95 protein-coding genes, 1 tRNA gene, 2 pseudogenes, 1 riboswitch and 1 other annotated feature (1 of these 100 running past the window's edge) are annotated in these 115,343 nt (G+C 59.3%); of the genes and pseudogenes, 61 read left to right on the top strand and 37 right to left on the bottom strand.

Features of this window, described 5'->3' with window-relative positions; all coding sequences use genetic code 11:
- The 6 genes from bhcC to ROS217_RS04510 form a co-directional block, all read left to right on the top strand.
- Nucleotides 1-889, top strand: the 3' portion of a protein-coding gene (gene bhcC / locus ROS217_RS04535) for a 3-hydroxy-D-aspartate aldolase BhcC (RefSeq protein WP_009816496.1). The gene continues 275 nt to the left of window position 1, outside the view; 889 of the gene's 1,164 nt are visible here — the last part of the coding sequence; its start codon lies beyond the left edge, outside the window; the stop codon is at nucleotides 887-889.
- A gap of 11 nt (nucleotides 890-900) precedes the next feature.
- Entirely contained in the window at nucleotides 901-1,902 is a 1,002-nt protein-coding gene (gene bhcD / locus ROS217_RS04530; RefSeq protein ID WP_040651090.1) for an iminosuccinate reductase BhcD, read from the top strand.
- A 201-nt stretch (nucleotides 1,903-2,103) separates the two neighbouring features.
- Nucleotides 2,104-3,417: a sn-glycerol-3-phosphate ABC transporter substrate-binding protein UgpB gene (gene ugpB, locus ROS217_RS04525; protein WP_009816494.1), complete on the top strand. Its 1,314-nt coding sequence runs from the start codon at nucleotides 2,104-2,106 to the stop codon at nucleotides 3,415-3,417.
- Between the two features lie 37 nt (nucleotides 3,418-3,454).
- Nucleotides 3,455-4,336 (top strand): sn-glycerol-3-phosphate ABC transporter permease UgpA, encoded by an 882-nt coding sequence (ugpA, locus tag ROS217_RS04520; RefSeq protein ID WP_009816493.1) that lies wholly within the window; start codon nucleotides 3,455-3,457, stop codon nucleotides 4,334-4,336.
- 20 nt (nucleotides 4,337-4,356) lie between these two features.
- On the top strand, nucleotides 4,357-5,193 hold the full coding sequence (ugpE, locus tag ROS217_RS04515; RefSeq protein ID WP_009816492.1) for a sn-glycerol-3-phosphate ABC transporter permease UgpE: 837 nt from the start codon (nucleotides 4,357-4,359) through the stop codon (nucleotides 5,191-5,193).
- Between the two features lie 5 nt (nucleotides 5,194-5,198).
- Nucleotides 5,199-6,248, top strand: a complete 1,050-nt coding sequence (locus ROS217_RS04510) for an ABC transporter ATP-binding protein (RefSeq protein ID WP_009816491.1) — start codon at nucleotides 5,199-5,201, stop codon at nucleotides 6,246-6,248.
- A gap of 247 nt (nucleotides 6,249-6,495) precedes the next feature.
- On the opposite strand, the gene ROS217_RS04505 is transcribed toward ROS217_RS04510, so the two are convergent.
- Genes ROS217_RS04505 through ROS217_RS04480 form a run of 6 tightly spaced genes read right to left on the bottom strand, consistent with a single transcriptional unit; the run spans nucleotide 6,496 to nucleotide 12,421 of the window.
- Nucleotides 6,496-6,903, bottom strand: coding sequence for a Na+/H+ antiporter subunit G (locus tag ROS217_RS04505; RefSeq protein WP_009816490.1), 408 nt, complete (start codon nucleotides 6,901-6,903; stop codon nucleotides 6,496-6,498).
- 10 nt (nucleotides 6,904-6,913) lie between these two features.
- The gene (locus tag ROS217_RS04500) at nucleotides 6,914-7,183 is read right to left on the bottom strand and encodes a K+/H+ antiporter subunit F (RefSeq protein WP_009816489.1); all 270 of its coding nucleotides are present in this window, start codon (nucleotides 7,181-7,183) and stop codon (nucleotides 6,914-6,916) included.
- On the bottom strand, nucleotides 7,180-7,671 hold the full coding sequence (locus tag ROS217_RS04495; protein WP_009816488.1) for a Na+/H+ antiporter subunit E: 492 nt from the start codon (nucleotides 7,669-7,671) through the stop codon (nucleotides 7,180-7,182). The genes ROS217_RS04500 and ROS217_RS04495 overlap by 4 nt, the downstream gene beginning before the upstream one ends.
- 13 nt (nucleotides 7,672-7,684) lie before the next feature.
- Nucleotides 7,685-9,196, bottom strand: a complete 1,512-nt coding sequence (locus ROS217_RS04490; protein ID WP_009816487.1) for a monovalent cation/H+ antiporter subunit D — start codon at nucleotides 9,194-9,196, stop codon at nucleotides 7,685-7,687.
- Complete coding sequence (locus tag ROS217_RS04485; RefSeq protein ID WP_009816486.1) at nucleotides 9,193-9,546, bottom strand: Na+/H+ antiporter subunit C; 354 nt, start codon at nucleotides 9,544-9,546, stop codon at nucleotides 9,193-9,195. Before ROS217_RS04485 ends, ROS217_RS04490 begins: the two co-directional genes overlap by 4 nt.
- Nucleotide 9,547: 1 nt before the next feature.
- Nucleotides 9,548-12,421, bottom strand: a complete 2,874-nt coding sequence (locus ROS217_RS04480; protein ID WP_009816485.1) for a monovalent cation/H+ antiporter subunit A — start codon at nucleotides 12,419-12,421, stop codon at nucleotides 9,548-9,550.
- A 218-nt stretch (nucleotides 12,422-12,639) separates the two neighbouring features.
- Here ROS217_RS04480 and ybgC point away from each other — a divergent pair, with 218 nt between their 5' ends.
- Nucleotides 12,640-13,026 (top strand): tol-pal system-associated acyl-CoA thioesterase, encoded by a 387-nt coding sequence (gene ybgC / locus ROS217_RS04475; RefSeq protein ID WP_009816484.1) that lies wholly within the window; start codon nucleotides 12,640-12,642, stop codon nucleotides 13,024-13,026.
- On the opposite strand, the gene ROS217_RS04470 is transcribed toward ybgC, so the two are convergent.
- Entirely contained in the window at nucleotides 13,003-13,752 is a 750-nt protein-coding gene (locus tag ROS217_RS04470) for a redoxin domain-containing protein (protein ID WP_083781512.1), read from the bottom strand. The two genes, ybgC and ROS217_RS04470, sit on opposite strands and share 24 nt — an antisense overlap.
- A gap of 321 nt (nucleotides 13,753-14,073) precedes the next feature.
- Here ROS217_RS04470 and ROS217_RS04465 point away from each other — a divergent pair, with 321 nt between their 5' ends.
- From ROS217_RS04465 to folD, 13 genes are all read left to right on the top strand, one after another.
- Nucleotides 14,074-14,802 carry a response regulator transcription factor gene (locus ROS217_RS04465; RefSeq protein WP_009816482.1) on the top strand — a complete coding sequence of 243 codons (729 nt, stop codon included), beginning with the start codon at nucleotides 14,074-14,076 and terminating at the stop codon, nucleotides 14,800-14,802.
- Between the two features lie 159 nt (nucleotides 14,803-14,961).
- On the top strand, nucleotides 14,962-15,657 hold the full coding sequence (gene tolQ / locus ROS217_RS04460) for a protein TolQ (protein WP_009816481.1): 696 nt from the start codon (nucleotides 14,962-14,964) through the stop codon (nucleotides 15,655-15,657).
- Nucleotides 15,658-15,660: 3 nt separating this feature from the next.
- Nucleotides 15,661-16,134: a protein TolR gene (tolR, locus tag ROS217_RS04455; protein WP_009816480.1), complete on the top strand. Its 474-nt coding sequence runs from the start codon at nucleotides 15,661-15,663 to the stop codon at nucleotides 16,132-16,134.
- A gap of 11 nt (nucleotides 16,135-16,145) precedes the next feature.
- A complete protein-coding gene (locus ROS217_RS04450; protein WP_009816479.1) occupies nucleotides 16,146-17,291 on the top strand; it encodes a biopolymer transporter TonB in 1,146 nt (381 codons plus the stop codon).
- On the top strand, nucleotides 17,288-18,613 hold the full coding sequence (gene tolB / locus ROS217_RS04445) for a Tol-Pal system beta propeller repeat protein TolB (RefSeq protein ID WP_040650358.1): 1,326 nt from the start codon (nucleotides 17,288-17,290) through the stop codon (nucleotides 18,611-18,613). The genes ROS217_RS04450 and tolB overlap by 4 nt, the downstream gene beginning before the upstream one ends.
- Before the next feature lie 75 nt (nucleotides 18,614-18,688).
- Nucleotides 18,689-19,201, top strand: coding sequence for a peptidoglycan-associated lipoprotein Pal (pal, locus tag ROS217_RS04440; protein ID WP_009816477.1), 513 nt, complete (start codon nucleotides 18,689-18,691; stop codon nucleotides 19,199-19,201).
- A gap of 21 nt (nucleotides 19,202-19,222) precedes the next feature.
- A complete protein-coding gene (gene ybgF, locus ROS217_RS04435; RefSeq protein ID WP_009816476.1) occupies nucleotides 19,223-20,068 on the top strand; it encodes a tol-pal system protein YbgF in 846 nt (281 codons plus the stop codon).
- A complete protein-coding gene (gene tilS / locus ROS217_RS04430; protein WP_009816475.1) occupies nucleotides 20,065-21,324 on the top strand; it encodes a tRNA lysidine(34) synthetase TilS in 1,260 nt (419 codons plus the stop codon). The genes ybgF and tilS overlap by 4 nt, the downstream gene beginning before the upstream one ends.
- A 79-nt stretch (nucleotides 21,325-21,403) precedes the next feature.
- Nucleotides 21,404-23,326 carry an ATP-dependent zinc metalloprotease FtsH gene (gene ftsH, locus ROS217_RS04425; RefSeq protein ID WP_040650357.1) on the top strand — a complete coding sequence of 641 codons (1,923 nt, stop codon included), beginning with the start codon at nucleotides 21,404-21,406 and terminating at the stop codon, nucleotides 23,324-23,326.
- Between the two features lie 62 nt (nucleotides 23,327-23,388).
- On the top strand, nucleotides 23,389-24,108 hold the full coding sequence (locus ROS217_RS04420; RefSeq protein WP_441295881.1) for a methyltransferase domain-containing protein: 720 nt from the start codon (nucleotides 23,389-23,391) through the stop codon (nucleotides 24,106-24,108).
- A 64-nt stretch (nucleotides 24,109-24,172) separates the two neighbouring features.
- Nucleotides 24,173-24,778, top strand: coding sequence for an MOSC domain-containing protein (locus ROS217_RS04415; protein WP_009816472.1), 606 nt, complete (start codon nucleotides 24,173-24,175; stop codon nucleotides 24,776-24,778).
- 150 nt (nucleotides 24,779-24,928) lie between these two features.
- Entirely contained in the window at nucleotides 24,929-26,605 is a 1,677-nt protein-coding gene (locus tag ROS217_RS04410) for a formate--tetrahydrofolate ligase (protein ID WP_009816471.1), read from the top strand.
- A 91-nt stretch (nucleotides 26,606-26,696) separates the two neighbouring features.
- On the top strand, nucleotides 26,697-27,587 hold the full coding sequence (gene folD / locus ROS217_RS04405) for a bifunctional methylenetetrahydrofolate dehydrogenase/methenyltetrahydrofolate cyclohydrolase FolD (protein ID WP_009816470.1): 891 nt from the start codon (nucleotides 26,697-26,699) through the stop codon (nucleotides 27,585-27,587).
- A gap of 4 nt (nucleotides 27,588-27,591) precedes the next feature.
- On the opposite strand, the gene ROS217_RS04400 is transcribed toward folD, so the two are convergent.
- Complete coding sequence (locus ROS217_RS04400) at nucleotides 27,592-28,314, bottom strand: vWA domain-containing protein (protein ID WP_009816469.1); 723 nt, start codon at nucleotides 28,312-28,314, stop codon at nucleotides 27,592-27,594.
- A 103-nt stretch (nucleotides 28,315-28,417) separates the two neighbouring features.
- A complete protein-coding gene (locus tag ROS217_RS04395) occupies nucleotides 28,418-29,266 on the bottom strand; it encodes a hypothetical protein (protein ID WP_009816468.1) in 849 nt (282 codons plus the stop codon).
- Nucleotides 29,267-29,571: 305 nt separating this feature from the next.
- On the opposite strand from ROS217_RS04395, the gene rplO reads away from it, so the two are divergent.
- The 14 genes from rplO to ROS217_RS04325 all read left to right on the top strand — a co-directional run bounded on the left by rplO (nucleotide 29,572) and on the right by ROS217_RS04325 (nucleotide 44,501).
- Entirely contained in the window at nucleotides 29,572-30,045 is a 474-nt protein-coding gene (rplO, locus tag ROS217_RS04390; protein WP_009816467.1) for a 50S ribosomal protein L15, read from the top strand.
- A 111-nt stretch (nucleotides 30,046-30,156) separates the two neighbouring features.
- On the top strand, nucleotides 30,157-31,521 hold the full coding sequence (gene secY, locus ROS217_RS04385) for a preprotein translocase subunit SecY (RefSeq protein WP_040650356.1): 1,365 nt from the start codon (nucleotides 30,157-30,159) through the stop codon (nucleotides 31,519-31,521).
- On the top strand, nucleotides 31,518-32,162 hold the full coding sequence (locus ROS217_RS04380; protein ID WP_009816465.1) for an adenylate kinase: 645 nt from the start codon (nucleotides 31,518-31,520) through the stop codon (nucleotides 32,160-32,162). The genes secY and ROS217_RS04380 overlap by 4 nt, the downstream gene beginning before the upstream one ends.
- A 211-nt stretch (nucleotides 32,163-32,373) precedes the next feature.
- Nucleotides 32,374-32,742, top strand: a complete 369-nt coding sequence (rpsM, locus tag ROS217_RS04375) for a 30S ribosomal protein S13 (RefSeq protein WP_009816464.1) — start codon at nucleotides 32,374-32,376, stop codon at nucleotides 32,740-32,742.
- A 15-nt stretch (nucleotides 32,743-32,757) separates the two neighbouring features.
- Nucleotides 32,758-33,147, top strand: a complete 390-nt coding sequence (gene rpsK / locus ROS217_RS04370; protein ID WP_009816463.1) for a 30S ribosomal protein S11 — start codon at nucleotides 32,758-32,760, stop codon at nucleotides 33,145-33,147.
- Nucleotides 33,148-33,261: 114 nt separating this feature from the next.
- A complete protein-coding gene (locus ROS217_RS04365; RefSeq protein ID WP_009816462.1) occupies nucleotides 33,262-34,278 on the top strand; it encodes a DNA-directed RNA polymerase subunit alpha in 1,017 nt (338 codons plus the stop codon).
- Between the two features lie 167 nt (nucleotides 34,279-34,445).
- Nucleotides 34,446-34,868, top strand: a complete 423-nt coding sequence (gene rplQ, locus ROS217_RS04360) for a 50S ribosomal protein L17 (protein ID WP_009816461.1) — start codon at nucleotides 34,446-34,448, stop codon at nucleotides 34,866-34,868.
- Between the two features lie 166 nt (nucleotides 34,869-35,034).
- Entirely contained in the window at nucleotides 35,035-36,411 is a 1,377-nt protein-coding gene (locus ROS217_RS04355) for a trypsin-like peptidase domain-containing protein (protein WP_009816460.1), read from the top strand.
- A 3-nt stretch (nucleotides 36,412-36,414) separates the two neighbouring features.
- Nucleotides 36,415-37,722, top strand: coding sequence for a replication-associated recombination protein A (locus ROS217_RS04350; protein ID WP_009816459.1), 1,308 nt, complete (start codon nucleotides 36,415-36,417; stop codon nucleotides 37,720-37,722).
- Between the two features lie 215 nt (nucleotides 37,723-37,937).
- A complete protein-coding gene (locus ROS217_RS04345; protein WP_009816458.1) occupies nucleotides 37,938-39,548 on the top strand; it encodes an ABC transporter substrate-binding protein in 1,611 nt (536 codons plus the stop codon).
- A 203-nt stretch (nucleotides 39,549-39,751) separates the two neighbouring features.
- Nucleotides 39,752-40,708 carry an ABC transporter permease gene (locus tag ROS217_RS04340; protein WP_040650354.1) on the top strand — a complete coding sequence of 319 codons (957 nt, stop codon included), beginning with the start codon at nucleotides 39,752-39,754 and terminating at the stop codon, nucleotides 40,706-40,708.
- Between the two features lie 13 nt (nucleotides 40,709-40,721).
- Nucleotides 40,722-41,960 carry an ABC transporter permease gene (locus ROS217_RS24020; protein WP_009816456.1) on the top strand — a complete coding sequence of 413 codons (1,239 nt, stop codon included), beginning with the start codon at nucleotides 40,722-40,724 and terminating at the stop codon, nucleotides 41,958-41,960.
- Between the two features lie 4 nt (nucleotides 41,961-41,964).
- On the top strand, nucleotides 41,965-43,656 hold the full coding sequence (locus ROS217_RS04330) for an ABC transporter ATP-binding protein (RefSeq protein WP_009816455.1): 1,692 nt from the start codon (nucleotides 41,965-41,967) through the stop codon (nucleotides 43,654-43,656).
- A 455-nt stretch (nucleotides 43,657-44,111) separates the two neighbouring features.
- Nucleotides 44,112-44,501 (top strand): hypothetical protein, encoded by a 390-nt coding sequence (locus ROS217_RS04325; RefSeq protein WP_009816452.1) that lies wholly within the window; start codon nucleotides 44,112-44,114, stop codon nucleotides 44,499-44,501.
- 3 nt (nucleotides 44,502-44,504) lie between these two features.
- Here the strand turns inward: ROS217_RS04325 and ROS217_RS04320 are convergent, their stop codons facing one another.
- Both ROS217_RS04320 and cobN read right to left on the bottom strand, forming a co-directional pair.
- Nucleotides 44,505-44,987: a GNAT family N-acetyltransferase gene (locus ROS217_RS04320; RefSeq protein ID WP_009816451.1), complete on the bottom strand. Its 483-nt coding sequence runs from the start codon at nucleotides 44,985-44,987 to the stop codon at nucleotides 44,505-44,507.
- Between the two features lie 95 nt (nucleotides 44,988-45,082).
- Nucleotides 45,083-48,811: a cobaltochelatase subunit CobN gene (cobN, locus tag ROS217_RS04315; RefSeq protein ID WP_009816450.1), complete on the bottom strand. Its 3,729-nt coding sequence runs from the start codon at nucleotides 48,809-48,811 to the stop codon at nucleotides 45,083-45,085.
- Between the two features lie 92 nt (nucleotides 48,812-48,903).
- Between cobN and ROS217_RS24310 the strand changes: the two genes are divergently transcribed.
- A complete protein-coding gene (locus ROS217_RS24310) occupies nucleotides 48,904-49,065 on the top strand; it encodes a hypothetical protein (protein ID WP_009816449.1) in 162 nt (53 codons plus the stop codon).
- Between the two features lie 2 nt (nucleotides 49,066-49,067).
- Here the strand turns inward: ROS217_RS24310 and ROS217_RS04305 are convergent, their stop codons facing one another.
- A complete protein-coding gene (locus ROS217_RS04305) occupies nucleotides 49,068-49,517 on the bottom strand; it encodes a GNAT family N-acetyltransferase (RefSeq protein WP_009816448.1) in 450 nt (149 codons plus the stop codon).
- A complete protein-coding gene (cobW, locus tag ROS217_RS04300) occupies nucleotides 49,514-50,587 on the bottom strand; it encodes a cobalamin biosynthesis protein CobW (protein WP_009816447.1) in 1,074 nt (357 codons plus the stop codon). The genes ROS217_RS04305 and cobW overlap by 4 nt, the downstream gene beginning before the upstream one ends.
- 72 nt (nucleotides 50,588-50,659) lie before the next feature.
- On the opposite strand from cobW, the gene ROS217_RS04295 reads away from it, so the two are divergent.
- Nucleotides 50,660-50,989, top strand: coding sequence for a DUF1636 family protein (locus ROS217_RS04295; protein WP_009816446.1), 330 nt, complete (start codon nucleotides 50,660-50,662; stop codon nucleotides 50,987-50,989).
- A 4-nt stretch (nucleotides 50,990-50,993) separates the two neighbouring features.
- Here the strand turns inward: ROS217_RS04295 and ROS217_RS04290 are convergent, their stop codons facing one another.
- From ROS217_RS04290 to ROS217_RS23400, 3 genes are read right to left on the bottom strand one after another with little or no spacing between them, the layout of a single operon-like run.
- The gene (locus tag ROS217_RS04290; RefSeq protein ID WP_009816445.1) at nucleotides 50,994-51,485 is read right to left on the bottom strand and encodes a hypothetical protein; all 492 of its coding nucleotides are present in this window, start codon (nucleotides 51,483-51,485) and stop codon (nucleotides 50,994-50,996) included.
- Nucleotides 51,486-51,539: 54 nt separating this feature from the next.
- Entirely contained in the window at nucleotides 51,540-52,220 is a 681-nt protein-coding gene (locus ROS217_RS04285) for a CbtA family protein (RefSeq protein WP_009816444.1), read from the bottom strand.
- Between the two features lie 3 nt (nucleotides 52,221-52,223).
- On the bottom strand, nucleotides 52,224-52,388 hold the full coding sequence (locus tag ROS217_RS23400) for a CbtB domain-containing protein (RefSeq protein ID WP_009816443.1): 165 nt from the start codon (nucleotides 52,386-52,388) through the stop codon (nucleotides 52,224-52,226).
- Nucleotides 52,389-52,421: 33 nt separating this feature from the next.
- A riboswitch (cobalamin riboswitch) is annotated at nucleotides 52,422-52,645 on the bottom strand.
- Between the two features lie 209 nt (nucleotides 52,646-52,854).
- On the opposite strand from ROS217_RS23400, the gene smc reads away from it, so the two are divergent.
- The 5 genes and pseudogenes from smc to ROS217_RS24015 all read left to right on the top strand — a co-directional run.
- Entirely contained in the window at nucleotides 52,855-56,310 is a 3,456-nt protein-coding gene (gene smc / locus ROS217_RS04280; protein ID WP_040650352.1) for a chromosome segregation protein SMC, read from the top strand.
- A gap of 167 nt (nucleotides 56,311-56,477) precedes the next feature.
- Nucleotides 56,478-58,235 carry a sigma-54-dependent Fis family transcriptional regulator gene (locus ROS217_RS04275; protein WP_009816441.1) on the top strand — a complete coding sequence of 586 codons (1,758 nt, stop codon included), beginning with the start codon at nucleotides 56,478-56,480 and terminating at the stop codon, nucleotides 58,233-58,235.
- A gap of 152 nt (nucleotides 58,236-58,387) precedes the next feature.
- Entirely contained in the window at nucleotides 58,388-60,187 is a 1,800-nt protein-coding gene (locus ROS217_RS04270; protein ID WP_009816440.1) for a flavin-containing monooxygenase, read from the top strand.
- Between the two features lie 288 nt (nucleotides 60,188-60,475).
- A complete protein-coding gene (locus tag ROS217_RS04265; protein WP_009816439.1) occupies nucleotides 60,476-62,827 on the top strand; it encodes a mechanosensitive ion channel domain-containing protein in 2,352 nt (783 codons plus the stop codon).
- Between the two features lie 109 nt (nucleotides 62,828-62,936).
- A pseudogene (locus ROS217_RS24015) lies at nucleotides 62,937-63,110 on the top strand (calcium-binding protein); the annotation flags it as partial.
- Nucleotides 63,111-63,165: 55 nt separating this feature from the next.
- Here ROS217_RS24015 and ROS217_RS04255 read toward each other — a convergent pair.
- From ROS217_RS04255 to ROS217_RS04245, 3 genes are read right to left on the bottom strand one after another with little or no spacing between them, the layout of a single operon-like run.
- Nucleotides 63,166-65,082, bottom strand: coding sequence for a glycosyltransferase family 2 protein (locus tag ROS217_RS04255; RefSeq protein ID WP_009816437.1), 1,917 nt, complete (start codon nucleotides 65,080-65,082; stop codon nucleotides 63,166-63,168).
- A 3-nt stretch (nucleotides 65,083-65,085) separates the two neighbouring features.
- On the bottom strand, nucleotides 65,086-65,298 hold the full coding sequence (locus ROS217_RS04250) for a hypothetical protein (protein ID WP_009816436.1): 213 nt from the start codon (nucleotides 65,296-65,298) through the stop codon (nucleotides 65,086-65,088).
- A gap of 8 nt (nucleotides 65,299-65,306) precedes the next feature.
- Nucleotides 65,307-66,611: a glycosyltransferase family A protein gene (locus ROS217_RS04245; protein ID WP_157046542.1), complete on the bottom strand. Its 1,305-nt coding sequence runs from the start codon at nucleotides 66,609-66,611 to the stop codon at nucleotides 65,307-65,309.
- A 245-nt stretch (nucleotides 66,612-66,856) separates the two neighbouring features.
- Here ROS217_RS04245 and ROS217_RS23395 point away from each other — a divergent pair, with 245 nt between their 5' ends.
- Entirely contained in the window at nucleotides 66,857-67,009 is a 153-nt protein-coding gene (locus ROS217_RS23395) for an HNH endonuclease (protein ID WP_009816434.1), read from the top strand.
- A gap of 1,198 nt (nucleotides 67,010-68,207) precedes the next feature.
- On the opposite strand, the gene istB is transcribed toward ROS217_RS23395, so the two are convergent.
- Nucleotides 68,208-68,945, bottom strand: coding sequence for an IS21-like element helper ATPase IstB (gene istB / locus ROS217_RS04240; protein ID WP_050766372.1), 738 nt, complete (start codon nucleotides 68,943-68,945; stop codon nucleotides 68,208-68,210).
- Nucleotides 68,946-68,987: 42 nt separating this feature from the next.
- Nucleotides 68,988-70,517, bottom strand: coding sequence for an IS21 family transposase (istA, locus tag ROS217_RS04235; RefSeq protein ID WP_050766371.1), 1,530 nt, complete (start codon nucleotides 70,515-70,517; stop codon nucleotides 68,988-68,990).
- A 661-nt stretch (nucleotides 70,518-71,178) separates the two neighbouring features.
- Here istA and ROS217_RS04230 point away from each other — a divergent pair.
- The 4 genes from ROS217_RS04230 to ROS217_RS04220 all read left to right on the top strand — a co-directional run bounded on the left by ROS217_RS04230 (nucleotide 71,179) and on the right by ROS217_RS04220 (nucleotide 75,617).
- On the top strand, nucleotides 71,179-72,984 hold the full coding sequence (locus ROS217_RS04230) for a site-specific integrase (protein WP_040650349.1): 1,806 nt from the start codon (nucleotides 71,179-71,181) through the stop codon (nucleotides 72,982-72,984).
- A gap of 584 nt (nucleotides 72,985-73,568) precedes the next feature.
- On the top strand, nucleotides 73,569-73,970 hold the full coding sequence (locus ROS217_RS04225) for a helix-turn-helix domain-containing protein (RefSeq protein ID WP_009816430.1): 402 nt from the start codon (nucleotides 73,569-73,571) through the stop codon (nucleotides 73,968-73,970).
- A 5-nt stretch (nucleotides 73,971-73,975) separates the two neighbouring features.
- Entirely contained in the window at nucleotides 73,976-74,116 is a 141-nt protein-coding gene (locus ROS217_RS24305) for a hypothetical protein (protein WP_009816429.1), read from the top strand.
- A 778-nt stretch (nucleotides 74,117-74,894) separates the two neighbouring features.
- On the top strand, nucleotides 74,895-75,617 hold the full coding sequence (locus tag ROS217_RS04220) for a hypothetical protein (protein WP_040651086.1): 723 nt from the start codon (nucleotides 74,895-74,897) through the stop codon (nucleotides 75,615-75,617).
- A 404-nt stretch (nucleotides 75,618-76,021) separates the two neighbouring features.
- Here ROS217_RS04220 and ROS217_RS04215 read toward each other — a convergent pair whose 3' ends face one another.
- Nucleotides 76,022-77,656, bottom strand: coding sequence for a ThiF family adenylyltransferase (locus ROS217_RS04215; protein WP_198134865.1), 1,635 nt, complete (start codon nucleotides 77,654-77,656; stop codon nucleotides 76,022-76,024).
- 17 nt (nucleotides 77,657-77,673) lie between these two features.
- A complete protein-coding gene (locus ROS217_RS04210) occupies nucleotides 77,674-78,888 on the bottom strand; it encodes a CBASS cGAMP synthase (RefSeq protein ID WP_009816425.1) in 1,215 nt (404 codons plus the stop codon).
- A gap of 86 nt (nucleotides 78,889-78,974) precedes the next feature.
- On the opposite strand from ROS217_RS04210, the gene ROS217_RS04205 reads away from it, so the two are divergent.
- Nucleotides 78,975-79,631 (top strand): hypothetical protein, encoded by a 657-nt coding sequence (locus tag ROS217_RS04205; RefSeq protein WP_009816424.1) that lies wholly within the window; start codon nucleotides 78,975-78,977, stop codon nucleotides 79,629-79,631.
- Between the two features lie 55 nt (nucleotides 79,632-79,686).
- Here ROS217_RS04205 and ROS217_RS04200 read toward each other — a convergent pair whose 3' ends face one another.
- Nucleotides 79,687-80,937 carry a hypothetical protein gene (locus ROS217_RS04200; protein ID WP_009816423.1) on the bottom strand — a complete coding sequence of 417 codons (1,251 nt, stop codon included), beginning with the start codon at nucleotides 80,935-80,937 and terminating at the stop codon, nucleotides 79,687-79,689.
- Nucleotides 80,938-81,610: 673 nt separating this feature from the next.
- Between ROS217_RS04200 and ROS217_RS04190 the strand changes: the two genes are divergently transcribed.
- The 10 genes and pseudogenes from ROS217_RS04190 to ROS217_RS04140 all read left to right on the top strand — a co-directional run bounded on the left by ROS217_RS04190 (nucleotide 81,611) and on the right by ROS217_RS04140 (nucleotide 90,741).
- Nucleotides 81,611-82,750, top strand: coding sequence for a radical SAM protein (locus ROS217_RS04190; protein WP_050766370.1), 1,140 nt, complete (start codon nucleotides 81,611-81,613; stop codon nucleotides 82,748-82,750).
- On the top strand, nucleotides 82,750-83,331 hold the full coding sequence (locus ROS217_RS04185; RefSeq protein ID WP_009816420.1) for a 3'-5' exonuclease: 582 nt from the start codon (nucleotides 82,750-82,752) through the stop codon (nucleotides 83,329-83,331). The genes ROS217_RS04190 and ROS217_RS04185 overlap by 1 nt, the downstream gene beginning before the upstream one ends.
- Complete coding sequence (locus ROS217_RS04180; RefSeq protein WP_040650347.1) at nucleotides 83,328-83,900, top strand: AAA family ATPase; 573 nt, start codon at nucleotides 83,328-83,330, stop codon at nucleotides 83,898-83,900. Before ROS217_RS04185 ends, ROS217_RS04180 begins: the two co-directional genes overlap by 4 nt.
- A complete protein-coding gene (locus tag ROS217_RS23385) occupies nucleotides 83,897-84,847 on the top strand; it encodes an aldo/keto reductase (protein WP_083781509.1) in 951 nt (316 codons plus the stop codon). Before ROS217_RS04180 ends, ROS217_RS23385 begins: the two co-directional genes overlap by 4 nt.
- 396 nt (nucleotides 84,848-85,243) lie before the next feature.
- A pseudogene (locus ROS217_RS04170) lies at nucleotides 85,244-85,444 on the top strand (IS5/IS1182 family transposase); the annotation flags it as partial.
- Nucleotides 85,445-85,980: 536 nt separating this feature from the next.
- A complete protein-coding gene (locus ROS217_RS04165; protein WP_009816415.1) occupies nucleotides 85,981-86,379 on the top strand; it encodes a hypothetical protein in 399 nt (132 codons plus the stop codon).
- A gap of 418 nt (nucleotides 86,380-86,797) precedes the next feature.
- Nucleotides 86,798-87,319, top strand: coding sequence for a hypothetical protein (locus ROS217_RS04160; protein WP_157046540.1), 522 nt, complete (start codon nucleotides 86,798-86,800; stop codon nucleotides 87,317-87,319).
- Between the two features lie 268 nt (nucleotides 87,320-87,587).
- Nucleotides 87,588-88,175: a hypothetical protein gene (locus ROS217_RS04150; protein WP_008279210.1), complete on the top strand. Its 588-nt coding sequence runs from the start codon at nucleotides 87,588-87,590 to the stop codon at nucleotides 88,173-88,175.
- Nucleotides 88,176-88,248: 73 nt separating this feature from the next.
- On the top strand, nucleotides 88,249-89,265 hold the full coding sequence (locus ROS217_RS04145) for a hypothetical protein (RefSeq protein ID WP_009816413.1): 1,017 nt from the start codon (nucleotides 88,249-88,251) through the stop codon (nucleotides 89,263-89,265).
- 360 nt (nucleotides 89,266-89,625) lie between these two features.
- Entirely contained in the window at nucleotides 89,626-90,741 is a 1,116-nt protein-coding gene (locus tag ROS217_RS04140) for an ATP-dependent DNA helicase (protein ID WP_009816412.1), read from the top strand.
- A 450-nt stretch (nucleotides 90,742-91,191) separates the two neighbouring features.
- Here ROS217_RS04140 and ROS217_RS04135 read toward each other — a convergent pair whose 3' ends face one another.
- Entirely contained in the window at nucleotides 91,192-91,668 is a 477-nt protein-coding gene (locus tag ROS217_RS04135; protein ID WP_009816411.1) for a very short patch repair endonuclease, read from the bottom strand.
- Nucleotides 91,669-91,735: 67 nt separating this feature from the next.
- Here ROS217_RS04135 and ROS217_RS04130 point away from each other — a divergent pair, with 67 nt between their 5' ends.
- Nucleotides 91,736-93,271: a DNA cytosine methyltransferase gene (locus tag ROS217_RS04130; protein WP_009816410.1), complete on the top strand. Its 1,536-nt coding sequence runs from the start codon at nucleotides 91,736-91,738 to the stop codon at nucleotides 93,269-93,271.
- Here the strand turns inward: ROS217_RS04130 and ROS217_RS24620 are convergent.
- The 10 genes from ROS217_RS24620 to ROS217_RS04075 all read right to left on the bottom strand — a co-directional run bounded on the left by ROS217_RS24620 (nucleotide 93,254) and on the right by ROS217_RS04075 (nucleotide 107,407).
- Nucleotides 93,254-94,261 carry an HNH endonuclease gene (locus ROS217_RS24620; protein ID WP_254656372.1) on the bottom strand — a complete coding sequence of 336 codons (1,008 nt, stop codon included), beginning with the start codon at nucleotides 94,259-94,261 and terminating at the stop codon, nucleotides 93,254-93,256. The two genes, ROS217_RS04130 and ROS217_RS24620, sit on opposite strands and share 18 nt — an antisense overlap.
- Before the next feature lie 125 nt (nucleotides 94,262-94,386).
- On the bottom strand, nucleotides 94,387-95,097 hold the full coding sequence (locus ROS217_RS04115) for a hypothetical protein (RefSeq protein ID WP_157046539.1): 711 nt from the start codon (nucleotides 95,095-95,097) through the stop codon (nucleotides 94,387-94,389).
- A gap of 34 nt (nucleotides 95,098-95,131) precedes the next feature.
- Entirely contained in the window at nucleotides 95,132-96,934 is a 1,803-nt protein-coding gene (locus ROS217_RS04110) for an AIPR family protein (RefSeq protein ID WP_009816406.1), read from the bottom strand.
- Nucleotide 96,935: 1 nt separating this feature from the next.
- Nucleotides 96,936-97,940 carry a PD-(D/E)XK motif protein gene (locus ROS217_RS04105; protein WP_009816405.1) on the bottom strand — a complete coding sequence of 335 codons (1,005 nt, stop codon included), beginning with the start codon at nucleotides 97,938-97,940 and terminating at the stop codon, nucleotides 96,936-96,938.
- A complete protein-coding gene (locus ROS217_RS04100; protein WP_009816404.1) occupies nucleotides 97,924-100,791 on the bottom strand; it encodes a Z1 domain-containing protein in 2,868 nt (955 codons plus the stop codon). Before ROS217_RS04100 ends, ROS217_RS04105 begins: the two co-directional genes overlap by 17 nt.
- A complete protein-coding gene (locus ROS217_RS04095) occupies nucleotides 100,788-102,290 on the bottom strand; it encodes an ATP-binding protein (protein ID WP_009816403.1) in 1,503 nt (500 codons plus the stop codon). The genes ROS217_RS04100 and ROS217_RS04095 overlap by 4 nt, the downstream gene beginning before the upstream one ends.
- Complete coding sequence (locus ROS217_RS04090; RefSeq protein WP_009816402.1) at nucleotides 102,287-104,779, bottom strand: sigma-70 family RNA polymerase sigma factor; 2,493 nt, start codon at nucleotides 104,777-104,779, stop codon at nucleotides 102,287-102,289. Before ROS217_RS04090 ends, ROS217_RS04095 begins: the two co-directional genes overlap by 4 nt.
- The gene (locus tag ROS217_RS04085; RefSeq protein ID WP_009816401.1) at nucleotides 104,763-105,623 is read right to left on the bottom strand and encodes a WYL domain-containing protein; all 861 of its coding nucleotides are present in this window, start codon (nucleotides 105,621-105,623) and stop codon (nucleotides 104,763-104,765) included. Before ROS217_RS04085 ends, ROS217_RS04090 begins: the two co-directional genes overlap by 17 nt.
- A gap of 1,077 nt (nucleotides 105,624-106,700) precedes the next feature.
- A tRNA-Gln gene (locus tag ROS217_RS04080) sits at nucleotides 106,701-106,775 on the bottom strand.
- A gap of 128 nt (nucleotides 106,776-106,903) precedes the next feature.
- Nucleotides 106,904-107,407 (bottom strand): SH3 domain-containing protein, encoded by a 504-nt coding sequence (locus ROS217_RS04075; RefSeq protein ID WP_009816400.1) that lies wholly within the window; start codon nucleotides 107,405-107,407, stop codon nucleotides 106,904-106,906.
- 103 nt (nucleotides 107,408-107,510) lie between these two features.
- Between ROS217_RS04075 and ROS217_RS04070 the strand changes: the two genes are divergently transcribed.
- Genes ROS217_RS04070 through ggt form a run of 3 tightly spaced genes read left to right on the top strand, consistent with a single transcriptional unit; the run spans nucleotide 107,511 to nucleotide 111,433 of the window.
- Entirely contained in the window at nucleotides 107,511-108,497 is a 987-nt protein-coding gene (locus ROS217_RS04070) for a 2-hydroxyacid dehydrogenase (RefSeq protein ID WP_040650340.1), read from the top strand.
- Between the two features lie 39 nt (nucleotides 108,498-108,536).
- Nucleotides 108,537-109,649, top strand: coding sequence for a THUMP domain-containing class I SAM-dependent RNA methyltransferase (locus ROS217_RS04065; RefSeq protein WP_009816398.1), 1,113 nt, complete (start codon nucleotides 108,537-108,539; stop codon nucleotides 109,647-109,649).
- A gap of 11 nt (nucleotides 109,650-109,660) precedes the next feature.
- Complete coding sequence (gene ggt / locus ROS217_RS04060; RefSeq protein WP_009816397.1) at nucleotides 109,661-111,433, top strand: gamma-glutamyltransferase; 1,773 nt, start codon at nucleotides 109,661-109,663, stop codon at nucleotides 111,431-111,433.
- 92 nt (nucleotides 111,434-111,525) lie between these two features.
- Here the strand turns inward: ggt and cueR are convergent, their stop codons facing one another.
- Entirely contained in the window at nucleotides 111,526-111,912 is a 387-nt protein-coding gene (gene cueR / locus ROS217_RS04055) for a Cu(I)-responsive transcriptional regulator (RefSeq protein WP_009816396.1), read from the bottom strand.
- Nucleotides 111,909-114,368, bottom strand: coding sequence for a heavy metal translocating P-type ATPase (locus tag ROS217_RS04050; RefSeq protein ID WP_040650339.1), 2,460 nt, complete (start codon nucleotides 114,366-114,368; stop codon nucleotides 111,909-111,911). Before ROS217_RS04050 ends, cueR begins: the two co-directional genes overlap by 4 nt.
- Nucleotides 114,369-115,049: 681 nt before the next feature.
- Nucleotides 115,050-115,332 (top strand) — a sequence feature (16S ribosomal RNA rRNA prediction is too short).
- Nucleotides 115,333-115,343: the final 11 nt, after the last annotated feature.

Raw genomic sequence — 115,343 nt, 5'->3', positions numbered from 1 at the left:
GTTCGCCCGTGGTGGCATCAAGGACGTTCTCGTGTCGAACCAGGTCCGTGATCCCGCCAAGATCGACCGTCTGGCGCGGATGCCGAAACTGGGCGCGCGCACCATCTGCTGCGTCGATGATCTGACCAATGTGGCGGATCTCTCGGCGGCCGCGCAAAAGCATGGCACCCAGATCGAATGTCTGGTGGAAATCGACTGTGGCGCAGGCCGCTGCGGTGTGACCACTACCCCCGCCGTGGTGGAAATCGCCAAGGCCATCGACGCCGCACCGGGCCTCAAGTTCGCGGGCATTCAGGCCTATCAGGGCGCGATGCAGCACATGGACAAATACGAGGACCGCAAGGCCAAGATCGACCTCGCCGTGGCACAGGTCAAGGATGCTGTCGACACGCTCAAGGCCGAGGGGCTCGAGTGTGACATCGTCGGCGGTGGCGGCACCGGCAGCTACTATTTCGAGGGCAACTCGGGCGTTTATAACGAGCTTCAGTGTGGCTCTTACGCCTTTATGGACGCCGATTATGGCCGCATCCTCGACAAGGATGGCAAGCGTATCGACCAGGGCGAATGGGAAAACGCGCTCTTCATCCTGACCTCCGTCATGAGCCATGCCAAGGCCGACAAGGCCATCGTTGACGCGGGCCTCAAGGCGCAGTCGGTCGACTCGGGCCTGCCGGTCATCTTTGGCCGCACCGATGTGCAATACGTCAAATGTTCGGACGAACATGGCGTCGTTGCCGATCCCGATGGCGTGCTCAAGGTAAACGACAAGCTGCGCCTCGTTCCCGGTCACTGCGATCCGACCTGCAACGTGCATGACTGGTATGTCGGCGTGCGGAACGGCAAGGTCGAAACCGTGTGGCCGGTCTCGGCACGCGGTCGGGCCTACTAAGGGCTGGCATGATGAATACCCAGAACGAAGTGTCCGCCGACGGTTTCGTGATCGTCGGCGAGGAAATCTGCCAGAAAATCATCAGCCGCGCGGATGCCTTTGGCGCGGTCGAGGCGGTGTTTGCCGCCATGGCGCGCGGCGATGCCTATAACTTTCCGGTCGTCCGCGAGGCGATTGGCCATGCCGACGCGCTCTATGGCTTCAAGGGCGGGTTTGACCGCTCTGGCCTGTCGCTGGGCCTCAAGGCCGGGGGCTATTGGCCGGGCAATATGGACAAGGGGCTGACCAACCATCAGTCCACCGTGTTCCTGTTCGATCCCGATACCGGGCGGCTCTCTGCGCTGGTGGGCGGCAACTATCTGACCGCGCTGCGCACGGCGGCCTCGTCTTCGGTTTCCATCGCGCATCTGGCGCGTAACGACTCCAAGGTTCTGGGCATGGTCGGCGCAGGCCACCAATCCACCTTCCAATTGCGCGCCGCCGTCGAGCAGCGTGCCTTTGAAAAGGTCGTGGCTTGGAACCCGCATCCCGACATGCTGCCGCGCCTTGGCGCTGTGGCCGAGGAGCTGGGGCTGGAGTTTGAGGCCGTCACCCAAGAAGAGCTGGGCGCGCAGGCCGATGTGATCATCACGATCACCTCCGCGTTTGAGCCGCTGATGATGGCCGATTGGGTCAAACCCGGCACCCATATCGCCTGCATGGGCACCGATACCAAGGGCAAGCAAGAGGTCGATCCGGCGCTCTTCCAGCGTGCCGCCGTCTTTGCTGATGAAATCGCGCAGTCGATCAGCATTGGCGAGGCACAGCATGCGGTCGGCAAGGGTCTGATTGCCGAGGCTGACATTACCCCCATCGGGGCCGTGATCAACGGCACCCATACCGGGCGCAGCAATGCCGAGGAAATCACCCTCTTTGACGGCACCGGCGTGGGGCTTCAGGATCTCGCCGTGGCCTCTGTCGCGGCCAAACTGGCGCGCGAACAAGGGCTGGTGACACCCATCACCCTAGGCTGATCCGCGTTAACTGTTTGTTTCGACGCAATTTCGAACCGAAAAAGTCCATGAGCTTTTTCTGAAATTGCTTCATAACAGTTTGGTGAAATTTGCACAGGCAGCCGTTACCACGGTTGCCTGTTCTCTTTTTACGTGTAGCTTGACCGCGCAAGACGCGGCGGGACGGGTTGATCCGGGCACGCGTTCCACAGGGAGGATCAGATGTCTAAATTCGCTTTTGGCGCCATTCTTGCCGCCACCACGGCCCTCGCGCCGCTCGCCGCCGCCGCTCAGACCGAAATCCAGTTCTGGCACGCATTCACCGGGCGGCTGGCCGAATTGCTCGATGAACAAGTCGCAGGCTTTAACGCCGGTCAGAGCGATTACAAGGTCACCGCATCGCCCAAGGGCAACTATTCCGAGGCGCTCAATGCCGGGATCGCCGCCTTTCGCGCGGGCGAGCAGCCGCATATCCTCCAGGTGTTCGAGGTTGGCACCGCCAGCATGATGGCCGCCAAGGGCGCAATCAAGCCGGTGTATGAGGTGATGGCCGAGTCGGGCTTGCCCTTCGACCCGGAGGCGTATCTGTCCGCCGTGACCGGCTATTACACCACCGCCGAAGGTCAGATGCTCTCGCTGCCCTACAACTCTTCCACACAGGTTCTCTATGTGAACCGCGACGCGCTGTCGGGCGCAGGCATCGACCCTGATACCGATCTCAGCACTTGGCAGAACGTCGATACGGTTCTGGGCCAACTCAAAGAGGCGGGCCATGCCTGCCCCTATACCACCTCCTGGCAGAGTTGGGTGCATCTCGAGAGTTTCTCGGCCTATCACAATGTCCCCTTCGCCACGCAGGCCAATGGCTTTGACGGCTTGGATACCGAACTGGTGTTCAACGGCCCGCTTCAGGTGCAGCATATCGCCAAGCTGGGGGAATGGGCCAAGGACGGCAAATTCATCTACGCCGGTCGCCGCAATGAGGCGGGTGCCAATTTCCGTGGCGGCGATTGCGCGCTCTTTACCGAGAGCTCGGCAGGCTACGCCGGCGTCAAAGCCGAGGCTCAGTTCGATTTCCAGATCCGCCCGCTGCCCTATTGGGACGGTGTCGAGGGCGCGCCGCAGAACACCATCATCGGCGGGGCCTCGCTCTGGGTGATGCAGGGGCACGAGCCCGAAGAATACACGGCTGTCGCCGCCTTCCTCAACTATCTCTCCTCGCCCGAGGTGCAGGCGCAATGGCACCAGAACACCGGCTACCTGCCCATCACCTCCGCCGCAGCCGAGGTGACGCGCGCCGCAGGGTTCTATGAGGCCAACCCCGGCACGGACATTGCCGTAACCCAGATGACCAGCAAGGAACCGACCGAGAATTCCAAGGGTCTGCGCCTTGGCTCTTTCGACCAGATCCGCGCCATCATCGACGAAGAGCTAGAGGCGGTCTGGTCCGGTGACAAGGACGCGCAGGCGGCGCTGGATACGGCCGTGGAACGCGGCAACCAACTGCTGCGCCGGTTCGAACAAGCCAACCGCTGAGTCACGTTGGGGCCGGGCAACCGGCCCCTGACCGCGCATGGAAAAACGTGTCACGTTCAAAGGCTGGCTCTTGCCGCTCTGCCTCATTGCCCCGCAGGTGTTTATCTCTGCGGTGTTCTTCTTCTATCCGGCAGGGCAGGCGGTCTGGCAGTCGCTCTTCATTCCCGATCCCTTCGGCCTCTCGTCGCAATTCGTGGGGCTTGGAAATTTCGAATACCTGCTCGGGGACCCCTATTACCGCGCGTCTTTCCTGACCACGGCGGTGTTTTCCACGCTGGTCACTCTGGCGTCGATGATCCCGGCGCTGTTTCTCGCGGTCATGGCCGACCGGCTGGTGAAATCGGCTGGCACCTACCGCACGCTGCTGATCTGGCCCTATGCGGTGGCCCCGGCCATCGCCGGGGTGCTCTGGATGTTCATGTTCAACACCCGCGTCGGCGTGGTGTCGTGGTATCTGGGGCAGTTGGGCTATGACTGGAACCATGTGCTGAACGGGACCGAAGCGATGGGATTGGTCGTCGCCGCCTCTGCATGGGGGCGGATCAGCTATAATTTTCTGTTCTTCTTTGCCGCCCTTCAGGCCGTGCCCCGCTCGATCATCGAGGCCGCCGCCATCGACGGCGCGCGCTTCTGGCGGCGGTTCTTTACCATCGTGCTGCCGCTCTTGTCGCCCACCACCTTCTTTCTGCTGGTGGTCAACATCGTCTACGCCTTCTTCGAGACCTTCGGCGTGATCCACACCATCACCGCCGGCGGACCGCAGCAATCCACCACCATCCTCGTCTACAAGGTGTTTTCCGACGGGTTCGTCAGTCAGGATCTCGGCTCCAGCGCGGCGCAATCCGTGATCCTCCTATTGGTCGTCGGCCTGCTCACCGTGCTGCAGTTCAAATATATCGAAAAACGGGTGCATTACTGATGGCCCGCGAGATCACAGGCATGGTCGAGCGGCGCGGTTTTGGCCTCTGGCTCACGCATCTGGTGATGATTGCGGGCGTATTGGTGATCTTCTTCCCGATCTGGCTGGCGTTCGTGGCCTCGACCGTCACGCAGCCCGAAATCGTGCGCCCGCCGATGCCGCTCTGGCCCGGTGACCAACTGATCGAGAACTACACCGCAGCCCTCTTTGCGGGCGTCAACGTGCCGGTGCTGACCATGCTGGGCAACTCGCTGATCATGGCGGTGGGCATTGCCGTGGGCAAGATCATCATCTCGCTCACCTCGGCCTTTGCCATCGTCTATTTCCGCTTTCCGGGGCGCAACATGTTCTTCTGGCTGATCTTTCTCACCTTGATGCTGCCCGTCGAGGTGCGCATCGTGCCCACCTATGAGGTGATCGCTGGCTTTGGCATGCTCAACAGCTATCAGGGTCTGATCTTTCCGCTCATCGCCTCTGCCACCGCGACCTTTCTCTTTCGCCAGTTCTTTCTCACCATCCCCGATGAATTGGCCGAAGCGGCCCACGTCGACGGTGCCAGCCCGATGCAGTTCTTCTGGGATATCCTCCTGCCGATGAGCCGGACAAACATTGCGGCGCTCTTCGTGATCCTCTTCATCTATGGCTGGAATCAATATCTCTGGCCGCTTCTGATCACCACGGACCCCTCGATGAACACCATCGTCATGGGCATCCGCCAGATGTTCCCGTCGGGCGATGACGTGGCCGATTGGCCGGTGATCATGGCCACCTCGATCCTTGCAATGATCCCGCCGGTGGTGGTGGTCATCTCGATGCAGAAACTCTTTATCCGCGGCCTTGTGGACAGCGAGAAATAGACGATATGGCAACCGTATCCCTCGACAATATCAAGAAACGCTTTGGTCCGACCGAGGTCATTCAGGGTGTCAGCCTCGACGTGGCCGATGGAGAATTCATCGTCATCGTCGGACCCTCTGGCTGTGGCAAATCCACCCTCCTGCGCATGGTCGCGGGGCTCGAGACGATCACCGAGGGGGAATTGCGCATCGGCGACCGCCGCGCCAATGATCTCGAACCGATGGACCGCGACATCGCCATGGTGTTCCAGAATTACGCGCTCTATCCGCATATGAGCGTGGCGCAGAACATGGGCTATGGCCTCAAGATTGCGGGCCTGCCCAAAGCCGAGATTGCGACCAAGGTGGCTGACGCGGCCAAACTCCTGCAACTGACCGAACTCCTTGATCGCAAACCCCGGCAGCTTTCGGGCGGTCAGCGCCAGCGTGTCGCCATGGGGCGCGCCATCGTGCGTGCGCCCTCGGTGTTCCTGTTCGACGAACCGCTCTCAAATCTTGATGCCAAGCTGCGCGTGCAGATGCGGCTGGAAATCCGCGAATTACAGGCGAAATTGGGCATTACATCGCTCTATGTCACCCATGATCAGGTCGAGGCGATGACCATGGCCGACCGTATGATCGTGATGAATGCGGGCCGCGCCGAACAGATCGGCACGCCTTTGGACGTTTATGAACGCCCCGCGACGCTCTTTGCCGCGCAGTTCATCGGCAGCCCGTCGATGAATGTGCTCGAGGTCGAGGGGCGCGACGGCGCGCTCTGGCTCGGCGACATGCGCCTACCCAATCCCACAGGCCATATCGGTCCCGTCATGCTCGGGCTCAGACCCGAGCATCTGACGCCCGACCCAGAGGGCGCAATTGTGATGCAGGTCTTGCTCGCCGAACCCTTGGGTGCCAACACGCTGCTGCACGGCAAACTGGCCACGGGCCAAGGCTTTACCGCCAGCTTGCCGGGGGTGCATGCGCTCTCGCATGGTGGCGAGACCCTGCGACTCTCGATTTCGCCTGCCAATATGCATCTGTTTGACACGGCGACAGGCGCGCGGCTGGGGTGAGTTTGGCGTGAAGGCGACATTGGCCCCAAGCGATAAGCCGCGCGGAATCAAGCCCGAAGGGCGCCGCGCGATCGCTGGGCCGTCCGGCGGCCTAGCGATTTGGAGGGGTCACGCAACTCTTTGAGGTTATACGGGATTTTCTGGCATAAAGTGGCAGTTCCCATGGTCGAATCGCTAGTCCCCGGCCCAGTGATCGCGCGACTCACCGCTTGGGGCCAATGTCGCCCTCACGAGCACGGCCTCTACCCTAGCGCGTCACCTCTTCTGCCTCCGCTGCCGCTGCCGCGGCCTCGATCCGCGCCCGTTCGGCATCGCTTTCATAACTGGCCCAAGGTCGATCTGTGCCAGTTGGCGGCAAATCGCCGGGTTTATGCAACAGATGCAGATGCGTCTTGGCAATGAAATGCCCGGTGATCGGCGCGGTCAGAAGCAGGAACAACACGATCATGAATTCGTGAAACGAAAGCTGCCCGACCTTGAAATAGAAAAACAACATCGAGGCAACCAACGCCCCGCCCACACCCAGGGTCGTCGCCTTGGTCGGCGCATGCAGCCGCATCATCGGATCGGGCAGCTTGATCAACCCAAATGACCCGACCAGGCCAAACACGCCGCTGATCACGAGGCAGGCCGAAATGAGAATATCCACTACCATGATCCGCCCCCTATTCGATGATATCGCCGCGCAGCAAAAAGCGCGTGTATGAAACAGTCGAGATAAAGCCGGTCATGGCAATGATCATCGAGGCCTCGAAATACATCGTCGTGCCCTTGAGAATGCCGAACAGCGCCAGCAATGCGATCATGTTCACCACCATCGTATCCAGCGCCAGAATCCGGTCACCCACGGTGGGCGAGCTGATCACCCGGAATATGTTGAGCAGCAATCCCAGCCCGAAACAGCCAAAGGCGAAAAAGAGCGTGTATTCGATCATTCGAAAATCTCCATGAGCCTGCGTTCATAGCGCGCCTTGATGTCATCGCGCACCGCATCCGGGTCAGGCGCATCCAGACAATGCACAAGCAGGCTGCGGCCATCCGCCGACAGATCGCTCGACACCGTGCCGGGCGTCATGGTGATCGTGCCCGCCAGCACCGTGATCGCCTCCGGTGTCCGAAGCTCGAGCGGAATCGAAATCCAGGCTGGCTTGGTGTTGGCATTGGTCTTGAACAGGATGATCATCGCCACCTGCACATTGGCGACGCAGATATCCCAGAGCACGATCAGCACATATTCCACGATTCGCGGCAGGCTCGACAGGCGCGGCCGGTTGGGCCAGTAGGGCGAGGTGATCACCGGGATGATCAACCCGAGGATTGTTCCCAGCACCAGATTGCCAAAGGTCAGCTTGTTCACCAGCATCTGCCAGACCACGATCAGGGCCAGTGTCAGGAACGGATGGGGCAGGATCTTGCGCAGCATCGTCTTTCCTCTCTCAACCACCGTTCAACACGGCGGCGATATAGCCCTCGGGCGTGTGCAACTGCACCGCCGTCGCCTCGATATACCCCATCACCGGACCGGCCAGCACCGACAGCGCCACGATCCCGCCCAGCATCACAAAACACGCGACCAACGGCAACGCAGGTTGTGGGGCAGGGGCCGGTTCTTCGCCGGTCTCGGGCGCCACCTTCCAGAAAATCGCACTGCCAGCCTGACCAAAGCCCACGATCGCCACCAGCGAGGTGACAAGGATCACGGCCCAGATCAACCAGACCTCATCCATCCCGCGCACGGCATCGAGAATGAGCAGCTTGCCGACGAATCCCGACAGCGGCGGCATCCCTGCCATAGCAATCGCCGCGCCAAAGAAGAGCGCCGCGATCATCCCGTGCTGCGCCATGCGTGGTCCGGGCTGCATCGCGCCACCCATCGGCCCACGCCGCTCGCGCACCAGATCGACCACAAGGAACAAGAGCGCCCCCGTCAGTGTCGAATGGATCATGTAATAGAGCGCCGCCGCCGTCGTCTCGGGCCGGAACCCGGACAGCGCAATCAGCATCGTGCCCATCGACCCGATAGCAGCGAACGCGGCCAGTCGCCCAAGGCGTTTCGCCCCGAGAATACCGACCATCCCAACCACCAGCGTGATCAACGCCGCATAGATCAACAACTGATCAATCAGATCGGCTGTCGCCCCCAGATCGGGGCCAAACACCAGCGTATACATCCGCAGGATCGAATAGGCCCCCACCTTGGTCATGATGGCAAAGAGGGCGGCCACCGGGGCAGGGGCCTCGGCATAGGTCTCAGGCAGCCAGAAATGCAGCGGCAAAAGCGCGGCCTTGATCGCAAAGACCAAGAGCAGGAGCACGGCACCGACGCGCAACAGCGCCCCATCCTCAACCGGAATTTCCGCCGCCCGCACCGCGAGATCGGCCATGTTGAGCGTGCCCGTCACCGCATAGAGCGTGCCAAGCGCAAAGAGAAACAGGGTCGAGCCAAGCAGATTGTAGATCACATATTGCACGCCCGCCTTCAGCCTGCGCCGCCCGCCGCCGTGGATCATCAGACCATAAGAGGCAATCAGCAGCACCTCAAAAAACACAAAGAGGTTGAACGCATCGCCGGTCAGAAACGCGCCGAAAATACCCATCAACTGAAACTGATAGAGCGCGTGAAAATTGTTGCCGCGTTGGTCCCATCCGGTGCCCACGGCATAGAGCAGCACCACCAGCGCCAGCACCGCCGTCACTAGCACCATCAGCGCCGACAGCCGGTCGAGAACCAGAACGATGCCAAAGGGCGCGGGCCAGTTGCCCAGTTCATAGACCTCGATTGCCCCGCTTGATGCCTGCATCGTCAGGCCAATCGCCACCACCAGCACGGTCGCAACGCCTGCGATGGAAAACACCCGCTGCAAGGGTGGATGATGCCGCATTGCCAGCGTGAGGATCGCGGCCAGCACAGCAGGCAGCACGACCGGGGCAATAATCCAGTGGCTCATGCCTCATTCTCCTGCTCGGGCGGCGTCTCGGGGCCGATATTTACACTGTCGTCGCGCGACGAGAGAAACGATCCCAGCGCCAGCATTACCACGACGGCTGTCATGCCGAATGAAATCACGATGGCCGTCAGCACCAGCGCCTGCGGCAGCGGATCGGTATAGGTCTCGACCCCCTTTTGCAAAACGGGGGGCATATCGACCACCAGCCGCCCGGTGCCAAACAGGAACAGGTTGACCGCATAGCTGAGCAGCGAAATGCCGATGATCACCGGAAAACTGCGGAGCCGCAGCACCAGATAGAGTCCCCCGGCGGTCAAGAGGCCGATTGCGCTTGCAAACAAAAGTTCCATATCAGGCCTCCCCCTCGGACGGCGCGTCATTGCGGGCCGGGTTGATGTCCATCGGAAAGACGTTGACCGTTTCCCCCGTGCGCCGCGCCATGCTCGACAGGCTGTTGAGCGCCAGCATCACAGCCCCGACCACGGTCAGGAACACGCCGGTGTCAAACGCCATCGCCGTGGCCCATTCGAATTCCTCGATCGGGGGGAAATGCAGATAGCCGTAATCCGAGGTCAGGAACGGACGCCCGGCCAGCCAGGCGCCAATCCCGGTCACAGAGGCGATCAGAACCCCTACACCGATGGTCGCATGATAGGTCACACGCTGCCGCGACTCCGCCCAGGCAAAGCCCGAGGCCATGTATTGCATCAGAAACGCAATCGCCACGATCAGACCGGCGATAAACCCGCCGCCCGGCTCATTATGGCCGCGCAGGAATATATAGGCGCCCACCATCAGTGCGATGGGCATCATCACGCGGGTGGCGACCACCATCATCAGCGGGTGACGGTCACCCGCCTCGGCATAACGTTGTGCCTTCCACGTCGACAGCCAGCGCCCACCGGGGCCCTTGAGCACGGTCTCGGTCAGCGCAAAAATCACCAGCGCCGCGATCCCCAGAACGATGATCTCGCCATAGGTATCAAAGCCACGGAAATCGACGAGAATCACATTGACCACATTGGTGCCGCCGCCGCCCTTGTAGGAATTGGCCAGATGAAAGACCGAAATGCTCTCGGCTGCGAAATCGCGCAGCAGAATGGCGTAGGTCAGGCCGGTAACGGCAACGCCACCCACCACGGCAATCGCCGCATCGCGCATCCGCCGTGCGACGCTGCTTTCGATCGGAGTCTCGCGCGGCAGGAAATTCAGCGCCAAGAGCAGAAGGATGATCGTCACCACTTCGACCGAGATTTGCGTCAGCGCAAGGTCCGGGGCCGAGAGATAGACAAAGCCCATCGACACGATCAGGCCCACAATCCCCATCAGCACCAGCGCCAGAAAGCGGTTGCGATGGAACGCCACCAGACAGATCGTCGCCAGCACCAGCAAGAGCCAGCCAATCGCAGGCAGCATCGTAATCGGCAGGGGGGCCCGCGTCGCCTCGGCCATGCTGCCGCCGGTAAAGGCCAACAGGCCCGCGCCGATCACCGTCACCGCGAAAATCGCGCCGTTGCGCGTCAGCGCGCCGTTGTGCACACCATCGGTCAAGACCGTGCTCGCTCGGGTCGCCGCCCGCGTGATCCCGTCAAAGATCACCTTGGCCTCCGGGCGCGGCGTGGCCAGCCAGAGCCGCATCAGCGGTGCATGCAGGGCCAGCAGGATGGCGCCGCCCAGAAATGCGAGACCCGACAGGAGGAGGGGCAATGTAAGCCCGTGCCAGATCTTGAGATGAAAGTCGGGCAGACCGCCGCCGGTCACGGCGCCGGCTGTGACCTTGACCAGCGGTTCGACCAGAAACGGCGCCACGCCGATGCCTATGACCAGCACCACCAGAAAGGCAGGGGCCGCCCACATGCCGAATCCCGGATCATGCGGATGAGACGGGTAATCGCTCCGCTCCGGTCCAAAAAAGACATGAGCAATGTAGCGGAGTGAATAGGCCACAGAGAAGAGCGTACCAATCGTGGCCAGAGCGGGAACCAGCCAGGGATTGCCCCACCAGACCGTGTGCGTCGCCTCTTCCAGCATCATTTCCTTCGAGAGGAACCCGTTGAGCGGGATGACGCCCGCCATCGACAGCGCCGCGATGGTGGCAATCCCGAAGGTGATCGGCATGAGGTGCCGCAATCCTCCCAGCCGCTTGATGTCGCGGGTGTGAGTCTCGTGGTCGATGATGCCTGCGGTCATGAACAGCGCCGCCTTGAAGGTTGCGTGGTTGATGATGTGAAACACCGCCGCGACCGCCGCCATCTTGGTGCCAAATCCCAGAAGCATGGTGATCAGACCCAGATGACTGACCGTCGAAAAGGCCAAGAGCGCCTTCAGGTCATCCTTGAAGAGCGCAATCTTGGCCGCCATTACCATAGTGATGAGACCGGTCGAGGCGACGATCCAGAACCATTCCGGCGTGCCCGCCAGCACCGGCCACATCCGCGCCATCAGGAACAGCCCCGCCTTCACCATCGTCGCCGAATGCAGATAGGCCGAGACCGGCGTCGGTGCGGCCATCGCATGCGGCAGCCAGAAATGGAACGGAAACTGCGCCGATTTGGTGAAACAGCCCAACAGGATCAGGATCAGCGCCGGCAGATACATCGGGCTTGCCTGTATCGCGTCCTTCTGCGTCAGGATCACGCTCAGGTCATAGCTTCCGGCGATATCCCCCAGGATCAGCATGCCCGCGATCATCGCAAGACCGCCCAGACCCGTCACCGTCAGCGCCATCCGCGCGCCCTGCCGCCCCTCGGGCAGATGCTTCCAGTAGCCGATCAGCAAAAACGACGACAGCGAGGTCAGTTCCCAGAACACCAGCAGCAACAGGATATTGTCGCTCAGGACAATCCCCACCATCGCGCCCTGAAACAGCAGCAGATAGGTGTAAAACTGCCCCATCGGATCTTCGCGCGACAGATAGAACCGGGCATAGAGGATGATGAGCAGGCCGATGCCAAGGATCATCCCGGCAAACAGCAGCCCAAGCCCATCCAGCATGAAATTCACGTTCAGACCCAAGGACGGCAGCCAGTCGATGCCAAAGGTCAGCACGTCGCCACGCATCACCGCAGGGGCTGAAAGCAACAGCAAGATGAGCGCAAGGATCGTCGGAGCGGCGGTAAAGGCAGCGCAGGTGTTTCGCCCTGCCTGAATCATCAACCCCGGAAAAAGCGCACCCAAAAAGGGCAGCACCGCGATGATCGGCAAAAAGCCTCCGGCGTTCTCCATGCGTGTCCTGCCCCCCTGTCCCTGTTATCTGCCTCGGCTACAGCACCACGTTGCGGGTGCAATTTTTGCGCCGTTTCAGTTGATCTCGCGTAATATACGGCCACCTCCGCGCGCCACAACCCAGCTTGTGACGATTTTCCACGTCGTGAAACCGCGGCTCTTGCGCGCAGCCCCGGAGGGTGCTTTGCTGCACCTGCATCCCAAACAGGACAGAGCCCGTGACCAGCCCGCCGCATGTCTTTCCCATCCGCGTCTATTACGAGGATACCGACATGGGCGGGATCGTTTATCACGCCAATTACCTGAAATTCATCGAACGCGCCCGCAGCGCATGGGTGCGCGACCTTGGCATTGATCAGAACGCCATGCGCGCGGCGGGCACGATTTTTGTGGTCCGCCGGGTCGAGATGGATTTTCTCGCCCCCGCGCGCTTCGACGATCTGCTCGAGGTCGAGACCCGCACCATCACTGTCACCGCCGCACGTCTGGTGATGGAACAGACCGTGACGCGCGGGACAGAGCGGCTCTTGCAGGCCGTGGTGACGGTGGTGTGCGTGGGGCCTTCTGGTCAGCCTGTGCGCTTACCCTTGCTTCTGCGTCCCTGACACCAGCCTGAGGTGGCTTTTCGGTTCGACCACCCGCAAATAGGGTGTGAGTCTTACCGAGTCAGAGGCGAAATGCCGTCTGACCTCGGATTCCGGGAGCGTGTCAGGGACGATCACGAGATCCCCATGGTCCCAGTCAGCGGGCGTGTACGCGCCGGTTCTGTCGTGTAGCTGTATCGCCTTGGTCACGCGCAAAACCTCATCAATGTTGCGCCCGATATAGGTCGGATACTCAAAGATCAGCCGCACCTGCAAGGCCGGATCAATGAGAAAGCTCTTGCGGATTGGTCGTGACACCTCCTGCTTGTCATGAACCATCCCGAACAGCTGGGAAAGTTTCAGGTTTAGATCGCTCGCGCCGGGAAAATCGACGACACAGCCAAATAGCTTGTGGATATCCTCGTGCCAAGCGCGTTGGTCTTCGACCGTGGCCCCGGTCAGCGCCAGATTCTTGAGATTGATCGCCTGACACTCCGACGAACAATCGGCAAGGGCGGCAAGCTCGGTCGTACAAACCGACGTATAGGCGCCGGGATGGCTGAACAGATGGACCCAACTCCCCTCGGCCCAGTCCCAAAACCGCAACGGACCCTGGGTCGTATCCACAGTGAAATCAGGAAATGTGTCACCAATCTGCGGCAACCATTTAACGGAGCGCCGCAAAGAACTCGGCAGTCTGAGAACCTCGTTCCCCGGTCCGCGCGGGGTAAAGAACTGAATAGTCATAACATGCACCCCATAGTCTTATGATTGTATCCCGTTGCGATCTGCAACACAGAGAGGATCATCTTCGATTGTGTCCACAATCGGGCGAAGCCGTTTAAGGTTCTGTTTCCTAGGATTACCAAATGTTTTCTAGTGTGGGTTGTGCTCCAAAGATTACTTCTATATGCCTCTTCACGATTTTGTGAGTATCGGGACCAACCGGTCTGATCCCAGAGCGCCGCGGCATGTTCTTTTGTCCTCCGGCTTTCCGTTTTACCCCCCCCCATTTCGCCATCGGCACGCGCGCCGGAGAGGTGCGGGCAGACTCAAAGCGAGACAAGAATGCCACTCAGGGCTCTGGTTCTGGATGAGGACCGCACGACTCATTCGCTCGTGACAGACCGGCTTGCGGATGAGGGCTTCGAGACCGTTTCATGCGGCCCGGATGACAGCGTTCTGGCAACCGTCGAGCGGCATCAGGTTCACATCTGTCTGGTTGCGACCCGTTACCGTGGACTTGATGGTTATGAAATAGCGCGCGACCTGCGTCACAGATCCGCAGCGGGCGTGATCGTGATGGGCAACTCCAATGACGAGATCGACACGGTCATGGCGCTTGAAATGGGGGCCGACGATTACCTCGCCAAACCGATTCGCCCCAGAGAACTCTGCGCGCGGGTCCGCTCGGTGTTGCGTCGGACCGTGATCACACCGCTGCAAGAGGGCGGCGCGCGGCCCCTGCCTGATCGCTATTTACGCCGTGTCGACGACATGGAAATCTGCGGCGTGGTCCGCAGTGTCAATGTTTCAGGCCGTCTTGTCGACCTGACCACGCTCGAGTTCGACGTCCTGATGGTGCTCGCGTCCCATACGAATGCCATCTTGTCCCGCGACAAGATCATCAACTCCGTGCATGGCAGCGACTGGTCGATCAGCCACCGGTCGGTGGACGGGATTATCAGCCGCCTTCGCCGCAAACTCTTTGATAGTGATGAGGGCAACCGCCGCATCAAGACGGTGCACGGGCGCGGCTACATGCTGCTCGAAGCACAATCGGAAGGCAAAGCCTGAGCCGCGCGGCATGATCCGGCAATTATCCGCCTGATCCTTGCGCGAAATTCGCCTGAAACCCGCGTGAACCATCGGATGGTGTTGGCTTTCCCCATACAAATAGGATAGTTTGCCTCGCAATAAGGCCGGAAAACGGCCAGACACATAAAGAGCAGGCAAATGGAAGCAGAAACCCTGGCATTGGCACAGGAGATGGATTTCTCCATGTGGGCGCTTTTTGCGCGCGCCACCTTCATCGTCAAACTTGTGATGTTCATGTTGATCGTGGCCTCATTCTGGTCGTGGTCGATCATCATTCAAAAGATCATCGTCTACCGCAAGGCCCGGCTCGAAGCCGAAATCTTCGACCGCCGATTCTGGTCCGGAGAGCCGCTCGATGGTCTCTTCGACGAAATCGGCCCCGATCCCGCCGGACAATCCGAGAGGATTTTCGCCGCCGGGATGATGGAATGGCGGCGTAGTCATCGCAATGATGGCAACCTGATCGCCGGGGCCACAGCGCGGATCGACCGCAGCATGGATGTGGCCATCGCCAAGGAATCCGAAGGGCTCCAGAGCGGGCTTCAGGTGTTGGCGACAGTCGGCTCCACCGCACCCTTCATCGGCCTGTTCGGCACGGTCTGGGGCATCATGCACGCCTTCATCGAGATTGCCGAGCAGCAGAATACCAACCTTGCCGTCGTCGCACCGGGCATCGCAGAGGCGCTCTTGGCCACCGGCCTTGGCCTCATCGCGGCCATTCCGGCGGTGATCTTCTACAACAAGCTGAGCGCCGATGCCGACCGCATCGTCGCGGGATACGAGGCCTTTGCCGACGAATTCGCCACCATCCTCAGCCGACAGTTGGACAGCTAGACCATGGGCGCGGGTGTCGTTCAGAAATCGGGCGATCAAGGGCGTCGCAGGCGCGGGCGCGGCCGCTCGCGTCCGATGGCAGAAATCAACGTCACGCCCTTTGTGGACGTGATGTTGGTGCTTTTGATCATCTTCATGGTCGCCGCGCCGCTGATGGTGGTGGGCGTGCCCGTGGAATTGCCCAAGACCGCCGCGAATTCCCTCCCAAGCGAGGAAGAAGAGCCGTTGACCGTCACCGTCACCGCCGACGGTGTCGTGATGATCCAGACCACAGAGGTGCCGCGTGACGAGTTGATCGCCCGCCTGCGCGCCATCGCCACCGAGCGCGACAGCACGCGGGTTTTCCTGCGCGCAGACGGGGCTGTGCCCTATCTCGAAGTGATGCAGGTCATGGGCGCGCTCAATCGCGGCGGCTTTGGCAATATCGGGCTGGTCACAGATGCTGGCGGCCCGGCGCTTGACGGGCAGGGCGGCTAGGGGCGCATCTGGTGAACACCGGACAGATCATATCGGGCGCGGGCCATCTGGCATTGATCAGCTGGGCCCTGTTCGGGGGCGTGTTCCGCTCTGATCCACCACCCTTCGAGGTGGTCGAAGCCACGACCATTTCCACCGAAGACTTTGCCGCCCTCGTCGCGCGCTCGACCTCGCCCGAGGCCGTCGCCAATATCGACACCCCAGAGCCCCCCGCGCCGGGCGATGCCGCCCCGCCGCTTGCCTCTACGCCGGATGCAGCACCCGAGAGCACGCCGCCCGACGCTCAGCAAAGCGTCCCGCCCGATCCCGCGCCGGATGTGTCCGAGATCACCCCACCCGCGCCCGCCGAGGTCGAAGACACAGCACCCGTGATGGACGTGCCGCAAGAGGACGTGGCCGTCGTGGTGCCCGAGGTCTCGCCCCGCCCCAAGCCGCGCCCGGTCCCCCGCGTCGCCCCCGAGGCCGTGGCACCGCCAGAGCCGGATGTGCGCATCGACGATGTGGCGCAACCCGACGTCACCCCCGACCAAGGGGCCGAGGTTCAGGAAGAACCGTCCGAGGCCACAGCCCCCGAAGAGGCCGCCACCGAGATCGTGACCGAGGCCGAAGAGCCGGAGCAATCCGCGCCCACCTCCTCGTTGCGCCCCAAACCACGCCCCGCGCGCCCCGTCGAACAGGCCGAAACCCCGGCCCCCGCCGAGACCCCGGAACCCGCCGCGACAGAGACACCGAAACCCACCGCCACCGCGCCCGCCACCGATCAGAGCGCCGTCAATGACGCGCTCGCCGCCGCCCTTGGCGCCAGCCAGCAGACCGACACAGCCCCCAGCGGCCCGCCTCTGACATCGGGCGAAAAGGACGCCCTCCGCGTCGCCGTGCAGCAATGCTGGAACGTGGGCTCTCTCAGCACCGAGGCGCTGGGCACAACGGTTGTGGTTTCGGTCCGAATGGGCGAGGATGGCAGGCCAGACAATGGCTCGATCCGCATGGACAGTTTCTCGGGTGGCGCTGACGCTGCGGCCCGTCAGGCCTTCGAGGCCGCCCGCCGCGCCATCATTCGTTGCGGTGCCAATGGATTTAACCTACCTGCTGACAAATACGATCAGTGGCGTGACATCGAAATGACATTCAATCCGGAGAGTATGAGGATCAAATGATGCGCTTTATGATGACCCTCCTTGCAGCCCTCACGCTTTGGGCCATGCCCGCACTGGCGCAGGGCAACGGCCCGCTTCGGATCGAGATCACCGAAGGCGTGATCGAACCGATGCCCTTTGCCGCGCCTGATTTCGTGTCGGACAGCGCGGCGGGTCAGGAACTCGGCCGCAACATCGCCAGCGTGATCGCGGCCGACCTGTCGGGCACCGGCCTCTTTCGCCAGATCCCCTCCGAGGCGCATATCAGCCGGATCACCAGCTTCGAAAGCCCGGTGCAATATGCCGACTGGCGCGCGGTCAACGCGCAGGCGCTGATCACGGGCGCGGTCAGCACCGATGGGGCCGGGCGCATCGTCGCCAAATTCCGCATCTATGATGTCTTCTCCGGTCAGGAACTGGGATCTGGTCAGCAATTGGTCGGCACACAGGACGGTTGGCGGCGCATCGCCCACAAGGTTGCCGATCAGGTCTACAGCCGGATCACCGGCGAGGGCGGCTATTTCGACAGCCGCGTTGTGTTTGTCGCCGAAAGCGGCCCCAAGGACCAGCGCGCCAAGCGACTGGCGATCATGGATTATGACGGGGCCAATACGCAATATCTGACGGATAGTGCCAGCATCGTTCTGGCACCCCGCTTCTCCCCCACCGGCGACCGGGTGCTCTATACCAGCTACGAGACCGGCTTTCCGCGGATCTATGTCCTTGACGTCGCCAATGTTGGCCGCCGTGAATTGCCCACACTCGACGGCACCATGAGCTTTGCCCCACGCTTTGCCCCCAACGGGCGCACCGTGGTCTATTCCCTGACCCAGGGCGGCAACACCGATCTCTACACCATGGACGTCGGAAGCGGGGCCAGCACCCGGCTGACCACCGCCCCCTCGATCGAAACCGCGCCCAGCTATAACCCCGACGGCAGCCAGATCGTGTTCGAGAGCGACCGCTCCGGCACACCGCAGCTCTATGTCATGTCCGCAGGCGGCGGCGAGGCCCGGCGCATCAGCTTTGGCGAGGGGCGCTACGGCACGCCCGTCTGGTCGCCGCGGGGCGATCTCGTGGCCTTCACCAAGCAATCCAAGGGCCGGTTCCACATCGGCGTCATGCGCACCGATGGCAGCGAAGAACGCCTGCTCACCGCCTCTTTCCTCGACGAAGGCCCGACATGGGCACCCAATGGCCGCGTGATCATGTTCACCCGCGAGACCCAAGGCGCGCAGGGTCAGGCCAGCCTCTATTCGGTGGACATCACCGGGCGCAACCTCAAGGCCGTGCCCACCAACACCGGGGCGAGCGACCCGTCGTGGTCGCCGCTCCAGAATTGAACAGACAAGGCCTGCGTTTCCTTGGGGCGCAGGCTGTGATATTAACGGCCAAGGCAGAAACCGAATGGGGCTAAAATGACCTATCTGAGCAAGACACTGATCCTCTGTGCAGGGCTGGCACTGGCCGCCTGTACCAATCCTGATCGCTTCGACAACGGCAATTCCGTCGATCTCAATAACGGTGCCGGGGCTGGCCTTGCAGGGTCGGCGCAGGACCCGACGTCGGCGGCTTATTTCCAGCAGGCCGTTGGCGACCGCGTGCTGTTCGAGGTGGACCAACCCACCCTCAATGCAACGGCACAATCCACGCTTGACGGTCAGGCCAACTGGCTGATGACCAATCGCGATTTCACCGCCGTGATCGAAGGCCACGCCGACGAGCAGGGCACCCGCGAATACAACCTCGCCTTGGGTGCGCGCCGCGCCAACGCCGTGCAGGAATATCTGATCACTCAGGGCGTCGCCCCCAACCGTCTGCGCGTCGTCAGCTTTGGCAAGGAACGCCCGATCGAGATTTGCAGCAACGAGGCCTGCTACACCAAGAACCGCCGCGCGGTCACCGTGCTCGCCGCCGGTCTGGGCAGCTAAGCCAACAGAGAGGGCAGAACCATGCGCCGTTTCGCGTTTCTTCTGGCCGCTGGCCTCTTTGTCGCGCCCTATGGGGCTGTCGCGCAATCGGATCAGACCTTGGCCGATATCCGACAGGAACTGTCGGTCCTTTACGTGACCTTGCAGCATCTCAAGCGCGAACTCAGCACCACTGGCGGCGCGGGGCAACTCGGCGGCGGCGGCTCGCTCGTGGACCGCGTGAATGCCATCGAAAGCGAGGTGCAGCGCCTCACGTCCAAGACCGAAGAGCTGGAATTCCGCATCGACCGCGTGGTGTCTGACGGCACCAATCGCGTGGGCGATCTGGAATTCCGCCTCTGCGAACTGGAACCGGCCTGCGACATCGCCACGCTGGAGCCGGGCAGCACTCTGGGCGGGGTTGATCCGGTGACAGCGGGCGGCGGCACCGCCGCTCTGCCATCACCGTCGACCCCCACGCCCACTGACAATGCCCCCCAACTTGCAATCGGCGAAAAGGACGATTTCGAGCGGGCCGAGGCCGCCTTGCAGGCCGGCAACCACGATGAGGCGGCGGCAGGGTTTGCCACCTTCCTCTCCACCTATCCGGGCAGCCCGCTGTCGGGCCGGGCCGGTCTCCTGCGCGGCGAGGCGCTCGAGGCATCGGGCCAACAAAGCGAGGCCGCGCGCGCCTATCTCGACAGCTTCAGCGCCGCCCCCGACGGCGCAGAGGCCCCGGAATCCCTCTTTCGTCTGGGCCGCGCGCTTGGCCGTCTGGGCCAGACCCAAGAGGCCTGCGTGACCCTCGCCCAAGTGGCGGCGCGCTATCCCACGGCGGCGGCCGTTGCCTCCGCGCAAACCGAGATGAGCCGCCTGGGCTGTTCGTGACACCGCCCGATGCGCGGCTCCGCGACCGTGTCGCGGCCTGTTTTGCAGGGCATCCGCCGCCCCGGCTCGGGGTGGCGGTCTCCGGCGGAAGCGATTCGCTGGCGCTCCTCCATCTCCTCCATGACTGGCAGCGCGCAGGCGGCCCGGCCCTTGCCGCTGTCACCGTCGATCACGGCCTGCGCCCCGAGGCGGGGGCCGAGGCCGCAGAGGTGGCGCATATCTGCGCCCGCCTCAATGTGCCGCACCACACTCTGCATTGGCAGGGCTGCGGCGGGTCCGGCAATCTGCCCGACCGCGCCCGCCGCGCCCGCTACACGCTCATGTCGGACTGGGCCGCGGCGCAAGGCCTGACCGACATCGCCATCGGCCATACTCAGGACGATCTTGCCGAAACCTTCCTGATGCGGCTGGCGCGCGGCGCGGGGGTGGACGGTCTCGCCGCCATGCGCCCGCGCTGGACCCAAGAGGGCGTGACCTTTCATCGCCCGCTCCTGGGTCTTGCCCGCGAAGCCCTGCGCGACCATCTTCGCGGGCTCAGGCAGACGTGGATTGACGATCCTACAAATGTGGACACGTCTTATCTTCGCCCGCGCGCGCGCGAAATCCTCGCGGCTCTGGCCCCTCTGGGCCTGGATGCCGCAACCCTTGCCGAAGTGGCGTGCAATCTGTCGGACGCGCGCACCGCGCTCTCTCACACCACCCACGCCGCCGCCCGCACGCTCACCCGTGTTGAGGCAGGCGACCTGCTCATTGATCACGCGGGCTTTGCCAATCTGCCCGATGAGATCGCCCGCCGCCTGCTGCATGGCGCGCTCCAGTGGCTGACCGGGGCGGAGTATCCGCCGCGTGGCGCGGCCCTGTCCGCCCTGCTCGCAGCGGCGCGCGCAGGCCAGACCATGACCCTGCAGGGCGGCCTGCTTTTGCCTGCCAAATCCGGTCACCTGCGCCTCACGCGCGAATATGACGCGGTCAAGGATCTGCGTACGCCCGCAACCGCCCTGTGGGACACTCGCTGGCAGGCAATCGGCCCGTCAGATCCTGCCGATATCGAGATTGCGGCCCTCGGTCCTGCGGGCCTGAGCGCCTGCCCCGATTGGCGTCTCAGCGGCCTGCCGCATGCGTCTGCCTTGGCGACACCCGGTCTCTGGCAGGGCGATTCCCTGATTGCCGCACCCCTCATGGGCTGGCCGAACGGCTGGGCCCTGACCCTGCGCCGCGATCAGGACAATCTGCTGATGGCGCTATTATCTCATTGAAGATAGGCCCGTGATCTCTATTTATGATCCACGCACCCTGTGCTAGACGCACGGGAATACGAATTTTGGGAGAGAACCCTTGGGTAACGCAAGAAATATCGCCTTCTGGCTGGTGCTGTTCCTGTTGATCCTCGCGCTGTTCAACCTGTTCAGTGGCTCGGGCAACACACTCCAGAGCCGCGCGGTGCCATATTCCGATTTTGTCGAGGCAGTTGACAGCGGTGCCGTGAGCCAGGTGACACTGGATGGCGAAACCGTCCGCTATCGCGGCGCGGATGGTCAGGACTACGCCACGATCAAGCCCGAGGATGCAGAAATCACCCAACGCCTGATCGACGCAGGTATCCCGGTCAAGGCCGAGAGCCAGCAGCAATCCGGTTTTCAGACCTTTCTGGTCTCGCTCCTGCCGTTCCTCCTGTTGATCGGCGTCTGGATCTATTTCATGAACCGCATGCAGGGCGGCGGCAAGGGCGGCGCGATGGGCTTTGGCAAATCCAAGGCCAAGATGCTGACCGAAAAGCATGGCCGCGTGACCTTTGACGATGTGGCTGGCATCGACGAGGCCAAGGAAGAGCTTGAGGAAATCGTTGAATTCCTGCGCAACCCGCAGAAATTCTCGCGGCTTGGTGGCAAGATCCCCAAGGGCGCGCTGCTGGTCGGCCCGCCGGGCACCGGTAAAACCCTGCTTGCCCGCGCGATTGCAGGCGAGGCGGGCGTGCCCTTCTTCACCATCTCCGGCTCTGACTTTGTGGAAATGTTCGTCGGCGTCGGTGCATCCCGTGTGCGCGACATGTTCGAGCAGGCCAAGAAGAACGCGCCCTGTATCGTCTTTATCGACGAGATTGACGCCGTCGGTCGCCACCGCGGTGCGGGCTATGGCGGCGGCAACGATGAGCGGGAACAGACGCTGAACCAACTCCTTGTCGAGATGGACGGGTTCGAGGCAAACGAAGGCGTGATCATCATCGCGGCCACCAACCGCAAGGACGTGCTTGATCCCGCGCTCTTGCGTCCCGGTCGCTTTGACCGTCAGGTCACCGTGCCCAACCCCGACATCAAGGGCCGCGAGAAAATCCTCAACGTGCATGCCCGCAAGACGCCGCTTGGCCCCGATGTGGACCTGCGCCTGATTGCACGCGGCACGCCGGGCTTCTCGGGGGCGGACCTTGCCAACCTCGTCAACGAGGCGGCGCTGACCGCCGCGCGTGTGGGCCGCCGCTTTGTCACCATGGTCGATTTCGAGAACGCCAAGGACAAGGTGATGATGGGGGCCGAGCGCCGCTCGATGGTCCTGACCGACGACCAAAAGGAAAAAACCGCCTATCACGAGGCCGGGCATGCCGTCGTGGGCCTCGCCCTGCCGAAATGCGATCCTGTGTATAAGGCCACGATCATCCCGCGCGGTGGCGCCCTCGGCATGGTGGTTAGCCTGCCCGAGATCGACCGCCTCAACTGGCACCGCTCGGAATGCGAAGAGAAACTCGCCATGACCATGGCGGGCAAGGCTGCCGAAATCCTCAAATACGGCGAGGATAACGTCTCCAACGGTCCCGCAGGCGACATTCAGCAGGCCAGCGGTCTGGCGCGCGCCATGGTGATGCGCTGGGGCATGTCCGACAAGGTCGGCAATATCGACTATGAACAGGCGCACGAAGGCTACATGGGCAACGGCGCGGGTGGCTTCTCGATTTCCGCTCATACCAAAGAGCTGATCGAGGAAGAGGTCAAACGCCTGATCGACGAGGCCTATATCCGCGCCAAGAAGATCCTGACCGACCGTCAAGAGGATTGGGAACGTCTGGCACAGGGCCTTTTGGAATACGAAACCCTGACCGGCGAGGAAATCAAGCGCGTCATGCGCGGCGAGCCGCCCGCGGCGGATGATGACGATGATGGCACGGCAGAGGCCATGAAACCCTCTGTCACCGCCATCCCCAAGACCAAGCCCAAATCCACGCCTGGCACCGGTGACGGCGGGCTGGAGCCAGAGCCCTCGACGTGAGCACGACTCCCGCGAAACAAGACTGGAATCCCGGAGCCTATGCAAGGTTCCGGGATCAACGTCTGCGCCCCGCCCTCGATCTCTTGAACGCGGTCGGGCAAATGGGCGCGGGGGATGTGGTCGATCTCGGCTGTGGCAATGGCGTGATGGCCGAGGCGCTGCGCGCCCGTGCGGGCAATCGAACGGTGGTCGGCGTCGATGCCAGCCCGGCGATGCTCGAAAAGGCCCGCGCGGCCGGGGGCTATGACGCGCTGCAACAGGGCGACATCGCCGATTGGCATCCGCGCCGCGCGCCGGGTCTGATCTATTCCAATGCGGCCCTGCATTGGGTTGGCAATCACGAGGCGCTGATGCCCCGGCTGGTGCGCATGCTGGGCAAGGGGGGCACGCTCGCCGTGCAGATGCCGCATCAGAACAAGGCGCCGTCCCACCGCGTCTGGCTCTCGCTCGCCAAAGAACTGTTTGACGGCCGAGTCGAGAAAATGGGCACTCCCGGCGTGATGACCCCAATCAGATACGAGGAACTGTTGGCCCCCCTCGGTCAATTCCGCCTCTGGGAAACCGACTATTACCAACGCCTCACCGCAGAACCCGGCAGCCATCCGGTGCGCCGCTACACCGAGAGCACCTATGCCCGCCCAGTGCTGGCCGCGCTCGAGCCGGATGAAAAGGCCGATCTCATCCGCCGCTACGAAGAGGTGATGCACACCGCCTATCCGGTCCGCGCCGATGGCACCGTGCTCTTCCCCTTCCGCCGCCTGTTCTTTACCCTCACCGTTTGAGCCGCACGGCGAGCGACCCTGCGGGGCGAGTATTTGTCACCAAGAAAAAACGGGGCGCGCACCAATGCCTGCATTGATCCCAACCGAGTATGAGGCTCGACTCACATGGTTGGGCCGGGTTGCCCAGCGCGACACCACGCTCGAAGCGGAACCGCTCGACGCCGTGGACGTGACCTTCGCCGGGATCGCAGGCGAGGACCACGCAGGCTTGACGCGTCCCTCCTGTAGCCGCGTGCTGTCACAACATCCCCGTAACACCGAGATCCGCAATGTGCGGCAATTCTCGGTGCTCTCGGTCGAAGAGCTCACAGCCATCGCCGCGACCATGGGCATAGCGCGGCTCGACCCGGCATGGCTCGGGGCGTCGTTGGTGATCGAGGGTATTCCCGATCTCAGCCACCTGCCGCCTTCGTCGCGCCTGCAAGGGCCGGATGGGGTGACGTTGGTGGTGGATATGGAAAACCGCCCCTGCCAATTGCCCGCCAAGGTGATCGAGGGATACGCGCCGGGCTTTGGGGCGCGGTTCAAGCGCGCGGCCTCGGGGCGGCGCGGCGTCACCGCTTGGGTCGAGCGCGAGGGACGGCTCAGCCGCGGCGATACCCTGCGCCTGCATATTCCCGATCAACCGATCTGGTCCGAGCTGTCGCGTGCCCGTGGCAGCCTGCTCTGAAAGTCCCCAAAATCGTTTCCGATCCGACACAGACTGCGACAGCCCGCCGCAACCACGGGTCCATGTGTCGGATTCGCATGCTGTGGGATGCCGGGGATTGGCTATGACCGTGGTCAGACCAGGCTCAACAGACAAGGGAAGGAAACGACTATGGGTTACAAGAGCGATATCGAGATTGCACGCGAGGCAAAGAAGCGTCCGATCCAAGAGATTGGCGAAAAGCGCGGCATCTCCAACGAAGATCTGCTGCCCTATGGACATGACAAGGCCAAGGTGAGCCAGAAGTTCATCGATTCGGTGCAGGGCAACAAGAACGGTCGACTCATCCTCGTGACCGCCATCAACCCGACGCCGGCTGGCGAAGGCAAGACCACGACCACCGTCGGTCTCGGCGATGGCCTGAACCGGATCGGCAAAAAGGCGACTGTCTGCATCCGCGAGGCCTCGCTCGGGCCGAACTTCGGCATGAAGGGCGGGGCCGCGGGCGGTGGCTATGCGCAGGTCGTGCCGATGGAGGACATGAACCTCCATTTCACCGGCGATTTCCATGCCATCACCTCGGCGCATTCGCTGCTCAGCGCGATGATCGACAACCACATCTATTGGGGCAACGACCTTGACATCGACACCCGCCGCGTCGTCTGGCGTCGCGTGGTGGACATGAATGACCGCTCCCTGCGCCAGATCACATCCTCGCTCGGCGGTGTGTCCAACGGCTTTGCCCGTGAAGACGGGTTTGACATCACCGTGGCCTCCGAAGTCATGGCGATCCTCTGCCTCGCCAAGAACCTCAAGGATCTCGAAGACCGTCTCGGCTCGATGATCGTGGCCTACCGCCGCGACAAGACACCCGTCTTCTGCCGTGACATCAAGGCCGAGGGCGCGATGACCGTGCTCCTCAAGGACGCGATGCAGCCGAACCTGGTGCAGACGTTGGAAAACAACCCCGCCTTCGTGCATGGCGGCCCCTTCGCCAATATCGCGCATGGCTGCAACTCGGTCATCGCCACCACCACCGCCCTCAAGATCAGCGATTACGTTGTGACCGAAGCGGGCTTTGGTGCCGACCTTGGCGCTGAAAAGTTCATGAACATCAAATGCCGCAAGGCGGGTCTTGCCCCCGATTGCGTGGTGATCGTGGCCACGGTCCGCGCGATGAAGATGAACGGCGGCGTGGCCAAGGCCGATCTGGGTGCAGAGAATGTCGACGCGGTCAAGTCCGGTTGCCCCAACCTTGGGCGTCACATTGAGAACGTCAAATCCTTTGGTGTGCCGGTTGTGGTTGCGATCAACCATTTCGTCACCGACACCGACGCCGAGGTTGCAGCCGTGAAAGAGTATGTCGCGGGCCACGGCGCCGAGGCGGTGCTGTCACGTCACTGGGAACTCGGTTCCGAAGGCTCGGAGCCGCTGGCACGCAAGGTGGTCGAACTGGCCGAGTCCGGCAAAGCCAACTTTGCACCGCTCTACCCCGATGATATGTCGCTCTTCCACAAGATCGAGACCATCGCCAAGCGCATCTACCGTGCCGACGAGGTGCTCGCGGATCAGAAAATCCGCAATCAGCTCAAGGAATGGGAATCGCAGGGCTATGGCAACCTGCCGGTCTGCATGGCCAAGACGCAGTACAGCTTTACCACCGACCCGAACCGCCGCGGCGCGCCCACCGGCCACTCCGTGCCGGTCCGCGAAGTGCGGCTCTCGGCCGGTGCTGGCTTTGTCGTGGTGGTCTGCGGCGAGATCATGACCATGCCGGGCCTGCCCAGCAAACCTGCCGCCGAGACGATCCGTCTCAATGCGGGTGGTCAGATCGAAGGTCTCTTTTAAGCCAAACCGAACAGCGCCGCCCGGGGTATAGTGCCTCGGGCGGCGCTACGCGTTGGGCGTGAATATTTCAAGAATGAGGAAAGGGCTGCGAATGACGGCTAAAGTGATCGACGGCAAGGCCTTTGCCGCAGAGGTGCGCGCCAAGGTGGCGTCGCATGTGACGCGCCTGAAAGAGGCAAACGGCATCACGCCGGGTCTCGCGGTGGTGCTTGTGGGCGAAGATCCGGCCAGCCAGGTCTATGTCCGCTCCAAGGGCAAGCAGACCGTCGAGGTGGGCATGAACTCCTATGAACACAAACTTGACGTAGACACGTCCGAGGCCGATCTCCTGGCGCTGATCGACCAACTCAACAAGGACGCCACCGTGCATGGCATCCTCGTGCAATTGCCGCTTCCGAAACATCTCGACTCCGATCTGGTGATCAATTCGATTGATCCGGCCAAGGATGTCGACGGCTTTCACATTTCCAACGTGGGCCTCTTGGGCACCGGCCAGAAATCCATGGTGCCGTGCACGCCCTTGGGCTGCCTGATGATGCTGCGCGACCATCACGGCTCGCTTGCGGGCATGGATGCCGTGGTGCTTGGCCGCTCGAACATTGTCGGGAAACCCATGGCACAGCTTCTCTTGGGCGATAGCTGCACCGTCACGATTGCCCATAGCCGGACCAAGGACATCGCCGATGTCTGCCGCCGCGCCGATATCGTTGTGGCCGCCGTCGGTCGCCCCGAAATGGTGCCGGGTGACTGGATCAAGCCGGGGGCCACCGTGATCGACGTGGGCATCAACCGGATCGAGCGGGACGGCAAGACCGTCCTCGTCGGCGACGTCGATTACGCCTCGGTTGCCGCTGTTGCCGGGGCGATCACCCCGGTGCCGGGTGGCGTCGGTCCGATGACCATCGCCTGCCTCTTGGCCAATACCCTCACCGCCTGCTGCCGCGCAAATGGTCTGACAGAGCCCGAGGGCCTCACGGCCTGAACGCTCAGCCCCGCCCACGCGGCGGGGCTTCCACCCACAGCCCGCCGATCAGCGGACAGCCCAGCGTCTCGCGCAGGGCTGCCACCAACTCGTCCACCGTTTCGGTCGAGACGAACAATCCCCCCGTCGCATCCGCCAGACATTTCGCAACCGTCTGCCCGTCATAGCCCTTCGCCTCGGGGCTGTTCCACGAAAACGGGTCATGCACCACGCGAAATCCGATCACATGCACCGTGAGGTCGCGCGCCTCCGCCGCGAGCGCCGTCCCGAGCGCACAGGGCGTGCCGCCGCAGGTCTCATTGCCATCCGTGACCAAGACCACGATGCCCGGGTGCGTGCGATAGCCCAAGACCTCCGCCGCCGCCGCGACTGAGGCGGCAATCGGGGTCAGGCCACCGGGCGTCAACGCCTCGATCCCCGCCACCACCGCAGCCCCGGCATCCGGCATCGGGCCAAAGTGGCGTGTGATCCCGGAACAGGGATGACTGCCCCCCGCGCCATAGCTCAACAGGCCAATCCGCCGATAGGGCGCAATCTCGGGCATCACCCGCCGCAGGGCGACGCGCGCCTCGATAATCCGGGTCGGGGCGGTCGGATCATGTCCCACCTCCGCCATGGACCCCGACCCGTCGAACACCAGCATCGCATCGGTGGCGCATCCCGTCGCCGCCATGGACGCAGGTCCCGGCAGGATCGTCAGGGCAAGGCAGAGCGCCAGAGCGCGCATCGCGGGCCTCCGGTCAGGGCAGTACTTCCAGCCTATCGCGATCCCGCCACATGTCCAGAGAGGACGCATGCGTTGAGGGGTCATGCCCCCTTGCGGCGCGTCGTCACAACACCTTCAGGCAAAAGTGGAATTCGTGCAGCGGGCGATAGGTCTTGACCAAGGCATGCAGACCCAGGTTGATCCCAAGCTCTGGAAAGACCTCCGTCAGGTCGACAAACTCCTGATCCGTGAGCACGTTGCAATGCACATCGACATAGCGCGTCTGGGCCTGCTGCATCATCTCTTGCGCATGGCCGAGGGAAAATCTCCGAGGCGCACCGTGATCCGCACCCTTGGTCCAGATCTGACCCGCTTTGACCTCCCTGTTGTGATAGAAATGATCGAACACGGTCTGCGGGTCCGGCTGGGAAATATCCCGCGCATGGCGGTCCAGAAACTGGCCCAATGTCGTTCTTGGGCGGTCGATATCATAGGTGTAGCGCCGATCCGGAAAGGCACCGATGACTGTGCCCCCGCTGCCCAGTTCCGTCGCGATGTCGCGCAGAAATCCCAAAAGGTTCGGAATATGCTCGTAAACATGCGATCCAAAGACGAATTTGACCCCATGCCCGGAAATCGCGCGCGGCAGGGACACGGACTTCAGCACATAATCCACCTCGACAACCTTCTCGACATGCCGCAGCGGGCTGCGACCCGCGAGATATTTGAGGTCGTCCGTCGTATTGACGTCCGCATAGCGCACATTCCAGTCCGGGCGGGTCAAAAGTGGGCGGTCAAAGGGGCCAATCTCCACCCCCAGAGCCTGAGGCTCGACGCAATTCGCCACAAACTCCAAGAGGCGCGGTCCTCTCTGCTCCAGCGCCAAGGCCGCATCCGCTGCGGTAAACCGCACCTCTTGCTTCTGTTCCGAAACCGGACCGGGCCGAGGGGACTTGCTGAAAAACCGCATCATTTAGGAACCTTTTACCATCAGACGTCAAATCTGGTTGTGAACTGTCCCTAGACTTACCGACTGGCGCAGTGTTTGAAAAGTTGTGGCAGATCCCTTCGTCACCGGTCACCGGCCAGTGTCGCCAAGATCCCCTGAGGTCTGCGCGCGCAAACCACGACACCCAACGCATTCTCAGCCCTTGATCCCGACGCGCCCTGCGTCTATACGCCCCCGGTGGCCCCGTCTTGGGGTCCGACTCAACCCACACACGCCGCGTTCGGCCGCTCCCGTCGCTGGGGGCCGCATCCGGCAAGGAGATAGCGACAATGAAACTGCATGAACTGCACGACAATCCCGGTGCCACCAAAAAGCGCAAGCGCATTGGTCGTGGTCCGGGTTCCGGCATGGGCAAAACCGGTGGCCGGGGTATCAAAGGTCAGAAATCCCGTTCGGGTGTTTCGATCGGTGGCTACGAGGGTGGCCAGATGCCGCTCTATCAGCGTCTGCCCAAGCGCGGCTTTACCAAGCCGAACCGCAAATCCTTTGCCGTCATCAATCTGGGTCTGATCCAGAAATTCGTCGAAGCCGGTAAGATCGACGCAACCGCCCCGATCACCGAGGATGCGCTCGTCGCCTCCGGTCTGGTGCGCCGCAAACTCGATGGCATCCGCGTCCTGAACAAGGGTGACGTGACCCTCAAGCTGACCATTCAGGTTACAGGCGCCTCGCGCTCCGCGATCGAAGCGGTCGAAAAGGCCGGCGGCTCCCTCTCGGTCACAACCGCGCAGGCGGCTGAATAAGAGGTTGTGAGCGGCACCCGTGCCGCTTACATATGGCCCAAGTTTTCCTTTGACGCCGCCTGAGCTGGAAAACAGCCCAAGGCGGCGTTGTCACATGAAAGAGACCCGCGAATGGTATCTGCAGCAGAGCAAATGGCGGCCAACACTAGCTGGTCCGCGCTTGGCAAGGCCACCGAACTGCGCAAACGCATCCTGTTCACCCTCGGCCTGCTGATTGTCTACCGGCTGGGCACCTTCATCCCCGTGCCGGGGATTGATGGGATCGCGCTGCGTGAATTCATGGAAGGCGCGCAGGCGTCCATTGGCGGCATGCTGTCGATGTTCACCGGCGGCGCACTCGGGCGCATGGGCATCTTTGCTCTGGGGATCATGCCCTATATCTCGGCGTCGATCATCGTTCAGTTGATGACCGCCATGGTGCCCGCTCTTGAGCAACTCAAGAAAGAGGGCGAGCAGGGTCGCAAGAAGATCAACCAATACACCCGCTACGGCACGGTCGTCCTCGCCACGCTGCAATCCTACGGTCTGGCCGTCAGCCTGCAATCCGGCGAAATGGTCACGAATCCGGGCATGTTCTTTATCGTCTCCTGCATGATCACGCTGGTCGGCGGCACCATGTTCCTGATGTGGCTGGGCGAACAGATCACCGCGCGCGGCGTCGGCAACGGCATCTCGCTGATCATCTTTGTCGGCATCATCGCCGAGGTTCCCGCCGCTCTGGCGCAGTTCTTCGCCTCTGGCCGCTCCGGCGCTGTCAGCCCTGCCGTGATCGTCGGCGTGATGGTGATGGTCGTCGCCGTGATCGCCTTCGTGGTCTTCATGGAGCGGTCCCTGCGCAAGATCCACATTCAATATCCCCGCCGTCAGGTGGGCATGAAGATCTATGATGGCGGCTCCTCGCACCTGCCGGTCAAGGTCAACCCGGCAGGCGTGATCCCGGCAATCTTTGCCTCCTCGCTGCTCCTGCTGCCTGCGACGATCACCACCTTCTCGGGCAGCACGACCAATCCGGTCCTCTCGACCGTGATGGCCTATTTCGGCCCCGGCCAGCCGCTCTATCTGCTGTTCTTCACGATCATGATCGTGTTCTTCGCCTATTTCTACACCTTCAACGTCGCGTTCAAGACCGATGAAGTGGCCGACAACCTCAAGAACCAGAACGGCTTTATTCCCGGCATCCGTCCGGGCAAGCGGACAGCGGAATATCTCGACTATGTTGTGGCCCGCGTGCTGGTTCTGGGCTCTGCCTATCTCGCGGCGGTCTGCCTTCTGCCCGAGGTGCTGCGCAATCAATTCGCGATCCCCTTCTACTTTGGCGGCACATCCGTGCTGATCGTGGTCTCTGTCACCATGGACACGATCCAGCAGGTGCAATCGCACCTCCTCGCCCATCAATACGAAGGGCTGATCGAGAAATCCCAGCTCAGCGGCAAGGGCAAGAAACGCTCCCGCAGAAAAGCACCGGCGCGCAGATGAATATCATCCTTCTCGGACCGCCGGGCGCGGGCAAGGGCACACAGGCGCATCATTTGGTCGAGAGCCGCGACATGATCCAGCTCTCCACCGGCGACATGCTGCGCGCCGCCAAGGACAGCGGCTCGGACATGGGGCGGATCGTCGCCGATGTCATGGCGCGCGGCGATCTTGTGACTGATGAGATCGTGATCGGCCTCATCCGCGAACAATTGCAGGCCGAGCAAAAGGGCGGCTTCATTTTTGATGGCTTCCCCCGCACGCTGGCACAGGCCGATGCCCTCGCCGACCTGCTCGAAGAGATGGGCGAGACCTTGGAGGCCGTGATCGAACTGCGTGTCGATGACGAGGCGCTCGTTCAGCGCATCACAGCCCGTTCGACCTGCGGCAACTGCGGCGAGGTCTATAACGACATGACCAAACCCTGGCCCGCCGATGGCAAATGTGCCAAATGCGGCTCGACAGATGTCAGGCGCCGCGCCGACGACAACGAAGACGCGCTGCGCAACCGCCTGATGGAATATTACAAGAAAACCTCCCCGCTTCTCGGCTATTACTACGCTCATGGCCAACTGACCTCGGTCGACGGTCTGGCGGAAATCAATGTGGTTCAGGCCGAGATTGCCAAAGCACTTGACAAATAGGGCAATGCCGGAGGGCGGGGCCTTGACGCTCCGTTCATTTCCCCCTAACCAGCCCTATCTCGAACGCGAGATTGATTCTATTTCCGGGTCGCCCCCGAATTGCGAATCGCTCATCTGATATCAGCCGCGGCCCGGTGCGTGATCGCCTCGGGCTTACGTTGTGAAAAAAGGTTCTGGTGCTACGGAACCGCAACGAAAAAGGAAACTGCACTTGGCACGTATCGCCGGCGTCAATATCCCGACCAACAAACGGGTTCCAATCGCCCTCACCTATATCACCGGAATCGGCCATTCCTCGGCTAAATCCATCTGCGAAGCCCTCAACATCGACACCTCGCGTCGCGTGAACGAGCTGTCGGATGCCGAGGCCCTGGCCCTGCGCGAACACATCGACGCGAATTTCACCGTCGAAGGTGACCTGCGCCGTGAATCCCAGATGAACATCAAGCGCTTGATGGATCTGGGCTGCTACCGTGGCCTGCGTCACCGCCGCAATCTGCCGGTGCGTGGTCAGCGGACCCACACCAATGCTCGCACCCGCAAGGGCCCGGCAAAAGCCATTGCCGGCAAGAAGAAATAAGGGAGGGCATTCAATATGGCACGCGATACCAAACGCACCAAGAAAAAGGTCTCCAAGAACATCGCCACCGGCGTTGCTCATGTGAACTCGTCTTTCAACAACACCAAGATCCTGATCTCGGATGTGCAGGGCAATGCAATCGCATGGTCCTCTGCCGGGACCATGGGTTTCAAAGGCTCGCGTAAATCCACGCCCTACGCCGCTCAGATGGCTGCCGAAGATGCAGGCAAAAAGGCGCAGGAACATGGCATGCGGTCGCTCGACGTCGAAGTTCAGGGTCCGGGTTCGGGTCGTGAGTCGGCGCTGCGCGCTCTGGCCGCCGTTGGCTTCAACATCACCTCGATCCGTGATGTGACCCCGATGGCTCACAATGGCTGCCGCCCGCCGAAACGCCGCCGGGTCTGATACAACATCTATCCAGGTGGGGCCGCGCTATGGCGCGGTCCCCTTTTCGTCATTTTACATCCTCGGGCGTTCTGGACCTTTGGACATGGGAACAGAGCAAGAATGGAGGGACGCATGATCCACAAGAATTGGGCTGAACTGATCAAGCCGACACAGCTTGACGTGAAACCGGGCAATGACCCGCTGCGTCAGGCGGTTCTGATCGCCGAGCCGCTCGAGCGCGGCTTTGGTCTCACGCTGGGCAACGCGCTGCGCCGCGTTCTTCTGTCCTCGCTGCAAGGGGCGGCCATCACCGCCGTGCAGATCGACAACGTGTTGCACGAGTTCTCCTCGGTGGCCGGTGTCCGCGAAGACGTGACCGACATCGTTCTCAACCTCAAGGGCGTGGCCATCCGCATGGAAGTCGAAGGGCCCAAGCGTCTTTCGGTCAATGCCAAGGGTCCGGGCGTCGTCACCGCCGGTGACATCTCCGACAGCGCAGGCATCGAGATCCTCAACAAGGATCATGTGATCTGTCACCTCGACGAAGGTGCTGACCTGTTCATGGAACTGACCGTGAATCAGGGCAAGGGCTATGTCTCGGCTGACAAGAACAAGCCCGAGGACGCACCCATCGGTCTCATTCCGATTGACGCCATCTACTCGCCGATCTCCAAGGTCAGCTACGAGGTCCAGCCGACTCGCGAAGGTCAGGTTCTGGATTACGACAAACTGACCATGAAGATCGAAACCGACGGCTCGATCACCCCGGATGACGCCGTGGCCTATGCCGCGCGCATCCTTCAGGATCAACTGTCGATCTTCGTGAACTTCGACGAACCCGAATCGGCCAGCCGTCAGGACGACGACGACGGTCTCGAATTCAACCCGCTCCTGCTCAAGAAAGTGGACGAGTTGGAATTGTCGGTCCGCTCCGCGAACTGCCTCAAGAACGACAACATCGTCTATATCGGCGATCTCATCCAAAAGACCGAAGCCGAGATGCTCCGCACCCCGAACTTTGGCCGCAAGTCGCTCAACGAGATCAAAGAGGTTCTTTCGGGCATGGGTCTGCACCTTGGCATGGATGTCGAGGATTGGCCGCCAGACAACATCGAAGACCTCGCCAAAAAGTTCGAAGACGCGTTCTAAGATTTTGGGCGGTGCGCAGCCTCTGCGCACCGTTCAACCCAGTGTACAAAACCCGCGTACACATGGTACGCCATGTACGCATCACGACCCGGGCAATCCCGCCCCAAGGAGAGCGGCTGACACGCATCAGACCGCCGGACAAAGCAAAAACGCTTAGGAGATAGAAAATGCGTCACGCAAGAGGATACCGCCGCCTCAACCGCACCCACGAGCACCGCAAGGCGCTGTGGGCGAACATGGCCGGCTCGCTCATCGAACATGAGCAGATCAAGACCACATTGCCCAAGGCAAAAGAACTGCGTCCGATCATCGAAAAGCTGATAACCCTCGGAAAACGTGGGGATTTGCATGCGCGCCGTCAGGCCGCGAGCCAGCTCAAGCAGGATGCCTATGTGGCCAAACTGTTCGACATTCTCGGACCGCGCTATGCGGAACGTCAGGGCGGTTACGTCCGCGTTCTCAAGGCCGGTTTCCGTTATGGTGACATGGCACCGATGGCGATCATTGAATTCGTGGACCGTGACGTCGACGCCAAAGGTGCCGCCGACAAGGCGCGCGTCGCAGCGTTTGAAATGTCTGACGACGAATAAGATCATAACCATTTCAAGTGGTTACAGATACGCCCCCGCCCTCACCGGCGGGGGTTTTGCATGTTGGCCCTCGGGGATATGCCACCGCAAGACGCCGCAAAGCCTTGCATTGCCGCGCCACTCCCAGCATATCTCAAAGGCCAAGATCACCCTTGGGGAGCCAGTCATGTTCCGCCTTCTCTGCCTTGTTTTATTGGCCCTTCCCGGCCTGCCGCACGCCGAAACCCGCGTGCCGGTCTCGCCGGCCGAAATTCAGTTGGGCTTTGCCCCGGTCGTCCAACAGGCCGCTCCGGCAGTGGTGAATATCTACGCGAGTCGCGTCGTCGCCACCCGCGCCAGCCCATTCCGGGGAGACCCGTTTTTCGAGAGATTTTTCAATGACTTCGGCGCAACGCGCCCGCGCGTTCAAAACTCTCTTGGGTCCGGCGTGGTCCTCTCGGAGGATGGTATCGTCGTGTCGAATTATCATGTCGTGGGTGAGGCTACAGATATCCGCGTGGTCCTCAATGACCGCCGCGAATACGCCGCCCGCGTCCTCTTGGGCGATGAAGAGGCGGATTTGGCCGTCCTCCAGATCGAGGATGCACCGGCCCTGCCCGCCCTCGCCCTGCGAAACAGCGACACCGTGCAGGTCGGCGAATTGGTGCTGGCCATCGGCAACCCCTTTGGCGTGGGCCAAACCGTCAGCAGCGGAATCGTCTCCGGCCTCGCCCGCTCCGGCACGGCCACCGGCAACGCGCGTGGCTATTTCATCCAGACCGACGCACCGATCAACCCCGGAAATTCGGGCGGTGCTCTGGTCGATGTGAACGGCCATCTTATTGGAATCAATACAGCAATCCTGTCGCGTTCGGGCGGATCGAACGGTATCGGCTTTGCCATTCCCTCGGCCTTGGTGGCACAGTTCGTGGCACAGGCACGGGATGGAAAAACGACATTTGAACGCCCTTGGGCGGGTTTGGGTGGTCAGCCTGTAACCCCGGATATGGCCGAGGGGCTTGGCATCGCCCGCCCCGACGGCATCGTGATTTCCGAGGTGCATCCCCTCAGCAGCTTTGTCCGCGACATCCGCCCCGGCGACGTGATCACGATGGTCGGCGGTCAGCCCGTCAACAGCCCCGCAGAGATGATCTATCGCATGTCTCTGGCCGGAATCGGGTCCAAGACCACAATCACCCGCCTGCGCGATGGCGTTGAGCAAGAGATCGAGGTGGACATGATCGCCGCCCCCGACACCCCACCGCGCAACCGACTGGAAACCAGCCCGCGTGCTGCAATCCCTCAAATGTTCTTGTCGACAATCAACCCCGCCGTGATCGAGGACTACCGCCTTCCACTTCTGTCGGAGGGGGTGATTGTGGATGATCCCGGCCCCTACGGTGCGCGTGCCGGGTTACGCGCCGGCGATATCTTGCGGTCCGTCAATGGTCGCACCACACCTGATAGTGCAAGTGCCGCCGAGGCGTTGGAGCGCGCCGAGACGACCTTGGCCCTTGAGGTGCAGCGTGGTGGCCGGCGCATGGCGCTGCGGTTCCGGATCTGAGCGGTGGCGGATCTCTTTGATACAGGCGACACGCCGCGTCCCGACACGGGCCCTCGCCCCTTGGCCGATAGGCTCAGACCGCGTCGTCTCACGGATGTCATCGGACAGGATCAGGTGCTTGGCCCCGAAGCCCCGCTCGGCGTGATGCTTGCCTCCGGCAGCCTCTCTTCGTTGGTCTTCTGGGGCCCGCCCGGCGTAGGCAAGACCACCATTGCCCGACTGTTGGCTGACGAAACCGATCTGCATTTCATCCAGATCAGTGCGATTTTTACCGGCGTGCCGGAACTGCGCAAAGTGTTCGAAGAGGCCAAGCACCGCCGCACTCAGGGCCGCGGCACCCTGCTTTTCGTTGACGAAATCCACAGGTTCAACAAGGCACAGCAGGATGGGTTTCTGCCGCATATGGAAGATGGCACGATCCTCTTGGTTGGTGCGACCACGGAAAACCCGAGTTTCGAGTTGAACGCCGCCCTTCTCAGCCGGGCACAGGTCTTGGTTCTGACGCGCTTAGTGCTCGCTGATCTCGAACGCCTCGCGCAACGTGCCGAACAAGAGTTGAGCCGCGCCTTGCCGCTCGATGGTCCGGCGCGCGAGGCCTTGCTTGAAATGGCTGACGGCGACGGCCGCGCGCTCTTGAACTTGATCGAACAGGTGGCGGCGTGGAAGGTCGAGGGAAAACTGGATAGCAGCGCCCTTGCCACCCGCCTGATGAAACGCGCGGCAAAATACGATAAGTCGGGTGACGAGCATTACAACCTCATCTCGGCATTGCATAAATCCGTGCGCGGCTCAGATCCTGATGCCGCGCTCTATTGGCTGGCCCGGATGCTGACAGGTGGCGAAGACCCGCGCTATCTCGCACGACGCATCCTGCGCATGGCGATCGAGGATATCGGCCTCGCTGATCCACAGGCGCAATCGATCTGCCTGCATGCGTGGGAAACCTATGAGCGGATCGGCAGCCCCGAGGGCGAATTGGCGCTGGCTCAGGCTGTGGCCTATCTGGCCCTCGCGCCGAAATCCAACGCTGGATATATGGCCTACAAGGCCGCGCTGCGCGAGGCAAAGAAAACCGGAAGCGAGCCTCCGCCCAAACATATCCTCAACGCTCCAACCCGTCTGATGAAGGAGCAGGGCTACGGCGAAGGCTACGCTTATGACCATGACGCAGAGGATGGATTCTCGGGACAAAACTACTTTCCGGAGACCATGAAACGCCCGGTTCTGTATCAGCCGGTCGAGAGAGGGTTCGAGCGTGAGCTCAAGAAACGTCTCGATTACTTTGCCAAGCTACGGATGCGTCGCAGTTAGAAAACTCGGCGAAATCTCAGAAAACCTCAGCATTTATGACCTTTTAAAGCTTCTCCTTTGCTGGATTAAGCACTGGAAACAAGGGGCATTTCGTGTTCTGTTAGAAACATGTCGTATTTGAGCATCCTTGCAGCCCCACTGAAAAGGAAGCTTTCAGTGTGGGCTGATGCTGCGGCCTCACCAATGACAGATTCAAAACAAGACAGGGAAACCAAATGAAAAAGAAAACCGATCAGGTCCTTTTGGACCGGCTCGCACAGGCAGCGCGCACCGGCGATATCTCGCGTCGCTCCTTCATGCATTTCGCCGCAGCTGCAGGTATAACGGCCTCGGCTGCCACTGGTCTATGGGGCACGTCCGCTGCTGCGAACCCGACGCCGGGCGGCACGTTCCGTTGGGGTGTGCATGATGGCAACACTTCTGATACCCATGATCCGGGCACCTATGTGACCCGCCAGATGATCTTTCTGGCCCATACCCACCGCAGCTATCTGACCTTGATCGAGGCGGACAATTCGCTTGGGCCGGATCTCGCCACCAGCTGGGAGGCGTCACCCGACGCCATGCAGTGGACGTTCGAACTCAATCCCGATGCTTCGTTCCACAGTGGCAAGCCGGTCACGGCGCAGGACGTGATTGACAGCCTCAATCATCATCGTGGCGATAGCTCGACCTCTGCCGCCAAGGCGCTGTTGACCGACGTGACCGATGTCACTGCGGATGGCGACCATACCGTTGTGGTCAGCCTTGCTCGGGGCAATGCTGACTTGCCCTGGCTGATGACAGATTATCACTTTGCCATCTGCCCCTCGAACGGCGACGGCACGATCGACTGGAAATCGGGCGACGGTACTGGCCCGTACAAGATCGACTCGGGCGAATTTGGCATCCGTTGGGAATTGACCCGCCACGATGGATGGCACGGAGAAGGTGCCTATTTCGACAAGGTGACAATGCTCGTCCTCAACGACCCCAACGCGCGCCAGACGGCGCTGGTGACGGGCGATGTAGACTGCGTCTCGCTGATCGAACTCAAGACGCTCGCGCTCTTGCAGCGCAATCCAGACATCTCGGTCGACAATATCCCCTCTGGTGGGGCGATCACGATGCCGATGTTCTGCGACACGGAACCCTTCAGCGATGTGCGCGTGCGCACGGCGCTGAAACTTGCCATGAATCGCGACGAGATCATCGAGAAAATCGCCTTTGGCGCAGCAACCAAAGGCAATGATTTCCACCTCTCGCCGGTGCAGCCCTATTGGCCAGAAGACATCCCGCAGCGCGAGTATGATCCCGATCAGGCCAAGTCACTGCTCAAAGAGGCAGGTCAAGAGGGCCTGTCGGTCAATCTCTCGGTTGCAGACAGCGTCTATACTGGTGCCGTCGACATGTGCGTGCTTTATGCGGAGCAGGCCAAGGCCGCAGGGATCAACATCAAGGTCGTGCGCGAGCCGAGTGATGGATACTACTCGGACGTTTGGCTGAAAAAACCGTTCAGCGCCGTGTCTTGGGGTGCGCGTCCGACCCCGGACGTGATGTTTACATTGGCCTACAAAGATGACGCGGCCTGGAACGAGACTCGCTGGCAGAATGAACGCTTCAATGAGTTGTTGCTTCAGGCCAAGTCAGAACTGGACGAAACGCTGCGTGCCGAAATGTATCACGAAATGTGCCTCCTGATGCGCGATGATGGCGGAACGCTCCTGCCGTTCTTCAACAATTGGGTCTATGCCCGTGGCAAAGGCGTCAAACGTCATGAACAGGTTGCGGCAAGCTGGGGCTGTGACGGCGCGCGTGCCGCAAGCCGCTGGTGGTTTGAAGCCTGAGGCCAATCTGCGACCCGGCATCGAAAGGTGCCGGGTTTTTAGCCGCCGGGGCAGGGAAATCCCTGCTTCGGCCTATCGCGTCATTGCGAGAGGCCTGAAACGAGAATTATTTTTCGTCCGGCTCATAAAAAACTGTTAGCCTAAGCCATAAAAGGCCGCGCCGAACCACAAGGCGACAGGCGAAAAAACAGCAGGAGGGAAAGATGGGGGACATCCTAGGGCTCGTTGCAAAACGGCTCGGAATGGGTTTGATCATTCTACTGGTCATTTCCATAATCATATTCTTTATGGTCGAGCTTTTGCCCGGAGACATCGCGCAAGCCGTTCTGGGGCAGGGCGCAACGCCTGAGAACCTGGCCGCATTGCGCAAGGAAATGGGGCTCGATCAGCCAGCCGTCCTGCGCTATTTGCATTGGCTATCTGGTGCAGTGACGCTCGATTTTGGCAATTCCATCGTCACCGGTGCCAGTGTCGCCCAGACGATTGGCGAGCGGTTTGCCAATACATTGTTCCTCGCAGCCTATGCCGCCGCCATCGCGGTGCCGATCTCAATTGTGCTCGGTGTGCTTGTGGCGCTTCTGCGCAACTCGATCTTTGACCGGGTCGCCAACGTGGCGACACTTACCTCGATCTCCAGCCCTGAATTCTTTCTGGGCTACATCCTGATTCTGTATCTTGCGGTCAAGACGGGCATGTTCCCGGCCATCGCCAGCCTCAGCAACGACATGAGCTTTGGAGATCTCTTGTACCGCACCTTTCTGCCTGCGCTGACTCTGGTGCTCGTGGTGACGGCTCATATGATGCGCATGACTCGCGCGGCGATCATCAACCTGCTTGCTTCGCCCTATATCGAGATGGCACGCCTCAAAGGCACGCCCCCGTGGAAGGTGATCGTCAAGCACGCCCTGCCCAATGCCTGGGCTCCGATCATCAACGTGGTGGCCCTCAATCTGGCCTATCTCATTACGGGTGTGGTGCTGGTTGAAGTGGTGTTCGTCTATCCGGGCATCGGTCAGGCCTTGGTTGATGCGGTCAGCAAGCGTGATTTCCCCGTGGTTCAGGCCTGCTGCCTGATCTTTGCCGCGACCTTCATCCTGCTCAATCTCGCGGCGGATGTGGGGTCTATCCTCACCAATCCGCGCTTGCGGCATCCAAAATAAGGGGGGCAGAAACATGAGTGCTTTCGTCATCATCTACTACACTCTGCTTCTCGGCGCGTCTTGCCTTGCGGCCTATTTCAACAAACGCTCCGCCTTCTTGCTTTTGTTCTCGCTAACACTGGTTTCGTTCATTCTAGGGATCATTGGCGGTGTTTCCGCATTGCGAATCGTGGCCATCTTGGCGGGGCTATTGGGGCTCTCGGCGATGGTCTCCTATGCGTTCCGTGAATTCCTGATCGCCATCGCCTCGCACAATCTGGCCAAGGAACTACGCACCGCGCCACTTACCGCAGCGTTTGGCATGTTCGTGATCTTCACCGTCGCGATTGCAGGGATATTTGCCCCCCTCATCGCGCCCTATGGCGAGGCGCAGGTTATCACCTCGGCCTTTGCTCCTGCAGATGCAAACATGCTGCTTGGCGCGGATCAGCTGGGGCGGGATGTATTCAGCCGACTGGTATTCGGCGCCCGCAATACCGTTGCTCTGGCCCTTGCTGGCACGGTCATGGCGTTCTTGCTGGGGGCTCTTGCCGGGTTGCTCGCTGCGACAACGGGAGGCTGGTTCGATCAGGCTCTGGCACGTACCTCCGATGTGATCATGTCGATTCCATCGTTGATCTTTGCGCTGTTGATGCTGTCGATTTTCGGCGGGGATTTGGCCAATGACACCACCAGCTTTTGGCTGCTCACGGGCTTTGCCGGAGTCGTCGGGCTTCTGATGGTCACTGCCATTTTCGAGAACAGTATTGTCGGTTGGGCCGTTGGCTTGGCCGTGCTGGTCGGGGTCTCGACGGCGTTTTCCGGCTTTATGCTCATTATCTTCAACCCGTCCGAGATCATTCTGATCCTCGTCGTTGCGGTTATCTACAGTCCACGCGTTTTCCGTCTGACGCGCGCTGTGGCTGGCAACGTCGTGGTGATGGATTATATCGAGGCGGCCAAGCTGCGGGGTGAAAAGACGTGGTATCTGATCCGTCGTGAAATCCTGCCCAACTCCACCGCTCCGTTGGTTGCCGAATTCGGACTCGAGTTCTGTTTTGTGTTCCTGCTCATCGCGGGCTTGTCGTTCCTCGGCCTCGGCATCCAGCCACCCACGGCGGATTGGGGCTCCATGGTGCGCGAAAACGCAACGCTGATCTCGTTTGGTGACATCACCCCGCTCATTCCCGCGGCGGCCATCGCTCTGCTGACCGTCGCGGTCAACTTTGTGGTGGACTGGATGCTCTACCGCTCCTCTGGCCTGAAGGTGTGAACCGATGCCCAAGAAAAAAGACGTTCTTCTCAAAATCCGTGACCTGAAGATTCAGGGCTATTCCGACGAATCCTGGATCGACATCATCAAGGGCGTGGACCTCACCCTGCACCGGGGCGAGGTGATGGGCCTGATCGGTGAATCGGGCGCAGGCAAATCTACCATTGGCGCGGCCTGTATGGGCTATGCCCGTGACGGCACGCGCATCTCCAATGGCTCGATTGAGTTTGATGGAATGGAACTCACGACCGCGTCCGAGAGCGAGCGTCGCGCGCTGCGCGGCTCTCGTATCGCTTATGTGGCGCAGTCGGCTGCGGCCTCGTTCAACCCGGCGCACAAGATCATCGACCAGCACACCGAAGCGCCCTTGCAATATCGGCTCAAAAAGAGGCTGGAGGCGCAAGAGGATGCGATGGACCTCTACGAAAGGCTGCGCTTGCCCAATCCGAAGGAGATCGGATTTCGTTATCCGCATCAAGTCTCTGGTGGGCAGTTGCAGCGTGCCATGACGGCCATGGCAATGTCCTGTCGGCCTGATCTCATCATCTTTGACGAGCCGACAACTGCGCTGGATGTGACCACTCAGATCGAAGTGCTGGCCGCGATCCGAGATATCGTGGATCAGTTCAACACCGCAGCGATCTATATCACTCACGATCTGGCTGTTGTGGCGCAGATGGCTGATACCATCAAGGTGCTGCTCAAGGGCGAAGAGGTCGAAGAAGCCTCGACCAAAGAGATGCTGGACAATCCGAAAGAGGAATACACAAAGTCGCTTTGGGCGGTCCGTAGCTTTGAGAGCCCACAGCGCCACCGACCCAAGGATGGCGTGCCGCTGATCTCGATCCGTAATGTCGACGCCTCCTATACCGGCGGCGACAAGGTGCTGGATGATGTCAGTTTCGATATCTACGAGGGCATGACCGTGGCTGTTGTGGGCGAATCCGGCTCTGGAAAATCCACCACGGCGCGGGTGATAACGGGCCTTTTGCCGCCGTCCAAGGGTGAAGTTCTATTCAAGGGTGAACCCTTTCCGCCGAGTTACAAGGACCGCACCAAGGACCAATTGCGCCAGTGCCAGATGATTTATCAGATGGCTGATACAGCCCTGAATCCCAAGGTTCGCATCTCGGAAATCATCGGACGGCCCGCGGCCTTCTATTCCGGTCTCAAAGGTGTGGCGCTCAAGAACCGCGTTGATGAATTGCTTGACCTGATCGAGCTTGAACCTTCGCAATATTACAACCGCTATCCGCCTGAGTTGTCCGGTGGGCAAAAGCAACGCATCGGTATTGCCCGCGCGCTTGCGGCGGAGCCCACCTTCATCGTCTGCGACGAGGTGACATCCGCTCTTGATCAACTCGTAGCTGAAGGCATTCTGCGCCTGCTCGACCGGCTGCAAAACGAGCTGGGGCTGGCGTATATGTTTATCACCCATGATCTCGCCACCGTGCGCTCCATCGCCGATGAGGTGGTTGTGATGCAGCATGGCAAAGTGGTGGAGCAGGGGCCCAAGGACGAGATGTTCACGCCGCCGCACCATCCCTATACTGATCTCTTGCTCAGCTCAGTGCCGGAGATGGACCCGAATTGGCTGACCACACTGTTGGAAGAGCGTGGCGTGGATAATGTGGGCGATGCGGCAGCAGCCCGTATTGATCCGAAGGATCCCAAGATCACTGGCGTAAACGCGTGATACAAGTGCAAGACGGGGCGGAGAGGTTATCCTCATCCGCCCCTCACTCGGTCTGAATTCCGTTGATCTATCGGGCTATTACAGGATCGCCATGGCGGACATTACAAATGTCCCGATGATCGCTGCATAGACGATCACAACAGCCTGCCAAGAGGCACTGTGCGCGCGCAGTTCACGGTTCAGTTCGTCGCGGGTCATCGGGTTGCCTCCATCCTATAGGTTTAGATCAGGGCCGTCTTTGTGGCCACGCTGCGCACATAATGGATTTTTGTGACCGCGCAATGGCAAATACTGAGAAAATCCATGCGTTTGCAGCATGTCTCCTGCGCGATTTCCACATATCGAGAGAATCCGAAGGTTAATGATCTGAAAACGACGTCACATAACGACATGAACCGCAAGTATGACCGCACCGCCTTAACTCTCGGTTAACGCCCAAAGGACAAGACTGTCCCATGCTGGTGCGCGGACTCACCTTGTTTCTCATAATTGCTTTGGTCGGATGCAATTCTCCCGGCCCGGCATTTCAGACTCTGACGCCACAACGAATCACCATCGGTCATAGTGCTTTTGATGTGCGGATCGCGGGCACACGGGCGCAGGCGATGCGTGTCAGCCCGGAATGGGCCCCGCGCCTGGCGGCAGTTGCCCCACGCGGGGTTGCGGCAATAGAGGCTGTCAGCGGCTGTCGCGTGGCACGGCTCTGGGGCGATGCAGCGGTAGTGGAGGCGCAGCTTGATTGCGGCGCCGGCCTGCCATCCCTCCCGCCGCCACAGATCCTTGAGTGCGAGCAAGAGCCGGTCTTTCGCGGATACGTCGATCTCATCTGCACTTGGCGCGAGTGAGGTCTAGGGCGCATCTTCAAGGGGTATTGGCACCAACCGTTCCATCGTCAGGCTGGTCGGGCGATCATAACCGGGATGAGCGGTTTGCGCCGTGATCACGAACCCGAGGTTCGCAAAAGTGGCATGGTTCTCTACCAGTTCCAGTCGGGTTTGTAGCCGCAGGCGCGGCAGGCCGAGTGTTATTGCCCGAGTCTCGGCGTGTGCCACCATCTTACCCGCCAATCCCTGTCCTCGATGGCCTGCATCTACCGCAAGCTTACCGAGATAGAGCGCATCTGGCTGTGGTGTCAGGATCATGCAGGCGATGGGGTAACTCCTCTCGGAGATGACCCAGATCTCAGAGGTCGCGGCTAAAACGCGCAACGCATCGACATCCAAATGTGCCAGCGATGAGGGCGGATCAATGCGCCCCTCCATATAGGCAAAGGTGCGGCACAGCAGTGCGTGAACCGCGTTGAGGTCATCAGCAGGCAGATAACGACGCATGAGCAAGCCTCTGGTCTGGAAAGCTGTGCAAGAGGATAACGCTTTAGACCAAAAAAGCGGAGCGATTCTTCCGTGGTTGTTCTAGCCGAGCCAGATCAGGGCGTAGGAGAAGCGTTGCGAGCGGCCTCAATCCGCGCGCGCGCAGAATTCGACCGCGGCATCCAAAGACCCCGGTCTATCGCCTCGGCGAGACGCTCGGCCAGTTCGCGCAGGGCGGACGGGTTGTGATTTGCAATGAACGCGCGTGTGTCGTCATCCTCCAGAAACGCCGCCTCGACCAGATCGAAATGATGGCCGCGCACAGCGCCCGTTGTGGCCGCAAAGGCAAAGAGATAATCCACCGTCGCGGCGATCTCGAAAGCGCCTTTATACCCATGCCGCTTGACCCCCGCGATCCATTTCGGATTGACCACGCGCGACCGCACCACCCGCCCGATTTCATCCTCCAGCGTGCGGATGAGCGGACGTTCGGGGCGCGAGTGGTCGTTGTGATAGATCGGTCGATCGCGCCCCTGCAACGTGCTCACGGCCGCCGCGGCGCCACCTTCAAACTGATAATAGTCATCAGAATCAAGCAGATCATGCTCGCGATTGTCCTGGTTCTGCACAATCGCCTCGGTCTGGCGCAGCCGCGTTTCAAACCTGACGCGGTCGGGCGTGCCCTCTTCCTTGACACCGTAGGCATAGCTGCCCCAAGTCAGGTATGCCTCGGCCAGATCTGCCTTGTTGGCCCAGAGTCGCTCGTCAATCATCGCCTGAAGTCCCGCGCCATAAGCCCCCGGTTTCGAGCCATAAATACGCGGCCCGATCCCCTCGCTCCGCGCTCTTGCGGCGGCGGGATTGCTGTCCTCGGCCTCATCAAGCCCCTGCACCGCCCGCGCCGCACTGTCAAAAAGCGCGATAAGCTGCGGAAAAGCGTCGCGGAAAAATCCCGAAATACGCAAGGTTACATCCACCCGCGGTCGCCCCAGCACGCCCTCAGGCAGGATTTCGAATCCGGTCACGCGGCGGTTGGCGGCATCCCATTTCGGCTTGACCCCCATCAGTGCCAGCGCCTGCGCGATATCGTCGCCGCCAGTGCGCATATTGGCCGTTCCCCAAGCGGTAATCAGCAGGGCGCGCGGCCAATCGCCATGGGTTTGCAGATGCTTTTCAATCAAGAGGTTGGCGGATTTCCACCCCAGGGCCCAAGCGGTCGGCGTGGGCACGGCGCGGCTGTCCACGCTGTAAAAATTGCGCCCCGTGGGCAGGGTATCGAGCCGCCCGCGCGTTGGAGCGCCCGAGGGGCCGGGGGCAATCGCCCGCCCCTCCAGCGCGCGCAAAAGCCCCGCGCCCTCCTCTGGGCCACAAGCGGCAATGGCGGGGCGGATGCGCTCCGCAATCTCTGCCAGAACCGCCGCTGTATGCGGCCCGACCGCCTGCGCCTCCCCGGTCAAGAGACGTTGTGCCAGAAGTTCCAGCCGCTCGACCGTGTCGCCATTGCTGCGCCAGGGATCGGCGCAGAGACCGACCAGCGCCTGCGGCTTTCTAGTGGCAGGGGCGGCCATATCGCAATCGAGCGGGTCAATGCCGAGCCCATGATCCGTCGCCAAGGCCCGGATCAACGAGGCATCGCCGCCCTTTCCATCGCCGCGCGGAACCCGGGCCAAGGCTATGGCAAGATCAACTTCCAACCGACCAGTCGGTGACTGACCAAAGACGTGCAGACCGTCGCGGATCTGCGCCTCTTTCAACTCGCAGAGATAGGCATCGAGCCGCGCCAGATCGCCCGCCTCATCCTTGCCCGACATGCCGACATCCTTGTCGAGTCCGGTGGCGGAACTCAGCGTCAGGATTTCGCGGCGCAGATGGGCTATGCGGCGTGGATCGACCCCGGCAGCCTCATAGTATTCATCCACCAGCGCCTCCAGATCGCGCAGCGGGCCATAGGTTTCCGCGCGGGTCAGCGGCGGGGTGAGGTGGTCGATGATCACTGCCTGCGCGCGGCGCTTGGCCTGCGTGCCCTCACCGGGATCGTTGACGATAAACGGATAGACATGCGGCATCGGCCCCAGCACCGCCTCGGGCCAACACTCGGCGCTCAGCGCCAAGGCCTTGCCGGGTAACCATTCGAGATTGCCATGCTTTCCCATATGCACGATGGCCTGCGCCCCGAACCTATGCCGAAGCCAGATATAAAAGGCCAAGTAGTTGTGCGGCGGCACCAGATCGGGGGAATGATAGGTCTCGGTCGGGTCGATGTTATAGCCCCGCGCCGGTTGCAACCCGACCACGACATTGCCGAAGGTCAGGATCGACAGGGCAAAGCCTGCGCCGGCGGTGCCGTCGGATTTGAGTATTTGTGGAACGATGAAAGGGTCATCTTCAGGCGCACCCCAACGGGCGGTCATCGCCTCGCGAAGATCCCATGGCAGGGCGTTGAAATGCTCTAGGTAGATATCCAGCGGCAGTGTCTCGCCCCCATCACGGTTGGCGCGATCCGTGAGCCAGTTGGTCGGCCCCGCCATCACCGCCCGCATCAGGGCGTCGCTATCCTGAGGCGGATTGGCGACAGTGTAGCCCGCCTCGGCCATCAGGCGCAGCGCGTGCACCGTGGCCGCAGGCGTATCGAGACCGACCCCATTGGCCAGCCGCCCATCCTTGTTTGGATAATTGGCAAGGACTAGCGCCACGCGGCGCGTCGGCGCAGGTGTCTGGCGCAGCTTGGCCCATTTGGCGGCCAGTTGCGCCACGAAATCCACCCGGTCGCCCACCGCACGATAGGTGGCGATGGGGCATTCTGTGGCCGCGTCGAAAAACGCCTCACCCTTGAAGCTAATGGCGCGGCTGAGGATGCGGCCATCGACCTCGGGCAGGGCCACGTTCATGGCGATATCGCGTCCCGAGAGGCCGGTCAGCCCCTTGGCCCATGTCTCTTCAGAAGAGCCTGCCAACACCACCTGAAACACCGGCGCGCCATTGGCGGCGGGCATGGAAAGCGGGTTTTCGGGGCTGTCGTCGCCCGCATGCGGCGAGCCCACGGCAAAGGCGGTGCAATTGAGGATCACCGAAGGCGGGGCCACACCAAAGAGATGCTCCAGCGTCGCCACCGATACCGGGTCTTTCAGCGAGGCGACAAAGACCGGCAGCGGATTGAGCCCGGCGCGCAAGAGCGATTTCACCAGCCGGTTGATCGGATGGAGCCCGGCCCCCTGCACCAGCGCGCGGTAAAAGATCACCGGAACGACCGGCTGCCCCTCCCCCCACGCCTCTTGCGCGGCAGTCAGGCCCGCCACGCCCGCCCCCGGCCAATAGACCCCTGCGCGCAACAATGGGCTCGCGGCGGCAGGCGTGTCCGTTGCATCCAGCAGTGCCCCCGCATACCGCAAGAAGTTGCTGGCATTCTCTGGTCCACCCTCGACCAGATAGGCCCAAAGCGCGTCGTAATCCGCGTCCGGCACCGTGGACAAACCACGCAATTCCGCGTCCGGCTTGTCATCGCCGGGGAAGAGTGCCAGCGGCACGCCAGCCTCATGCAGCCGCGCGGCATATTGCTCGGTCCCGTATTTCCAATAGCCCACACCACCCAGCACCCTTGCGATCACCAGCCGCGATTTGCTGGCGCAGTGATCGAGATGCAGATCGACGGACATCGGATGTTGCAAATGGCTCAGATTGGCCAGCCGGAGGCTCGGAGACTCTGCCATTTCGGCGCGTGCCGCACTCAGCGCGGCCAATTCAGTATCAGCGGCCGAAATGAAGATCAGATCGGCGGGCGTTTGCCCCAGATCCACCGGTTCTTTGCCATCATCAATGACTCCAGGTGTCGCTGCGAGAAGATGCATCACACGGTTCCGGCTTGATCAAGGACAGGCTTTGCGGCAAGAGCAGCATCAGAGCCGCCCGGATTGGGGCGCAGAGCCGAAAGGGCGACAGCATGGATTACAAAGCACAGGGCACCCCCAAGAAAGGCGGCAAGATCCCGCGTCACAATGAGCATAACGCGCCGGGCACGGACAAGAATCCGTTCGGTAAGCGTCCCTCCAAGGAGGAGCTGATTGCCCGGCTCAAGGCCAAGACCGAGAAAACCGCGAAATAGGCTCATAGCGACTTTTCCATGAAGACGGAGGAGGCGGCCTCGGGATAGTCCCCGAATGGCCCGCGCAGCACAAACCCGTGGCGCGCATAGAGCTTGTGCGCCGCCTCAAGCAGGTTACCGGTTTCCAGCCGCAGGCAGGGCAGGGCAAGCACGCGCGCCTCATCCTCGATCCGACGCAATAGCGCATCCGCGATTCCCCGTCCGCGCGCCGCTTCATCAACAAACATGGATTTAACTTCGCCGTAACCGTCGCGCAGCGCGAGTGCGCCGGTGCCAACGATCTGCGCCTGAATGCGCGCGGCAAAGAAGCGGATATCGGGTGCGCAGAGCGCATCGATATCGAGAAAGAAATTATCCTCGGGCGGAAAGAGCGATTCCATCAGAGCATGGCTCGCGCGCAAGAGCGCGCTGGCCTCTGGATGCCGCGGGTCTGCCGCCTCGACGATGATCATGCCGAGAGCGCCGCCGTAATCGCGGCCCGGTCCAGACCCGCCTGCCCAATGACTACAAGCCGAGTCTGACGCGGACCTTTACCAAAGGGCTGATCGAAATAGCTGTCCACGCGCGGCCCTACCGCCTGAATCGTCAGGCGCATCGGCTTGCCTTCCACAGCGGCAAAGCCCTTGAGCCGCAGGATATCATGGGTGCGGATCACCTCCGTGATTACCTTGGCAAAGCTGGCCGGATCACTGATCTCGGGCCGCGTCACCACAAAGCTCTCAAAGGCATCGTGGCCATGATCGTGATCGTGGTCATCATCCTCGTCGTGATGATCGTCTTCGTCGTCGTGGTCATGATGATGGTGCAATTCATGCCGCGCCTCCATATCTGCCTCGGCCCCGATGCCTTGACCGAGCAGCACCTCGACGGGCAGCGCCCCCATGGTCGCGGTCACGACCTGCACGCCCTCGCGCGAGTCTGCGCGCAGCCGCGCGGTCAGCGCCGCGCGCTCGTCCTCGGTCAGCAGGTCGGATTTGTTGATCACGATCATATCGGCGCAGGCCATCTGATCCTCGAAGAGTTCCGACAGCGGTGTCTCGTGGTCCAGATTTTCGTCGAGCTTGCGCTGTGCATCGACCGCGGCCACGTCATGCGCAAAACGTCCTTCGGTCACGGCCTTGCCATCGACCACCGTCACCACGCCATCGACCGTCACGCGCGTCGAAATCTCGGGCCAGTTAAAGGCCCGCACCAGCGGTTGCGGCAGTGCCAGTCCCGAGGTTTCGATCACAATGTGATCGGGTGCGCGCTCGCGGTCCAACAGCTTTTGCAGAGTGGGAATGAAATCCTCGGCCACGGTGCAGCAGATGCAGCCGTTCGACAATTCCATCACATCCTCTTCTGAACAGGTCTCGATACCGCAGCCTTTGAGGATGTCGCCATCCACGCCCAGATCACCGAATTCGTTGATAATGAGCGCAATGCGCTTTCCCCCTGCATTCTCCAGCATATGCCGGATGAGCGTGGTCTTGCCTGCGCCGAGAAATCCGGTGACGACGGTGGCGGGAATCTTGGCTTGCATATCTTGGCTCCTTCAGGGGGCTTGCATCGGGCGGGGCGGCTGGCCTAAGCCCGGTGGAAAAGGGGATCGTCGATGACGCATCGGATTGTGGTCTGTTCTACGTGCGAGGGCACGGATGGCAAGGGGTTTGCGGCGCGGCTGCGTGTTGCCCTATCTGAGCGGCGCATGGAGTTCACGGTGCAGGACCATGATTGCATGTCCAACTGTGCCCGGCCACTCAGCGTGGCATTCTCCGCTCCGGGCAAGGCCACGTATCTCTTTGGCGACATTGATCCCGCGGGCGATCTTGAGGATACGCTGGCCTTTGCGGCGCTATATGCCGAATGCGCCGATGGCTGGATCGAGGATGCGCGCCCCGCCGGGCGGCTGCGGCAGTGCCTGATTGGGCGCGTGCCGGGCTGAGCGGTCATTCGATCACCACCGCAATCGTGGTCTCGATCGGCACGCCATTCGATGCCAGTTGCGTATGGTCATTGGCATTCAACGTCACCCGGAGTTCATGCGTGCCGACCGGAAGCGCATCCAACTGCATCCACGGTCCATAGGCCCGCGCGATCTTGACTCCGTTCAGATAGAGATGCGCATGACCGCGCCCCGGCACGGCTGGGCCATTCACCCCCTCGGGGTCAAAAGTGAAATTCTCAACGCCGATATGCAGATTGCGGCTCTGCGCCCCGTCGGGATGCAGGGTCAGCGTCATTGCTGGAGCGGGATCAGTGACTTCGGTCAGGGTTGCATGCGCCGCCCCGCCGTGGTCATGGGCGCTATGGTCATGCACGGCCGCGCCATGATCGTGATCATGTCCGCCAAGTTGCACGCCGGATGTGGCGGCGACCAGAAACCCCAGCCCCGTGCCGAAAAAGAGGCCGATGCCCAGAAAGGCGAGTGGTTTGGCCATGATGTTGTCTCCCGTCGGATGGCCCCGGCACCTAGGCACCGGGGTGTTGACCTGTCAGGTTGCCGTGCTCTCACGCTGCCAGAAATACCCGGCAAAGAGACCAAGAAGGGCCCAAGCGGCAAAGCCGACACCCAAGGCGCGTGCTGCGAAGAGCGCGGCAATCTCGGGCGGAACCGGGCCGGATAGCTCATCTGGGTGGGGCGCGCCAATGAGGTGCGGCGTCAGCATCAATAGAAGTGCCACCGTCCACAAGACCCAGTTGCGGCCAAAGGCGATGAGCGCGAGCGCAATCGCAGTTGCTGCTACCGTTGCCCACCACCAGATCTGACGCTCGGCCACATCTGCGGCGGCAACACCCGGCACCTCTGGCGGCAAGGAAAGGGCCGGCGCGAACTGAAACGCGACAAATCCTGCAATGCCCCAGATTAACCCGTTGCGCGCGTTGATCGCGTGTCCTCGATCAGCGGCCATGCCCATGGCAGCAACCAGAATCAACGCATAGCCCACATAGATCAACGCCGAGAACAACAGGCTCAGCCCATCGCGCACCGGATCAAGACCGGGCAGGTCCGGATGAGCGCTAACCGCCTCCGCCCCGAAATGCACGAGATCACCGCCCTCGTATAGCTCTGCATGCAAAAGTACAGGCTGTACGAACACCAACTGCAACAGGGCGGCAATCAGCCCCGCACAGAAACCAGCGAACAACGCGCTGGTGACAATTTTTGAAAACATGGATTAGTGGCAGGGAAAGCCGGTCGCGTGGCGCACGTCATGTGCGGCGTCATGCAGTGCCGAAGCCTGCACATGGCCAGCGACGGTTACGATGCCAAGGCCCAGAAAGAGCGCGGCAACGAACGGCAGGACAGTTGATTTTGCAGCGGTTTGAACCAATGCGGTCATAGCGGTATCTCCTTTACACCTCTCACCCGAGGCGGGATTAACAAACGCAGGGCTGGTCTCCTGGCTCGCGGGTCGTCGCCTGTCTGCCGCCTTCCCAAGGGTTTTACACCTCAGTGGCATCTGGCAGGGGCTCGCCGCTTACAGTCGCGGGGGCGGCTGACGCATGGACGCCCTGATTGGGTCCGCCGGCACGTCATTCCCATTTATCCTCGCGGCGCTTTGCACCGAAACGAGGAACCTTGCCACTCTCGTATGCAGGCTGCATCAGCATGCGTCAAGGTGGTTTGCGACCGCTCAAGGACGGTCTGCGGCATTGTTTCGTTGAGTGTTGGCAGAGTTTTGCCCAATATCATGTGGATAACTGGCCCAGCCACCCTATATGCTGTGGTTGGCCGTTGACAGGTAGGCACCCCGAGCCCCACACTCCGATGACAACGGAATCACCGGACCAGGGGCACGCGCGCAGGTGCAGTTCTCGAAACTCAGATTGACCGGCTTCAAGAGCTTTGTCGACCCGACCGATCTGATCATCGCGGGCGGTCTTACCGGCGTTGTTGGACCCAATGGCTGTGGCAAGTCAAACCTGCTCGAGGCACTGCGTTGGGTGATGGGCGAAAACCGCCCGACCGCGATGCGCGGCGACGGCATGGAGGATGTGATCTTTGCCGGGGCTGCGACGCGACCTGCGCGAAACTTTGCCGAGGTGGTGATCCATCTCGATAATTCCGACCGGTTGGCACCGGCGGGTTTCAACGACTCCGATCATCTTGAGATCGTCCGCAGGATCACCCGCGACGTGGGCTCAGCGTACAAAGTTAACGGCAAGGACGTACGGGCGCGCGATGTTCAGATGCTGTTCGCAGATGCCTCGACTGGCGCGCATTCCCCGGCTCTTGTCCGGCAGGGGCAGATTTCTGAATTGATCAATGCGAAGCCCAAATCGCGTCGGCGCATTCTAGAAGAGGCGGCCGGTATTTCTGGTCTCTATCAGCGGCGACATGAAGCCGAACTGAAACTGCGCGGCGCAGAAACCAACCTGACGCGTGTTGACGATGTTGTCGAACAATTGGCGGCACAACTGGCGCAATTGGCGCGGCAGGCGAAACAGGCGGCGCGCTATCGGCAAATCGGCGAAGAATTGCGTCTGGCCGAGGGGCTGTTGCTCTATCGTCGCTGGAAAGAGGCGGATTTTGCGCGCGCGCGCGCCGAGGATGAGCTTCGAGACCGCACCACCGCCGCAGCGCGTGCAGAAGTTGGGGCGCGCGAAGCAGCCAAAGCCCGCTCAAAGGCAGAGGAGGCACTACCCAAACTGCGCGAGGAAGAGGCCATCGCGGCTGCAATCCTGCAACGTCTGAGCGTGCAGCGAGATGCCCTTGGCGAACAAGAGGTGAATGCGCGCGACCGGATCGCCACCCTGCGTGGCCGGATCGAACAACTGGCCCGCGATATCGACCGCGAATCGGGGCTTAACCGCGATGCTGTCGACACCATTGCCCGACTTGATTGGGAGGCTGGTGAACTTGTCAAAGGGGCCGACGGGCATGAGGCGCGGCTGGACGCCGCGCAGGCGGAGGCGCGCGAGGCGGCGCAGATTCTACAACAGCGTGAGAACGATCTCAGCCAGATGACAGAGGATATGGCGCGCCTTGCCGCCCGCCATCAATCTGCGCAACGCCTGCTGGAGGATAGTCGCAAGACTTTGGCCAAGAGCGAGGCCGAGGCTGAGCGCGCGCGCTCAGCGCAGAGCCAGTCTCACGATGCCTTGGCCAAGGCGCAAGCCGATCATGCCGCAGCAATTGAGGCCGAAGCCGGTGCCGTGGCCGCAGCCGAGGCAGCAGAGTTGGCCTTGGTGGATGCTGACGAAGCCCGCGCAGAGGCTCAGGCACAAGAGGCCGAGGCGCGTGCGGCACGCTCTGAGGCCGAGGGAGAGGTCAACGCGCTGCGCGCCGAGGTCACAGCCTTGGCCAAGCTGGTGCAGCGCGACACCGCCGAGGGTGGGCAGGTGATGGACCGCCTTCAGGTGCAGCAGGGGTTTGAAAAGGCATTGGGCGCGGCACTCGCCGATGATCTGCGTGCCCCCGAGGTCGAGGCCGACGGCCCCTCGGGCTGGACTGTTCTGCCCGGTTACGCCGCTCCGCAAATGCTTCCCGAAGGCGTCACGGCACTCAGCAACCATGTCTCGGTGCCAGAAGTTCTGGCCCGGCGCATGTCACAGATCGGATTGATTGATCCCGAGGACGCCGCCCGCCTGCAAGCTCTTCTGAAACCCGGTCAGCGGCTGGTCAGCACCGAGGGTGATCTGTGGCGCTGGGATGGATTCCGAGCCTGGGCAGAAGATGCGCCATCGGCGGCTGCCCTTCGTCTGCAACAGCTCAACCGGCTGGAGGAACTCAAGCAGCAGTTGGAACATGCTACCGCCCGCGCCGATGGGGCGATGCGCGCGCATGAGGCATTACGCGAGGCCTTGATCCGCCGCACTGACGAGGATCGTACCGCACGTGACGCACGTCGCGCGGCGGATACGGCTGTGAACGAGGCCAACAGGTTCCTGAGCCGCGCCGAGGCAGATCGTAATCTTGCCGGATCGCGGCTCGAGTCGCTCGGTCTCGCCGTGACCCGCCATGACGAAGAGGCCATGGCCGCCCGCAAGAGCCTGTCAGAGGCTGAAAAAGGAATAGCCGATCTGGGGGACCTGGAGGCGGCTCGCGCAGATCTGGAAACGATCAAGATGGCAGTAGAGGCTGCTCGGATGATGATGATGACCAAGCGGTCAGGGGCGGATGAGCTGCGCCGTGAGGGCGAGCGGCGCACCCGCCGCAGTCAGGAAATCACCAAAGAGATCAGTGGTTGGCGACATCGACTGGACACAGCTGAAAAGCGCATCGCGGAATTGGCAGAGCGCAAACTGGACTCGGAGGAAGAACTGACCGATGCGAGCGCCGCGCCGGAGATTCTTGCGGCCAAACGTGCCGAACTCGGCGAGGAGATCACCCGCAGCGAGGCCCGACGCGCCGCCGCTGCCGATGCGCTCTCGACCGCCGAAGGTGAGGCGCGTCAGGCCGCGCTGGACGAGCGCGAGGCCGAGCGCCTGGCCTCCGAGGCGCGGGAATTGCGCGCACGCGCCGAGGCGCGGCTCGACGCTGCGCGCGAGACGCGCGACTATGCTGCCGAGCGGATCCAAGAGACGCTGGAGGTCACGCCCGACGCTCTGCTTGAGAGCCTTGGGGCCGATCCTGACGCCATGCCCGCCTCTGAGGTCATCGAAGCGGATGTGAATCGCCTGAAGCGTCAGCGCGATGCGCTGGGCGCGGTCAACCTGCGAGCTGAAGAGGACGCCAAGGAGGTCGAGGCGGAGCATGATGGTCTGATCAAGGAAAAGACTGACCTTGAAGAGGCGATCAAGACCCTGCGCAGCGGCATTGCCAGCCTCAACCGTGAAGGTCGTGAGCGGCTTTTGACGGCCTTTGAGCAGGTGAACTCCAATTTCACCCTCTTGTTCCGCCATCTGTTTGGCGGCGGTGAGGCCAATCTTGTTCTGGTCGAGAGCGACGATCCGCTTGAGGCGGGGCTGGAAATCATGTGCCAGCCTCCGGGCAAGAAGCTCTCGACGCTCAGCCTCTTGTCCGGGGGCGAGCAGACGCTGACGGCGCTGGCGCTGATCTTTGCGGTGTTTCTGGCCAATCCTGCGCCGATCTGCGTTCTGGATGAGGTCGATGCGCCGCTGGATGACGCAAACGTCACCCGGTTCTGTGATTTGCTCGACGAGATGTGTCGCCGGACTGAGACCCGGTTTTTGATTATCACCCATCACGCTGTCACCATGAGCCGGATGGATCGTCTGTTTGGGGTCACCATGGCTGAGCAAGGCGTAAGTCAGCTTGTCTCCGTGGACCTCAAGAAGGCCGCGCAAATGGTCGCCTGACGGCGATCGGTGGCATGACGAGGCATACCAAAGGCCTAGAGCCAACGTTGCTGCGGCTTGATATACTCGATCACACGCTCTCGGACGCCTCCTGAGGTGCGAGAAAGCAGACGCTTATTCAGTCACTGTTTCAGTCACTGTAGGATTTTCAGGCCGAGGAGGACGGCATGAGTGATCTGGACCATGTGCGGGAGATTGACCGCGCCTTGCGCAGCACTTCTCTGGTGCCGGGCCGTGATGCAATCGTGCTGGACAGTTGGCGGCGCTGTGTCGAGACCTATGGCATGGACCCGGCGCAGGCGGACGCTGCGCATATCGTGACCGATGCCGAATTGCGACGTCACCGCGAGCAATCCGAGCGTCTGATCGCCACGGCGCGGTCCGGGTTGCAATCGCTCTTTCGGCAGGTGGCGGGGCAGAATTATGTGCTGCTCTTGGCCGACTCAGAAGGTATATGTGTCGATTTTTTTGGTGATCCGAGGTTCGAGGACGAGCTGCGTCAGTCGGGGCTATACCTCGGGTCCAATTGGTCCGAGGATCTGGCGGGCACCTGCGGGGTTGGGTCCTGTCTTGTCACCGGCGAGGCTGTGACAATCCATCAGAGTGATCACTTTGGGGTGGCGCATACGCCACTCTCCTGCACCGCAGCGCCAATCTATGACATGCAGGGACAGCTGACGGCGGTGCTCGATATCTCGCTCCTACGCTCACCGTCGCAAAAATCCAGCCAAAACCTTGCGATCAATCTCGTCAGGGCATCGGCGCGGCGGGTCGAGATGGCCAATCTCATGGCGATGACGCGGCGCGATTGGGTGCTGCGGTTTTCCGCAAGTCCCGAGTTTCTCGAGGTCGACCCCGAGGCCGCAGTGGCACTGGATGGGTCGGGCCGGATCGTCGGCATGACGCATGGTGCGGTCGGTCTGCTGGCCCCGGGGCGGTCCGAGGGGTTGATCGGCAGTTCAATTGAGCACGTTCTGGAAATGTCGGTCGATGATCTTCCCGATCTGATGCGTGGCCGTCCAACAGAGGAGCGGGTGGTACGCCTCAAGGATGGGCGGGGTCTTTTCGGACATGCCATCGCGCCACAAGTGGCGCGGGTTGTTCGAGGTCCGGCGCCCGCGCCCTTGCCGGGCACCTTGTCGAGTTTCGCGGGGGCTGATCCGGTACTTGGCCCTCTGTTGGTGCGTGCGGCGCGGCTGGCCTCGACGCGTGTGCCGCTCTTGATCGAAGGCGAGACTGGCACTGGCAAGGAGCGGCTGGCGCGTGGGATTCATGTTTGCGGACCATCGGGACGCCCGTTTCATGTCTTGAGTTGCGCCGCTGCAACTTACCCAAGCATTGCAGGGTTGGCGGATGTGCCGTGTGGCACGCTTTTCCTCAAAGGGATCGAGGATCTGGATGCGCCCGGCCAAGCGGCGTTATTGAGGGTTTTGGAGACGCGCGATGATCTGCGTGTCATCATCTCTTCTCGCTGCGATCTTGCCCGTGCGACGCAAGAGGGACGGTTTCGATCCGATCTCTTTTTCCGGCTTGCCGGTGATCGGTTGCGGCTCCCGCCACTGCGGATGAGGCATGATCTCGATTGGCTGATTGATCGGCTGATGCGACGGTTTGCCGAAACTGATCTGAGCCTATCGCCCGGCGCACGGGCGGAACTAGGCGCGCGGAACTGGCCGGGCAACATCCGAGAGTTGGAAAGCGTGATCAAGGTTGCCGTGAGCGTCACCGACGGCAAGGTTATTGATCTGCCCGATCTACCTGCGCCCAGTTTTGCCGCAGAACCGGACAATACCCCTGAACAAGATCTTGAGGCGCTTCTTGATGCCTGTGGCTGGAATATGTCCAAGGCCGCCAAGCGGCTTGGCCTCAACCGCTCGACCGTTCTGCGACGTGTGCGTAAAGCGGGGTTGGTGCCACCGCACTAGATAGGGGGCGCAGTGTTGCACGGCGTTGCGCGCGCAACGTCAGGGCGGTGCAATCGCGGAATTGAACCTGTGCGGGATGCAAAACCATGGTCAGGGACGGCCTGAGCATGCCAGCTTTGCGTTGTGAAAAGCCACAACCAAGGGAGGACAACATGCTCGATTCGACAGTGGTCGATCAGACACAGGCGTTTCTGGATAAATTCGGCAAGACACTTGAGGTAGGCGACATTGCCGCCGCGCGCGAGATGTTTCAGGACGATTGCTATTGGCGTGACCTGGTTACGTTCACCTGGAACCTCAAGACGGTCGAAGGCAAAGATCAGGTTGAGGACATGCTGCGCCGGCAACTTGCTACAACAAAACCCCGCAACTGGAGACTCGCCACAGGCGAGGTGCCGGACGAAGCCGGGGGCGTCACGACGGCGTGGATCGAGTTCGAGACCGAGGTGGCGCGCGGCTATGGTCTGATCCGGCTAAAGGCGGGAAAGATCTGGACGCTGCTCACGACCATGGTCGAGTTGAAGGGCTACGAGGAGCCCAAGGGCTTTGCCCGCCCGCTAGGGGCCAAACACGGCGCGGACAAAAAGCGCACCACATGGAAGGAAGAGCGCGAGGAGGAGGCGCAAACGCTGGGCTACGAGACGCAGCCACATACCGTGATCATTGGCGGTGGGCAGGGAGGCATTGCGCTGGGCGCGCGGTTGCGGCAACTGGGCGTGCCGACGATCATCATTGAACGCAACGACCGCCCCGGCGACAGTTGGCGCAAGCGGTACAAATCGCTCTGCCTGCATGATCCGGTTTGGTACGATCATCTTCCCTATATCAAGTTTCCGGAAAACTGGCCGGTCTTTGCCCCCAAAGACAAGATTGGTGATTGGCTGGAAATGTACACCAAGGTGATGGAGTTGAATTACTGGACCCGCTCGGAGGCAAAATCCGCCCGTTATGACGACACAAACGGTGAGTGGGTCGTCGTCGTGGATCGCGACGGTGAGGAGGTCACGCTGCGCCCAAAACAGCTTGTCATGGCAACGGGTATGTCGGGCAAGGCACGCCTGCCGAATTTTCCCGGCATGGACAAGTTCAAGGGCGATCAGCAGCATTCGTCACAGCACCCCGGCCCCGATGCCTATTCAGGCAAGAAATGCGTTGTCATCGGTTCCAACAACTCTGCGCATGACATCTGTGCCGCGCTTTGGGAGCATGACGCTGATGTGACCATGGTGCAGCGGTCGTCCACGCATATCGTGCGCTCTGACACGCTGATGGAGATCGGTCTGGGCGGGCTATATTCGGAACAGGCGGTGCGCGACGGCATGACCACGGAAAAGGCCGATCTCATATTTGCGTCGCTGCCCTACCGGATCATGCATGAATTCCAGATTCCCCTCTATGACAAGATGCGAGAGGTCGATGCCGATTTCTACGCAGGCCTTGAGCACGCCGGATTTCAGCTCGACTGGGGCGATGACGGTTCGGGGCTCTTCATGAAATATCTGCGACGGGGATCGGGCTATTATATCGACGTGGGTGCGAGTCAGTTGATCATCGACGGCAAGGTCAAGCTGACACAGGGACAGGTTGTCGAAGTGGTGGAGGATGGTGTGATCTTGGATACGGGTGAGAAACTAGAGGCGAATCTGATCGTCTATGCGACAGGCTATAATTCCATGAACGGTTGGGTTGCGGACCTGATGGGGCAGGAGATGGCTGACCGTATCGGCAAGGTCTGGGGGCTTGGCTCTGACACGACGAAAGACCCCGGCCCATGGGAAGGTGAACAGCGCAATATGTGGAAACCCACCCAAGTCGAGGCGCTTTGGTTCCATGGTGGCAATCTGCATCAGTCGCGGCACTATTCACAATTCCTAGCCCTGCAACTCAAGGCGCGGATGGAAGGGATCGAAACGCCGGTTTATGGGCGGCAAGACGTCCATCACCTCGGCTGAGAAAGGACGCGACCCGCCCGGTTGCGACGGGTCGCGATCCCCTGCGCGTATAAGGACGCGGCACTGCAAGCGATTGTGATTTTGCTGGCGTGTTGCCAATGCGACCCGTGTCGCACAGTCATGGCAAAACTTACTAAATCCCGGCCAATCCTTGACCCCAGAGGATATTCCAATAGGTTATGTGGTCCTGACGCTTATCAGCGCGGCGCGTAGCGAGACTGTTTCGACGCGCTATCACGGGCGCTTCCATGTGCCCAAAAATCAAATGGGACATGGAGACTTTGAGTCATGGCACGATTTTTTGCGAGTTTTCTCGTTGCACTGTTTTTGATGATTACGGCGGTCGCCGCGCAGGAAACCGCGCCGACCTCGGAGGACTCCAGCGCGCCGCGTTCGAGCGTTGACCTGCTTCTTGACGTGATTGAAGACGACACCGCGAGGGCCGACCTGATAGAGCGGCTCCGGGATGTGGGTGTGCCCGAAGCCGCGCCCCTTGGGGATGAGGTGGTGGACACCTTGGCCCAAGGCGAGGCCCCACCTGAGGATTTGTCCTTTGGACGCCGGGTGGCATTGATCACGCAAGCTGCTGCCGAAGATATCGCAGGGTGGGCTGCGAGCCTCTCAGAACAGGTCGCGCGTGCGCCCGCTGTGCTTGATGGTTTGAGCGGCGGAGAGGCCGGTATTCTGCTCGACGCGCTGGCCGAACTGGCGCTGGTGATCGTGGGAACCATCGTTGCGTTTTTTGTGCTGCGGGGACTTGGAAAATCACTCTACGCCCGGATGAGCGCCTCTGCGCGCGACGGGGGTATGGTGCGGACCGTCATGTTATTCATCATTTCTGCGGTGATAGACGCCTTGATTGTCATTGCCGCTTGGGCCGCAGGATATGCCTTGGCAACCTTGGCGTTAGGCGAGTTTGGACAGATCGGCATCCGCCAGACACTCTATCTCAACGCGTTCCTTTTGGTGGAAATGGCAAAGGTCGCGGTCAGACTTGTGCTGTCGCCCTCGGCGACATCTCTCAGGCCGCTGCCAATCAGCGACCGGGCGGCAAGCTATCTGTCGTCGCGGATCAACCTCATGGTCGGGGTTGTAGGATATGGTCAATTGCTGGTCGTGCCGATCATCAACAGCAACGTGTCCTTTGCCGCTGGTCGGGCTGTATCCGCGCTGATCGCTTTTACCGTCCTCACCTTTGCTATCTGGCTGGTACTGCGCGACCGCAAGACAGTGACCGATTGGCTTCTTGGGGAAGGGGACATAGATCTCGCTGGCAAGCGGCTTGCGGAAACGCAAACACCTGAGGCGGTCGAAGAAATCGGCGCACCGCGTGTAGCGGCCAGCCTACAGGACACGAACGACCTTGGTCTGACTGAAAGCCCGATCACTCCGCGCCGCAGGGGACGTGGGGCGCTGTCCTATCTCGCGCGGCACTGGCATTGGCCTGCACTTGGATACCTATTGGCGATGTTCGTGATCGTGCTGCTCAGTCCGGGCAATGCGGTATTCCGGACGTTTCTTGCGTCTGGTCAGGTGCTTGTCGTCGGGCTTTTGGGGTTTTCGGTCGCGGGGTTTCTCAGCCGAGCGATGGTGCGCGGTGTGATGCTTCCGCCGGGGGTGTCGGCGCGCGTCCCGCTTTTGCAAGGGCGGCTCAACGCCTTTGTGCCAAAGGTGCTCTTTGTGCTGCGCGCCATGATCTTTGGTCTGGTCGTGGTGCTTGCGGTGAACGCTATTGGTCTGATCGACGTGCGCGCTTGGATGGTAAGCCAGTTCGGCCTGCGTCTCACGGGTATGATGCTGTCGGTGTCTCTGGTGCTGCTTGTGGCATTTGGTCTGTGGCTGGCGCTGACCTCTTGGGTGGATTACCGGCTCAACCCTGAATTCGGCAAGGTGGCTACCGCCCGCGAACAGACGCTGCTCACGCTCTTGCGCAATGCCGCGACGATTGCCCTCGTCGTTGTCACCCTGATGTTCGTGTTGGCCGAAATCGGGCTCGACATCGCGCCGCTTCTGGCCTCTGCCGGGGTGCTGGGCCTCGCCATCGGTTTCGGCGCGCAAAAGATGGTGCAGGACATCATCACCGGCATTTTCATCCAGTTCGAGAATGCGATGAATGTGGGCGACGTGGTCACCGTTGGGGGCGTCACCGGCACGGTCGAGCGGTTGACGATCCGCTCGGTCAGCCTGCGCGACGTGCAGGGCGTCTATCACATCATCCCGTTTTCTTCGGTCGACATGGTGTCGAACTATGTGCGCGATTACGGCTATTTCGTCTGTGACATGGGCGTGGCGTACCGCGAGAATGTCGATGAGGTGAAACAGGCGATGCTCGATGCCTTTGCCGAACTCAGAGGCGATCCCGCTCAGGCCGAGGGTATTCTCGACGATCTGGAATGGTTCGGCGTCAACAGCTTTGGGGATAGTGCCGTGATGCTGCGCGCCCGGATCAAATGCGTTCCGGGTCGGCAATGGGGCATTGGCCGGGCCTATAATGGCGTGCTCAAGAAGGTCTTTGACGCGCGCAATATCGAGATTCCGTTCCCGCATCAGACGATCTACTTTGGCGAGACAAAGGACGGCAGAACCCAAAGCGTCAAGGTCGATATGGATCATCAGGAAGCGGAAGTTCAACTTGGGTAGTCCAAGTTGATCTGGTGGATTCAACCCGTATCCCTTGGCACCGTGCAGGACGAGGTGAAGTCGTGCCCTGTGTGGGCCAACAACCGCTAGATTGCCCCTTTCAGCTTGGGATACAGGTGCGGAGAAGATCACCAACGGTGGCAACGGGATTGCGGGTTTCGTAGCGGCTTTGGGGATTGTGGAGACAGCGGGAGGCGCGCAGTTGAACGTCAACCGCCATCAGGTTCTGGTCGAGGGCGTCGCCGCGGCGGATCTGACGGTGGACGATTTTCAGTTCCTCTGAACCGAAGCGAAGGCAGGGGCGTTGCGCCGATCCTCTTATTCGGTTGCAAAGGTTATCACTGATCTCTGGGGACTTGTCCCGGCGCGAGCACGCAGCGATGACCTTCGTGGACGGTCGGAAGATAGCGATGGGGCTCTGTGACGCTCTGACCGGGCAAGCGGATATAACGCGCGCATTGCACTGTTTCACCATAGCAGAGCACACGTAGATTGGACCCGTCGATAAGGTCGCGCAGATGTGGATGTATGGAAAGACCGCCCTCAGTCGGCATGGTTGTGGCGTAGAGCGGCACAAGACCAACTTTGTGATTTTTGACGCGATCCTCGTTGAGCCAGTCAAGCAACATGTCGAGGGCGTCATTCTGCGCGGTCAAAAGACCAGCATAGACACGGTCGAGCGAGGTCTCGCTCTGTTCATCCTGCCGTGTGCGCAGAATGGTCGGGACGGGGAATTGTCGGGTGCGGTCTGGTGGATAGCAAAGATGCCATGCTGTGGCGTGATGATGCAACTGCGCCTCAAAATACTCGCGCCGCGCTCCGTAATAGAACCAACCCATGCCGATGGCCTTATCGGCGGTGGCGCTGGACTCACTGGCGCGTTGTAGCGCCAGTGGACCGCTATTCAGGGTGGCAACGGCATGCGCTCCGAACAATCGGCGCACACGGCGCAGCAATTCGCTATCGGCGGAGACACGCACATCGTCCCATCCCCCAAGGCATGTGCGCACGAGATTGGTGGGCAACATGAGCGAGGTCATGTTCTCAAAGAATGCTTCGCCTTGACCAGTCCAGCGACTGATACGCAGATCGGGGGCACAGCGCGCCTGTTGGCTGAGACACCCGACATATCCGGGGTTTGCCAACAGAAATTCAACATGATGACGCAGACGGTCGGGATGGGACCAATCGTCGGCGTCGTGCAGGGTCACGAAATGGCCCTTTGCCTCAGCCAGACCGGCATTGCGTGCACTGTAAGCCCCCTGATTCCGTGGGAGTTGGATCAGCCGGATTCGAGGGTCTTGGGCGGCATGCTTGGCCACGATCTTGGGGGTGGTATCCGTGCTTGCGTCGTCGATCACCAGAAGCTCAAACGCGCTCCAGCTTTGGGACTGCATCGCGCGCAGGGCTGTTGGAATCGTATCCTCAGAGTTATATGCAGCCATCAGAACGCTGACGACCGGGCCATCATCGGGAGCTTGTCCGACTTTGACGCTCTGGGTAATCCGGTCAAACGTGTGTCCCGTGCCGTCTTCGATTGCCACGGGCGAGAGACTTGCAGAGGTCAATGCGGCATTGAGGCAGGCCAAGGTTTCCGGCTCGGTCTTGGCCCACCATATGCGCGCCAGGTGCAACGCCGAAGTTTGCGGGACGGTGTTTGCCACGGCCTCTGCCGCCGCTGTGTCCCCGGTACGCGCGGTTGCAATGGCCATGAGAGGGGCAAGACGGGCAAAGGCATCGCGGCTGATCGTGTGGCTGACATTCAGCCAGTGCAGGGTCTCGGCCATGTCATTGCACCTGTATGCCGTCAGGGCAAGCGCCTCGGCCGCGCCGGCAGCGGCATCGGGTCCGTCACGCCCTCCCGCCATGTCCTTTAATGCGGCCCGTGGACCGGCGTCCAAGCCGCCGGTCTCCAGGAGGTCGCGCAAGTGTTTGAGTCGTTGCAACTGCGGCGTTGGGCCCGTCGGCAGGACACCGGGATTTGGCGTCCGCCCCTCTTTGTGGCCCGTCGAGAGATAGTGCAGAAGCGGATTCAAGCCCGCCGCAGCGACATCCGGGTTTGCTGCAAGGTAATACCGTGATGAAAACTGCGGTCCCGGATCGCGGCCAAGAAAGGCCCCGATCCGCGCGAAATGCGATGCAGGATCAAGCGGCGTGCGCGCAACGTCTGGATAGGTGTCACTATACCACCGGGCATCAAAGAACGCGCTGGAGCGGACGCGAGCGATGTCACCCTGTTCAACCAAGAGCCGCACGACTCAGTCCCGCCAATTGCGCAGTCGCGCCCATAGGCCGGGCGGTGTCGAGATTCTCGCCTCGCACTCCAGCAAGCGCCCGATCAATCGGGTGATTTCATCATCCTTGATGGCGAGGGTTGCGCGTAGCCCCTCTACCTGCGCCAAAAGAAGCCTGTTCTGGTGTTCAAGCGCGGCGATCCCCCTCTGTGTGTTCTCGTCCTCAGAATGTGTCACAGGGCCTCTCAAATAGTGCTGTGCTTGGCGCGGATATACGCGAGATTTGGTTCAAGGCTTTCGCGTGTGGTGATGTTGTCCAAACCGACGGTGTCCACAACATGATGGCCGGTGATGACCGGCAGAGCGACCGGGGCAACATCGGCTGTGTAGCGCAACACCAGATCCCAATCCACGAGCCGCGTCAGAGCAGTATCAAATCCTCCGCATGTCTCATAGAGCCTGCGCTGATGCACGAAGCTGTTGAGGTCGATGAAGTTTGCCTCGATCAGAGCCGCTTTGTCATATGTGCGAAAGAGAATGTCGCTCCAGCCGTGCGAGAGGTTGTGCCTGCAGAGCGCAGTATAGGCGCATTGCGCATTCGGTACGGCCAGCAGTCCAGCTAACGCATAGAGCAAATGGTCGGACTCCCAATGGTTGTCGCTGTCGAGATAGGCGATGAAATCGCCTTGGGCTCGTGCTAGACCAGCGTTGCGCGCGGCTGAGACCCCAGAGCTTTCTTGGGTCATGAGCACGAGACGACCTTCTCGAATGGGTTCGGGAAAGCGCTGTCGAAGAAGCTCTACGGTGAAGTCGGTGCTGCCGTCGTCAATGACGATCACTTCCGTTGGCGTATAGGATTGCAAGAGCGCCGAAGCGACCGCTGACAGAACCGTGTGTGCCCGATTCCATGTCGGCAAGATCACGGTCACGTTTGGCTTTTTCTCGCCGAGCAGCTTTAGCGCCTCACTGCGCAGCAGGTCGGGCATGTCGCGGCAAAAGCGTGGTGCCACGGAGGAATTCGCGAGCGTGGAAAGACTATTGCACAGGTCAGAGGTGCTGGGCTGAGTTGATCCCACAGTCAGACGCCGGGGCGCGCGCCCCTCTATGGCCCCGCTTGAAACATAGTGTTCCATAGGATCAAGGCCAGCTGCGGCCACGTCTGGATTGAGGTCGAGGTATTCGGCGGGGGAAAATGCCACCTCGCGCATGTCGTCTGGCAAATCGGGAAGCAGGCGCGCCAAGAGCATGGCCAGGGCGTGAGCCTCGCCGGAGAGCCGGGTTTCATCGACGAGATTGCGCGCTTGCCTTAGGGTTTGCAGTTCGAATTGGACGGACTGAAGGGCAATGCGGTACGCGAGCTTGTCCTGCGCCAACCGCATCAGCAAACACCCGATCAAATCTGCAAGAGGGCGCGCTTCGTTTGAATCGAGGTCCCGAAGCCACGCCAGCCCTGCCTGCAACTGCGGTTCCAATGCAACCGACGGTGCGCCAGTTTGATCAAGGCAGGGCTTCTCAAGCAAGCGCATGAGTTCCGCCAGAAACCTGGGCATCTCTGAATGCATGGATGACATAGCGGAGGCTTTCTTCCCTATGAAACGCCAAGTCGTGTGACGCAAATTGAAGAACTTGGTCAGAGTGACCAATGTGTTGTCACAATTTGTAATATGCCAGCCTCTGGGCTGCAATCTTTTCGCCGGGCCGCGAAAATCGGCTGCACCTGTCTTGTCTGCCGACCGAAGCCGGACACACACCTTCTTTCAGAAGACTCTGGATTGATTGAATTCGGTTGTCTTCGATGGCGGTGGGGACACGCGACCATGTCATCCGCCGTCGGTGCCTCAACCGCAGCTGCATCAAACCCGAGCATCTCGAGATCGGCTCACAGGCGGACAACAAGCGCGACGACTGGGCGAATTGGGCCTACGGGGTTGATCCCGACTACCTCTGACACGGAACCATGTGACAGCAGAAGGCGCAGCGGTTGAAACCTGCTTTACCTTTTGCAGTTGCGTCACCCAGCCGATCTGATCACACGCAACAGTCAGTTTCGCGTTACAGAAGGGCCAATCTATGCTTTCCTAAAATATAACTGGTCAACTTGGGAAGTTATCAGGAATGGATGAGCATCATTCTCGTTTAAAAGGAAAGCCTGACAAGCGAAGATGCACCCGTTGCCATGCGACCGGTCAAATAGCGTGCGAGATTTGCGGCGGCAGGGGCGAGGTGATTGCGGGGCGCGACCCGTTCGGGAATACGAAGTATACTCGGTGCAGTGGGTGCTTTGGCTCGAAAAGAATGCGCTGTAGAAACTGCGGCGGCGAAGGATACGTCTAGTTTTCGGAGAAGTGTCCCCTAAGTAAACTGGGCCCACACCTACGCCACACCTCCCCTATCCCTCTTCCCATTACTTATCCGTATTCCCCTAGGGTCTTCCCCTACTAACCCCAATTACCGGACTACCTCTGACGTCCCCGTGGGAGAGGCTCTCGCCGACGCGACCGAGCCACCCGTCAGGGGGCAGTAACCAGGTCACTTTTGCGCTTAACACAGCCCGCGCGGCTCATCGGATCAAGGATCGGGAAGACTTGGCTGGGGTGGTAGGAGACCCTCAAAGCCGAAGAAGCCCATCGAGAACCGGGATCGAGTGCCACTAACGGGGCATTACCCGGGGGCACTCTTCGAGAAAAACAGAAAGGAAGGGTGCCGGGGGTGACGTCTCCGGGGGTGGCGGGCGGACTGGCTCACGGGGTGTCAGGTGAGGTGGCGGGGGCTTTAAGCTGGTGGTGGGGGGTGGCCCTGAGCGGGCTCAACGCTCAACGGCGTAAAGTACAGAGCCATTTCTCAGAAGCGGGTATCCAGGCCGCAGATATTCGGCAATTCGGAGTGGCAGTCGCCGGTCTGCAGGATCTTCAACCGACTGCCGGATCTTTTCTCCAAGGGCCCTTGCGGCCTGCCGCGCTGCTTCTCTATTCATACCAACTGCAACGAACCGATCAGTTATCCCTTTGAATGTAATACGATCCCGCCCGCGTCGCTCATCCACCCAGTCTTTAGCAATCCTTAGCTCTTCACCTGTTGATTGTCACTGAGAACTGACCCGGCATTTTCATCGAGATCTGACCCACCCAGTCGTTATGATCTGCTGATTATGATGGCGTCAATGCTGTTGCCTCCTTTCGCTTTTTCTTTGCCGTTTCGGAGCTGGCCTTGAAGCGGTAGCTGTCATTGCCGGTCTCGAGGATGTGGCAGCGATGAGTGAGACGATCGAGTAGCGCTGTGGTCATTTTGGCATCGCCAAAGACGCTGGCCCATTCACTGAAGCTCAGGTTGGTGGTGATGATGACGCTGGTGCGTTCATAGAGTTTGCTCAGAAGATGGAAGAGCAGCGCGCCACCAGAGGCGCTGAACGGCAGATATCCCAGCTCGTCCAGGATCACCAAGTCGGTCTTGACCAGCGCCTCGGCGATCTTCCCGGCCTTGCCGTGAGCCTTTTCCTGCTCCAGCGCGTTGACCAGTTCGACGGTTGAGAAGAAGCGCACGCGTTTACGATGATGCTCGATGGCCTGAATGCCGAGAGCCGTTGCAACGTGTGATTTCCCTGTCCCCGGACCTCCGATCAGCACCACATTCTCAGCCGCGTCCATAAACTCACAACGATGAAGTTGACGGACCAAGGCTTCACGGATCTCGCTGGCGGCAAAGTCGAAGCCAGAGAGGTCTTTATAGGCCGGAAAGCGCGCCGCCTTCATGTGATAGGCGATAGAGCGCACCTCGCGTTCGGCCATTTCCGCTTTGAGCAGTTGCGACAGGATCGGCATGGCGGCTTCAAATGCGGGCGATCCTTGCTCATGCAAATCCTGCACAGCCTGCGCCATGCCTGGCATCTTCTGCTGCGCAACATGATGACGATGGCAGCACCTGCGGGATCATGACGCATCGCGCACTCCTTTCTGGGCGCGCAACCCATCATAGCGCGCGACGTTGGCCTCGGGCTCCTGGCTCAGCGACAAGGCGGCTGGAGGGTTCACGTCTGGCTGGTCAGTCAGCTTGCCATCCAGCAGCCTGTGGAGCAGATTCAGCACATGGGTTTTGGTCGGCACGCCGGCCTCTAACGCCAATTCCACTGCGCAGAGCACCGCCTGTTCATCGTGATGCAAGACCAGTGACAAGATATCGACCATCTCTCGATCTCCGCCGGGCTGTCGTAGCATCTTCGCCTGCAGCAAGCGGAAGGGTTCGGGCATTTCGACGAAGGGCGCGCCATTGCGCAGCGCCCCGGGTTTGCGCTGAACGACCGCCAGATAATGGCGCCAGTCATAGATGACGCGCCTTGGCTGACGATGGGATCGTTCAATGATCCGCTCATGCGTGCAGATCACATGCCCCTCGGCGACAACGACCAGACGTTCGGGGTAGATGCGCAGGCTCACCGGCCGGTTCGCAAAGCTGGCGGGCACGGAATAGCGGTTGCGATCGAAAGTGATCAGGCAGGTGGGCGATACGCGCTTTCTCTCTTCGACAAAGCCATCAAACATCGTGGGCAGGGGCATCAGGGCAGACTTCTCGACCCCCCAAACATCAGCAATGCTGCCAGGCAGTGCGCCATGTGCCGTCTCCGCCCACAGCAGCTTGCAACGGTCTTCCAGCCATTCATTCAGTGCAGCAAGGTCTGGGAAGACAGGAGCGACCTGCCAGAGGCGATGTCGGGCATCACGCACGCTCTTCTCAACCTGACCCTTCTCCCAACCAGCCGCCGGATTGCAGAACTCGGGATCGAAGACGTAGTGGCTGGTCATGGCCAGGAACCGCGCATTCACATCGCGCTGTTTGCCGACGCCAACCCGGTCGACGGCTGTCTTCATGTTATCATAGATGCCGCGCCCAGGGACGCCTTCGAAGACGCGGAATGCATGCCAGTGGGCATCAAACAGCATCTCATGTGTTTGCAGCAGATAGGCCCGCACCAGAAACGCGCGGCTATGTGACAGCTTGATGTGGGCAACCTGCAGCTTGATGCGCTCACCGCCGATATAGGCCCAGTCCTCGCTCCAATCGAACTGGAAAGCCTCACCCGGCGCGAACACCAGTGGCACGAAAGTCCCGCGATCCGTCGTGTGATGCGCACGCTGCCGTTCACCCTTCCAGTCCCGCACGAAGGCCGCAACACGCTCGTAAGAACCGTCATATCCAAGCTTCACAAGATCGGCGTGCATCAGCTTCGCCGTTCGGCGTTCCTTGCGTGATTTGCGCTGATCAGTCGTCAGCCATGCTGTCAGATGCTTGGCAAAAGGGTCCAACTTGCTGGGGCGATCTGGCACCTGAAACGCAGGTTCAACAATCCCCTCCCGCAAATACTTCTTGATCGTGTTGCGAGACACGCCAGTCCGCCGCGCGATCTCGCGAATGGGCATCTTCTCTCGCAGCGCCCATCGCCGAATAACTTTCAAAAATCCCATGTCTATCACTCCATGCGCCCCCAGCTGATTCAAGCCGGGGCAAGGTTGCACATGGGTCAATTCTCAATGACAATTTCTGCTGTTGCCGGGTCAGTTCTCAGTGACAATCAACACCTTCACCTCTGGGTGCTCTGACCACCGGTGTACGTCTAAGGGTCTAGAGTGTCTGGGGTTATCTATCTTTGGCATTCGGGAACCTTAGCCCTAGGGTAAACTGGTAGCAGGAGAGGCCAAGACCTTGGGGAAGACAAGACCTTACCTAGAGACCCTAGTATAGACCCTTCTTAGACTTCCTTTCCCTTTCTTCTTCTTACTTCTTATTCATTACTTATACCTATTATAAGGGTACTATCTTATCTAGGAAAACTATCCCTCTCAGGGGGTTCCCCCACCGCTCTAAAGCCCGTCAAGGTAGCCCCCTAAAGATGACCGTAGTTAGGTCATGGTACCGGGCACCTAAGGGAGGGGCAATATTGGGGGCAATTCTGGCCCTAGAGAGGCCCCGAGGCCTTTGTTTCAAACTGTCTAAGGAAGCTGGCTGGGGTGGTAGGAACAAAATCCAACTTTTTCTAAGTGCTTGTTTTCAAATAACCCATTGCCTTCGCTTCATTTATTTATCTAGAACTGTTCCGGAGTGGTGTTCCGGAGGGCTGGTTCGGAGATGGGCAGACAAACGTATTTGTGGCGCCGTAACGCGGTCTATTATGCGCGCATGGATGTCCCGAGCGACCTAGTATCGGTTGTAGGTAAGACAACCCTCAAGAAGTCACTGAAGACCTCTGATGAGGCTACCGCAAAGCGGTGTTTGTGGCCTGTGATCCAGCAATGGCAGCGAGAGTTCGATTTACTTCGCGCACAGCGCACTCTCGTTGAGGCTGATTTAGAACTCGCCGTGTGGCAGCATTATACCGATAGCGTTGAGCGTGACGAGGCGCGCCGCCAGAACCTGCCGACACAGAATGACATTGATGAAGCGATTGAGCGCGCTGTTGGCTACGTCCAGAAAGAAAGCATCGACATAAATGACCCGCTCGCACTTCTCGATGCCGGGCTTGAGGTGCAGGTTCTCCAAGATTGCCTGCGAGGAGCGAAGAGTGTCGATGCCAAGGCGCGTAAAGCCAAGCTGTCAGCTCTGCGTAAGCACTTGGCTACCGGAGAGACCGCACTTATCGAGCATGAGGTCGATGCGTTTCTGGCGAGGAACAAGCTAGTTTTGACGCGCGGCTCCCCTGACAGAAAAGCCCTCGCCAGAATGATGATGCGCGCCGAGATAGAGGCGCTGAGGCGCGCACAAGAGCGCGATGAAGGCGACTACAGTGGCGTCCCGCTAGACCCGATCGTGAAACCGGCAAGTGGAAGCGCGAGAGTGCTGGCCGGACCTGGTGAGAGTATTGTCGAGGTGTTTGAGCTCTATTCGGCGGAAAATCCCAACCAGGTGAAGGCTGACACGCTAAACCAAGCGCGCCGGAATATTGGCTTGTTCGCGCAATTTGTCGGCAGCACGTATCCAGTGAAACTGATCAGCAAAAAGAACGTGCGTGAATGGAAGGCGCTGCTCCTCAAATATCCAGTCAAAGCCGCCGAAAGTAAGGTGTTCAGAGGCATGTCCTTTGAGCAGACCGTGCAGCACAATGCACAGGTAGGAAAGCCAACGATCACACCTCGCACGGTTAACCGTCATCTATCAAGTCTAGGTGCGTTCTGTAGGTGGCTTGTTAGCCACGGCTATCTGGACCAAAATCCTGTGGATGGCATGACGCTCAACAAGGAAAAGCATTCCAAGACCCTTACATTCAGTGCCGAGCAGTTAAATGTAATCTTCAGGTCACCTTTGTTTACAGGGTGCCGCAGAGATGATCAGCCAAGGTTCATAAAACAACCTGGGAATGTGATGATAAGGGATCACCGATACTGGGTGCCGCTTATCATGCTATTTTCAGGGGCAAGGCCGGGCGAGATTGGGCAGTTGGCGATTGATGATCTCCGAGAGGAGCATGGTCAGTGGATCATGCACATCACGGACGACGGGGAAGGCGACAAGAGCGTCAAGAACGATAATTCGCGACGCATCCTGCCGGTTCACGAGCAGCTACTTGAGCTTGGCCTCATAGACTATCACTCAAGACTCAAGTTGTCTGGGCAGACGCGCCTTTTCCCAGAGGCGAAGCGAAATCCGAGGGGCCAGATGATGGCTGACTTCTCTAGAATGTTTTCGCGATATCTATCTGGCTTGGGTATCAAGAAAGGTCGCGGTTACAGCCAATATTCGTTCAGGCATGGCGCAGCTGATGCACTTCGGCGAGCAGGCTACCTTGATCATGAGTTCACATTTCTGATGGGCCATGGTGACACTTCCATGACTGGGAGATACGGCATGATCCCTCAGGGCCTCCTAGAGAAACGTATCGAGTTGATAAATACCATCGCCTATCCAGGGCTGGACATCGATCACCTCAAGACCCTTTGACCGGATCAATGTGACCAAGAGAAGAGAGCAAGCGGTCCAGTCGGGTCCCCTTTTTACTCACCGCTTGCTTTAACGGCTTGTCCGACCTGTCCGATCAGCCCGACCTAAAACTCAGCGTCGACATTGAGTAAGGTGCACACCTTAGAACTGACTTGTCCGACTTGAGCTGCTGCAGTCGGGAGCTGTTGTCACGCCGACATTGAGGATGCCATTCTTTCTGCCGTCAACAGTGTTAAAGAGCGGCGAGTATAAGCGCAGGTAGGCCCAGCATTCCTGCGCAAATGATACCAATTGAAATTCCTAGGCCTTTGAACATTTTACGTTTTCCCTCTTTGACGGTTTCCTTGTTGTGGACTTAGAACGAAGCGCCGAGGACCAATGCGGCAGGCTGACGCATTCCGCATGAACTCTCCCCAAAACGCTCTGAAGTCCGACTTTCTCCAGATCACATTCGGGCCATGTTCCATTAAACTAAGGAGACGGAGCCTCACGCGTTTTCTCATCCTGCCGAACAGCCCCATTCATATATTTCTATAATGAATTCAGCAGCATGTGCTGCGCATCAGATTGAGAGAGACCCAAAGATGACCAAGAAACCGCATGAAGGCACGCAGTTGGCGCAGTTTGTCGAGCGCCGCATTTTAGAGTTGAGAACCAGGAAAACGCAGGCCGAGATCGCCGCGCAGGCAGGTTTCGTGAACCCGAATGTTATCAGCATGATCAAGAGTGGTGCCAGCAAGCTCGCGCTTGACCGTGTGCCCTCCATGGCGCGTGCTTTGGAGGTGGACCCGGCATTCTTGATGCGCCTCGGGCTGGAGCAAGCGATTGGCCGGACCGCCGCGGTCGCGCTGATCGAAGTCTTCGGTGAACCCATCACAGAAAACGAACTGGGCTGGATCAAGGCGATCCGCGACGCCTCTGACAACAGCGATCCGCGCCTGACCAGCCGCGCGCAGGCGGCCCTCAATGTGATCTTCGGGAGGTGAGCGAGATGCTACAGATGAAAGATCTCACTGAGAACGAACGCAGTTGGGTCGAATTCCTGCGGATGATCAGTCTGGACCGCGACCCCGCTCCGACCCTGCGGCGCGTGCAGCTTTTGCGGCGTATCTGTGAGGCTAGGAGGGCGTAGGCAGGAGTCGGTGTGAATCCGCTGCGAGGAATGGCTGGAGCGTTGTTCCTCGCCGGGTCCCAACATAAGAGGTGCGCAAGGTTGCCAAAGGTTTACCTGATGAGAATAGTGGGAAACCTTTGCGTCGCGAATTGAGGGCAAAATGCCCCTGAAATTGCCCAGCATGGGCATGAAAGGTTGTCGCTAAGTTTACCTTAAGTTGACAAAATTAATCGGAAATGACGTTTTTCTGGACTTTGATGGAAACATTGTCGATCTGAAATGCCAAAAAAATAAACAGAAACGTCAAAACGGAACCACGAGAGCAGGCCGGGAGAAACGCTCGCACCGTAACGCAATGTCAGGCGCATCGTCACTTCGTCTAGACATGCGGATCGCAGTCATGGACCACCCCAGAGCGCCGGGCGCTATTCCTTGACACTTTTTATGCATCGAGCGTGCTGAAGGACCGTAATAGGAAGACGTGGTGAGGCGCTTTGTCAGCATGGATGAGGCATGGGGGAGAGGAGCTTGGCGGCGATATTGGTCGGAGCGAGGATCATCTATGGGAGCTTGGTAACGTCAAAGCGCGCCATGTGCTGCAGTCAGGTAGCCGTGGCGGCACTCCTCATAAAAAAGAGATGGGACGTCCCACAACTGTCTTTCGGAGATAAGCCGACAAGCCGCAGAGCGGCTCGTCTTAAAAGCCATGCGCGGCAAGAGTAAAATCTCGTGACGCGTTAATTCACTCTATATGGACCGTATGGAACTGCAGCGCGGCCTGTGGCAACGTCCTGCCATGATCGAATTCCGCACTCTCGCCGATGACCATCCTGACCTCGTGCATTCTCCGCTACTTCGGGGCGCTCTTCTGACCCTGCAATATGCACAGGAGCATGGATCAATCGGTATGACCAAAACCAAAGCCTTCAAGCGCATCTTCGTCCATTGGGCCGTCGAGCATTTCGACTGGCCCGGTAAAAGCGCCGAAGAGATGTTCCGCTACAACAAGGTGATCAATGAATATGAGTTTCCCCCGCTTGAGGTTCTGCATTTCCTGCTGATTTCGCTGCGCTTGGGACGTCACTACAAGGGTGAGTTTCGGCTGACCAAGCGTGGTGTAGAGATGGCGCAAGCCCCTGGCCGTCTGTTTGCTGAGCTGATCCCATACTTCGTTCTCCGGATCGATCACGCGTCCTATGCGCGCTTCGACAACCGCCCGTTCGGAAAATGGGACGTCTGGCTGAACGTGATCAACGTAGAGGCCGATCATGGCACGACCGAGGCCGCCTTGTTCGAAACCTTCTACGGTGAGCCGCAAGATTGGCGCACCGCAGGGTGGCTAGAGATGGCTGCGTTCTCATCTTGCGTGCTGCGGCCGCTCGAATGGGCGGGATTGCTGATCGAGACCCGCGAAGACGGCACTAGAAGGCACGTGTGTCATGTGTTCAAGACCCCGCTCTGGCGCAGCGCGCTCAACCTCGATACCGACGACATCCTGCCACCAAGATCCATTCACTGAGATGGTTTGCAACACGCCCAAGACGTTGGGCTGCTTGGGTATAACCGACCCAGAGCTGCCGCCCGATGCCGGTAGGCTATGCTGCGGCGCGGCCCGTCAGGTCGGCCATTCGCTACGGGCGCGAATTATGGTGGCTACCAGTTTTACCGTCGGCAGGCCAAAGTCGCCACGCTAGTGGACTCGCAACTTCGTTCATGATTGGGTTATCTGTAGTGCTTGGACTGGTACAGCATCCTCGATCTATGCGCCTGAAAGACGCGTGAGAACGGCACTAAGCTGCCCTCAAGCGCTGATGATCGATCCCGCATACTGCCGTTCGTGCTTCACGCGGCATTGTTAGCTGAAGGTGGTGCCGTGGGACAAAACTGTTCCCAAAAGCGGACGGCCCTCAGGGGGCATTCGACTCAAGTAGAGCAAGCTGAACAGATTTTTGCTCGTTCAATGTTCCTGAATGGAACTTGGACCGTAGCTGATGGGTCTACCCGAACCGTACGCAAATCATAATCGTATCGATCCAAGAAGACTTCACTTGCGTGGGAAGCGGCCAGCGCTGCTGCTTGCATGGATGCTGGAACCGCATAGGGGACGAATGAGCCTTGAGCGCACGGACGAACAGCAACACCAGTTTCCTTGGACTCTGGCCTAAGCGGGTTAAAGCGCCACTCGCCCTCGAAACGGGGCTTGAGACAGCGATAGCAGGCCTTCCCCGTCTCCCATCTTGCGAGATAGCTTTGCGCGGCCAATCCGTTGCCAAAGAGCATGGTGAAAAGCGTCTTCGGAAAGCGTTCAGCGGCTCCGATCCGCGAAAGCGCGAATGCATTCAGCGCATCGGAGAACTGTTCATCGCCCGTTGCATCGATGACCAGATCATAGCCTGCAAGCCGGTCAAAAGTGCCCTGCGCGCGCGCGGCGACGGCCTCAAGCTTTGCATCCGGAAAATCGCTTCCGAGTTGGTCTATCAAGGCCACGGCTTTATTTCGCCAAAGATGGCGAGCGCCCAGGATGTGCCGCCCGAGATTTTCCGGCTTGAGGTTATCATGGTCGATAAGCAGCAACGCCGTACCTTGCCCCGCACCAAGCTGCACAAGCGCACGGGCGAGATAGCCGCCAATGGTTCCGCACCCGATCATGGCCAGCCGCCGTCCTGTCAGCGGCGCGGCCATATCGAGATTACGTGCCGTGATTTCATCATGGCTGGCAGGCACGCAGTGGAAGGTCTCCAAGCGCGCTCGTCCGGCCTCTTTTTTCCAGAGACCGGGTAGTGCAGACGCCCGAAATCCCCCTTGCTCCGATTTCTTAATAAGCGGGGTTTTTTCCGCGCGGAACCCAATGATCGCATTCGAAGCTGCGATCAAGAGCGCAGGTCTTTCCTTGCCCTTACCAATGCCAAGATCTATTAATGATCGTGCAATTCCCGTTTGCGGCTGAAGCCAGTCGGTCACGCCTTCCAGCGTAAGCGTCCCGGAAGATGGCGGTCGGATTGCATCAATAGCGTGTACAACAGGCGCTTCGAAGGTCTTGGTGAATGTCCCTCCGGCCTTTTTAGTCCAAGCTTGAAGGCGCTCTTCGTTTTTTCCTGCGATGAGGATTTGCGGACCGTTCCGAAACGCACAAACCCCGAACACACAGCGTGTCAAGCCCGACTGTTTATCAACAAGGCAATACGGCGTGGCGCTCCAATAGGCAGCCAGCTCAGCCATGTAGGCTACGCTAGGGTTGCCGTGAAGTAACGTGTTGAGAGTTGTGCGGGCCTGCTCAAGACAGGATACAACGCTGCGATCTGGCTGGTAGCGGTCAAGCAAGAACGTAGCCTTGTCCGCGTAGCATAGGGTGCCGTCACTAACGATATGCCCGGTGAGGCGCTTAGGAAGAGCTTCGCGCTTTAGAACGCGGACTTTCGGCAAGTCAAGAAAGTCGTAATCGGCGATCTCGATCTCTAAGGATACTGGCACCGAGCCAACCTTAATCTGGCCCTGATACCGATCCCGCCCGGACCCGGGCACGAGCGTAAAACCGTGTCCGGCAAGAACCTCACGCACGCGCTCCCAAGCGTCCATCACCCCGAAGTCGTGCGCGCTGTGGTCTTGAGCGGTGCGCTGGAGATAATCGTCGCAGGGGCGGCGATCTCGGGCACCTTGCTATGAGCTTTGACAAGATCGGGCCGGTTCGGCACGCGCCGCCCGAGCGCACTTTGAAGGCGCTGTACGGTAAGGTCTCGCAAGTAATGCCCGTTCAGCGCTGTTCCTACAGTATCGTGCAGTTGGTTCGCGGCGCTGCGATAGCGGGCACGCTCGATGTCGTCCCAGTCATTGAGGGCGCTCGGCACGTCCAAGACCGGGTTCTGGATCGGATCGCGCATCAAATCGGAAAGCGCACCGGCGACCTGATGAAAGGCCAAGTCGTCTCGCGTCTCGTCGGCAGAGACAAGGCCGTCGCGGTAGCAGTTGGCGATACAGACCATAAGGGCAACCGAAGACGGCCCGTCTTGCTCGAAGGCAAAATCGCGCCATCCCTTGAAGTATCGGCTCTGGCGCCGGACTTGTGGCCCGTAGCGTGAGAACTGTTCTTCGAACCAGTCATGAAGGGCGCGGGGATCGGACTGCACCCAACCCTCTTCGCGGTGGGCGAGCATGATCCGGTCTGAGGGGATGCGAAGAGTGCGATGCCGGTCCATCAGAGTGAGCATCTGGGATGCGGCGTTCACCAATGTTTCGCCGGTTGCATCGCGAAGGCTCTTTTCCAAGGTCTCGAAGGCATCATCGGGGATCGCGTAGAGCGGGTAATCGATATGCATGAACGGGTTGAGCTCTACCCGCACGCAGGTGCTCTTCTTCTTAATCGTCCAGCCTTCGGCATCACACAGAGCCTTGATGGCATTCTCGACCAGATCGAAGAACTTCTTAGCGGCAAGACTAGGTTCCTGACGGGCCAAGAACGAAGTCTTGACGTAGACGCCCGTGTCGCGGTCGCATTGCTGCGGCGGTATGATGGCCGGTTCGACAGCGGTGTCATAGGCAAGGCCCCCTTGGAGAAGGAAGCGAACTTCAAGTGTCGGCGGCGCTTGCTTAGAGGCGCGATAGGCGTCGGTGGCGAGTGCCATCTGTTTGCCGAACTGAACGGCTTCGGCGGCGTCACGGCGTATGGCGGCGCGAAGCTTCCGGTCGGCCTGTAACAATGTGCGGCGCGTCTCATCTGGCAGCAAGATGGCCTGATGGTAGGACGCGGTCGTGTTCGCGCCGAGAAAGAGAGCATGGGCATTCATCGTTGACATAGGACCCACCGAGTTCGTGACATGTTATCCTACATCATATAGGATGGGCGGGCAGAAAACAAACCAGATCTTGAGGATTCTAGCGGTTGTACAGAGTTTTAGACAAAATAGCGTTGATTTGGGTCCTGTTCATCCTGTTCGGGGTGAGCCTCGCCGTCAACGCGGTGCTGATCCGACCGGAGACGGCCTCGGAAGTCATGCGTGTAATCTATACGACACCGGCCACCTTCGGTCTCATCAGTCTAGTGGTCGGAGCAACCCCTCTGTGGCGCAAGGTCTGGGCTCGTATCCCGCAACTAAACAGGTGGGTCTTCCCCGATCTAAACGGGCGTTGGGGAACTGAAATCCATTCAAACATCGCCGCGATGGCCGCGTACCATCCGGATTTTGCGAACACTGACCTACAGACCATAAGAACACCGGTGCCCGGAGAATTTGAGATCGTTCAGAACTGGTTCCGGCTCTTCATCCGTTTCGATTCTGATGACCGCTACTCAACCTCAAACACACTTGTTGTCGAGCCGAGAAAAGATCGTGATACGGGCCGGTTCACGCTCACGTACGTTTTCAGGAACGAGACACCGGCGCCAAAACCGAGTGACGAGCAGACTCACTTCGGCGCTGCTCATGTTGAGATAGCCCCCGACTTCCAATCCATGCGCGGTTGGTATTGGACTAACAGAAATGCCTCTCGTGGTCTAAACACCGCGGGCAAAATTGAAGCAAAGCGAATGCAAAGCTAACAGCTTCGGACGGCACATCCCTTTAGCTGAACTTGAATGAAGTTTGCGCTATGTCCTACATTAACCTAAACGCAGGCGACACTTTAGAACTTCCGCTCGATTTAGGTCTATAGCCTATTATGCTTCCATCTTGCGAGATTTTGATTCCAAGACCGTACCTTGCCAACCCTTGGGCGGCCGATGTCCGGCCGCCGCCATCGCCAGTATTGCTGATCATTACTATAGCGCCGACTGCCAGCACATTACCCTTGTGATCCAAGAGTGTCGCTCCGTCTATTGAAAGCAACTCACTCCTAAGCGTACGGTCCAGTTCGTGGAAGGGCCGATCCTGAACAACGGCGCTAAGCGCTTTCGTTTTTTCCGAAGTCCTAAGGTCCAGCCTGTCAAATTCGGATACCAGCGAGTGCCAACTCTCTCGTTGACTGGAACCGACAATGCCTAGGCAGGCACCTCGTCTCCCAAACGAGGCGTCGAGAACAGATTCGTATATGGCCCCACGGATCTTGGGATCACGCGGCACAGCCATTTGACCCAAGATCGGACTGTGAGTTAGGAAATGCCAAATTCCATTCCGTCTTGAGAAAAGAAGCTGCCCATCGCGAAAGACAAGCAACTCTCCATACCCATTGAGTGCGACGGCAACCCTACCGTCTCGATTTGCCGTCCAGCTAGAGATTGCCGATTGCATCAAAGGACTTGCCGGAGCAGTCTGGGCCTTCTGGTTTAGAGAAAGGTGCTGAGTGAAACTCAGACCTTCATCGAATGTCAGCATGCTGTTGTATCCGTTAGACAGAACCGCGCCGACGTCATTCGAAACGAATAGGTCGAAATTGATATCTTTGTCACCATTCGCAGAGGGATCGATGCCTATCGCGCAGGTTATTGGCGTACCTTCATAAAGTCGCGCCGACCAGCTCGACATCTGATCGAGCAATCTAAGAACCTGCACCTCGATAGATTCTTCGGAAACCGCTCTTGCAACTACTCGCCTTTGGAAGGTCGAGAGCAGATCACTCTTGAGGTCTCCTTTCAGCTCGTCATTCATCTCAGCAAGGATACTTGAAAAGGCTTCAACCACCCGAATTTCTCGGGCAGGGTCCTTTTTCTGTGCGAAAGGCTGATCCCTTCGAAATACTAGCCGGTATATATCTGACTTGTTTACCTTAAACCCAATCTTCTGGGGGCTGAGATAAGCAACCGTCGCCTCTGAGGTGCTTGAACTTTCAGAGGACGCGTCTAAAGACGCGCCCGAAAATAAAGGGAGCAGGTATTGCTTGGATATCTCTCTGAGAAGATCCTCATTCATCCTTTTGGGCAAAGTGGACCGATTTCTTTTTTTTATCGCCAATATTCAAACTGTCTCTTGAAGGTCGGACTCAACGAGGACTACTTCTTGGCAAATGCGCCCGACTTCCTCGCTGCAATAGTTGCGGAGCATGCTCACAAGCGAAAACGTTCGGGGCCAGCCACACATCCTTGCACCACTTTCTCTTCCCAGTCAAAGGGTGCGTATAGAAGGCGCGGGCACAAAGGTCGACTTGGCGGACCACATGGCGACCAATGTCTGCTTTCAGCACGCGAGATATTGTGTGGAGCGTTTGCAGCGAAAGTCGGCTTTGCCGAAACCTGTACTTCGCAAAGTCGCAGTTGCATGCAAAGTAGAGGCGTGCGGTTGGCAGATGGATTAAGCCTGATTAAGCTTTTTGGTTTTCGAATTTTCTTATGGTCTTTTGACAGTTTACTCAGTTTGGCGGGTGCTGCGCCAACGTGGGTCCGGCTTCCTTGACGTCCAGCCTCCAGCATCGACGGACTTATGCCCAAGAACTTCGACAAGGTGTGCTGATGCCACTTGCAAAATATTGGACTTTTGCCATTTCTTTATCCGCGAGTACTTCGTACGGTCTCCACCTATGGGGGAACCTTCATTGGATCGTATCTCTCGTGACAACTGCTTCGAAAAGATTATTTGAGAAGAGAAAATGCCGTTTGAACCAGATATTAGTTATGCGAAGGCCACCCTTCGATCTGCCCCAGAAAATCTGCCTCAAGATATTGAAAATGTCATTGAATACCGAAAATCGGGCCTCAGCCTCAATCATATCGTAGGCTGCCCGCTCGATTGTGCATACTGCGTGCGACATCTTTTTAACAATTATGAAATGAAGCGACCGCATCTGATAATGTCAGATGAGCAGGCTGTAGACCAGCTTGTTCGCCACCCGGCTTTCCGTGCTCATGATACTCCGTTGCAAATTTTCAACAGAGCAACGGACCCCTTCCTTCCAAGAGTGAAGGATCATCTTCACCGGACCTTGGAATTGCTGGATGAACTTGGCTTGACGAACCACATGCTTGTAATCACCAGATGGCATGTCTTGGAGGACGATGTGGCCCGTTTGGAACGGCTACAGAACCTCAAGGTTACGATATTGGTCACTTGGTCTGGAATTTCTGACCCGCGCATCGAACCCATCGACAGTTCAATTGCACAAAAATCTCTAAAGACCCTCGCAGCCTTTGCTTCCCGCACACGTCGAATTCTTTACTGGCGACCAATTGTTAAAGGGCTGAATGACACCGACGACTTGATCGCGGAAGCCCACTCCATGAGCCAGTTTGCAGATGCAACGGTTTTCACAGGCCTTTTCCATAGGGAGCAGATCAGAGATTATCTTCGTTCGGTAAATGTGCCTGATCTTTATGAGATGGTGCCTCGGCGAAAAATTTTTCCGAGAGAAGTCGAAGACCGCATTCTCAAGGCTTTCAGCAACACGCCAATATTTCGAAAGACATCTTGCGGAGTAGCGTATGCGCATGGGGTTCATGACTACAACGGTCACCTTGGGATCGAACGCATTTGTGATATTTGTCCGGCTGATCAGGTCAAAATCTGTACTGCAGCCCACAAGCCTCCAACCCAACTTCAGTTGCTAAACTTTGCCAAGGAAGTGGGTCTTGAGGTGGATGGAATAGAGGTTTTTCCAGGCCACATCGTCGTTGGAAACAGCACGGAGCAACAGCGATATTTTGTTCAACATGCGACTGGCTTTCAAGTGCATGACCGCGCTCACCCGCACTTTCCGGGTCGCCATGGACGCGCCGAAGAAGGATGGACTTAATGAAACGTATGTGGGCCGTCGATGTAGAGGGCAATGGCGCTACCCCACCCGAAATTATTGAGTTGGGGATCGTTGAAATGGACGGACTGCGGCTGACAGGGAGAATAAAGCATTGGCAGTTCCGGCCAGAGCTCGAAATTACTCCCATAGTTAGCAGGATACATGGAATTACTAATGAGGATGTTGCCGACGCGCCTCCATTTGATGACGTCGTGGACGACATCTTACTTTGGCTTGAGGGCGCCCCAATTGTTGGACACAATGTTCGGGTCGAATTAGAGGCTCTTTCCAAAGTCTTACCAGGCTGGAAGCCAGCAGCGGCTTACGATACGTTGAAAGTAGCGCGAAGGCTTCTGCCATACCAAGAAAAATTCGGCTTGGAGCGGCTCGGCGACGCGCTTGGCCTCAAAGATGCCGCGTCAAAAGCGGTCGGCGGAGGTGCGGCGCACTCGGCCCCATACGATGCTGCTATGTCTGCAATCCTACTGGAACGCTTGCTGACACCTTTGTCGGTGACTGAGAGAGACAGCGTCTTGATGGATGCTGACATAATAAACGTCAGACAAGGATCGCTTCTGTGACCCGTACAGTAAAAATCGCTGTCGCTGGGACCCATTCCACGGGGAAAACGACTTTCATGGAGGATTTGGAGCGACGTATGATCGATGCAGGTCTTAACGTGGCTTATGTACACGATAGTGCAGCTGAGGCGCTCGCCGCAGGATTTCCAATCCTGAGAAACCACACGTTTGAAAGTACAGCTTGGTTAATCGCTCAAGCAATCCGTCTTGAAACCGTTGCCGCGCTTGAAGCTAACGTTATCCTTATTGACCGACCTGTTCCCGACGCCTTTGGGTATTTGACCGCGGCTCTGCGCACTACAGGCCGTTCAATTGATCAAGATCGGTTGAGTCGCCTTGAAGCCATCTGCGAAGCTTGGGTGAAAGAGTATGATCTCATCTTTGTGACAAGACTTGACATAAACATACCGATTGGGCCAGGCCGGGATAACGATCATGTTTTCAGGGCCGCAGCCGACGAAGCGGTTGCCGAAGTGTTAATGAAGCTGGCTCCAGAGCATCACGTTCTCACGTCGGCGAACTCGGAGCAATCCATGGAGTTGGCTATGCGCGTCGCTTCTGGCAAATGAAAGCAGCTCCACAAGATCTTGCCTGTGAGAAAGCAACTGTCGCCGGGCCTCTTCGCATCGGTATTGGTTGCATGGCACTTTCTGGTCTGTATGGCCGCATAGCTGCATCTGATGCACGCAATGTGCTGGATGGTGCAGCAGGCCTTGGTTTTCGACTTTTCGACACGGCGCCATTGTATGCTAACGGCAACAACGAAGAATTGATCGGTGAAGTGTTTGGCTCAAGGGCTGACATAACCGTATCGACAAAATTCGGCCTCTCGGAAAACAATTACAATAAACTTGTGCGGGATAGCCGACCCAGTTCAATTCGTGCATCCGTAGAAGCGTCGCTGGGCCGCTTGCGTCGTGAACGAATAGACCTTCTTTTCCAACACCGTCCTGATCCAGATGTGGATGATCAGGAGGTAGCGGGCGCTGTGCAAAATCTCATAGAAGAAGGTAAAGTTGCCTCTTTTGGTCTTTCAGGTACCCCTATTAATCGCATCAAACCAGTGGCAGCACATTGCACCATCGCGGCGGTTCAAAATGAACTTTCTATTTTGAGTGATCCAGATCTCTGGTCCGCTCCTAAGGAGGTCGGAGACATGGGTTCTTTTTTCATGGCCTATGCACCGATCGCTCGTGGGCTACTGAGCTGGCAGACTGCTCGCGCTGCCCGAACTGCGGACGACTATCGGGCGCAGATAAAAGCCTTCGAAAACCCCGAGCAGTCGGCACCAAAAAAACTTCACGGGTGCATCCAAGAAATTGCATCAAGCTATGGCGTCTCAGCGACCGCTGTCACGCTGAGCTGGGTTCGATCTCGGGGGTCGAACGTTGTGCCAATTCCTGGGCCGCGCAATACGAACCACCTTGCCGATCTACTTGAAGCCGCGAATCTTGAACTCCAAGCATCTGATATTTCGATGATTGATGAATTCGCAAAGAGTTTTTTTATTCGTTAGGGCAATGAATTTTTTTGGAAGGTTACTTTTCATCCGTTGGGATTTGAAGCCATTGTGCTCCTCTGGGCCCAGCCCAAATGACCGTCCTCAAAAGGCTGGAAGCGGACCTTGGACCCGATTTGCGCCAAAGTCTGATAAGGGTCGAGAGCGTCTTGATGGGTGACCACGGTTCGCAAGTTTGCAGGGTCGGCTCCCTGCGCATTGCCGACCTTGGTGCTTGGTGCAGCATGGTGGTGTTGAATCTGAGCCGTGAATGGCCGCTTTCATGTCTTTGATAGGATGCCCTTGTAGGTGCAGCGAACTCACACTTTCCGCCCATGCTGTTGAAAAAGTCTTTTTTGTAGTGCGGCAAATCATTTGATTCACACGATTATGAGGGGATTGGAGGATTTTGTCATGATGGGCACCCAAACGGCACCGGCACAGTTGTTCTATGACTTCGATCTGGAGCGTCATGTTCCTTCAGGCCGTATGCTTCGCGAGATCGACCGGTTCCTCGACGTGGATGGGATGCGGGAGGCTCTTCGCCCCTTCTACAGCCACATGGGGCGTCCCTCGATTGATCAAAAGCTGATCATCCGGATGTTGGTCATCGGGTAAAGTGCCGGTGATGTGTGCGGGCGCCGGCAAGTGCCAGAACGTACCCTACAATTGCGTTGCCAAGATTAGTCCAAATCCTCCCCGCCGAGGAATGGCTCAGCATCCGGGTATTACCATCAGCAGGAATGAATGGGATCCGGCGAAGTCCTAGACATTTACAGCGATCGCGAAGGGGATGCGTATTGGTGCCGGCACTGTCCTGTGACCAAAGCTCCCAAAGCAAAGACCCCTCAGCACTTCACGGCACCGACAGTGATGGGAATGAACTTGCCCGTGCATTGTATACTGAAGATCCTGAAATCGTTGAACAGGGCTGGCAATCTGCAACTTTTGCCCGGACAGGAGAATCTCGAAAAAGTGCGACATGTATTTAAAATTCTGGATCGCTGCGCGCAGTTATGCCTATCGCACATGCCACCAGATCTCCTGTATGCCGAAGATGTGGACCGGTGCGAAGTTGGCGGAGTTTGTGCAGTACCGTGAAGAAAGGTCCGCGAGCACCTGCTCGACCTGACGAGGCTGGAGACTGCATGATGAACCGAGAAGACCTGAAGGCCGCCTGCTTGCGGAGGCTCAATGAGAGCGCCACAGAACATCCGGCCGGGCACCAAGGAAAGTTGGCCGCGCGCTATTTGTTGCGTGGGCAGGGCGGCGAAGTGATGGAGTTGATGTTCGAAAAGGGGCCGAAGACCCCAGCCAACCTCTGGGTCGCTGCAAGCCGTGTAGGCCAACTGCTTGAGGACAACAGTCTGGGTCACCGCCTCGCTCCCGCTTCGGTTCTCAACGCGGTCAAGGGGTTCAATGGAAAGCCCATATACGGTCGCCACTCCGCACTGAAGCCAATGCGAGAATTGGCGTATGCCGATCTGGTCTGCTTTCAAATCACGGCGCTCACGCAGCTCGATCGGGTGATCAATCACCTGATGGGCTGATCAAGTAGTCGTTCAAGTTTGGGCTGCCAGAGGCTCAGAGAGAGGCCGTGAGAACGCTTTGGGGCGTGACGTGCCCCACTTCTCTGCAAAGGCTCCACACGTGCCCTTGGGCCGCTCTAGGCGCTCTCAAAGCATTGCGGCTCTGGGGTGATCCTCGTGGCTTGTGTCACATGGTAGTGGGCGCGCTTCCTTTGAGAGCAACACTGCGTTCCTTAGATTAGGGCGAGTGCGTCGCTCTCGTTGTCTGAGTGAGAAGATCTGGTGAATCTGGTCTCAAGCCTCCCTGCAAAATCTATCTTAGAGCCTTCGAGAGTTTTCTTCGCCTCGTGCGAAAAAACCGCTTGCTCAATTATGGGAACGTGACGTAAACATGTCACGTGACAGTATCGCGTCACGTCTCGAATCAAGGAGTAACGTCATGGTTCTAAGTCCGGCAGAGCGAAAGCGGCGACAGCGCGAAAAGGAACGTGAAGAGGAGGCGCGACTGCGCCGCCAGGGTGGAGATCCTGTTTCAGATCTCTATCGAATGCCCTTCTCAGAATGGGCGGAAAACGACGGCAATATCGATGAACTCATTCAATACACCGGCCTGGCTGGATTTGAGCTTCCACCGTTTGATGAAGAGCGTGACCCGCACGATTACGTAATCGACAGGATCTCCGCGTTCGGTGATGGTGATCTCTTCGATGGCGCCAAAGGGGCGCTTGGTCGCGCTGAGTCTACTGTTGGTATTCTAGGCGATACGGCTCTGCTTCTTGCGACCGCAATCAACAATTACAAACGGCATGAGATCAAGGCGCGTCTGGCTGAACTTGAGGCGGATGAGAATGTAGATCGGGCCTTTGCGATGAAAGAGGCCGTGCGTTTGAACAAGTTGCTTGAAAAACTTGACCGCATGGTGCGTCGCTCGGTGCCGGAGTGGCGGGTCATCGAAGACTAGTGCAACTTCGGGAATACTGGTTGGTTTAACGCCGGATAATCAACTGACTTCGCACACAGTGAACTGGGCGACAAGTTGCCCCGAGTGAGCGACTTGTTTGATAACGGATGCATAGAAGGAGATCGCGAAAACGGAAAACGACACCCGAATGAACTGCTTGAAGATACGGTGGGCCGAAACTGCAATTTCGACCCACCAATAAACGGCAAGATCGAGGGGTAGGACCCTCTTCTTGCCCAACCTGAGCCCTCGAACAAAAGGCTATCCCATGAATATCACCAATCGCTCGCGGCATGCAACCGCTGAGGAAAATGCTTATGCTGCAGCTCTCGAGGCAGCATCGCGTGCAGAGACGTCCTTGCCTCAAGCGAAAGCAGCAGGCGTCAATGTTAAGGAAATCCAGTTTCTCACTGAGTTACTGGCAAGGCATGCTGGCATTGAGAGAAACCCTGAGTTTTATCTTGAAATGCTTATGAATCTGACACACCACATCCTGTATGTACTCGAAGCAGAGCATCTGAAACTCGAACTTGGGTCCTGTGAGGAATGTGGTGTTTACCCGCCCCATTTGCCGCCCTTTCCGTCGTGGCAAAGACTTTTGCGTCTGGATCGGGCTGAACAGGAGCGCCTCTTGGACAAACGCGCTAGCGAGCTCCTGCGCGAAATCGAGGGGCTGCGGCGGACCGTCGATGAGGCCAAGGACGGCTACTACATCGCGCCTCCTTACATCAACGCCTATGATATGATTGAGAATGCCCGGCGCAAATTCTCGCGTTTGCGTAACACGGCCCTCAAGCTTGGTCACTGGACCGATGGGCGTTGGGACGATGGCGAGGAAGAGACGCACCGCGTCTGAGATCCGCGCCAAAACCGAAAACCATACAACGAGAACAACTGATCCGGATTTCCGGAAACGAAAGGGTGTGTCAATGACACTGATGAATTACAGCGCGCGCATAAACCGCCTCAGTCGCATCGTGAAGGTGATCCCGCGCGAGCACCGCGCAGCTGAAGCTGTGCTCCTGTTGAAAAAATGGCCGGCGTATCGCTTTCTTGACCCGCTTAGGGCGACAGAGATCTTCAAGGATAAATACGTCGAAGCGTACAAGAATGCCTACAAGGCAAATATCGACCGGAATGCCGGAGAACAGATCAAGATCGCGACGGGTTACAAGACGTGGACCCAGAACAGCTACCTGACACAGATGTGGACCGCGCGGCAGGCCGCGGACATGCTGTCGATGCCCTACGAGACTTATCTCGAGTTTGCCTTCAACTTTGCGCTCGCGCGCAATCGCCGTCATCTTCCTCAACCGAACCAGCTGGGCCCTAATCCGAAAACACGTGATGCGTGGTTTGGGAAGCTGGAGGACTTCTGGACCGGTGACAGGCGCAGGCTCGCCCTGACGAGAATGCGGCCCATGACGCAATATGCGTTGATCCACGATCAGGGACTGCCTGCGCAGACGCGGTTTCGGCAGGAGCTCACAGAGGCGGAGGAGGGCAGTAGCTCTGCACTGGATGGCTTCATCGCGCGTAACGTGCTTGCCCTCGGCTACCTGTCGCGGGAGCAGTGTAGTCACGTCGGAGCTGAAGTCGTGTCGCTCGCCGCAGAGCGCGTCGAGAGGAGCTTTGACGTCGTCCTGCACAAACACGAACGCCCGGGTCCCGGCGATCTTCTGCAGAGCTGTTTCGGCTTGCCTGGGGCCGAGGACTCGCTGGACGAGGAGGAGCCGCGGTTCAAGCCGCCCTGTCTGAGCTGTCCCGTTCGCGCAGCATGCACTGAGCTGCGTGACGAGGTCGTGGCGTCCGTGCTCGCCAAGATAGGCAGCGCGGAACCGATTGCCGACCACCGCAAGCGTGTCGTCCGGGACCGGGTCGCCCGTTTCCGGAGTAAACGCAAGATTGCTGCCGCAGAGCAAGAAGGGCAGCCGCGTGCAGGTTAGAGGTGTGTAACGCTCCCCTAAGGTCTCTTTAGATCCGGAGGAATACACAGGAACAGATGTAATATAATAGGGGAGCGTTACAGCTCTGCTACCTCCCGGGATGAGTTCATATTCTCCGGCACAAGATTGGTAACGCCCCCCTACTATATGCAGAATTTCTTTCCGCACCGGGGAACAAGAACGAGTGCACTAGGGGAGCGTTACAAGACCAAGGTCTCCGATCTGACGCGGATGTGGTGCAAACCTACGACTTCACCGAGCACCTTTTAAACCCACTCGGCGACCGTTGCGGTCGCCGATCCAACCGTCGACCCAAAATCCAACCCACCCCATAAAAACGGAGTATCAAAGTTGACCAATATGACCCATAAGTTCTCGCCGCAGCAGGCTGCGGCTCTCGACAAGGTCGCGCACTGGTTCAAGCACGAAAGCAAGAGAAAGCAGGTGTTTCGCCTCTTCGGATACGCAGGCACCGGCAAGACAACGTTGGCACGGCACCTGACCGAAGGTGTAGATGGTGATGTCTGCTATGCCGCCTTCACTGGCAAGGCAGCACTCATGATGCAGCGCAATGGCTGCGAAGGTGCCAGCACGATCCACCAGTTGATCTATGAGCACAAGCGTCGGTTCGACGGAACTTTCGAGTTCGAACTCAACGATGCGAGCATTGCGGCAACCGCCAAGCTGATCGTGATTGATGAATGCTCGATGGTCGATGCCAAGATCGCGAAGGATCTGAAATCGTTCAAGGTGCCGATCCTGGTCCTCGGCGACCCGGCCCAGTTGCCGCCGATTGAAGGGGCTGGATACTTCATCAACGAAGAACCGGACGTGATGCTCACGGAAATTCATCGGCAGGCCAAGGAGAGCCCCGTGTTGCGGCTCGCCACGGATGTCCGGGAAGGGCGGCCGCTTCGGTTCGGCACATTCGGCAAGAGCCGTGTCATTAGCTCTGACGAGGTCGACATGCCGGACTTCCTCGCTGGGGACCAGATCCTCGTTGGCCGCAATGCCACGCGCCATGGTTTGAATCGTGAGATCAGGGAGGAGCTTGGCTTTAGGTCAACATGGCCGGAGATTGGTGATCGGTTGGTCTGCCGGCGCAACAATTACAGCCTTGGTGTACTTAACGGTGAACTGTTCAAAGCCGTGTCGGATGCGAGCGAGCACAAGTCCGACCCGGCGAAGATTTCGCTCTTGGTGAGGTCCGAAGACTTTCCCGAGGAGGGTAAAAAGCGCATCAACGTGCTCAAGGAATACTTCACCGGAAAAGACGTGCGCCTTTCAACGAATGAACTTCGGTCATCGCAGTACTTCGAGTATGGCTATGCACTCACCGTGCATTCTGCGCAGGGCAGCCAGTGGAACCATGTTGTGATTGTCGACGAATCCGGCTGTTTCCGGGAATTTGAGACGCGTTGGCTGTATACGGCGATCACCCGCGCGCAGGAAAACGTCACGATTATCACTGGATAGGCAGTGCCAGCTACCGATCGTTACTATACACGATTCTCAGGTTCGGGAGATTCTGGCGCAGTTCGCTTGCCAAAGCTCTCGGACCCTTATGCCTGCTTGGGATGGCTTGACGATCGAAACGTCAGAATCACAACCAGCGCAAGTTTTCGAACCCCTTTCCCTCCGCCACTTGCCCTTGAGAAACGTTTCTCCCGATCCGGCTGCGGCCGGATTTTTCCGTTATATTCAAGGGTTATGCGGGCGGGGCTGTTCACCGGCCCATGTGCCGGGAGGGCCGGAAGCAGCCTCTCAGCGCCGATATTCTCCAGACCTCATGACTGCGCCGATTTAGTGAATGGCTTGTAAGTAGATGATTTATTGTTTTTATTTCGAGGGCCGAAAATTGACTTCGACGCTAGTCTCCTTCGGCCATTTGGAACGGAATCGGAATTTCAATCAGCTTGAAGCACATTATCCTGCATTTTCGCCGGCGATGACAACTGCATTCCCAATTTGGATTTCGGCAGCACTGCTGCGGAGCCAAGCGGCCAAGAGATTGGCTGCCAATGCAGTCTCCGCCGGTCTCCTGAGCGCGCACTCCCAGACTGTTGCCACACGCCAGCCAGCATCAAGCAGCTGATCGTGCACCGACCTGTCCCGCGCAACGTTCGCGTCGAACTTCGCCTGCCAGAACTCCGGACGTGTCGATGGAGTGGTTGTGTGACGACAGCCCTCATGGCGGTGCCAGAAGCAGCCATGCACGAAGACGATTGCGTGATGCTTCGGAAACACGAGGTCAGGTCGCCCGGGGACAGTCTTCGAATGCAGCCGGTAACGGAAGCCGCGCGCATGAAGTGCCCGCCGAAGCACCAATTCGGGCTTCGTGTTCTTCCCCTTGATCCCGGCCATCATTCGGGATCGGGTCTGTTTGTCTACGATATCGGCCACGTGCACCCTGGTCTTCGATCTGGAACCTAGTATACACCGACTGAATGAAATTCGTCAGGAGCCTGATTTGTCAGCCACTTTCGGCATTGTCGATCTGTTCGCCGGTCCAGGCGGACTTGGTGAGGGTTTTGCTTCCCTCGTCGAGGACGGACATGCGCCGTTCCGGATCGGGATCTCGGTCGAGAAGGAGGCATCGGCCCATCGCACCCTAGCGCTGCGCGCGTTCCTGCGTGAATACCAAGCGCTTCACGGTGTCTTGCCCGAACCGTTCATCGATTTCCATGCCGGGCTTGTTCCCGAGCCGGACTGGTCAGCAGTCGACGCCGAAGCGTGGCAGCTTGCCATTGATGAGGCTCGTGCACTCGAACTAGGCACTGAGACCGCTGCAAGGGCGATTGACGGTGCCATCGCGAAGCTGCGCAAAAACTATGACGATACGATTCTCATCGGCGGACCGCCCTGTCAGGCTTATTCCCTGGTAGGGCGCGCTCGGGCGAAGGGCAAGATTGGCTATGTGCCTGAAGAAGATGAGCGGCACTACCTGTTCCGAGAGTATATCCGCGTGCTCGACAGGCTTCGTCCCGCTGCTTTCGTGATGGAAAACGTCAAGGGCATGCTGTCCTCGACTATCGAAAGCCGACTTGTCTTCGAGATGCTGATGGAAGACTTGTCCTCGCTTGGTACGGGCCAGGATCACCACTACGATCTTCGGGCGGTCCGGGTGGAGGATGGAAAAGCCAGCCTGCGAGAAGCCGCACGACCATCTGACTTCATCGTGCGTGCTGAGGAGTTCGGGGTCCCGCAACGGCGCCACAGGGTGATCATCGTAGGAATTCGGTCCGACCTCTCGGGCAAGGCTGCGCGCGCCGAGATTGCGGTCTCGGCTCTGACGCGAACGGTCAGCGACGTAATCGGGACGATGCCCGACCTGCGCAGCGGCATCAGTCGTGGTAGAGACGATTCATCGGCGTGGCGAGACGAGGTTGTCGAAGCGGCGAAACTTCTGGCCAAAATCCATAAGGGGAAAGAGAATGCTCCGCTTCGGGAAGCGTTCTCATCCGTTGCCAAGCGCATGAAGTCGAAAGCGCAGAGCCGTCGGACAGCGTCATGCCAGCCGGATGGCTATGGCACCTCAAACGATGAATTGCTGCGCTGGCTTGAGCGGCCAGAACTGCGCGCCATTGCCCAGCACGAAACGCGCGGGCACATGGTGTCGGATCTGGGACGGTATCTGTTCGCCGCTGTCTTCGGAGCAGTGCGCGGCTATAGCCCAAAGGCCGCCAATTTTCCTCTGGTGCTCAGCCCCGATCACCGCAACTGGCACAGCGGTGTCTTCAATGACCGCTTCCGGGTTCAGCTGGCGGACGAGGCATCGACGACGGTCACGAGCCATATCTCGAAAGATGGCCACTACTTCATTCACCCCGACCCGATCCAGTGCCGGAGCCTGACGGTGCGTGAAGCTGCTCGGCTGCAGACATTTCCCGACGACTACCTTTTTCTTGGCAACCGCACGCAGCAATATGTCCAAGTCGGAAACGCCGTGCCGCCATTTCTTGCGAGGCAGATTTCAAGATTGCTTCTTTCAGCTTTGGGTTCTTGATCCGTTGGCGCCGTTCACCGCGGCTTTAGCATCGTCAATTGACCACCAAGGGCGCCGGGCATGTATCATCCGGTGGCAGTTGGAGCAGACCAAGGCAAGGTCCTTCAGGTTCGTCTTACCGTGTTCACCGAGCAATGAAACCGGCAGGGTGTGGTGGCATTCGATAAATTCCCGGCCCCTCTCTCCGTAGGTCTGCAAGAAATCGAAACCACAGACCTCACAGGCAAGACCGCCATGCTGTCTCAGGGCGGCGGCCTTCTTTTTCTTCACGAGTGTACTGTTTCGTTCTCGGGAAATATGAACTTGGGTCATTATTCGACCTTCTGGCGCCTCGAAATCGAGGTCGTCGAGAGCCAATATCTCCGTTTCACTGGCGCCGATTAACTGCAAGATCCCATTTGCAACCCGCGTTACCTCGTCCGGACGTCCCGAAAACTCCTCCCAAAGCTCAATTTCAAGCATGTTGCCATTGGTAAGCCCTTTTCTGCCGTTATCGGTGTATTGGGGGTCGAAAGAACTGAAGTTTCGTAACTTCATGGCGACTGCATCTGGCGTTCGCAAACGCAATCCGCGATCGATCAGGCCCAAGGCCGCACTAACTCTTGCGATACGCTGCGCGAGTTCAACGAGTTCCTCAGACTGGGGTCGAGGATCAAAATTACGATGATTCAGATGAAAATCGAGAGCAATGATTAGCTCGTCACGGGTCCAAGCCGGATTTCGATGTCGACCCTGTTCTACAAGAAATTCACGAACCCTGCTGAACAGATCTTCATCGCTGTTCCGTATCCAGTGTTCGTGAACTGCGCGGTCTCGTTCACTAAGCTGTGGTCCTCTTTTTTGCCCTACGGACCAACCCTTTCGACCATTGTCAAAAAGGGAGTCAAATATGTCTCGTGTGCCCTTTAGAGTATGGCGAAACTGTTGTTGAGAGCGACCATCCGAAAGAACATTAAAGAAAAGGTCGTATGCACTGTTCCAACTTTCCACGCCCAGTGCTGCAGGTGGTCTTGGCGCTTTGCCATCGGAAAAGTCTGTGCAACGCGACAAAAAGTACCCGACTAGAACCAAGTCGTCGGATCGAATCCTAATTTTCTCTATCTTTCGCGTCAAACCTAATCCACCAAATCTGCTTGAATAGACACTCCCAATCTTTCCCCGATCTCTAGAAGCAATCGGCGTTTATCTTCCGTGCTAAAGTGCGTTACTATGTAATGCCCATCGACAAAGTTTGACTGATATTTGTCTGGCGGGCTGAGGGAAACAAGAGGATGATTCAACCGTTTGATTCCTAAGCCTTCAACTCTTGAGATGCCAATCTTGGCAATTGCTCTCGAGAAAGTTTCAGCTGCAGAGTTCTCAAAAATTCGATCGTCATTTTCAAAGTGGACAATGAGCTTTTGTGGCGCTTTGCGCTTACGCGTGCCGTTTTGGCTTTCGTAATCCTTCACTTCATTATCCAGAAAGATATCCTTACTAACGAATAGCCAGTCCTTATGCAGATCTTCAGCTTTTGACTTGAAATGGGCGAGGGTTTTTCCCTGCTCAGCCTTCTTTTGGGCTTCTGCGTAGTTTGACTCCTTAAAGAGCTCAGCTCCTCGTTTATTTAAGGAGTCAATTTTTTGCTCCAAGATTTCTTTTATTGTTTGCAAGGCGGAGATTAATTGATCAGCCGACGTAAGCGCGCCCTGTTCAGGTAGCGGGTCTATTGGCAATGATTCATTTTCACCCGCGCCTAGATCAGTGGGTTCATCCCAGTCCGGCTCGCTTGGATTCGGGAGCACTCCATGTACCGGTGTAAATGTTCCCCTTGGATTATCGGACATTTCAACTCCTAGATTTCTCTCATAATTAGCCGCTTCACTGCTTCACTTCCAGAATACTAATAGAGGGAATTCTGAAGGTTGCCGCCCGTATCTTGGTCCAAGTGTCCGCACGCTTCGCCACTTCTGAAATCTGCTGGCCCGGAGCAATCCTGATGAACTCTGCATTTACGACGACGGCCCAGTCCCAGAGCAGGTCGCGCAGACCGCCTGAAATCCCTTGCCGCATCCAGATCTGTTCGAGGTCGAGCCTGTCGCCAAGTCTGTCAGCGACCACCGAAACGACGTAAGTTGCGATGTTGACCCATCCTTGGCGAAAAACCTCCTTCGCCTCCTTCGTCTTGATCATGCTTTCGATTGCCTTGAACAGAATGACCTTGGCGATCATCGCCCGGTACCAGCGGGCATCGAGCGGGCTGGGCACAATGGTCGGATCGGCATCGAGTGCAGCCATGAAGGCCGCGAAGTTCTTCTCGCCAGCCATGGCGACCTGGTTCGGTTTGCAGCGCCACGCTTCGTGGTACTTGGCGATGTCGTTCTTGGTCAGCTTGCGTTTCGGCGGAATCATCTCCTTCAGGTTTCGCCTTTTGGCCGGCGTGGTGCCTTCTCTCAGAAGCATGACGTTGTAGGCGCCAGCTGCGCGCTCGTAGAACCATCGCGTTGCACCGTCAGGGCACCAGGTATCGTTCGCGAGTTTCTCAAGCTCTCGATGAAACGGGCGGTTCGCCGACAGGTCGGACATCTTCACCGCGTTCTGACTGTTCGCATAGCGGGACACGCTGCTTATCAGTCTCTCGCGCGCTTCGTCCTGCGATCCCTTGAGGATGATGATCTTGGCCGGGACCATGACATGGCTGAGGTCGATGGTACGATCATCGCGGGATGAGAAGTAGATGGTCGAGGTTGTCTGGCCGCCGTTCACGATCTGCAGACCCTTGAGGAAGGACAGGCCCAGATTCCCGTCGTCGGTCCGCTCGAAGGCCGCTTCGTCGCAGACAAGCACAAGGCCATTGTTGAAGGCGAGGAAGTGCTCCGGTTCCTTTCGCAGCGTTTCGACGATGCCCTTGTTGACCGCGCGCTTGTTCCCCAGAAAGGTGCGAATATTGGCTTCGAGCAGGGTCGTCCCGTAGCGCAGATAGAGATCCCGAATGAGCTGCCCGGGAATGGCAGTTAGGGCATACTCGTAGTCAGCGTCAGGGTCTGGGACATGTACGCAGGGAAGCGCCCGACCGATCGACTGGACAAAACTTACGGCTAGTTCGTCTCGCGGTTTGCCCTCGGTGTGGCGGAACAGCCTCTCCATATCCATGGCCTCAACGGCCACCATCTTCTGGTGAACCTCTTTGTTCGAGAACCGCTTGGTCTTGGTCTTGCCATCGGTGATCACGAACACCCGAAGTCTGTCGATGTCGCCCCAGCGAGAACGAATGGTCGCAACCAGATCCCTGACCGGATGCGTCGGATCGATCCTTGCATCGAGGTTGCCGCTGGCCGCGCGAAACAGAAAGCGAACGCCTTCGCTTGCGGTTGCGGTGGCATCAGTGTCCCTCAGATCGTTCAGTTCTTCGGTCCCGAAATAGTGGGTCACGAAGAGGTCGAGCGCCGTTTCATCGGAGCTGAGCGCATAGCCCGTAATGCGGAGTTTCGCGTTGCCGATCTTGCCGTTCCAGTGGCAAACGATTGGTGCCTCGCAGATCCCGGTTTCTGCGACATGCTCCATGACCATTTCCGCAAAAACGAGCTCATCCGAAGGAAATGGGCCTTCGCCGGCCTCTACGCGCTCGGCGATGATGGTCTGCAGATCGGAACGAAAGTTGCGGTGAAAATCATCGAGGCTCATGTCAATCCAGTCCAAATTCGTTAATCAACTCCGAAGGTCCGATCGAGGGAACTTCGAGTGCGTCGAGGTCGAGCACATAGGCAGCTGAGCGGATGGCAGCTGGAAGCGCAGCGCGCGTGAGACGCGGCATGTCACCTTCCGTGCGGAACGCCCTTGCGTCCTTCAATGTTAGTGTGCGCCCGTAGAGCGCTGCATGCTCGTCGAGGTAGCCCATCACCATGAGCAGTGCTTCGAACCCGCGTTGCACTCCGGCCAGTCTGAACCTCTCTCGGAGTTCAGTCACGAGACCGACGAGCGAGATCCCATCGGTATTCTCCTCGAAGCGAAAGGCGCACAGGAAGTTGGGCGCCCGGTCACCATCCAGCTGTTCGATGCTGTTGATCCGCGCGAGGAAGCTGCCGGTCCGGACCGTGCTCTTCATCTCTATCGCGCCACCCCGAACGTGGAAGTCCTGTGCAGCTCGCAACGGCCCCTGCCAGCAGTCGAGAGCACCAGCTCCGAGGGAGGTGTCCGTGAGCAGCCTGAGCATCCAGAGTTCGCCGAGCAGGCCGATCTGCGCATCGAACGAAAGAGGACGGTGCGTTCGGGCCATGAAAGCCTGCCACTCTCTGACCCGTTCGAGGAAGGCCTCCACAACGTCGCGGCTCACGCTGTTGGCTGCAGTCTCCAGCGTTCTCAAGACATCCACGACCATTATGGCAAAGATGTCGGGTGAGCCCTCTGGCTGCCTTACGAGAGCGATCGCCGTCTTCCCTGCGAATACGGTTTGACCCTCGATGCAGGAGACGTCGAAACCCTTGCCTTCGGGCAGCCGTGCCGGATTGACCGGCCACGATCCGGGAAAGGAGACGATCATGGCTTCCCGACCGAGCGGAAAGTGACAGCCTGCTTCAACCGAGACGGCGCCCATCCCAGTGAGGTGGACAAATCGCCAGTCTTCCGCCGCTTCTTGGCGCGCGAGCGCTCGCCAGGCGCGTGCAATCCCATCTTCAGTCCACCCACTCATTGAGGCCTCCCCAAAGCACGCTGTTAGCGATGTACCTTGAGTTGGAGACCCTTCTCTCGGAAGTACTCGACGGAAAACTGATGGCCCAAGCGACGACGGGATCAGCATCTTTTATCTCGTCGACCTTGGCTTCCGCTGGATCGAGCAAATAAAGCATCAAGAGACCACGTTCCCGGCGAGCCGGAATATGCACGTCGGTAACGCCTTCTCCCAGAATGTGACGGATTTGTGGACCTCTTGGTTCGGAAGGCGGCTCCTTGCCTTCGTTTCGATCCGTGTCGTTGCGCCAGGTCTTTTGGCTGAGATCACGCGCTGCCTTCCATTCCGCTTCGGTCAGATCGATGGCTTGATCGCGAGGCGAGATCAGGGTCTTGATCGAGTATCGATCCGCATGTTCGGTCGTGCGCTTGCGCTGGAGCATGTTGACCGAACAACCGCCTACCGTGCGGTGCTTGTCGTCCTGGCCACTGTCCTTCCCGATCAGTGCGACCGTCCAGTTCGTCAGCTCACGATCCTTGTTCATCTCCTCGATGAAGTCCGCGATCAGCGGACTCATTATCCGAAAACTAGCAGGGTGGGTTCTGTAATCCCGCAGGAACGAGATGACGCTCAGGGCTGGCACATCTCGCCAAAGGTGACCGTTCCACTTCTGGCCTTGTGGAACGAAATGCTGATCATTCAGATCCGTCGATGGACCGAGTGCGTTGATGAACCGATCCGTGGCCTCGAAGTTCGCCGTGATGTCGTCCTTGCGGTTGGGGAACACGATCGTCTGCAGAAGGTCGCCCGAATAGGTCAGCTGCATCGCTCGAGCGTTTCTCATCTTGGCCCGAGAGGTCACCGTCAGCACCGAATGCGATTTCACCCGCAGACCGAACTGTTTTGGCGTGGCGCCGGCCGCGACCATGTTGTCGAACTCCTGACGCAACTCTTCGGCGGCATCGGCGATATGGCCGAACCACTCCACCATTTCCTGCGACGTGTAGAGGCGGCAGACATCGAGGTAGCCGTCGCGGTAGCCGAACCAGCGCCCCATCTGCATGAGCGTGTCGTACATGCGCGCGGTCCGAAGGAAGTAGCTTGTGCAGAGACCTTCGAGCGTCAGACCACGCGCCAACTTGTCGCCGCCGATGGCAATCACCTTCAGGCCAGTGCCATCGTTCTCGGCATAATCGAGTGCATCCTTCGCCGTGCCGTTGATCTCGCGCACGCGAATGTCGGACAGGACGTCGGGGAGGACGGCACGAATGTCCGCCCAAGCGAAGTCCTCCAGCGTTTCGCCCTCGACGAGAGCATAGCGGATTCCCTGCATGCCTGGCAGGAAGGTCTTTTCATATTCCTTGCGCATGGACGCCTCGAGGTCCTCAAGCTCGATGCCGCGGGTGTAGCGGCCCTTCAGATCCCGCACGTAATCTGCGACTTGGTTGACGACAGCGTTCTGTACCGAGGTGAAGCGGGTAACATGGATGAGCATCGAAGAATGCTTGCTGCCCTGTCCGCGCAGCTTCCGCACCGCACAGGCATAGACAAAGGAGCGGATCGCTTCTGCGAGCGAGTCTGGGACACGGTCCTCTCCCTGCCATCCCGGCCGGTAGCCGTTTTTGTGTCGTGGCGGCATCCACGGCTGGAACTCATCGTCCGAAAGCGAGCGCACCAGAGGCAGGTCTTCCGGCGTGCTGGAAGCCGATCCGAAGACACGACCCGGTCCGACATAATTCGATGGCGCCGCAAGGCTGGTGATGAAGGCTGCCGGGAAAAGATCCGGTCCGTATTCCTGTGTCGTGCCGCGGTCATGAATGAAGATGTTCGCGAAGGGCGTCGCCGTGTAGCCTACATAGGCCTTCCGCGAGAAATGATGAAGGATCGAGCGGATCAACCTGTTGATTGTCTTGGGTTCATGTTCAAGATCCGGATTACCGAACTCGTCCACAATATCCTCACCAGTGTCGACTGATCCGTTGTCCGATTCGTCGTCAATAACGAGAAGAGGCAAGTTGGTGACTAACTTGCGCCCAGTTGCAGGATCGACGTGATTTATGGCGCGGTTCCGTATCCAATGCAACAAGCGCTCCAGCACTGTCTTGTTCTTTTTGACAACGAATAGCCAAGGCCGATGTTCGGGACTTACATTAAGTTTTGAAGCAATTGCCGTCGTGAAATCACCATTGTTCCGTCTGTTAGTCGCTGTATGAGGCCTAACTGACGGATCCGCGTCGATGCTACCGACACCAACAAGTTCAAGCTCATCAGAACTGTTGCTCAGACCGTACCCCAAGAAGCCTTCTTCCAAGCGAATTTGCGTCTGCGATCGCAAATTATTGTGCAAGCCTGCAAGTACGATGATGATCTTGTAACCGGCATCGGCGGCCTTGCAGATCAGTCCGGTATAATTGCCTGTCTTCCCCGACTGAACGTGGCCCACGACCAGTCCGCGACGATCCCAAGCGCCTTCCCGGGTCGGGTCCTCGAGCTGTGAAAGGACTTCGTCAGTGGCGACGTCGAGGGCGTCGAGGGCCGTCCAAGGGATGCGCGCTTCCATATACTCTGAGTAGCGCTGCCAATAGGTCCAGCCCTTCTTCCTTTCCGCATCAAGCCAAGCGATATGGTCCTCGCCGCTCGACAGTGTGGCGTTCTCGCCCACCGTGCGGCTTGAACGGCGGATCAGTTCGTCAACGAGCGCGTCCCGATCAACAAGGGCGAAATCGTCCTCCATCATGATCGAAAGCTTCGTCAGCTCCTTCTCGATCATTTCCGGCGTGACAGAGCTCTGCGCGCGCTCCGCGGCGAGGCGGAGCATGTTCTGGGCCATGGAAAGGATTGAATCGAAGGCCTTCTGGTTTGAAATCGTCATTGGGTGTCTTTCGCTTCAAGGGCTGCAACCAAGTCGAGGTGCCGGTCGAATGGGGACGTACGACCAAGCCGCTCGCGCGCGTCTGTTGGGCTGAGCCCGCGGAACTTCACCAGTGCTTCAAACATGGAGGACAGGGTCTCCATCACTTCGTTGTCGGCCGCTCCGGCGAAACCAGTTCTCGGCGTCTCCTTGTCTTCCGCCGTATCCAGCCAGATGCGCTGCACGGGTACTGTCTCCTCGATCAGCCTCAGAAGAGCGAGAATGTCGGGCCTGAGTGGACCGGCGCGATCGAGGATCGAGGCAACAAGATCATGGTCACGAGCGATCCGGTAAGACGTCCCTTGTGCCGAACGCCGCACTTGCCATGCTTCGGCAACTGCGTTCGAGCGCGTGCCTGAGGCCGGGGTCACGTGGCCCCGGTGAGCGAAGACCCGCCGTGCCGTGTCGCGTGTTTCTGATGCGAGACGGTGGAGCTGGGATCGCAGGCGCACTGGGGGGCTGGCCGTCGATTTAAGGACATTGATCTTCCAATCTGCATCCGCGCTGTTCGGTATGTCGAGCCGGATGCGAGCGAGTCTGTGAGCTTCATCCCGCAGCCACGGCTTGCCGCCATCGCCGAGGCCAAGCCAGCCCCCAGCGAGAAGAAGACGCCTGTTTCTGTAAACGTAGAATCCCTCCTGCTGCGTCCATCCTCCCGGCCCCGCTGCGGTTTCCTGTTCGGCAGGCTTGAGCATGTCGCGATGCGGAAGGACGTGGCATTGCACAGTCACTCCGGTGGTGTGGAGGATCCGATACTCGGCGCTTTCAAGTGCCTTACCGGGATGACCGATGAGGTATGGGTCCCAAGGCTTTAATCCTCTGCCATTGAGCGCGAGGCGCAGCATGGGGAGTTGGCCTTCGAGGAGTCGATGAAAGGTCATCGTTAGATGGGCTTCAACGCGATCCGCGAGCTCGATCATGTCCGTGGCCGCGAAGCCATCTGTCACGATACGGTCCAGCTTCTCCCAGAGAACAATTGTGCCGTGCGCCATCTGGTCAAGCGGTGCGAGCAGATGCTCCGATCCCGGCGCGGGTCCCTCAAAAAGCGGCCATTCGGCACCGTGCTCCTGACCGATGAGATCGAGGTCCCAGCGCAGGCAGACGACCGGTCCACCTTCCTTCCGACTGGCGACGGTGAGGCGACGAGCCTGAGAGAAGCTGGCCGTCTTCAGGCCCAGCCCGAAGCGCCCGAGGTCGTTGGCGGCGCGTTCAGCCCTCGGATCGCGAGCGCCAAGGCGCATGCCAGCCTCCAGAGCCTCGTCGTCCATGCCTTCACCGTCATCGACGATTTTTACCCAGCTTTCTGGACCGGCCCATTCGAGATGGATTGCGATCGCGGTTGAATTCGCCGTAATGGAATTGTCGACCAGATCGGCCAGTGCAGTAGGAAGCGCATAGCCGAGCCCGCGAAGTGACTCGAGCATCGAACCGGCATACGGGGGAGCATTTCGCACAGTCATTGGCATTGCCCCCTGCCGGAGTCTGCCAAACCGAGGCGGTTCAACTTGCCAATTACAGCATTCCGGCTGGTTCCCCCCAGATTCTCAGCAATTTCACTTGCGCTCATGCCAGCCGCCCAAAGTTCCTCAAGACGAGCTACGCGGTATCTCGTCCAAGACATGAGTCGCCTCTCGTTGTTATCTATTTCGGATGGGCCATCTTCTTCTGTGTGCTGCACAGAGGAGACTTTCTGTCCGCGACCGTTGTCGTAGCCCGGTAATTCTTGGCGCCGATCGGCGGAGACTGTCGGTCCGCGACTGCTGTTGTAGCCCAGTAATTCTTGGAGCCGACGCTTACGGCCCGGATGGGAAAGTAGGTCGAGGCCCTTCGCTTCGATCTGACGAATGCGCTCGCGTGTCACGCCGTAGATTTGACCGATTTCCTCGAGGGTCATTTCAGAATCATGCCCTATACCAAAACGCATCCGGATCACATCAGCCTGACGTTCCGGCAGATCGGCCAGTGCTTCTGTCACGATCCTTTCGGTTTCTGCTTGGTCCAAGACATCCACTTCTGAAGGCTCGGGCAGCAGGTTGTCCCAGTCGTCGAGGCTTGCGGGATATTCGGCTTTACGCGGGATGCAGCGAAACTGTCTGACCTCGTCGATTGCCCATTCCAGCTCCTCGGCAAGATCAAGGTCGGAAACGGCACCGCCGACCCGAACGTCCAGCCTGTCGAGGGCGCGATCAAGCTTGGTGACCTTCTCGTTCCGGTGCACGGGGATTCGGATCGCTGCGCCTTCATCAGCGCGCCATCGCATGATGGCCTGTCGCATCCAGTATGTCGCGTAGATGAGGAAGCGATAACCACGTTCGGGATCAAATCGCCTTGTGGAACGCTGCAGACCCATGAACGCCACTTGGAAGACGTCCTCTGGTTCCTCTCCTTCCTCCACGTTCCGCGAGGCAAACCGCCGCACGTAAGGCAGGTGCTCGCGGATTAGGTGTTCTGTAGCGGATTCGGAGATCAGGATTTCGGCTTCAAGCTGACTGGCCTCTGCTTGGCACGCTGGGAACTGCTCAAGTCTGCGGACCAACTCCTTGTGGAAAGCGAGAGAGAGTTCCAATGCCTCGAGCGCAGCAAGAGCCTCTCTTCGTCGTTTGCCGTCCATTACCCGGCCAGTAGTGTTCCACGACCTCAGGGCGTCCGCGGCGGCCATTACTTCGGACGTCTCCGCATGGCCCGGTCGCGAGGGAATAATGGTTCGCAGGGAGACCGAGCCGGGGTCTCGCGAACCGTCGCGGAGGCGGTTCATGACGTCGAGGATCGTTTCGACGGCGGTCTCGGAGGCCAGGATGCCCAGCTGGAGTTCCTGCTTGGCCCGCATCATGGGCTCCAGCAACTGCAGCTCTTCTGATTTGTCCATGACGAAGCGCTGTGTGCCGGGAAGCCGCGTCCGACGCGTAAGGGCTGCCTCTATCGCGTCAGCAAGGTCATCGGACGATGTGTCTGAGACGGCGTCCCAGATGTCGGCATCATGCTCCGTCGCCTTAGCGAGATCGAAGCCAGCTGCTTCCATGTTGCGCTGGAGATTGCTGCGCAGTTCCTCGAGATCACCATTCCCTTCGCAATGGGCGACCAGGCGGTCGATATCGTCGAGGGAGCACCGACCCTTTGCCAGAATCTCTTCTGCCCAGGTGAAGCAGAGCTCCGGGTCGATCGAGATCCGCGTGCCGGTCTGGACGACAGCGCGTTTGACCGATTGCCGGCCGCGGTTCCGGACTTTCAGGAAGTCGTTCTCTGCACCATGATCGGCCGTCACCGCGGCGCTGGAGCCGATGCCTTCTCCAGCAATCGGCGCAGCTGAAAGGTCGAGATCCCAATCCACGTCCACGTTATCCGAAACCACTGGTGACGAACTGATGAGCGCTACGAATGTCCCCGATGCCGTATCGCCCGCGTACTGATCGAAGAATTCCTCTGGCTCTGCCTCAGCTTCGAAAGTCAGCAGGTCATCCAGGTCGTCGGTCCTATCGGTTGGCTCTGTCTCCTGAGAAACGGCGACACGATGCTCCGGAACTCCATCGGGCCCGATGACGACATCCTCGACCACAAGTGAAACCTCGCGCTCGCCGACCGTCTCCGTTTCCGTCTCCGGCGACCCCGCAACAAGCGAAGACAGAAGCTGCGCGGCGAGACCGTGACCTTCGGCAAATGCCACATCCGCAGGTGTCTGTCGGTCGTGGTTCAGTGCACCGGGGTCGGCACCTGACCGAATGAAGAGATCGCAGACGGCCAGATTGCCCATGCGCGCGGCAAGGTGGAGTGGTGTATCTCCTTTCGGGTCGGCGGTGTGGAGGCGAGAAGATGCCGCAAATTCGGCAAGCCTCTCGAGCTTCCCTTCGGCGATCAGCCGGATCTCGAAAGGCCCAAGAAAATGGCTTTCCGGTTCGCTCGTCGTTTGGTCGCGACTGCCGAGGATGCGGGACAGTCTATCCATGATCTTCATGAATGACCTCCCTGTTGAGAAGCACGATCTGCTGGTCCTGCGGCTTCCTCGCGCCGGGATCAGTATCAAGCCCGAGACGCCTGAGCGCGTAGTACAGCAGCGCGCGCCGGACCTTGATCTTCGCCTTGCCGCCACGCATCCCGTAGTCGAGCGCGATGACCTTGGCCTGGGTTTCGGAAAGGGCGGGGTGGGGCCCGATTTCCAGAGTGGCTTCAGTATTCCAGTCGCGGTCGTCAATCGCGGACACATCGCTTTCCCGACACTCTCGAATCTCGAGCATTCGCGAGAGCAGGAAGTCCTTGAAGGCTTCGTCGGTCAGGCAGAACGCCCGTGTGTGCCAGCGGAACCCGTCGAACCCGATGGCGTGCGGAGCGATCCAGCGCCAGCGCGGCTCCGGACTGGACAGGGACTGGTACTTCACCTCGATCGCCTCGGACCGGCGTATGGCGCCGACCACGGAGCGGAGCGTCACCGGATTGACGCCGCGCACCGGGGTCGGGGCTGAGGCGTAGGGTGGGAGATCGGCGATCCAGGAGTCCTCGCGGTCGAGGATCCCGTCTGCCACCGACCGAAGCTGGGCGAGGTAGCGGCTTGCGTCAGGTTCGAGAAAACGGGGCTTGAACTCGGGGCCACGGACGTAGGTCCGCGCGCTCTTGTCGTAGACCATGTTGTCCGGCGCGAAGCCGATGTAGCGGTTCAGGTCGGTGGACGCCTGGTTCACCGAGACCCCGAACTGGTCCATCAGGTCGCTGCGGTTCACATGTCCCTCCCAGAACAGGCGGAACTCTATGAACTCGAGACGCTGCTCGACTCCCCAGCGAAGTTCGGACCTCTCGTTGTCCACCGTGGCCTCCCAGCCCCCTGATGCGCATGGTAACTATGCGCGCCCATTTTCTGGGCCTACAGCAGGTTAGCCGAGAGATCATCATCTGGCAATGCAAATGCTTAACGCAGCTTTAGCTCTTGCCCCGGCGAGGCGGCAGGTTTGATGTGTTGTGGCTATCTGCCGTTCTTCTGCTCGTCGGCTGCTCGCAGCATTTCGCGCCCGAAAACCTCCAAGTCTTCGGTCCTGTAAACGACTCGCCCACCGATTTTCAGGTACTGGGGGCCTTTCCCCACCCGGCTGGGTGCCTGGGCGTCCGTATGCCTACAAGGTCAAGGCGAGCATCATCGATGTGGGCCACAAAGATGCCGAAACGCGGTCGCGACCTCTTTGTTCAGGAGCTCATACGATATCGTCGTGGAACGCGATCTGATCCCGGTTCTATTCCGAACGACGAAGTGACCATGAACTCGCACATCTTATTTCCCCACTCATGACAATAAATTCACTTAGGTCTTGGATGGTGAGCTGCCACGTTGGAGAGGCATCCGCCGCGAGTTAAATGAACTCCCGCTTGCCGTTTGGGTGGACTGAGGTCATCTAGAAATCAGGAAGGCCAGATCGACTCGATTTGCGGCCTCTTCATGCTGCGCTTCACATCGGTGTTCGATGGCGCTGCTCCCAAAGTGTCTCCGGGCTGACACCTGTGTCGGAGTTTCTGGGGGATATGTTCGCTCTGTCAAGCTGTCGCTCTGGGTGATGCTTTACGCATCTGCCTTTTGAGGCTCCGAAGACGGTAGCGGCTCTGTCGTGGATGATCTCGAGGCGCAGGCGACTGTGTCCTTCTATCTGTCGAACTCGAATCGGTGTCGGAAGCGCCCGTTCTCGGCCTACAGGCGGCAGAGACTGGGGCAAATCACAGCGTGTGCGGTCTTGAGCGCCCTGTCCCTGCGATCCGTTGCTTTAGAGTTGGCCGGTTTGATCGACTCGTCGGTTCACAATGGGCCAAGGTGATACGAAGCCGTGGCACGGCAAAGTGTTCCGGAGATGAATATTGTATCTCGTCTAAGTTATTGAAAAATATTAACTTAGGAGACTTGGCTGGGGTGGTAGGATTCGAACCTACGGTACACGGTACCAAAAACCGATGCCTTACCACTTGGCTACACCCCAACGTGCCGCGCTAATTACTCTGGACCTTGGCGCGGTTCAAGGGTGCTTGGTAAAAAAAACACCTACTCGTGTGTTTCGCTCATTATGTTTCTGAAATTACTTTGGAATCCTTCGCATAATTGGCTGCATCATTCAAAGGTTTCGCTGGCTTTGACACCCCAGAGTGCAGTTTTGGGGGCCCATCCGTCGTATCCCGCAGCCGAGATCGCGCACCAGTCAGGCTTGCATTCCTCGACTCGGGCAATGACGCCTTGCTCCAGCCGCGCCACAACCATTGTATCCGGCTCAGGCCTGACCAGAAGATCCAGCATCTCGACTTCGACACTTGCTGTGCGTACGCCTGACAAGAGCGTGTAATGCACCCAACCGCCTGCGCCATCGCGGTCACGCACCCGCCGCCAATGGCCATGCTCTGCGGTGATCTCGAGCGGCATATCGCGGCGCTTAAAGATCCAGTCAATCCGATGCGTCAGGCTGGGCCCCCGGCGCACATTCCCCTCGGCGGCCTTCATCGACACAAAACGCGGTAGAGGTAGGTTTGTGACGGGCCCACGGTCTTCAGCGGTGGCGGCCAGCGGACCGACAAATATCAACGTAAAAACGGCCGCAAGACCTGATTTCATCACTGTCATTCGATTTCTGCCCGACAAATTGCAAGGGGGTTCTTGTGCCCCGCTCTTTCCTGCGCCACTCTGGCAGCAACGCGCCTGAAAGGAAAGTTTTAAGGAGGGCTTCATGCCATCTGCACGCCTGAGTGTTGTCGTTACGCGACGCCTGCCTGAACCGGTGGAGACGCGGATGCGTGAACTGTTTGATGTCCGATTGCGCGAGACAGATGCGCCAATGACTCGCGAGGAACTGGCGCGTGCCGTCAGGGACGTCGATGTGCTGGTCCCAACGCTATCGGACCGGATTGATGCCAGCCTGATCGCGCAGGCCGGGGACCGTCTGAAACTCATCGCCAACTACGGGGCAGGGGTTGATCACATTGACGTAGGCACCGCGCGCCAGCATGGAATTCTCGTATCAAACACACCGGGAGTGTCCGCTGATGATACTGCGGATATGACCATGGCCCTGCTTCTTAGCGTAACGCGACGCTTGCCCGAGGGCTTGGCAGTAATGCAGTCTGGTGACTGGCAGGGTTGGTCGCCGACAGCTTTGCTGGGTGGCCGGGTTGCTGGGCGGCGTCTGGGTATTCTTGGCATGGGGCGGATCGGACAGGCAGTGGCGCGGCGCGCCGCCGCCTTTGGCATGCAGATCCATTACCACAATCGCCGCCGGTTGCGTCCCGAAACCGAAGAGGCCTTGCAGGCAACCTATTGGGAGAGCCTCGATCAAATGGTGGCGCGGATGGATGTGCTCAGCATCAACTGCCCGCATACGCCTTCCACCTTTCACCTGATGAATGCGCGGCGGCTCAAGTTGATGAAGCCCGACGCGGTGATCGTCAACACGTCACGCGGCGAGGTCATCGACGAGAATGCCCTGACGCGCATGCTGCGGGCAGGTGAAATCGCGGGTGCCGGGCTTGATGTCTACGAGCACGGTGCGGACATCAATCCCCGATTGCGAGAGCTCAAGAATGTCGTTCTCTTGCCGCATATGGGATCGGCCACTCTCGAAGGTCGGATCGAGATGGGCGAAAAGGTCATCATCAACATCAAGACCTTTGACGATGGGCATCGCCCGCCTGATCAGGTTGTGCCCTCAATGCTCTGAGCGCTCGCCTTTGGCTGCAATTCCTCTTATGACGGCGCAATGAGCCAATCAGAGCCTTTTGAGATATTTCTCGCCGCACCACCGGGGCATGAAAATGCTCTAGCCGAAGAGGCTATTGAGCACGGGTTCGGTCCGGTCACAATCCTGCCTGGAGGGGTCAGTTTCGTGGGGCTCTGGCCCGATGTATGGCGGGCAAATCTGGAATTGCGCGGTGCGGGGCGGGTGCTGGCGCGGATTGGCTCGTTCCGCGCCTTTCATCTGGCGCAACTTGACAAACGCGCGCGCAAATTCGAGTGGGCCGCGCACCTGCGCGCCGATGTCCCGCTGCGCGTCGAAGTGACGTGCCGAAAGTCCAAGATCTATCACGCAGGAGCCGCTGAAGAGAGGATCGTTAAGGCGATCACCGAGACGCTTGGCGCGCAAGTGCATGATGAGGCGGCGCTGCGCCTTATGGCCCGGATCGAGGATGATCTGGTGACCTTCAGCCTTGATACCTCGGGCGAACCGCTGCACCGGCGCGGGTACAAAGAGGCGGTTGGCAAGGCCCCAATGCGCGAGACCCTCGCGGCGCTTTTCCTGCGGCAATGCGGCTATGACGGGCGCGAGCCGGTTCTCGATCCGATGTGCGGCTCGGGGACCTTTCCTATTGAGGCGGCAGAGATCGCGACGGGGCGTCACCCCGGGCGCGCGCGCCGCTTTGCGTTTGAAGATATGGCCGCGTTTGAGTCTGTGGCTTGGGCGGCGATGTCGCATCCCGCAGGCGCGCGTGAGACACCTTTGAGATTTTTCGGCTTTGATCGCGACGCAGGCGCCGTTCGTATGGCGTCCCAGAATGCGGAGCGCGCAGGGGTGGATGGGATCACGCAGTTTACCTGCCAGCCGCTATCGGCGTTGACCCGACCGGACGGGCCACCGGGATTGGTGATGGTCAACCCGCCCTATGGCGCGCGCATTGGCAACCGCAAATTGCTCTTCGGCCTCTATGCCAGCTTGGGCGATGTTCTAAAGCGAGAAATGAAGGGTTGGCGCGTCGGGCTCGTCACGAGCGACGCAGGCCTTGCGAAGACGACCGGTCTGCCCTTCTTGCCACCGGGACCGCCGGTGGCGCATGGTGGGCTCAAGGTGACGCTCTGGCGTACCGATCCACTCTAGGGAGACCGACGATGCGCGCGCTTGTTCTGGCTGTTGGGGTACTCTTTTGCGGTCCGGGTCTGGCGCAACAGACCGCTGATACGGTCGCGCCGGAGGGCGCCGGGGCAGGGGCAGTGCAAGTGCCTCCGATGTTGGAGGCGGCACAGGCCGCCAAGGACGCAGGTCGTCCGGTCGAAGCGCAGACTTGGATGATCGCTGCCGCGCATCCCCTGGCGGTTGAGGCCGGCGCTCGTGTGTTGGCGGCGGGCGGAACTGCTGCGGACGCCATGGTGTCCGTCCAAGCCGTGCTTGGTCTGGTTGAGCCGCAAAGTTCTGGTTTGGGTGGTGGGGCCTTCCTTGTTTGGCATGATGGCCAGAGCGGAGAAATCACCACATTGGACGGGCGCGAAACAGCGCCACTTGCCGTTACACCGACCCTCTTTCAGGATGAGGCCGGGGAGCCGTTGCAATTCTTTGATGCGGTCGTGGGCGGACGATCCGTCGGCACACCCGGCACGCCCGCGCTCATGGCCGACGCACATGCCCGGTGGGGGCGTGCCGATTGGTCAGGGCTTTTCACCGATGCGATACGGCTGGCCGAGGATGGATTCCCGGTTAGCCCGCGTCTGGCTGGTTTGATTGCCGCGGATGCAGACCACTTGAAGGTCTTTGCGGAAACCCGCGATTATTTTCTGCCGGATGGCGCGCCGCTCACAGCGGGGCAAATCTTGCGCAATCCGGACTATGCCAATACCCTGCAGCTTCTTGCGCAGGAGGGTGTCAAGGCGTTCTACACCGGCGAGCTGGCGCTCGACATCGCAGAACGGGTGCAGCGCTCGGGTCGAAATCCGGGGGTCCTCAGTCCGCTTGATCTGGCGATCTACCGGGTCAAGGAACGACCTGCTATATGCACGCCGTATCGCGGCTTTGAGGTTTGCGGCATGGGCCCACCCTCGTCGGGGGCAATCACTCTGGGGCAAATTCTTGGGCTCTTGGAGTCGTTTGATCTGGCAGCCCTTGGCTCTGATAGCCCTGAGGCTTGGCGCCTGATCGGTGATGCCAGCCGCTTGGCCTATGCAGACCGGGGGCGCTATCTTGCGGATAGCGATTTCTTGCCTGTTCCGCTCAAAGGTTTGCTCTCACCTGACTACCTGAAATCTCGTTCTGATCTCTTGAGGGGTGACGATGCCTTGCCACAGGTCTCGCCCGGCACCCCCGAATTCGACCATGCTCTAAACTGGGCCGATGATCAGTCCCTGGAACTGCCCTCAACGTCGCATATTTCGATTGTCGATAGCCATGGCAATGCGCTCTCGATGACCACGACCATCGAGAATGGCTTTGGTTCACGCCTTTTGGTGCGGGGTTTCCTGCTCAACAACGAGTTGACCGATTTCTCATTTGCCACCCATGAGAACGGTGTGCCGATTGCCAATGCGGTCGCTCCGGGCAAGCGACCACGGTCTTCTATGACCCCGACCATCCTGCGCCGTGATGGGCGGCCTGTGCTCATTCTCGGCAGTCCGGGCGGTAGCCAGATTATAGGCTATGTGGTCAAGACAATCATCGCTTGGGTGGATTGGGGTATGGATGTGCAAGAGGCGGTCAGCCTGCCGCATCTGGTCAATCGTTTTGGTCCCTATGACATCGAACCTGAGGCAAGCGCGCTGGCGGAGCCACTGACTGCCATGGGCTTTGAGGTCCGGGAGACCTCCCTCACGTCTGGGCTGCATGTGATCGAACAGGGCGCGCGTTTGTTTGGTGGCGCGGATCCTCGCCGTGAAGGGCTCGCTTACGGCAAGTGACGGTTTGGGTGCTCGACCTAAGGCGAAACGCAAAGTCGCAATCATCTGGCCTAAAATACCTCGGGGATTCGGCGGCAGTGCCCCCGGTCTGTTTAGCCTTCGGCGAGATCTCGAAGGATCGGACAATCTGGGCGGGCGTCACCGGCGCATTCCCGCACCAGATGGCGCAAGGTAGCCTGCATGGATTGCAACTGAGCGATTTTGTCCTCAATCTGCGCCAAATGCTCTTCAGCCAAATGTTTGACATCACCGCTCGCGCGGTCCTGATCCTCGTAGAGCGCCAGGAGCTTGCGACAATCCTCGATAGAGAAGCCCAAGGCGCGGGCCCGGGCCAAGAATGCCAGCTTGTGGATGTCGCTCTTGCGAAAGGCCCGGTAACCGTTGCTTTCACGCAGAGGACGGATGAGTCCGATGTCTTCATAGTAGCGAATGGTCTTGGCAGGCAGGCCGGTTTCTCGTGCCACTTCTGAAATGTTCATGCTGTGCCCTCCATAGCCGGGTGCAGACGCTTGAGGCGCAGCGCGTTCGACAGAACAAAAACGGACGACAGGGCCATCGCGCCCGCCGCAAGCATGGGCGAGAGCATCGTGCCCGTGGCCGGATAGAGCACGCCCGCCGCCACCGGGATCAAGGCCGCATTATAGGCAAAGGCCCAAAAGAGGTTCTGCCGAATATTGCGCAGGGTGCGATGTGACAGATCGAGTGCGTTCACCACCCCGATCAGATCACCCGACATGAGGACCACATCGGCCGCCTCAATCGCCACATCGGTGCCGGTGCCCACGGCAATGCCCACATCGGCTTGTGCCAATGCTGGTGCGTCATTGATCCCGTCTCCCACAAAGGCCAGCACGCCAAAGCGCTCTTGCAGCGCTCGCACCGCCGCCACCTTGCCATCGGGCAGAACCTCTGCTTCGACATGGTCGATCCCCAACTCTTGGGCTATGGATTGAGCAGTGGCCGTGCTATCGCCGGTGATCATGGCTGTCTTGATGCCCTTGGCGTGCAAGGCCTCGATCACCGCGCGACTTGTCGGCTTGACCGCGTCCGCCACGCCAAACACTGCGGCGAGTTTCCCGTCTATCGCAATATAGATGGCCGTCTGTCCCGCCGCGGCCAGGCTTTGCGCGGCGTCAGTCAATGCGCCTGTTTCAATCGCCTCACGGGTCATCAGGCGTGCGGAACCTATCACCAATGCGTGACCTTCTACCTCTGCAATTATGCCATGCCCGGCAATTGCCTGAAACGTCTTGGCCTGCGGAATGTCCACCCCCCGGCGGGCCGCTGCATCTTCGATGGCGCGCGCAATCGGATGCTCGGACTTGGATTGCGCGGCTGAGGCCAGTCGCAAAATGTCGTCCTCAGTCTGCTCCGCGGCCAGAGAGATGCGCGTTACTTCGGGCTTGCCGCGCGTCAGGGTGCCGGTTTTGTCAAAGGCTACGATCTGCGCCTCATCCAGCCGCTGCAAGGCCTCGCCCTTGCGAAAAAGAACACCGAGTTCTGCCGCACGCCCGGTGCCCACCATGATCGAGGTGGGCGTCGCCAAACCCATGGCACAGGGGCAGGCGATGATCAGGACCGAAACTCCAGCCACCAGCGCGTGAGTGAGAACCGGTTGAGGCCCGAGGATCAACCAAACCGCAACCGTTAGCAGCGCAATCGCGATCACTACTGGCACAAAGATCCGCACCACCCGGTCCGCCAATGCCTGAACCGGCAGCTTGGCCCCTTGTGCCTCTTCGATCATCGATACTATCTGTGCCAGCACCGTATCGTGTCCCACTGCGGTCGCACGGAAACTCAGGGCACCCGCACCATTCACGGTGCCGCCCACGACAGCATCGCTTGGCCCTTTGGCCACCGGTGCGGGTTCACCTGTGATCATCGACTCGTCAATATAAGAGGAGCCTTCGACCACTTCTCCGTCAATTGCCACCTTTTCTCCGGGTCTCAAGTGAATGATGTCACCAACCGCGACCTCTTCTATTGGCAGGTCGGTGATATTGCCTTTGCGTTCGACACGGGCGGTTCTTGGTTGCAGCCCGATCAGACGCTGAATAGCTGCCCCGGTGCGGCCCTTGGCACGAGCCTCAAGCCAGCGGCCGGTCAGAATCAACGTGACGATCACCGCTGCGGCCTCAAAATAGACAGCGCTACTGCCCTGAGGGAGGAATGCAGGCAGGAAGAGTGCCACGGTCGAATAGGCCCAGGCCGCAGATGCGCCCAGTGCCACGAGGCTGTTCATGTCCGGAGCGACCTTGAGCAATGCAGGGACACCGAGCCGATAAAACTGCCGCCCGGGCCAGATCAGGACCAACGTGGTGAGCACGAACTGTACCAGCCATGAGGTGGTCATGCCAATCGTGTCCATAATCAGAGCGTGCATGCCCGGGATCACATGACTGCCCATTTCCAACGCAAAGACCGGCAGGGTCAGCAATCCGGCAGTCCAGACCTGCCGTCGCGCCTGGCCAATCTCCGCCCTGCGCCGCGCGGCCTGATCTTCTCCGTGGTCATCTTTCATACGGGAGGGATAGCCCGCTTCGGTCAAGGCACGAACCAGAACGCCAGCATCAGTGCTGCCAGGGAGATATCGGACATAGGCAGTCCCATTCGCCAGGTTGACCCGTGCCTCAAGCACAGCGGGCAGCGCGTTCAGCGCCGCCTCGGCCCGGGCCACACACGATGCACAACTGAGCCCAGAAACGGTGAGAGAGATGGTTTCTTCGCGAGCCGGATAGTTTGCCGCGCGCAGGGCCCTCGCGATGTCGGTGGCGCGGGCGTCATGCAGTACCATATGCGCTTGCCCATTGGCGAAATTGACGGAGATGTCGCTTAGCCCTGGCACGCCGCTAAGCGCGCGCTCAGCCCGTCCGGCACATCCCGCACAGCTTAGCCCCTGCACTTCGATTCTCAGTCCTGCACCACCAGACATGACGATTCCTTTGCTATTCTGGTGAAGAGATAGGGATTCCAGTCACTGTAAGGTCAAGAGCTCGTGCCTCAAACGTTGAAAAACAGGGCCATTTGAAGAAAAAACAGGCGCTGCGAAGAAAATTTCATTTTTCTGTAAAAAAGGGGTTGCGGGTCTGAGCCTCTAACCGTAAATACCCCTTCACCGGCGCTGCTGAGGCGGTTGTTGGGACGCGGGACGGACTTGGGGCGGTGCTCTTGGGAAGGCTGCGGGACGAACTTCGGAGGTAAGGTTGGCGGGTTGCGCTAGGTAGATTGGCGCTTCCGGTTGATTTTGTCTCGACGCTCTTTGAAAATTTGGTAACTGAAGAGATATGTGGGCGGTTTGGTTCATTTCGATGGATCAACGTCTGTATATCAACGCTCTTAGGGTTTCGGCCCGATGATGGAGTGTCAGCTTCACTGTCTTGTATGGACTTCGTTTCTTTGGAAACGATGTACATCAGACAGATGACTTTCAATGCGGTCGTTTCCTTAGCCGGGTCGACCATGCTGCGGAGCGATTGGGGGTAGATTTATCTGCACTCAAGTAGCGAAGCGGTAGTGCATTGAAGATGTGCAGAGGTTCGAACGTCAAGGATACGCGGAGACGCGTTTCAACTTGAGAGTTTGATCCTGGCTCAGAACGAACGCTGGCGGCAGGCCTAACACATGCAAGTCGAGCGAGATCTTCGGATCTAGCGGCGGACGGGTGAGTAACGCGTGGGAACGTACCCTCTTCTGCGGGATAGCCACTGGAAACGGTGAGTAATACCGCATACGCCCTTCGGGGGAAAGATTTATCGGAGGAGGATCGGCCCGCGTTGGATTAGGTAGTTGGTGGGGTAATGGCCTACCAAGCCTACGATCCATAGCTGGTTTTAGAGGATGATCAGCCACACTGGGACTGAGACACGGCCCAGACTCCTACGGGAGGCAGCAGTGGGGAATCTTAGAC

Origin of the sequence: Roseovarius sp. 217, assembly GCF_000152845.1 — a bacterium.
Taxonomy (GTDB): Bacteria; Pseudomonadota; Alphaproteobacteria; order Rhodobacterales; family Rhodobacteraceae; genus Roseovarius.
This window is presented reverse-complemented; position numbering and strand designations above follow the sequence as displayed.

Excerpts from the sequence above, each read along its gene's own strand:
- ROS217_RS04245 (WP_157046542.1), bottom strand. The coding sequence starts at position 66,611 with ATGCCCAGGTTTCTGGCGGAACTCATGCGCTTGCTTGAGAAGCCCTGC.
- ROS217_RS04220 (WP_040651086.1), top strand. The coding sequence starts at position 74,895 with ATGATCGAATTCCGCACTCTCGCCGATGACCATCCTGACCTCGTGCAT.
- ROS217_RS04145 (WP_009816413.1), top strand. The coding sequence starts at position 88,249 with ATGACACTGATGAATTACAGCGCGCGCATAAACCGCCTCAGTCGCATC.
- ROS217_RS04345 (WP_009816458.1), top strand. The coding sequence starts at position 37,938 with ATGAAAAAGAAAACCGATCAGGTCCTTTTGGACCGGCTCGCACAGGCA.
- ROS217_RS04490 (WP_009816487.1), bottom strand. The coding sequence starts at position 9,196 with ATGAGCCACTGGATTATTGCCCCGGTCGTGCTGCCTGCTGTGCTGGCC.
- ROS217_RS04095 (WP_009816403.1), bottom strand. The coding sequence starts at position 102,290 with ATGACTGTGCGAAATGCTCCCCCGTATGCCGGTTCGATGCTCGAGTCA.
- ROS217_RS04050 (WP_040650339.1), bottom strand. The coding sequence starts at position 114,368 with ATGTCTGGTGGTGCAGGACTGAGAATCGAAGTGCAGGGGCTAAGCTGT.
- rpsK (WP_009816463.1), top strand. The coding sequence starts at position 32,758 with ATGGCACGCGATACCAAACGCACCAAGAAAAAGGTCTCCAAGAACATC.
- ROS217_RS04285 (WP_009816444.1), bottom strand. The coding sequence starts at position 52,220 with ATGTTTTCAAAAATTGTCACCAGCGCGTTGTTCGCTGGTTTCTGTGCG.
- ROS217_RS04270 (WP_009816440.1), top strand. The coding sequence starts at position 58,388 with ATGCTCGATTCGACAGTGGTCGATCAGACACAGGCGTTTCTGGATAAA.
- ROS217_RS04210 (WP_009816425.1), bottom strand. The coding sequence starts at position 78,888 with ATGTCAACGATGAATGCCCATGCTCTCTTTCTCGGCGCGAACACGACC.
- ROS217_RS04140 (WP_009816412.1), top strand. The coding sequence starts at position 89,626 with ATGACCCATAAGTTCTCGCCGCAGCAGGCTGCGGCTCTCGACAAGGTC.
- ugpE (WP_009816492.1), top strand. The coding sequence starts at position 4,357 with ATGGTCGAGCGGCGCGGTTTTGGCCTCTGGCTCACGCATCTGGTGATG.
- ROS217_RS04150 (WP_008279210.1), top strand. The coding sequence starts at position 87,588 with ATGAATATCACCAATCGCTCGCGGCATGCAACCGCTGAGGAAAATGCT.
- ROS217_RS04320 (WP_009816451.1), bottom strand. The coding sequence starts at position 44,987 with ATGCGTCGTTATCTGCCTGCTGATGACCTCAACGCGGTTCACGCACTG.
- ROS217_RS04485 (WP_009816486.1), bottom strand. The coding sequence starts at position 9,546 with ATGGAACTTTTGTTTGCAAGCGCAATCGGCCTCTTGACCGCCGGGGGA.
- ROS217_RS04465 (WP_009816482.1), top strand. The coding sequence starts at position 14,074 with ATGCCACTCAGGGCTCTGGTTCTGGATGAGGACCGCACGACTCATTCG.
- ROS217_RS04290 (WP_009816445.1), bottom strand. The coding sequence starts at position 51,485 with ATGGCCAAACCACTCGCCTTTCTGGGCATCGGCCTCTTTTTCGGCACG.
- ggt (WP_009816397.1), top strand. The coding sequence starts at position 109,661 with ATGCGCGCGCTTGTTCTGGCTGTTGGGGTACTCTTTTGCGGTCCGGGT.
- ROS217_RS04365 (WP_009816462.1), top strand. The coding sequence starts at position 33,262 with ATGATCCACAAGAATTGGGCTGAACTGATCAAGCCGACACAGCTTGAC.
- ROS217_RS04480 (WP_009816485.1), bottom strand. The coding sequence starts at position 12,421 with ATGGAGAACGCCGGAGGCTTTTTGCCGATCATCGCGGTGCTGCCCTTT.
- ROS217_RS04165 (WP_009816415.1), top strand. The coding sequence starts at position 85,981 with ATGAACCGAGAAGACCTGAAGGCCGCCTGCTTGCGGAGGCTCAATGAG.
- tolQ (WP_009816481.1), top strand. The coding sequence starts at position 14,962 with ATGGAAGCAGAAACCCTGGCATTGGCACAGGAGATGGATTTCTCCATG.
- ROS217_RS04225 (WP_009816430.1), top strand. The coding sequence starts at position 73,569 with ATGACCAAGAAACCGCATGAAGGCACGCAGTTGGCGCAGTTTGTCGAG.
- ROS217_RS04190 (WP_050766370.1), top strand. The coding sequence starts at position 81,611 with ATGCCGTTTGAACCAGATATTAGTTATGCGAAGGCCACCCTTCGATCT.
- ROS217_RS04495 (WP_009816488.1), bottom strand. The coding sequence starts at position 7,671 with ATGCTGCGCAAGATCCTGCCCCATCCGTTCCTGACACTGGCCCTGATC.
- ROS217_RS23395 (WP_009816434.1), top strand. The coding sequence starts at position 66,857 with ATGGCGGTGGGGACACGCGACCATGTCATCCGCCGTCGGTGCCTCAAC.
- ROS217_RS04355 (WP_009816460.1), top strand. The coding sequence starts at position 35,035 with ATGTTCCGCCTTCTCTGCCTTGTTTTATTGGCCCTTCCCGGCCTGCCG.
- ROS217_RS04470 (WP_083781512.1), bottom strand. The coding sequence starts at position 13,752 with ATGACTATTCAGTTCTTTACCCCGCGCGGACCGGGGAACGAGGTTCTC.
- secY (WP_040650356.1), top strand. The coding sequence starts at position 30,157 with ATGGTATCTGCAGCAGAGCAAATGGCGGCCAACACTAGCTGGTCCGCG.
- ROS217_RS04380 (WP_009816465.1), top strand. The coding sequence starts at position 31,518 with ATGAATATCATCCTTCTCGGACCGCCGGGCGCGGGCAAGGGCACACAG.
- ROS217_RS04305 (WP_009816448.1), bottom strand. The coding sequence starts at position 49,517 with ATGATCATCGTCGAGGCGGCAGACCCGCGGCATCCAGAGGCCAGCGCG.
- ROS217_RS04510 (WP_009816491.1), top strand. The coding sequence starts at position 5,199 with ATGGCAACCGTATCCCTCGACAATATCAAGAAACGCTTTGGTCCGACC.
- ROS217_RS04275 (WP_009816441.1), top strand. The coding sequence starts at position 56,478 with ATGAGTGATCTGGACCATGTGCGGGAGATTGACCGCGCCTTGCGCAGC.
- ROS217_RS04110 (WP_009816406.1), bottom strand. The coding sequence starts at position 96,934 with ATGAGCCTCGATGATTTTCACCGCAACTTTCGTTCCGATCTGCAGACC.
- ROS217_RS04100 (WP_009816404.1), bottom strand. The coding sequence starts at position 100,791 with ATGACGATTTCAAACCAGAAGGCCTTCGATTCAATCCTTTCCATGGCC.
- ROS217_RS04265 (WP_009816439.1), top strand. The coding sequence starts at position 60,476 with ATGGCACGATTTTTTGCGAGTTTTCTCGTTGCACTGTTTTTGATGATT.
- ybgF (WP_009816476.1), top strand. The coding sequence starts at position 19,223 with ATGCGCCGTTTCGCGTTTCTTCTGGCCGCTGGCCTCTTTGTCGCGCCC.
- rplO (WP_009816467.1), top strand. The coding sequence starts at position 29,572 with ATGAAACTGCATGAACTGCACGACAATCCCGGTGCCACCAAAAAGCGC.
- ROS217_RS04090 (WP_009816402.1), bottom strand. The coding sequence starts at position 104,779 with ATGAAGATCATGGATAGACTGTCCCGCATCCTCGGCAGTCGCGACCAA.
- ROS217_RS04295 (WP_009816446.1), top strand. The coding sequence starts at position 50,660 with ATGACGCATCGGATTGTGGTCTGTTCTACGTGCGAGGGCACGGATGGC.
- ROS217_RS04200 (WP_009816423.1), bottom strand. The coding sequence starts at position 80,937 with ATGAATGAGGATCTTCTCAGAGAGATATCCAAGCAATACCTGCTCCCT.
- ROS217_RS04500 (WP_009816489.1), bottom strand. The coding sequence starts at position 7,183 with ATGATCGAATACACGCTCTTTTTCGCCTTTGGCTGTTTCGGGCTGGGA.
- ROS217_RS04410 (WP_009816471.1), top strand. The coding sequence starts at position 24,929 with ATGGGTTACAAGAGCGATATCGAGATTGCACGCGAGGCAAAGAAGCGT.
- ROS217_RS23400 (WP_009816443.1), bottom strand. The coding sequence starts at position 52,388 with ATGACCGCATTGGTTCAAACCGCTGCAAAATCAACTGTCCTGCCGTTC.
- cobW (WP_009816447.1), bottom strand. The coding sequence starts at position 50,587 with ATGCAAGCCAAGATTCCCGCCACCGTCGTCACCGGATTTCTCGGCGCA.
- ugpB (WP_009816494.1), top strand. The coding sequence starts at position 2,104 with ATGTCTAAATTCGCTTTTGGCGCCATTCTTGCCGCCACCACGGCCCTC.
- ROS217_RS04400 (WP_009816469.1), bottom strand. The coding sequence starts at position 28,314 with ATGCGCGCTCTGGCGCTCTGCCTTGCCCTGACGATCCTGCCGGGACCT.
- ROS217_RS23385 (WP_083781509.1), top strand. The coding sequence starts at position 83,897 with ATGAAAGCAGCTCCACAAGATCTTGCCTGTGAGAAAGCAACTGTCGCC.
- ROS217_RS04065 (WP_009816398.1), top strand. The coding sequence starts at position 108,537 with ATGAGCCAATCAGAGCCTTTTGAGATATTTCTCGCCGCACCACCGGGG.
- ROS217_RS04330 (WP_009816455.1), top strand. The coding sequence starts at position 41,965 with ATGCCCAAGAAAAAAGACGTTCTTCTCAAAATCCGTGACCTGAAGATT.
- ROS217_RS04395 (WP_009816468.1), bottom strand. The coding sequence starts at position 29,266 with ATGATGCGGTTTTTCAGCAAGTCCCCTCGGCCCGGTCCGGTTTCGGAA.
- rplQ (WP_009816461.1), top strand. The coding sequence starts at position 34,446 with ATGCGTCACGCAAGAGGATACCGCCGCCTCAACCGCACCCACGAGCAC.
- cobN (WP_009816450.1), bottom strand. The coding sequence starts at position 48,811 with ATGCATCTTCTCGCAGCGACACCTGGAGTCATTGATGATGGCAAAGAA.
- ROS217_RS04070 (WP_040650340.1), top strand. The coding sequence starts at position 107,511 with ATGCCATCTGCACGCCTGAGTGTTGTCGTTACGCGACGCCTGCCTGAA.
- pal (WP_009816477.1), top strand. The coding sequence starts at position 18,689 with ATGACCTATCTGAGCAAGACACTGATCCTCTGTGCAGGGCTGGCACTG.
- ROS217_RS04325 (WP_009816452.1), top strand. The coding sequence starts at position 44,112 with ATGCTGGTGCGCGGACTCACCTTGTTTCTCATAATTGCTTTGGTCGGA.
- folD (WP_009816470.1), top strand. The coding sequence starts at position 26,697 with ATGACGGCTAAAGTGATCGACGGCAAGGCCTTTGCCGCAGAGGTGCGC.
- ROS217_RS04230 (WP_040650349.1), top strand. The coding sequence starts at position 71,179 with ATGGGCAGACAAACGTATTTGTGGCGCCGTAACGCGGTCTATTATGCG.
- istA (WP_050766371.1), bottom strand. The coding sequence starts at position 70,517 with ATGGGATTTTTGAAAGTTATTCGGCGATGGGCGCTGCGAGAGAAGATG.
- ROS217_RS24305 (WP_009816429.1), top strand. The coding sequence starts at position 73,976 with ATGCTACAGATGAAAGATCTCACTGAGAACGAACGCAGTTGGGTCGAA.
- ugpA (WP_009816493.1), top strand. The coding sequence starts at position 3,455 with ATGGAAAAACGTGTCACGTTCAAAGGCTGGCTCTTGCCGCTCTGCCTC.
- ROS217_RS04075 (WP_009816400.1), bottom strand. The coding sequence starts at position 107,407 with ATGACAGTGATGAAATCAGGTCTTGCGGCCGTTTTTACGTTGATATTT.
- ROS217_RS24020 (WP_009816456.1), top strand. The coding sequence starts at position 40,722 with ATGAGTGCTTTCGTCATCATCTACTACACTCTGCTTCTCGGCGCGTCT.
- ROS217_RS04160 (WP_157046540.1), top strand. The coding sequence starts at position 86,798 with ATGGTTCTAAGTCCGGCAGAGCGAAAGCGGCGACAGCGCGAAAAGGAA.
- tolB (WP_040650358.1), top strand. The coding sequence starts at position 17,288 with ATGATGCGCTTTATGATGACCCTCCTTGCAGCCCTCACGCTTTGGGCC.
- cueR (WP_009816396.1), bottom strand. The coding sequence starts at position 111,912 with ATGAACATTTCAGAAGTGGCACGAGAAACCGGCCTGCCTGCCAAGACC.
- ROS217_RS04340 (WP_040650354.1), top strand. The coding sequence starts at position 39,752 with ATGGGGGACATCCTAGGGCTCGTTGCAAAACGGCTCGGAATGGGTTTG.
- ROS217_RS04115 (WP_157046539.1), bottom strand. The coding sequence starts at position 95,097 with ATGTCCGATAATCCAAGGGGAACATTTACACCGGTACATGGAGTGCTC.
- tolR (WP_009816480.1), top strand. The coding sequence starts at position 15,661 with ATGGGCGCGGGTGTCGTTCAGAAATCGGGCGATCAAGGGCGTCGCAGG.
- ROS217_RS04185 (WP_009816420.1), top strand. The coding sequence starts at position 82,750 with ATGAAACGTATGTGGGCCGTCGATGTAGAGGGCAATGGCGCTACCCCA.
- bhcD (WP_040651090.1), top strand. The coding sequence starts at position 901 with ATGAATACCCAGAACGAAGTGTCCGCCGACGGTTTCGTGATCGTCGGC.
- ROS217_RS04505 (WP_009816490.1), bottom strand. The coding sequence starts at position 6,903 with ATGGTAGTGGATATTCTCATTTCGGCCTGCCTCGTGATCAGCGGCGTG.
- istB (WP_050766372.1), bottom strand. The coding sequence starts at position 68,945 with ATGCCAGGCATGGCGCAGGCTGTGCAGGATTTGCATGAGCAAGGATCG.
- ROS217_RS04415 (WP_009816472.1), top strand. The coding sequence starts at position 24,173 with ATGCCTGCATTGATCCCAACCGAGTATGAGGCTCGACTCACATGGTTG.
- ROS217_RS24310 (WP_009816449.1), top strand. The coding sequence starts at position 48,904 with ATGGATTACAAAGCACAGGGCACCCCCAAGAAAGGCGGCAAGATCCCG.
- ROS217_RS04105 (WP_009816405.1), bottom strand. The coding sequence starts at position 97,940 with ATGAGTGGGTGGACTGAAGATGGGATTGCACGCGCCTGGCGAGCGCTC.